Here is a 115343-nt window from a genome sequence, read left to right as displayed (position 1 = left end):
GCCAAACAGCATCTGGCTATTCTCTTTGAAGAACAGCGGATTCTGCACCCCGGCATAGCCGGTGTTCATCGAGCGTTTGAACACTATCAAGTTGTGCGCCTTCCACACTTCCAGCACCGGCATGCCCGCAATCGGACTGCGGGGATCATCCTGTGCCGCCGGGTTGACCGTGTCGTTAGCGCCGATGACCAGCACCGTGTCGGTGTCACTGAAATCGTCGTTGATCTCATCCATCTCCAGCACCACGTCATAAGGCACTTTCGCCTCTGCCAGCAGCACGTTCATGTGACCCGGCAGACGCCCCGCCACCGGATGGATACCGAAGCGCACTTTGATGCCAAGCGCACGCAGTCGGGCAGTCATTTCCGCGACCGGATACTGCGCCTGCGCTACCGCCATGCCGTAGCCTGGTGTGATAATCACCGAGCTGGAAGCCTTGAGCATCTCAGCGGTCTCTTCAGCCGTAATCTCACGATGCTCGCCCGCTTCCTGACTTTCATCGCCACTGCTGGCTTCAGTACCAAAGCCGCCCGCGATCACGCTGATAAACGAACGGTTCATCGCTTTACACATAATGTAGGAGAGGATCGCACCGGATGACCCCACCAGCGCACCGGTCACAATCAGCAGATCGTTGCTCAACATGAAACCAGCAGCGGCGGCGGCCCAGCCTGAATAGGAGTTAAGCATCGAGACCACGACCGGCATATCCGCGCCGCCAATGGACGCGACGAGATGCCAGCCAAACGCCAGCGCAATGACCGTCATCAGCAAGAGTGCAAACACCTGCACAGCCGTGCTGCTGGTGTTAACAAACCACAACAGCAGCAGGAACGAAACCACCAGCGCCAGCAGATTCAGCTTGTGACGATGCGGTAACGCTAACGGCCGTGAAGAGATTTTGCCGCACAGTTTGCCAAACGCTACCAGCGAGCCGGTGAAGGTGACGGCACCGATAAAGATACCGATAAACACTTCGCTGAGATGGATATTCTCCATCACCGCTGGCAGGCCAGGCGCATGGTCGATATAGCTGTTGATGCCCACCAGCACTGCGGCCAGGCCAACAAAGCTGTGCAGAATCGCCACCAGCTCTGGCATTTCCGTCATTTCGACTTTCTTCGCCAGACGAATGCCGATAGCGCCGCCGATGACCATCGCCAGCAGGATCCAGACCACATTACCGCTGTCCGGGCCAAATATGGTGGCGATCAGCGCAATCGCCATACCGCTGATACCGAAAATATTACCCCGCTTTGAGGTCTCATGACGCGAAAGACCAGCAAGGCTACAGATGAACAGAATCGCAGCCACAATATAGGCTGCAGTGACTAATCCGCCAGACATGTGTTACCCCTTACGAAACATTTTCAGCATGCGCTGGGTGACGGTGAAGCCACCAAAGATATTTATGCTGGCAATCAGCACGGCAATAAAGGAGATAAAGGTGACCCAGCCACCGTGGCCCATCTGCAAGACCGCACCGATAACAATGATGCCGGAAATGGCATTGGTTACGGACATCAGCGGTGTATGCAGCGCATGACTGACGTTCCAGACCACGTAATACCCCACCACGCAGGCGAGCGCGAACACGGTAAAATGGGAGAGGAAGTCGGCCGGTGCCACGTTTGCCAGGCAGCCAAACAGCACAATAGCCAGGGCGATCAGCAGATATTTACGCCACGGTGAAACGGGCTTCGCCTCAATCTTTTCTGACGGCTTGGCGGCGGCAGCGGCAGCCTGTGGCGCGGCGGAGACCTGAATCGGCGGGGCTGGCCAGGTCACTTCGCCTTCGCGTACCACGGTGACGCCACGCACCACCACATCTTCGAAATCGACCTGGATTTCGCCATTTTTCTCTTTACACAGCAGCTTGATCAGATTGACCAGATTGGTGCCGTAGAGCTGGGAGGATTGTGTCGCCAGACGGCTGGGCAGATCGGTGTAACCGATAATTTTCACACCATTCGGCGTGACGGTAACCTGGTCAGCGACGGTCAGCGCGCAGTTGCCGCCGGTCTGCGCCGCCAGATCAACAATGACGCTGCCCGGCTTCATGCTGGCGACCATCTCTTCGGTGATCAGTTTCGGAGCCGGTTTGCCTGGGATCAGCGCCGTGGTGACAATGATGTCCACGTCTCTGGCCTGACTGGCAAACAGCGCCATCTCAGCTTTGATGAAAGCCTCGGACATGACCTTGGCATAGCCGTCGCCGCTGCCCGCTTCCTCTTCAAAGTCGAGCTCGAGGAATTCGGCGCCCATACTCTGCACCTGCTCTTTGACTTCGGGACGGGTATCAAACGCCCGGACAATCGCGCCCAGGCTGCCCGCTGCGCCAATCGCGGCCAGCCCGGCAACACCGGCCCCAATCACCATCACTTTTGCCGGTGGCACTTTACCGGCTGCGGTGATCTGACCGGTAAAGAAGCGACCAAATTCATGGGCGGCTTCGACAATGGCGCGATAACCGGCAATGTTCGCCATAGAGCTCAGGGCATCCAGCGACTGCGCCCGTGAGATACGCGGCACTGAATCCATTGCCATTACCGTGACCTGACGTGCGGCCAGTTTTGACAGCAGTTCGGGATTCTGTGCGGGCCAGATAAAACTGACCAGCGTGCTGCCCGCACGCGTCAGCGCAATCTCTTCGTCATCCGGCGCATTCACCTTCAGCACGATATCGGACTGCCAGACCTGCTCTCTGTCGCTGAGTGTGGCACCGGCTGCGATATAGCTTTCATCATCGAAGCTGGCGCGTTTACCGGCGTCATGCTCAAGGGTGACGCTGAAACCCAGCTTGATGAGTTGTTCCACGGTCTTAGGCGTGGCGGCCACGCGCGACTCGTTTGGCAACCTTTCCTTGGGTATTCCAATTAACATAGTGTTTCCTTTCATCGGTTAAAGGATGATGGCCCGAACCTGCACCACGAGAGCGCGACTGAAACGCGATTTCAGCCGCTTTTGGACGAAACGCAGGTATTTCAAAGTGTTTATAACCTACTGAAAATGTGACGAGCGATCTACAGCGACTAGGCAGAGTGATGACATTCACCCAATTATGCAGTGTTCTGTTAAGAAACCTGCGTTATCCCACTGCAAAATAGTCTCACAGGCAGATAATCTGCCAGAGATAATTGTACCCGGACGAATTAATCAACAACAAAAACCTTTATTTAACAATGCATTAACTATTTTATCGCTAACAGTTACCGCTTTTAGTGGTAACTATCACTAAAACTGGCCATAACTGCGTTTGATGACAAACAAATGAAAAAATCATGGTTGAATAACGCGATCTGACACAAAAAATCGCTGCGACAGTCTGTTTATAACATGCAATAATCAGCGGCTATTCTGTTATACATCAAGAGTCCAGCACGTTTTCGTACTCATTTTTGCGTAAGGCGAAGGATTATTTTTATGAAGCTGAAGAACACTATTCTGGCGACCACTCTGTTGTCCCTGCTGGCAGCCAACGCATTCGCTGCGCAGGAACTTACGCCAGAAAAAGCGGCCGCGTTGAAGCCATTCGAACGTATTAATATTACCGGCCGTTTCAACGCAATTGGCGACGCTGCCGATGCGGTATCTAAGCGTGCAGATCAGATGGGCGCGGCCTCTTATTACATCCAGGCGATCAACGACAGCAACGGTAACAGCGGTAACTGGCGCGTTACGGCTGACCTCTATAAAGCCGATGCCCCGGCAGCCACAGAGTCAACGACTTACCGTCGTTTCAACGGCGTAAACGAACTACCAAAAGCAGAAGCGTATAAACTCGAACCCTTCGATACCGTTTCGGTCAGCGGCTTCTTTGCCAGCCAGCCGGATGTAAACGACGCAATTTCGAAAGCCGCAAAACAGAAAGGCGCAGCCTCCTTCTTTATCGTTCGCCAGATCGATGCCAACAGCGGCGGCAATCAGTATGTCACCGCCTATGTCTATAAAGCGGATGCTAAAGAGCGCGCGGTGCAGACACCAAATGCGATTCCTGCCGATTCAGAAGCGGGTAAAGCCGCACTGGCAACCGGTGGCGCTGCGGCGGCTAACGTAGAGATTCCAGGCGTGGCCTCGTCTGAAACGCCAAGCAACAAAGTGGGTCGTTTCTTCGAAACCCAAAGCTCTACCGGCAAGCGCTATACCGTTAATCTGCCAAACGGCAAATCGGTGCAGGAAGTGAATGCCATTACTGCTGCTCAGATGCAGCCGTTCGATACCGTAACCTTCACCGGTCACTTCGGTACGCCAACTGAGATTTCAGAAGAAGTGGCGAAGCGTGCGGCGGATAAAGGTGCCAAGTTCTACCACGTTACCCGTCAGTGGCAGAACCAGAGTGGCGGTAACCTGACCGTCACGGCTGACCTGTTTAAGTAATCCTTCTCAGGGCGGCGCCTGCCGCCCTGCTGTTTGCATAATTCCTGCGCTGTTTTGCATAGTCACGCATTGCCATCCCCTGCCACACTCCGTAAAATCCCTCGCCTGTTTTACCGGATATTGTCCCTGTATTGTGCCTTTGGTGTGACATAACCCAGCGACAAAATCCGATTTACCCAGCCATATATGCTAGCGGGAAGGTTGTTTTGGAGAAAAAATTAGGTCTCGGTGCGCTGACGGCGCTGGTGCTCAGCTCAATGCTGGGCGCAGGCGTGTTCAGTCTGCCGCAAAATATGGCTGCAGTGGCTGGTCCGGCGGCGCTGCTGCTGGGCTGGCTGATTACCGGCGTCGGCATCATCTTTCTGTCGCTGGCGATGCTGCTGCTGACCCGCCTTAAACCCGAGCTGGATGGCGGCATCTTTACCTATGCCCGTGCCGGTTTCGGCGAGCTGATGGGCTTCTGCTCCGCCTGGGGCTACTGGCTGTGCGCCGTGATCGCCAACGTCTCCTATCTGGTGATTGTCTTCTCTGCCCTGAGCTTCTTCACCGATACGCCGGACCGGATTATCTTTGGCGATGGCAACACCTGGCAGGCGATGCTGGGTGCATCCGTGCTGTTGTGGCTGGTTCACTGGCTGGTGCTGCGCGGCGTGCAGACCGCTGCCAGCATTAATCTGATGGCGACGCTCGGCAAGCTGGTGCCGCTGCTGCTGTTTATTGTGCTGGCGGTGATGGCATTCAACTATGATCGCTTCCGCTTTGACTTTTCCGGCGTCACGCTGGGACAACCGCTATGGGAGCAGGTCAAACAGACCATGCTGATTACCCTGTGGGTCTTTATCGGCGTCGAGGGGGCGGTGGTGGTCTCTGCACGCGCGCGCCAGAAAAAGGATGTGGGCCGGGCTACATTATTCGCCGTGCTGGCAGCGTTGCTGGTCTATCTGCTGGTGACACTGCTGTCGCTTGGCGTGGTTCCACGTGCTGAACTGGCTCAGATGCGTAACCCCTCCATGGCGGGATTGATGACCCGACTGATGGGCAACTGGGGCGATGCGGTGATTGCGGTGGGTCTGGTTATCTCGGTGTGCGGTGCCTATCTGAGCTGGACGATTATGGCCGCTGAAGTGCCGCTGATTGCCGCGCAACAGGGTGCATTTCCACGCAGTATCGCCCGGCAAAACCGCCATAACGCGCCAGCCGCCTCACTGTGGCTGACCAACGGCAGTATTCAGCTCTGCCTGATCCTGATTGCCCTGACTGGTGCAAATTACAACAACCTGCTGACCATCGCCTCTGAGATGATTCTGGTGCCCTATCTGCTGGTGGGGTTATATCTGATCAAAGTGGTACGCGGACAGCATAAACCGCTGGCGATGGCGACCGGTATCGGTGCCAGCCTTTATGGCATCTGGCTGCTTTACGCCTCGGGGCCATTGCACCTGATGATGTCTGTGGTGCTCTATACACCGGGCCTGCTGCTGTTTCTGTTTGCACGACGCGGTGGCCGCGCAGAGTTTGCGCTGACTTCGCTGGAGCGGATTGCAATGGGATTGCTGATTGCCGCGACGCTGCCCGCCGTGTGGCAGCTGACGACTTAGCGCCTGGCCCGGCAGGCGTAATGGCTGCAGGCAGTGCGAACCCGGCCAGCGCGGAGCAACCAGGCGTACAGACAGTACGTGAGGATGGTGAGCACTGCCCAGGTTCAGAGCCTGATGGGAGAGGCTATCAGTGCGACTGCACAGGTATTGAGACACACAGCAGGTCATCCTGCTGTGTCAGATTCAGCGGCCTGGAATATTCATGATGGATCGCGTCCAGCTGCTCCGCCGAAAGCGGATAAGGAAGCTGAATATCGAAGCGACTAATCTGCTGTTGTTCCGCAAGGGTAATCAGGCGCGCGATATTAATTTCATCGCTGACCTGAGTAGAAATGATTTGTAATGCTAATTCTTTTAACGGGTCGTCACTGCCCTGTAAGCGGTGAGCCGATTTACGTGTCACCATGCCAAATATCGGCATCACACCATAAATAGCATCGACGAAGCTCCAGCGCTTTTTGCAGGAAGCGGAAAGAAAGTCACTGTAATTGAAGCAGATGCGGTCGGGGTATATGGCTGATGCCAGCTCTTTATCAGACACACTAACGCTCCTCATGATAATCATCAATATCCCAAACCTGGCGCAAAAAGGCCGCGCTAATGATTGCACATTTTGCCGGTTATATACCAGCAAGCCACGGATATTTCGTGCGGTAACGTAGAGCTCAGGACCAGGAAAAGATATGCTTCCGTCCATCCCTGTCTCTGCTTTGTGAACTATGAACAAAATTGTTTATGTAGAAGATGAACCCGAAGTGGGCTCACTGATTGCGGCCTATCTGGGTCGTCATGATATTGAGGTGATTGTCGAGATGCGCGGCGACCGTGCTGAAGCGGTCATTGCCGAACAGCAGCCCGATCTGGTGATGCTGGATATCATGTTGCCAGGCAAAGATGGCATGACTATCTGCCGTGACCTGCGGGCCAACTGGCAGGGGCCGATCGTGTTGCTCACCTCACTGGACAGCGACATGAACCATATTCTGGCCCTGGAGATGGGTGCGCAGGATTACATTCTGAAAACCACGCCGCCGGCGGTACTGCTGGCCCGCCTGCGCCTTCATCTGCGTCAGTCGCAGCAGGGACAGCCGGACGATGCGCCCAGCGCACCCGCCGCCAACCGTATGCTGCGTTTTGGCTCGCTGACCATCGATGCGCTGAACCGCCAGGTCACGCTGTTTGACGAGCAGATTGCCCTTTCCACCGCAGATTTCGATCTGCTGTGGGTACTCGCCAGCCATGCAGGCCAGACGCTTAACCGTGATGCGCTGCTGAAAACGTTGCGCGGGGTCAGCTATGACGGCCTTGACCGCAGCATCGACGTGGCCATCTCCCGGTTGCGCAAAAAGCTGCACGACAGCGCCACCGAGCCGTTCCGCATTAAAACCATTCGTAACAAAGGCTATCTGTTTGCGCCCCAGGCCTGGGATACCCGCGGACTATGAGAAAGCTTTTTATTCAGTTTTATCTGCTGCTGTTTGTCTGCTTTCTGGTGATGGCGCTGCTGGTGGGGCTGGTCTACAAGTTCACCGCTGAACGTGCGGGCCGCCAGTCAATGAATGACCTGATGGCCAGTTCGCTCTACCTGATCCGCAGCGAACTGCGCGAGATCCCGCCGCGTGACTGGAATAAAACCATCAAGAGTCTCGATCTCGGCCTGTCGTTCGACCTGCACATCGAGCCGATGAATAAATATCAGCTTGATGAAGGCAACATGCGTCGGTTGCGCGCCGGAGAGATCGTGGCGCTCGACGATCAATACACCTTTTTGCAGCACATTCCGCGTAGCCACTACGTGTTGTCAGTCGGGCCGATTCCCTATCTCTTCTATCTGCATCAGATGCGACTACTGGATATTGCCCTGCTGATCTTTATAGGGATGTCACTGGCGCTGCCGGTGTTTATCTGGCTGCGCCCCCACTGGCAGGAGATGCAGCGACTGGAAAAAGCGGCTCAGCGCTTTGGCCGTGGCGAGCTGGACGTGCGCACCCATTTTGATAGCACCTCCAGCCTTTTCCGGCTCGGCATCGCCTTTAACCAGATGGCCGAGAACATCAATACGCTGGTTGCCAGTAAGAAGCAGCTAATAGACGGTATTGCGCATGAGCTGCGCACACCGCTGGTGCGCCTGCGTTACCGGCTGGAGATGAGCGACAACCTCACGGATGGCGAACGGGTGGCGCTGAATCGCGATATCGGCCAGCTCGAAAGCCTGATTGAGGAGCTACTGACCTATGCGCGTCTTGATCGGCCGCGCGTCGATCTCAATCTGAAATCGCTGGATTTGGCCAACTGGCTGCGCGAGCGGCTTGACGATTTCCGCACTATCAATCCCGACGTGCGGCTCGACCTTGAGCTGCCGCAGCGTGAAAACATCGGCATTTCTGATACCCGCCTGATGGAGCGGGTACTGGATAACCTGGTCAACAATGCACTGCGTTATGCGCAACAGCGGCTGCGCGTCAGTTTGTGGTTCGACGGTCCGATAGGGTGTCTGCAGGTGGAAGATGACGGTCCCGGCATTCCGCCTGAAGAGCGTGAGCGGGTTTTCGAACCCTTTGTCCGGCTGGACCCCAGCCGCGATCGCGCTACAGGCGGCTGCGGACTGGGACTTGCGATTGTGCACTCTATTGCCCAGGCGCTGAGCGGCAATGTGACTATTGAATCCAGTCCGCTCGGCGGCGCCAGCGTTCGCTTTTGCTGGCCGGTTGATCTAACCTTGCGGGAAATTCCGCTGCGTTAAAAACCACAAGGAGTCTTACGTGACCTCAGCGTATCAACAACTTACCAAGACGTTCCAGCGCCTTTCCCGTTTCAGCCACGTCACGGCCATCGCCGGATGTGACATGCAAACCACCATGCCGCCGGGCGGCAGTCAGGCGCGTGGTGAAGCGCTGGCCGAAATGAGCGTGTTGCAGCACCAGATCCTCACTGCCCCTCAGGTTGGTGAGTGGCTCAGGGCCGCAGAGCAGCAGTCACTCAACGATGTTGAGCGGGCCAATCTCAACGAGATGCAGCGCGCTTACCAGCAGGCCACCCTGCTGCCTGATGATTTTGTTGAAGCCAAATCAATCGCCGGTTCGGTATGTGAACATGCATGGCGCACTCAGCGTCCGGCCAACGACTGGCAGGGCTTCGCCGCCAATCTCAAAGAGGTGGTGCGTCTGAGCCGCGAAGAGGCCCAGCGCCGCGCCGACGCCACTGGCTGCTCGCGTTACGATGCGCTGCTGGATCTTTATGAGCCGGGGATGACCCGCGCCCGGCTGGATGAAACCTTTGGCGAACTGAAAACCTGGCTGCCCGATCTGTTACAGCAGGTCGTGGAAAAACAGGCGCAGCAGACTGTTGTCACGCCGCAGGGGCCGTTCGCCCTGCCTGCTCAGCGTCAGCTCGGCCTGAGCATCATGGAAACGCTGGGTTTCGACTTTAACCATGGCCGTCTGGATATCAGTGCGCATCCCTTCTGCGGTGGCGTGCCGGAAGATGTGCGCATTACCACCCGTTACAACGAGAATGAGTTTCTCAGCGCCCTGATGGGCGTGATCCACGAAACCGGCCACGCCCGCTATGAGCAAAATCTGCCGCAGCAGTGGCGCGGGCAGCCGGTGGCGCTGGCGCGCTCCACCGCTATCCACGAATCACAAAGCCTGTTTATGGAGATGCAGCTTGGTCGCAGCCGCGAATTCCTGCAGCGCATTCTGCCGCAGGTGATCGCCACCTTTGGCGATCAGCCTGCCCTGCAGGCGGATAATTTTGTGCGCCTGACCCAGCAGGTTAAGCCTGGCCTGATCCGGGTTGACGCCGATGAGCTCAGCTATCCGGCGCATGTCATTCTGCGCTATGAAATCGAGCAGGCGCTGATTGAAGGCGAGATTGAGGTTGAGGATATCCCGGCGCTGTGGGATGAGAAGATGATGCAGTCGCTGGGTCTGGATACCCGGGGTAACTACCGCGATGGCTGTATGCAGGATATCCACTGGACCGACGGCGCCTTTGGCTACTTCCCGACCTATACGCTGGGCGCGATGTACGCCGCGCAGCTGTTCCGCTCGGTACATCTTGCGATTCCTCAGCTCAGCGAGCTGATTCAGCACGGTGAGCTGCAGCCGGTATTCGACTGGCTGCAACAGAACATCTGGCAGCACGGCAGCCGTTTCTCCACCGACCAGCTGCTGATCAACGCCACCGGCGAAGCGCTGAATCCGGCTTTCTTCCGCCAGCACCTTGAACAACGTTACCTGAATAGCTAAGCTCTCGGGCGGTCAGCTGACCGCCCTTTCCCGCCTTTGTACAATCGGTTACACGCCGATACCAAACACCCACGGACACCGTTCATTGATATCCCTATAGTCTCTTCACCGGCCCCGCAGTGGGCTACACATGAAAAAATAGTCTTCGAGGGATTTGCAATGAAAAAATTATTTGCACTGGTTGTCGCCGCTGCTATGGGTATGTCTTCTGTTGCTTTCGCTGCTGACACCACAGCTGCTCCAGCTGCTGCGCCAGCCGCAACAACCACTACTACCGCTGCAGCACCGGCTAAAACCGTTCACAAAACTGCGCACAAGAAACACCATAAAGCGGCTCAGAAAGCGCAGGCTGCTAAGAAACACCACAAAAAAGCTGTGAAAAAAGATGCCGCGCAGAAAGCGCAGGCTGCAAAAAAAGTTCACCATAAAAAAGTAGCTAAACCTGCTGCACAGAAAGCCCAGGCCGCTAAAAAAGTTCACCACAAAAAAGTCACTAAACCAGCTGCTCAGAAAGCCCAGGCCGCTAAAAAAGTTCATCACAAAAAAGCCACTCAGCCAGCCGCTCAGAAAGCCCAGGCTGCTAAAAAAGTTCACCACAAAAAAGTAGCTAAACCAGCTGCACAGAAAGCTCAGGCTGCTAAAAAAGTTCACCACAAAAAAGTTGTGAAACCAGCAGCTAAAAACTAAGGTCGCCTTCAGCGCACGGCCACGAGATGATGATTAAAAACACCCGGTTCTGCCGGGTGTTTCTTTACTGGAGTGGATGATATGGTGCGTCGCTATCGCTTCGAAATTATTCTGCTGGTGATGATCCTGTGTGGCATTGTTGCAGCAAGCTTTTTTGTTTAACCGCTGTAGCGTACTGATTAACCAATAAAACTCCCTTTTTCAACGCTCACCGACTATAGTTACCGTACTTACGTAATAACAATAACGTTAATTTTTTCTCGCCATTGAGATTTCTATGCGCCTGGCTACCCTGTTAATGGTTGGACTCTTCAGCTTTGCCACCACGGTTCATGCCGATGATGACGATGACTCGCCTACTCCTGCTGAAATTAAGATGCTGTTTTTCGGTAAGGATCATCGCCAGGCAATCACCGATATTACCGCTGCCCCCTGGGATGCCATTGGTCAGCTGGAAACCGAAAGCGGCAACCTCTGTACTGCCACACTCATCTCTCCGCATCTGGCGCTGACCGCCGGACACTGCCTGCTTGCCCCGCCGGGTAATTTCGATAAGCCGGTTGCGCTGCGATTTATGGCGAGCGATAAAGGCTGGCGCTACGAGCTTCATGATATTGATGCGCGGGTTGAACCCTCGCTGGCGTCAAAGTTAAAAGCGGACGGTGAAGGCTGGATCGTGCCGAGCAGTGCAGCCCCCTATGATTACGGCATCGTGATTTTACGCAATCCGCCCTCCGCGATTACGCCTATTCCGCTGTTCGATGGCTCACGCAGCGAACTCACTGCGGCGCTGAAGCTGACCGGACGAAAAGTGACGCAGGCAGGCTATCCGGCTGATCATCTGGACACGCTTTACTCCCACAGCGATTGCCTGATCACCGGCTGGGCGCAGCGCGCCGTGTTGTCGCATCAGTGTGACACCCTGCCAGGTGACAGTGGTTCGCCACTGCTGCTCAATAGCGATAAAGGCTGGCAGTTAATCGCGGTACAAAGCTCAGCACCGGCAGCGAAAGATCGCTACCTGGCTGATAACCGTGCGATTTCGGTCACCTCGTTTAAAGATAAACTGGAATCCCTGGCTCAGTAGCCCGCACTCTCACTCGCCATCATCGGATGCGCGCCGGTTACGGCGCGCATCCCGGCACTTAACCCGCTATCTGCTCCATCATCTGCAGAATACGCTTATGTGAGATGGGATAAGGCGTACCCAGTTGCTGAGCAAAATAACTGATTCGCAGCTCTTCGATCATCCAGCGGATATTTTGCACCTCTTCATCATCCTGACGCTGCGGCGGCAACTTATTGCGCCACGCCTGATAAGCCTGTTCCACTGCCTGTACTTTTAACATCCGCGCACGATCGCTGTGCGGATCGGCAGGCAGTTTTTCCAGTCGGCGCTCAATCCCATGCAGATAACGCAGCGTATCGGCCAGTCGCTGCCAGCCGTTGCCGGTGACAAAGCCGCGATAAACCAGGCCACTTAACTGCGCTTTGATGTCAGATAACGCCAGCGCCATGGTCATATCGACCCGGCCCTTCAGACGCTTATTAATGTTGAAGACTGCCGTCAGGATCTGCTCGACCTGCTTCGCGATGGTCACCACGGTTTCATTGAGTTCGCCTCGCACTTTGTCACGCAACTGCTCAAACGAGGTTTGATCCCAGGCCGGACCGCCCGCTTCCCCCATCAGCTTGTCGATGCCACAGGCGATGCAGTCGTCAATCAGCTCCAGCACTTTGCCATAAGGGTTAAAGTAGAGTCCGAGCTTGGCTTTGTTCGGCAGCTTCTCGTGCAGATATTTAACCGGTGACGGCACATTCAGCAGCAGCAGGCGACGCTGACCGCGCCACATCATTTTTTGCTGCTTCTGCTCGCTGTCAAACAGACGAATGGCGACGCTCTCTTTCTCGTCGACCAGCGCAGGCCAGGCTTTAACCTGGTAGCTGCCGCGCTTCTGTTCATAACTGCGTGGCAGATCGCCAAAACTCCAGATATGCAGCCCACTCTGCTCCAGCCCGTCATCCGCCACTTTCGACAGCGTTTCCTGCACTTTGTCTTTCAGCTGTGCCTTAAGCGCAGTGAGATCTTTGCCTTCCAGTAGCTTACGATTGTGCTCGTCGACTACCCGGAACGTCATTTTCAGATGATCGGGCACCTGTTCCCACTGCCAGTTTTCCCGCTCCAGCGTGACGCCGGTCATGCGGCGAAATTCCCGCGCCAGCGCATCAGGCAGCGGCATCTCCATCGCTTTCACCCTTCCCAAGAACGCCTCGGCGTAGTTGGGTGCAGGCACCAGGTTACGGCGCAGCGGCTTAGGCAGCGACTTAATCAGTGCGATGATCAGTTCACGGCGTACACCGGGGATCTGCCACTCAAAACCGCTATCTTCAACCTGATTCAGCAGCGGCAGCGGAATATGTACCGTCACGCCATCCGCATCTGCGCCAGGCTCAAACTGATAACTCAGCTTCAGTTTGAGGTTGCCCTGATGCCAGAAGTTGGGGTAGTCGAGCTGACTGACTTTATCCGCACCCTCTTTGATCAGCATCTGCTTGTCGAAATTCAGCAGTTCTGCGTTTTCGCGACTGGCCTGTTTCCACCAACTGTCGAAATGCTTCGCCGAGACCACCTCTTTGCCAATGCGCTGGTCATAAAAAGCAAACAGCGTTTCGTCATCAACCAGAATGTCGCGGCGACGGGATTTGTGTTCCAGATCTTCCACTTCGCTGCGCAGCTTCTGGTTTGCGCGGAAGAAGGCGTGTCGGGTCTGCCAGTCGCCCTCCACCAGCGCGTGACGAATAAACAGTTCACGGCTCAGGGTGGGATCGATGCTGCCATAGTTAACTTTACGGGCGGCGACAATCGGCAGGCCATAGAGCGTGACTTTTTCGGTGGCCATCACCGCGCCCTGCGATTTCTCCCAGTGCGGTTCACTGTAGCTGCGCTTGATCAGATGCTGTGCCAGCGGCTCAATCCACTCTGGTTCAATACGGCCCGCCGTGCGGCCCCACAGGCGGCTGGTCTCGACCAGTTCCGCCACCATGGTCCACTTCGGCGGCTTTTTAAACAGCCCGGAGCCAGGGAAGATCGCGAAGCGGGTATTGCGCGCGCCGGTATACTCCTGCTTATCGGTGTCTTTCTGCCCGATATGCGACAGCAGACCGCTTAACAGCGCGCAGTGGACGGGCTGCAGCTCAGCCGGTTCACTGTTAACCGGAATGCCCAGTTCACGCACCACCTGCCGCAACTGGGTGTAGATATCCTGCCATTCCCGCACGCGCAGATAGTTAAGGAAATCGCTTTTGCACTGGCGGCGGAAAACATTCCCGGACAGCGCTTTCTGCTGCTCCGCCAGGTAGTTCCAGAGATTCACATAGGCGAGGAAGTCGGAGTCTTTGTCGGCAAAGCGCCGGTGCTTCTCATCGGACGCCTGCTTTTTATCTGCCGGACGCTCACGCGGGTCCTGAATCGACAGGCCAGCGGTGATAATCATCACTTCGCGCACGCAGCCAAATTTCTGCGCTTCCAGCACCATCCGCGCCAGGCGGGGATCCACCGGCAGCTGCGCCAGCTGACGCCCGGAACCGGTGAGCTTGTAGTGACCGGTCTCTTCGTTCAGGGTCAGCGCGCCCAGCTCTTCCAGCAGGCGGACGCCATCCTGGATATTGCGCTTATCGGGCGCTTCCACAAACGGGAAGGCGGCGATATCGCCGAGGCCCAGCGAGGTCATCTGCAGGATCACTGACGCCAGGTTGGTGCGCAGGATTTCAGGATCGGTAAAGGCCGGACGACTCAGGAAGTCATCTTCCGCGTAAAGGCGGATACAGATACCGTCTGATACGCGGCCGCAACGCCCTTTACGCTGGTTGGCAGACGCCTGTGATATCGGTTCAATCGGCAGGCGCTGCACTTTGGTACGGAAACTGTAACGACTGATACGCGCCGTACCGGGATCGATCACATATTTAATCCCCGGCACCGTCAGTGAGGTTTCCGCGACGTTGGTCGCCAGCACGATACGACGGCCACTGTGCGACTGAAACACCCGGTTCTGTTCAGCGTTCGACAGCCGTGCATAGAGCGGCAGCACTTCGGTGTGTGGCAGATCGCGTTTGTTCAGCGCGTCGGCGGTATCACGTATTTCACGCTCACCACTCATGAAGATCAGGATATCGCCCCGACTTTCCCGGCCCAGCTCATCTACGGCATCAAAAATCGCCTGCAGCTGGTCACGATCGCCATCATCCGCCTCTTCGATCACCGGCCGATAGCGCACTTCAACCGGATAGGTCCGGCCTGAGACTTCAATCACCGGCGCATTATTGAAATGACGCGAGAAACGCTGTGGATCGATGGTGGCGGAAGTGATAATCACTTTCAGATCGGGCCGACGCGGCAACAGCTCACGCAGATAACCGAGCAGGAAATCGATATTCAGGCTGCGTTCGTGCGCTTCATCAATAATGATGGTGTCATATTGCATCAGCAGACGATCCTGCTGGATCTCCGCCAGCAGAATCCCGTCGGTCATCAGTTTAATCTGCGTCAGGTCACTGACCTGGTCGTTAAACCGTACTTTATAGCCGACGCAGCCGCCCAGCGAAGTGCTGAGCTCATCGGCAATGCGATTCGCCACGGTACGCGCGGCCAGACGGCGCGGCTGCGTATGACCAATCAGACCCGTCACACCACGTCCCAGCGCCAGACAGATTTTCGGCAGCTGCGTGGTTTTGCCCGAGCCGGTTTCACCGGCGACAATCACTACCTGGTGACCGCGAATCGCCTCAGCAATATCCTGCTGCTTCTGACTGACCGGCAGATTGTCCGGGAAGGTAATGGCTGGCGTGGCCGCACGGCGCTGGGCCACGCGCTGCTCGGCAGCGATAAAGTCCTGCTCAAGCTCGCTGGCAATGCCCTGCTGTGCCTCAGGATTTTTAGCTTTTCTGGCACCCTGTAAACGGCGCTGTAACCGCTGGCGATCGCGCAGCATTAGACCGTCGAGGCGTGACCAGAGCGCTGCCAGTGGGGAAGTATCGGGAGATGACATAATAGTGACGTACCTTACTCAGACGGTGTCGCTGCCTGAAGCAGCGCCCTGCAAGCCGGGATAACCAGCTGATTCAATAAAAATAATTGCGCGCATCATAGCACATTCTGAACTGTTCCGGCGGCTGGCCCCGGTTACGCTCATTCAATAAATTCGAACATGGGTCTCGAAATATTGCGCTTTCACCGCGCCATCGATAACCGTAGAGTGTAAACCATTGAGCGGAAAGTCTTCCGCGTAACAGACAGGAAACCACCATGAGCAAAGTTTTAGTTCTGAAATCAAGCATTCTTGCAGGCTACTCACAATCAAGCCAGCTCGCTGACTTCTACATCGAACAGGCAAAGGCCCAGGGTAAAGAGGTTACCGTCCGTGACCTGGCGGCTAACCCGATCCCGGTACTGGATGGCGAGTTAGTGGGTGCAATGCGTCCCTCTGATACCCCGCTGTCACCTCGTCAGCAGGAGGCTCTGGACCTGTCGGATGAACTGATTGCAGAACTGCAGGCTCATGATGAAGTGGTGATTGCCGCGCCAATGTACAACTTCAACATCCCGACGCAGCTGAAAAACTATTTCGACCTGATTGCCCGTGCTGGCGTGACGTTCCGCTACACCGAAGCAGGCCCGGAAGGTCTGGTTAAAGGCAAAACGGCAGTCGTTATCTCCAGCCGTGGCGGCATTCATAAAGATACCCCAACTGACCTGCTGACCCCTTACGTCAAGCTGTTCCTGGGCTTCATCGGCATCACTGACGTTGAGTTCGTGTTTGCTGAAGGCATCGCTTACGGTCCGGAAGTGGCCAGCAAAGCGACCGCTGAAGCGAAAGACGCTATCAAGCAGATCGTGACGGCATAAGTCTCACTCATCTCAGGATGACGCTGTAAAAGACCGGGCCATGCGCCCGGTTTTTTTTCGCCGGTTACTGACTGCTCTCTGCCGTTTTTCTCAGCCACTGACCGTTAATGCCGCGCACATATTCCCCCGCTGCCGCACGGCTCACCAGCTTCTGTCCGGCAATACTGGCGACATCGGCCGTGGAGAGATTATTCTGTTCTGCCAGTCGCTGATACTCCTGCTGACGTCCGGCATTAATACGCTGCACCAGTGCCAGCGTTTCACTATCCTGCGCACGTGCCGCCAGATAGCCGGAGAGCGTTTCACCTGCCCGCCCCGATTGCCGCGCCTGATCCAGCGTCAGTGCCCAGGCAGGCTGCGCCATCGTCAGGGCGAGGAACAGCACCGCGCTTATGCGTTTCATCGTTGCTCTCCTCAGAACAGACCGCTCTGGTTTTTCAGTAGCGCTTCCACGTCTTTATCGACTTTGATGTGGATCTCATGTTCGATTTTCACGTTCATGTTGATGGTGATGGGATCTTTAGGTGCCGTGACTTCAATGCGCGGCACGCAGCCGATGCTCAGCAGTCCGGCTGCCAGAACCAGTAGTGCCCTCAGGCTCATGGTGAAGTGTCCTTGTTGGATGGCAAATTCGCATGTTGCTCTAACCAGGATTGCAAATTATCGCCAAAGCGCAGGCTGCGCCAGAGCTGAAACAGGTTTTCCTGATGATGATAGTTGAGATTAACCGTCTGACGACGGTTACTGAACTGGCTGACGCCCTGCACCTGCGCCTCCATAGTGAGGTCGCCAAGATTATCCAGATTGATCGTGGCCCAGCTGCGGGAGACTTCCATATAGCGTAACCAGTCCAGCGCGGCGCCCGTCGCCACGTTATTGCGGGTAATCGCATCCGCCATATCTTTATCCAGCCGGAAGGTCAGCGGACCGCTGTTGGCAATCCACCCTTTCTCCACCAGCCAGTGTGGATTATTGAGCCACAGCGGCAGCTCACCGTTGACCTTGCCCGACATGGCAAACTGTTTAGGTTTCAGCGCCGTCACCAGCTCGCTGAGGCTGATATTGCGCAGCGACACCCGGGCTGGCTCATGCTGCGGCATGCGCAAAGCGGGCAGCGTAATTTGTCCGCCCAGCAGATCAAGGCTGACATCCTGCAACGTCAGCGGCGCCTGTTCGGACCACGGCCAGTTACCCTGCAGGTCAGCGCGAATATTCTGCATCGCAAACTGGTTCTTAACCTCGGCAATGCGCAGTGATACCGGGCCATGCTGACCAAACTGCCATTGCTGCTCATGGAATCTGAACGGCAGCGAGAAGTCGATACCGTTAACCTGGCTGTCAGGCGTCCAGATGCTGCCCTGTTTTACCGTCCAGTGGCCTCCCGCCTGGAAACCCTGTTCACTTGCGGCGGAAAAAGCGACCTGTGCCTGCAAACTACCGCCCTGGATCTGCATTTTCATGTCGGGGCTGAGCAACGGCTGAAACACCGTCAGCGACTGTGCCGGCCACCAGGCCTGGCCGCGCAGCCGTTCGCCATCCCAGCGGCCGTTAACCCGCAGCGGGCCAACCTTGCCCGCTTGTAAACTGCCTCGCCAGATAAAATAGCCGGGATCACGACCTTTAGCCTCAAAGTCGAGCGTGGAATCTGCCAGATGTCCGCCATAGCTGAAGCGGGTCTCTCCTGCCTGCAGGCGGAAATGCCCATTGAACGCCGGATGCGCCGCATCACGCTGCCAGTTTACCGGTTTAGTCAGTGTCAGACGCGGTTTTGCAACGTTGACACTGCCATACGCCAGCTGATTAAAACCGGTGGACAAGGTATCCAGATGGATCAGGGTATCGTGCCAGCCGCCCGTGCCTTTAACATCCCAGCGCGCCTGCAGCGGCAGCATCTCGCCACCTCCCCAGTAGCGCCAGTTCCATTCGCCCTTATCGGGCCAGAAATCATTGGCGCGGCCATCGAGATGCAACCGGAAGCGGCCAAAACTGGCATCGTGCGCATTCAGAATGGCCTGCAGGCGGCCATCAATACCCTGCGAGGAGAGTCGTACGCCCGCCAGCGGCCAGCGCGCTTCGTCCACTTCCAGCGTTGACAGCAACCGGCCCCGCAGGCGCAGCAGCGATTTAGGTTGCAGCACCAGTTGAGGATCGAGGATCGAGCCGCTGAGCACGCCCGGAATGGAGCCGTAAAGTTGCAGGTCGGCCAGCTTGCTTTCGCCGGTTAGCTGAAACGGCAGGTTGCTGTTGGTCAGGCTGAGGTTGCCGGGACCGACGCCGAGCACCACGTTGCCCTTGCCGCCGCGTCCCTGGGTCAGCAGGTTAACGCGACCGCTAATCTCGCTACTTTCAAGGCCAGACTGCCAGTTATCCAGCGTCAGGTTAACAAACCCTGATAGCGGCTGAGCCTCCAGCGGCCAGAAGTATTCGCCCTTTTCAATCCGAATCTGATCGCGGCTGATCTGCCACGTCAGTCTGAGAAGCGGCCTGGTCACTTCGGCCATTGCCACGCGTAGCTCGCCCTGCTGCTGCTGCCAGTTAAGCGTCAGCTTCAGGGGATGCGGCAGCGCGTCCAGCGCCAGCTGTCCGGTCACCTCGCCGTTCACCGGCAGATCAGTGGCAAAGGTGGGTAACGCCAGATGACCACTCAGCGTGACGGGTTCAGGAAGTGCAGGATGGGTGAGCGTCAGGCGACTGATAGCGAGCTGCTGACCGGTCAGCGTTGCCGCCAGCTGCAGATTATCGCCCTGATAACTGAGTTGCTGACGATCTTTTTCCAGCGTCAGATCCAGCGCGCCCGCATACGTCTGCCACGGCGTAACAATTAATTTGCCCAGATGAACGTCGGCGCCAGGCAGCATTGCCTGCCATTCGGCCAGCGTTTTGGGGGCTGCCGTGCTGCCATCACTGGCAGGTAATTTTTGCAGGCAGGTGCTATCCAGCGTCAGCTCTGACGCATTCAGTTTCCAGCGCGACTGATGCCAGCCCAGTGACACCGCCTTTACCGTTGCCAGGGAGCAATCCCCTGCGAGATAACGAAGTTGTGGCAACCACAGGCCACCCTCCCGCCAGCGCGGTGCGCCCGACAGCTCAATGCGGGTATCTTCAGGTAGCCAGATGCCGACCAGCCGCGGCAGCCATTGCGTGACAGTCAAGATCAGGCCGAGCAGCAGCAGAATCAGCGCCAGAATGGCGGCCAGCCGTCGCCGGAACATCCGTGGCATAAAAGCCATAATCCTTTTCCTTACAGTATCCTGACAACGATGATGGCATGTAATCTGCCAGAGGTGAAGGTCTGCGCCGGACACAAGTCAGCTGTTTCAGCAAAGTCAGTCAGAAAACGTTATCCTTGCTCTATCACCTCTGCAGGAGCACAACGATGAAAATCGCGGTTTACAGCACCAAACATTACGATCAGAAATATCTTGAGCAGGTCAATCAGCAGTTCGGCTTTGAACTGGTGTTTTTTGACTTTTTACTCTCTGAAAGCACCGCCAAAACCGCTGTGGGTTGCGATGCTGTCTGTATCTTTGTAAACGATGACGGCAGTCGCCCGGTGCTGGAAGAGCTGGCCGGGCTGGGTGTGAAATACATCGCGCTGCGCTGTGCCGGTTTCAATAATGTTGATCTGGCTGCTGCAAAAGAGCTGGGTCTGGAAGTGGTGCGCGTGCCGGCCTACTCACCGGAAGCGGTCGCTGAACATACTATCGGCCTGATGATGACCCTGAATCGCCGTATTCATCGCGCTTATCAGCGTACCCGTGACGCAAACTTTTCGCTCGACGGCCTGACCGGTTTTAACATGCATAACAAAACCGCGGGTGTTATCGGTACCGGTAAAATCGGGATCGCGACGATGCGGATTCTGAAAGGTTTTGGTATGCGGCTGCTGGCGTATGATCCCTACCCGAGTGAGCAGGCGCTGGAACTGGGCGCGGAATATGTTGATCTGAAGACGCTGTTTGCTGAATCCCACGTCATTACCCTGCACTGTCCGCTGACGCCGGAGAATCATCATCTGCTCAACGCCGATGCGTTTAAACAGATGCGTGATGGGGTGATGGTTATCAACACCAGTCGGGGTGGTCTGATTGATTCACAGGCGGCGATTGACGCGCTGAAACAGCAGAAAATCGGCGCGCTCGGCATGGATGTTTATGAGAATGAACGTGATCTGTTCTTTGAAGATAAGTCGAATGATGTGATTCAGGACGATGTGTTCCGCCGTCTGTCGGCGTGCCATAACGTGTTGTTCACCGGCCATCAGGCGTTTTTAACCGCCGAAGCGCTGACCGCCATTTCTGAAACGACACTGAATAATCTCAGCCAGCTCGACCGCGGTGAAAACTGCCCGAACCGACTCTCTGCCTGACTGTGCGGGCCGGAGCAATCCGGCCTGATCATCAGCGCGCGCAATTCCCGCCAATTAATGCCTGCTCATCACAGCGACGGCCATTCACTAACTGACACATCCCCACTCTCGATCCATCCAGCTGATGCGAAAATGCCAGCGTTCCGCCCGCGTTCGAACAGGTGCTTTCTGCCAGGGAAGACATCACCACCCGTGGCTGGATGTGGGCGGCGGTGGCTTGTTGTGGTGGCTCGTTATCATCACTGTTGCTGCTGCAGGCAGAGAGTAATAACGCGGCACCGGCCAGCAAAAAGGTGGCTGCTTTCATCAGTCGGACTCCGGGAAGTGGGGGAAAAGGCTGGCTCAGCATATGTCAGGCAGCACAACGGGTCGAGAGGTGAAACAGCTTTTTACAAAATTCTCCGGCGTCATTTGCAAGCAGAATTATCTTGTTTACCTGTTATCGCTGAACTGCCACTCTTTTTTGGCCCTTATTAATTCGGAGTAAAGCCATGTTAATGGATATGTTAATTCGCATAGCGCTGGCCGGTATTCTCGGCGGCCTGATCGGCATGGAGCGCCAGATGCGGGCCAAAGAAGCGGGACTGCGTACCCATATTCTGGTCGGTATCGGCAGTGCGATGTTTATGCTGGTATCGAAATATGGCTTCGCCGATATGCTCAACAGCGAACATGTAGCACTGGATCCCAGCCGTATTGCTGCCCAGGTAGTCAGCGGCATGGGTTTCCTTGGCGCAGGCACCATTATGATTCAGAAGCAGGTGGTGAAAGGCTTAACCACGGCGGCGGGATTATGGGTGACTGCGGCGATTGGTCTGGTGATTGGTAGCGGCATGTATGAGATAGGCATTTATGGCACAGTGCTGGCACTGGTGGTGCTGGAAGTCTTCCGCCGCCTGAGCCATTTTCTCATCGGTAAACATCATACGCTGCTGGTTTTTCTTAAGCCCAAAAGTGTGCCGCTGGTGCTGCTGGTCATGCAGCGGGAAGGCATTCGCTATGGCAATGTGACGGTGATTAATCGGGATGAGGAGAGTGGTCTGTGTGAGCTCAGCGTTCAGGTAACGCTGTCCCGCAAATCAAACGATGCTCACCTCTACGATAAGGTCATGGAGATCAAAGGAGTTCAGTCGCTGGAGATGATGTAAATTCCTTTCCATAAAGATCATTCCTGCTGAACACAGGCCGTTCAGCGCCAGGACGTTGCAGAAGGGAGTTATCGGTATGCACTGCCTTCTGCCCTCTCCATCAGATTCATCTATTATCATCATCATGCAGCCTGACCTGAGATATAGAGCCCGCCGGGAATTAATGTCATAATCCGTGATTGTTTATTAAGGTAACCATTTATCCGGTGAAAAATGCGCCAGAACTCTGACCATCGTGACGAAACCCTGTCCGCTTCTGTACGTAAAAGTAGCTGGCCGGTACTGAGCATGCTTATCTTTACGCTGATTGCGGGCGCTATGACCATCATGATGATCCTGGATCATCGTAATTCCGTAAATAATGCGCTTGAGACCGGACAGTGTCTGGTGGGGGAAGGCGCTGAAAGTTTGCTGGAAATGCTCAGACATTTTTTACATCATGCTTATCGCTGGATTTTTAAAGCCTGCGGCTAGCAATAATAAATTCAGTGCAGCAGGAAATGCAGTAATCCGTGTCGGTTTACCAGCAACAAAACGCCGCAATACATGACTGCAACATAGCAGAGTAAAAAGAGTATCAGCGTCAATATAAATCGGACACCATAATTTTTTATATCGTGAGTGTTTACCGGATGTCTCATCGAATTTAAAGTTTGCTCCGTCCTTATTCACCTATATAGCCAGCAATTTAACGATTTGTTACGCTGCCCGCATTACCATGATGTGCGGAACGATGAAGTCACAGCAAGTCTCTCAGGAAAAACAGTTATGAGTGTAAAAATTAAAGCCGCCCTTTTTAACTTTCACATTCACTTTAATGGCTTTAATTTCACCCGTCTGCTTTGAAAAGCAACAGTTTTGGACGTGGCGATATGTGCCAGTAAAATCGATTCAGATTTAATGGGATACAAAAAACACTGATGCCTGTGCATCTTACGCATTCCCAATTATAACCCGGCAGTGTCAACGCATATTCAACAGCAGCGTTTTTCAGATTCAGGCGATAATAAAATTAACAATGCATCAGGATATTTAATTACCTGCAGATTTATAGCAACAATTCGAAGGAAATTCTCAAATCAGATAAGCATAAAAAGAACGCCGTTTAGGCATGATTGATTAATAGCGGTGCATGCTCTTTTTTTTGTTAACTGGTCGCTCTGATGAAATATCTGTTAATTATCTCAATCATTTTTATGACTGCGGGTTGTGCGGCAAAAAAAGAGAATGCGCGGGCTGATGCTTACCAGGCATCATTGCCATCCTGTTCTGCGCACAATGATGAAATCGATTGCCAGTGGAAAGAGGTGCCAGCCAGCTGACATCGCATAGTTGAACTCTGTTCGTGTTGTCTCAGCCCGCAATTTTTGGGTAATGACCTGTTAAGGCCTGCCCTCTTTTTTCACTGAGTACCGCCGCATCGATTTATGTCGCTGCTCCCTTAACGGGTAGTCTCTGCCGGATTCCCAGGGCGGCTATCGGCTGATTACTTCACTCCAGTACTGGCATTCGCGTCAACAATCCGTACCATACGCAGCATATTCGTGACACCGCAGTGAAGTGTCTGGCTGAACGCGCACGGCAATTGGCCCTTTAGCTACGCTTTCTGGATTTTGAGATAGGTAAAAATGCAAGATAATCAAACGGTTGACAAGAAAGAACAGTACAACCTCAATAAACTGCAAAAACGTCTGCGTCGTAACGTTGGCGAAGCCATTGCAGATTTTAATATGATTGAAGAAGGCGACCGCATCATGGTCTGCCTGTCGGGCGGCAAAGACAGCTACACCATGCTGGAAATTTTGCGCAGTCTGCAAAAAAGTGCGCCGGTCAACTTCAGCCTGATTGCCGTTAACCTCGACCAGAAACAGCCGGGCTTCCCTGAGCATATCCTGCCGGAATATCTCGAGTCGCAGGGCATTGAGTATCGGATTATCGAAGAAGATACCTACTCCATCGTCAAAGATAAGATCCCGGAAGGCAAAACCACCTGCTCACTCTGCTCGCGCCTGCGCCGTGGCATTCTCTATCGCGTCGCGACTGAGCTGGGCTGTACTAAAATTGCGCTGGGCCACCATCGCGATGACATTCTGCAGACGCTGTTCCTGAACATGTTTTACGGCGGAAAAATGAAAGGCATGCCGCCAAAGCTGATGAGCGACGATGGCAAGCAGATTGTGATCCGTCCGCTGGCTTACTGCCGCGAGAAAGATATCATCCGCTTCTCAGAAGCGCGTCAGTTCCCTATTATTCCGTGTAACCTCTGCGGTTCTCAGCCGAACCTGCAGCGTCAGGTGGTAGCCGATATGCTGCGAGACTGGGATAAGCGCTATCCTGGCCGTATCGAAACCATGTTCAGCGCGATGCAGAATGTGGTGCCGTCACATATGGCGGATATCAACCTGTTCGATTTTAAAGGCATTAAGCATGGCGATGCGGTGGTTGACGGCGGGGATCTCGCCTTTGACCGGGAATCTCTGCCGCTGCAGCCTGTTGGCTGGCGGGCTGATGAAGAGGATGCCCCGGATACCAGCGCGCGTCTGGATGTGATTCAGATTAAATAAGTGCTGGAAGCGTTAAGGGCGTGCTGCTGGCAGCACGCCCTTTTTTTATATGTTGCGATGCGGTGGTGGATCCATTATCGGCGGAAATTCCGGATCTGTCGGCGGATCAGGCTGGGGTTGTGGCTGAGGAATAGGCTCAGGAATCGGGATCGGATCCGTGGGGATCGGCTCGCTGTTAAGAATCGCGCTCATGCCGTACTCCTTTTGTTGCGAATGGACTTTAAGCTTAGGTAAGGAACGGCGTTACAGCCAGGCGGGCAAAAAAAAAGCCGGCACACGGGCCGGCATGTTTCGAATTAAATGTGCTATGCATTAATTCTAAATTAGGAAGTAAGACAATATGGAGCGCAACGCCCATCGCTTGACGTTGCATTCACCTGCGAGAGAGAGTTTGCGTCAGCAGCGACAATGGGTTCTTGATGTCGATCAGCTTTTGCGTCCTTTACGGGATTTTCAGCTCAGATAACCGATACGCTACGCATAACGTTAGAGCCAGCGCCGCTTGCGCAGGTATCCCGCTACCCCGACGGCCAGTGCCACCAGCAGCAGACAGAAGATAGAGAAACCGTATCGCCATTCGCCGCCTGGAATACCCCCCAGGTTGACGCCAAACAGGCCGGTCAGGAAGGTGGCTGGCAGAAAAATCATCGCCATCAGTGACATGGTGTAGGTACGTCGGTTCATCGACTCCGCCATCGCAGAAGCAACCTCATCAGCCAGAATCGCGGTACGCGCCACCCCCGCATCCAGATCATCCAGCCCGCGTCCCAGCCGATCGGCGATTTCCTGCATCCGGCGGCGTTCGGTGTCATCCATCCAGGCCAGTTTTTCACTGGCCAGCCGCGCATAGACATCCCGCTGCGGTGCCATATACCGCCGCATCACAATCAGCTGTTTGCGCAGCAGGCCGAGTTCGCCTCGTGCCGGCATCCGCTGGTCAAGCAGCGCATCTTCCAGCTCAATGATTTTGTCATGTAAATCTTCGATAAACTCGCTGGTGTGATCGGTCAGGGCATCACAGATATCGACCAGCCAGCTGCCGCAGTCAATCGGGCCGTTACCATTCTGCAAATCCGTGAGGACTTCATCGACGGCAGAAACTTTACGCCGCCGGGTCGAGACGATGAGTTTATCGTTGATAAACACCCGCATCACCACCAGCTGGTCGCGACGCGCATCGCTGTTGTGGTTGACGCTGCGCAGCACGATCATAAAGCCGTCGCCCAGCCGGCTGACGCGTGGACGCATACTGTCGCCCGCTAAGGCGTCTCGCACGGCATCAGGGATTTGTGTCGTCGACTGCAGCCATTCCGCGCTCTTACGGTGGGTATAGTTCAGATGGAGCCAGCAGGGCTGCTCACACTGGATGACTTCATCTTCAGCAATCGGGATCATCCCGCCCTTGCCATCCAGCTGGCAGGAAATTATGGCATCTGAAACCTGTAACGCTTTTCCTTCAATTACGTCCACACCGTCGCCTCACCACTAAAATCAATACGATACAGTCTAGCGTGACGGTGTTGAGTTGCAATCTCCGGGCTGTGTAGAAAGATGTCAGAGGGTGGCCGGTTGACCGGCCACCTGCACTCAGTGCTTTTCAATCCACAGTTCGCGACTGTAGGCGACATCTTCAGGGTTAGTGATGGGATAGCCTTTGACCCAGGGTTTAATCAGGCGGCCATTGGTGTACTGATAGATGGGGGCGATCGGGGCCTGCTCAGCCAGGATCTGCTCGGCACGGTTGTAATCGCTGTTACGTACCTGATCGCTGGTCTCCCGGCTGGCTTTGGCGATAACCGCATCATAATCCGCGTTGCTAAAGCGCGCGATGTTGCTGCTGTTGCCCGACGTCAGCAGATTAAGGAAAGTGGAGGGTTCATTGTAGTCACCGACCCACGAGGCGCGGATCACATCGAAGTTTCCGCTGTTACGGCTGTCGATATAGGTTTTCCACTCCTGGTTCTCCAGCGTGACATCCACACCGAGGTTCTTTTTCCACATTGAGGCCACAGCAATCGCAATCTTCTGGTGGCTCTCAGAGGTGTTGTAGAGCAGTTTGAGTTTCAGCGGCTTGCCGGGACCGTAACCGGCAGCAGCGAGCAGCGATTTAGCCTGTGCATTCAGGCTGTTCTGATCGTGCTGTTGCATGAATGTGGGCAATGGCTTAAAGCCTGCTGTCACATCTGGCGTAAAGTGCCACGCCGGTTTCTCACCGGTGCCCAGCACTTTTTCAGCAATCACTTTCCGGTCGATAGACCAGGAGAGCGCTTTGCGAACCCGCACATCGGCCGTCGGCCCTTTCTGCGTGTTAAACGCGTAGTAATAGGTGCCTAACTGGTCAGGTGTGTAGACCTCTCCGGGCAGAGTTTTCTTCAGTAGCGCATACATGTTTTTCGGGAAGGATTCGGTGATATCAATATCGTTGGATCGATAACGTTTAGTGGCGCTCGACTCTTCATTAATCGGCACAAAAGTCACTTTCGTCAGCACCGAATGGGCATCATCCCAGTAGTGAGGATTACGTGTCAGTACGATTTTTTCGTTCACTACGCGTTCGCTGAGCTGATAGGCCCCGTTGCCCACCAGTTTGCCGGGTGACGTCCAGCTGTCACCCTGTTGCGCAATAATTTTCTGCGGCACCGGGAAAAGCGCCACGTTAGCCACCAGCGCCGGAAACCACGGCACCGGACGATCCAGCGTCACCTTAAGCTGGTTTTTACTCTGTGCGACCACACCCAGCTTGTCGGGCGTCATTTCGCCTTTGGTTATCGCTGCCGCATTTTGAATACCGCTTAAGCCCGCGAACCAGGCAAAGGCTGAACTGTTTTTCGGATCGACCAGGCGCTGCCAGCTGTAGACAAAATCCTGAGCCGTGACCGGATCACCGTTCGACCAGCGCGCGTTATTACGCAGCGTAAAGACCCAGGTTTTGTTATCACTGCTGCTCCAGCTCTGCGCCACGCCCGGCACGATTTTGCCCTGCGAATCCTGATTGGTCAGCCCTTCAAACAGATCGCGTATCACCTGAATTTCAGGCAGTCCTACCGCTTTAAGCGGATCGAGCGAAGCGGGTTCATCTTTAATATGGCGAACGATCTGCTGCTGTTCAGCCAGCTGTGCGCCAGCGGGTGGATTCGCCGCGATGGCGGGTGTGATGATGCTGCTCAGGCTGATTGCTGCCAGCGTCATGCGAAAGGTCTTGACCATTATCACTCCTTTACCCCAAAGAAGCGCTGCATCAGTCTGTTGCCGATGCAACTTGTGCAGGGCACTTTAGCGCAAATGGCTGACAGATAAATAGCTATTTTCCGCGCACGGCTTTTCCGCTACTTTTAGTAAAACCCTTTGAGGAAATAACTATGTCGCCACTCCATCCACGTCCCCTGCGCGGCAAACTGGACGTCCCCTATCAGCAGTATGGCCGCTCAGTGCTGGGCGCGCCGCTGCTCTGGTTTCCGGCGCCGCTGGGCGATCCCGAGAGCGGGTTGATTCTGGCGGGCACTCACGGTGATGAGAATGCGGCCATCGCCACCCTCTCCGCCGCATTACGGACGCTGCCTGATGGAATGCGTCGGCACCACGTGGTGTTGGCGGTCAATCCTGATGGCTGTCAGCTCGGACTGCGCGCGAACGCAAACGGCGTCGATCTCAACCGCAACTTTCCGGCGGCGAACTGGCAGTCAGGCGAGACGGTGTATCGCTGGAACAGCGCTGCCGATGAGCGTGATGTGGCGCTCTCGACCGGCACTCATCCGGCTTCTGAACCGGAAACCCAGGCGCTCTGCGCGCTGATTCATCAGCTGAAACCACGCTGGATCGTCTCATGGCATGAACCGCTGGGCTGTATTGACGACCCGCATCAGGCAGAGATTGGTGGTTGGCTGGCCAGCCACACCGGCCTTCCGCGGGTCAGCAGCGTTGGTTATGACACACCAGGCTCATTCGGCAGCTGGTGTAAAGATCTCAGCCTGCCCTGCGTCACCGCTGAAATGCCGGTGATTTCAGTGGATGAAGCCACTGAAACCTACCTGGAGATGATGGTTAATCTGCTGCGCTGGCAGCAATGATCAGCTGACCGTTGCGCACTTTAATCGCCGGTTCTGCATCCACCGCCAGCCAGGTCGGCCCGTCGAGATCGGCAAAGCGGGTCTGCGGCACCAGCGGCAGTGCGGCGCGTATCGCCCGCGAGGTGCAGAGCATGCAGCCGAGCATGACCGCAAAACCCTGCTGCAGAGCCGCATTGGCCAGCGCCAGCGCCTCGGTCAGCCCGCCCGCTTTATCCAGCTTAATGTTGACCATCTCATAACGACCTCGCAGTGCCGCCAGACTTTCGCGGGTGTGACAGCTCTCATCGGCGCAGATCGGTAATGGATGGATAAAGTTCTCCAGCGCCGCATCCTCACCCGCTGGCAGGGGCTGTTCCAGCATCGCCACATTGATGTCCGCCAGCAGCTGACAGCGCGCCGCCAGACCTTCAGCGTGCCAGGATTCATTGGCATCCACAATCAGGGTCGCGTCCGGCACGGCGGCGCGAATCGCCATCAGCCGTTCGGTAATGAAATTATTATCCAGCTTAATCTTCAGTAGTGTTGCCCCATGCTGCCACAGCGCCAGCGCGCTGCTGGCCATCGCCTCGGGAGTATCAATGCTGACGGTCTGCGCGGTCACCACATCCTCCGGTGCAGTCACGCCGCTAAGCTGCCAGAGGCTGCTCTGCTGCTGGTGTGAGGCGAGATCCCATAGTGCGCTGTCAATGGCGTTGCGCGCCGCCCCGGCGGGCAGCGCCTGTTGTAACGCCTCGCGCGTCATGCCCTGTTGCAGCGCGGGCAGCAGCGCGGCGATTTGCGCCAGCACCGACGCCTCGCTTTCACCATAGCGCGCATAAGGCGTCGCTTCGCCAACGCCTTTTACTCCGTCTTGCTCAATTTCAACCACCACCACTTTGACTTCAGTCCGGGTTCCACGGGCAATGACAAACGGCGTGTGCAACGGCCAGGCTTCGGGATAACTTTTTACCGTTCTCATTTCCACTCCACAATGTGTGACGCAGTGGCAGACCGCCACGTTAAATTCCACAATTGAACTCGTAAACCCTTAACATTTATGTCATAAACAACGGCTATCTTTAGCCGTTTTGTGTCAGATCTTTTTTATCATTAAAAGGAATCACTATGTCTCAGACTGTTCATTTTCAGGGTAATGCCGTACCGGTTGCTGGTCAGTTTCCTCAGGCTGGCGATAAAGCCAAAGCTTTCACGCTGGTAGCGAAAAACCTGGTTAACGTCGCGCTCTCTGAGTATGCAGGAAAACGCAAAATTCTGAACATTTTCCCGAGCGTAGATACCGGTGTCTGTGCTTCATCGGTGCGCAAGTTCAACCAAGCGGCAAGCGAACTGAATAACACCGTGGTGTTATGCATCTCTGCCGATCTGCCGTTTGCCCAGTCGCGCTTCTGTGGCGCAGAAAACCTGAACAACGTGGTGACGTTGTCGACGCTGCGCGGCTCGGAGTTTAAATATGATTATGGCGTGGAAATTGCCGATGGTGCGCTGGAAGGTCTGACCGCACGTGCCGTAATTGTGCTGGATGAGAATGATAAAGTGATCTACAGCCAGCTGGTTGATGAAATCACCACTGAGCCAGATTATGACGCTGCGCTGACCGCGCTGAAGTAATAAAAAAAGCGGATAACCGAGTTATCCGCTTCAAACTGCTGGCAAACCCGTATCAGGGTGGTTCTGGCAGCAACGATGAAGCTCAACGCACAGGGAACCGGGTCAGAAGAGGAAAGCGTCACGCGCCAGGGAAGGCGCGTGCCGAGCGTGTCAGGGATGACGCCTTTTGCGTCTTTCCGATCTGACCCGGTTCCCTGAGCAGGCTCAGCCTCAAAGCCAGATGGGCCAGACTCTATCGACCATATCCAACGGATAATCAGCTTACCCACTTCTCACCTGCAGTCCGTCCCTTATTCGCTTTCGGTGCGCTTCTGCCCCAGACCATACTCCCGCAATTTATTCGCAATCGCCGTATGCGACACACCAAGCCGTTTTGCCAGTTTTCGGGTGCTGGGATAGGAGAGATAGAGTCGCGTCAGAATTGACCGTTCGAAACGGCTGGTGATCTGATCCAGCGTCCCTTCCAGCGCCTCATCACCCAGTGACACATCCAGTGCCTGTTCAGGCAACACGATATCCTGCGGACGCAGTTCGTAACCTTCCAGTTGGGTTAACGCCCGATAAAGCGCATTTTTCAGCTGACGCACGTTGCCAGGCCAGGCGTAGCGGGTCAGAAAAGCGTTAAGCTGCGGCGAGAGTCGCGGACGCGCCATTCCCTGCTCATCCGCAAAGCGGGCAACAAACATCTCGGTCAGCGGCAGTATATCCTGCGGACGATCGCGCAGAGGCGGCAGTTGCAGCGTCAGCACATTGAGCCGGTAAAAGAGATCCTCGCGGAATTCCCCGCGCTGCACCAGCTCAATCAGGTTTTTCTGCGTAGCGCAGATTACCCGGACATTGACATGCACTTCATGCTCTTCACCGACTCGGCGGAAGGTGCCATCATTGAGAAAACGCAGCAGCTTGGTCTGCATTCTCGGCGACATCTCACCAATCTCATCCAGCAGCACTGAGCCGCCGTTAGCCTGCTCAAAAAATCCCTTCTTACCTTCCAGCGCATTCGGATAGGCTCCGGCGGCATGACCAAACAGCTCGCTTTCGGCGACGTCGTCGGGCAGAGAGGCACAGTTCAGCGCCAGGAAGGGATTCTTGCCGCGGGCACTGCGCAGATGGCAGGCACGTGCCAGCATATCTTTCCCGGTGCCGGTGTCGCCAACAATTAGTAAAGGCGCATCGAGCATCGCCAGTTTCCGCGCCTGATCCACCACCTGACGCATCTTCGGCGTGACAGCAATGATATGGTCAAACTCCGATTCATCGGTGACCACCAGATTCTGCAACTGACGACCCATGCGGGCTGTCGACTTCAGCATCACCATCGCCCCCACTGGCCTGTCGTTCTGGCCCTCTTCGCCCGGCAGATAAATAGGACGCGCTTCCATCAGAAAATCGCGGCCCTCAATGACCACATGCTGCGCCTGCGCTTCAACCCGATCGCTCTCCAGCCAGCGCATGAAGTTGAAGCCGTTAATCAGGTTACCGGCGCTGAAGTTGCGCATCTTCTCTTCATCAAGATTAAACAGGTTCTGTGCGGCCGGATTAGCCAGTTCAACCTTGCTTTTCAGATCGATGGAGAAAACCGGATCCGGCATCGCCACCAGCAGGGCGCTCAGCGCACGATGCTCGCGTTCAGAGGGCATGTACGCTACCGTGCGCACATCTGTTACGCCCGGTGTACGCCGGATTTCAGCCATCAGATTGCTGAAGGCGTCAAATTCCAGTGCAGAAAAGTTCAGGTAGATGCGGCCCAGCGCCGTGATTTCGATACCGCGTAAATCAATGTTGCGTGCCACCAGCAGATCGAGCAGTTCACGCGTCAGACCGAGTCGGTCCTGACAGAACACTTCCAGACGCATTGCGTTCGCCTTAATCAGGTTCAGATAACACAATAATACGCTAAGTCGCGCACCTGCAGAAAGGGATCTGTCAGGAAAAGTTGACAGCTCCGACGCGTATGGCGGACTTTTGTACTGCCCGAGAAAATCCTGATGAGTGGTCACAAATGTTTGCCGGGATGGCGCATTTTATCAGGGAGAAAAATGGAATGGCCTACACGCTGCCAGCGGATCCGGTGATCACTGATGAGTCGGGCTGTCGGGGTGAGTGTCTGGTCATCGACTCCCGACAGGTGCTGCGCCAGCCACACTAAAGAATAAAGGCGGCAATGCCGCCTTTAATTTGTCACGAGAGCGTCAGGCTGACTTATTACCGCCCTTCTGCAACGCCTCTTTCAACTGGCCCAGCAGCTCACGACGGAAATCGCCGAGCCGTGGTTTATCCTGCTCCAGCCACGGCAGTGGACGGCACAGCTCCATCGCTTTGATGCCCAGTCTTGCAGTCAGCAAACCCGCGCCAATGCCCTGCGCGGCGCGCGTGGAAAGACGGGCGGCAATATCCTGCGACATCCAGTCCATACCCACTTCCCGCACCAGTTCGGAAGCCCCGGCAAAGGCCATGTTGAGCAGCACCAGACGGAACAGCCGGATGCGGCTGAAGTAGCCCAGCTCAATGCCGTAAATAGCCGCGATGCGATTGACCAGCCGCAGATTACGCCAGGCGATAAACGCCATATCCACCAGCGCCAGCGGGCTGACCGCAATCATCAGCGTGGCTTCCGCAGCATGACGGCTGATTTCGCGCCGCGCCTGCCGATCCAGCACCGGCTGCACCAGTTGCGCATATAAGCGGACAATTTCACTGTCATTGTGGGTTTCGTGCAGCGAGGCATGCCAGCGCTGCAGGGCCGGATGCGCCTGATCCAGCTCTGCCTGCTGCGCCAGTTTTTCGCAGAAGGCCCGGCCTTTGCCGATGCCATGACTGTGCAGCAACTCACGGCCCACATCCCGTTCCTCGGCGCGCTGACGCAGCTGATAGAGACGACGCCACTCGGTGGTCAGCGCACCCACACCCGCCAGGACGATCAGACCACCCGCCACGCCGCTGCCCAGTGAAAACCAGTCGCGGGCCAGCCAGGCGTCATGTGTCCACTGGACACCCTGCGCAATCACGCTGACGCCAAACAGCAGCACGCCAGCGGTCACCAGTTTGCGCCACAGGCTGCGCTTAGGTTTCAGCGCAGCCTCCACCGCCCGTTCGCCTGCGCCCTCCTCTTCGACAGCGACTTCTTCATCCTGTACCGCCAGAAACGCCGCCTGCGCTTCCGCTTCAAAAGTCTGTGCCGGGCGCAGCGGCGTGGCGCTGTTCTCATCCAGCGGACGGGCAAAATCGATACGCGGCTTCAGCGGATCACTCATCGCAATTTATCTCCCAATAAAAATTCCAGCGCGGCATCCATGCGGATATGTGGCAGCGGGCGATCGACGTCAAGCTGCTGCGGCCGGAACTGTTCAAACTGAAAACCCTGCTGCTGCCAGAAGGCATTACCGGGCAGACGCGGCGGGACTTCACCCGGATAGACGGTGAGCGGCTCACCATCATCCAGCCGGTTTCCGCGCAGGGCCGGGATCTTCTCGCCCCGGTGATCGACCAGCCCGCTCTGCGTCGCCTGCACCGACGCCAGCCCGATGCAATCCATGCTAATCCCCTCAAACGCCGCGTTCTGCCAGGCATCCTGCACCAGCTGCTGCAACAGTGACACCATATTGCCGTGCTGATCGCTGGTGATGTGATCGGCCTTGGTGGCGGCAAACAGCAATTTGTCGATTACCGGTGAAAAGAGCCGACGAAACAGGGTTCGCTGACCGTAATGAAAACTCTGCATCAGCTGCGTCAGTGCCAGCCGCATATCGTTAAACGCCTGGGGTCCGCTGTTAAGTGGTTGCAGGCAGTCAACCAGCACAATCTGGCGGTCAAAACGCAGGAAATGATTTTTATAGAAACCTTTCACCACATGCTGACAGTAGTAGTTAAACCGCTGCTGCAGCATGCTGAAGTTACTGCCCTTGTCCGCCTGTGCCAGCTTAGTGAGTTGCGCTTCATCAGCCGTCGGCCAGGGGAAGAACTGCAGCGCGGGGGCGCCTGCCATATCGCCAGGCAGCACGAAGCGACCGGGCTGAATAAAGTGTAAGCCTTCAGATTTACAGCGATGCAGATAGTCGGTCCAGGCAGCGGCAATCTCTGCCAGCTGGGTTTCATCGGCGGGTGCAAGCGGGTCGAGTTTTTCGCAGAGGGTTCGCCAGGGCTTTGCCCACTCAGCACGATCGCCCTGCAGCAGACCGTTCATCTGCCGGGACCAGGCGAGATAATCCTGCGCCAGCATCGGCAGATCCAGCAGCCATTCGCCGGGATAGTCGACAATCTCCAGATAGAGTGTCGCAGTCTCTTTCAGGTGACGCAGCAGCGAATCATTGGGACGATAACGCAGCGCCAGTCGCATTTCGCTGACGCCGCGGGTGGGTGTGGGCCAGGCAGGCGGCGTGCTGTAGAGCTGTGCCAGCCCTTCGTCATAGGTGAAACGGGCCGTGCCCATGTCACGCTGGGGTACCCGCTTTACGCCTAACAGGCGCTCATCCCGCACCACGGAAAACAGCGGCAAACGCGCGCCGCTGTGAACGGTTAAAAGCTGATTAACCAGTGAGGTGATAAAGGCGGTTTTGCCGCTGCGGCTTAATCCGGTTACCGCCAGCCGCAGGTGGCGATCAACGCCACGGTTCATCAACGCCATCAATTCAGTTTGCAGTCTTTTCATCTTTCTCCCTGATGAAGCGCGATGCCACCCGGTTCATCACGCGTTTCAGCAATGGCTCAAGCGCCACAGCCAGCAGCAGACGTAACGGGCGTCGCGCTACCGATTTCACTGCCCAGCCAGTGACACCGGCGGGACCGTAGGTAACAGCATTAATAATGATGAATTTAGCGGCCGACTTCAATGCAGGTGCCGCGCGGTGACGAAAAGCAGTGGATCGCGAAAAAGACATCAACACCTCCATTGAGTGAGCGAACGGGCCTGAAACAGGCCCGGCAATAACAGTAGCAGAATCAAATCTGGCGGAAGCGGCTGCGCACGCTGAAGGTTTCAGACGTCACATAGCGTTCCAGGTCGCGCACGCTACGCTCATCCCGTTGCAGGGTGCTCTCCAGCTGATCCAGCAGTTCACTGGCGCTGGGCTGGCGCTCAGTCTGGGAGGCAGAGGCGGGTTTCACATCCAGCACAAAACCCAGCACAAAGTAGGCGATCACCGTAAAGAGAAACAGGCCAAAGAACAGCGATAACACCACGATGACACGCAGCAGACGAACCGGAATATCGAGATACTCTGCCAGGCCTGCGCAGACACCCATAAATTTCCCGTCATCTGGCTTGCGCCACAACTTGCGTCCTTTAATCATGGCTGCCTCCAGTTTGGATGTTCGGCGTCCAGAATCGCTTCCAGCGCGTCAATACGTTCGCGCATCCGCTGCGCGTCCTGGGTCACGCGCTGCAGGCGCTGGATTTCGCTTTGCGACAGTTCCGAACCGCCGTTGCGTTTGTTGTTGTAATGCAGCCATAACCAGATCGGTGCGACAAACAACACGAAGATCGTTAACGGTATGGCGAAAAAAAGTGCGCTCATTGACTCTCCTTAATCACTTATCGCAACGTCGATGATTACTCACTGCGGTTCATTTTGGCTTTCAGCGCATTAAGCTGCTCGCTGATTTCATCGTCCGCTTTCAGGTCAGTGAACTCCTGGTTCAGCGTCTTTGGTTTACCAAAACCGTGGCTTTCTGCTTCCGCTTCCATATGGTCGATGCGACGTTCAAAAGATTCAAACCGTGCCATTGCTTCATCGATCTTACCGCTGTCCAGCTGACGACGAACATCGCGTGATGAAGAGGCCGCCTGATGACGCAGCGTCAACGCCTGCTGGCGGGCACGTGTCTCACTCAGTTTTTTCTCCAGCTCGCTGATTTCGCCTTTCATGCGCTCCAGCGTCTCTTCAACATGACCCACTTCCTGTTTCAGGGAGGCGATAAGATCGGTCAGTTTCTGTTTTTCAATCAGCGCCGAACGGGCCAGATCATCTTTATCTTTGCGCAGCGCCAGCTCCGCTTTTTCCTGCCACTCAGCCTGCTGAATCTCCGCCTGATCAATACGGCGTGACAACTGTTTCTTTTCAGCCAGTGCGCGTGCAGAGGTGGAGCGCACTTCAACTAAGGTGTCTTCCATTTCCTGAATCATCAGCCGGACCAGTTTCTGCGGATCTTCCGCACGCTCCAGCAGGGAATTAATGTTGGCATTAACGATGTCGGCGAAACGAGAAAAAATACCCATAATGATGTTCCTCTTTTAATGTTTTAAAACGTGAAGTCCTGCTGAGTTAATACAAAATGCGTGCCAATTTTATAATTTATTGATTTTTATCATATTTTAAATTTTACAGCCCTTCCCGCTTGTTTTAAGATAGTCAAAATGATTAAGGGGTGGCGAAATTCATCATGACAGGCACTAGCGATAATCTCCTGGGAGAGTCGAACAATTTTCTTGAGGTGCTGGAGCAGGTTTCCAAACTGGCTCCCCTTGAGAAACCGGTACTGGTGATTGGTGAGCGTGGAACGGGCAAAGAGCTGATCGCCAGCCGACTGCACTATCTCTCTGACCGCTGGCAGGGGCCGTTTATCTCGCTGAACTGTGCCGCGCTGAATGAAAATCTGCTCGATTCTGAACTGTTTGGTCATGAGGCTGGCGCCTTTACCGGCGCGCAGAAGCGCCATCTTGGCCGTTTTGAGCGTGCTGACGGCGGCACGCTGTTCCTGGATGAGCTGGCAACGGCACCGATGCTGGTTCAGGAAAAGCTGCTCAGGGTAATTGAATATGGACAGCTGGAGCGGGTCGGCGGCAATCACTCCCTGCAGGTAAATGTGCGACTGGTCTGTGCGACCAACGAAGACCTGCCCGCGCTGGCGGCAGCGGGAAAATTCCGCGCCGATTTGCTGGATCGTCTGGCCTTTGATGTGGTGCAGTTACCGCCACTGCGCGAACGACGCAGCGATATACTGGTGATGGCCGATCATTTCGCTATCCAGATGTGTCGCGAGCTCGGCCTGTTACTTTTTCCCGGCTTTACCCCACGGGCACAGCAGGCTCTGCTTGATTACCACTGGCCCGGCAACGTTCGCGAACTTAAAAATGTGGTGGAGCGCTCGGTCTATCGTCATAACAGCAGCGAGCAGCCTCTGGATAATGTGATTATCAACCCGTTTGCTTCACGCCCTGAACCGATTGCTGTCATCCGGACCAGTCAGGAGGCGGATAGCAGCGCGCTGCCTGCCCTGCCGCTGGATCTGCGTCAATGGCAGAATCAGCAGGAGCGGGATCTGGTGGAAGCCAGCCTGCAACAGGCACGTTATAACCAACGCCGTGCGGCTGGCTTATTAGGCGTCACCTATCATCAGTTGCGCGCAATGATGAAGAAGCACGATATAAAAGCAGAGAGTTAATTAACGCCGCCCCAACCTATGATTTTTCTCTGCTTTGTGAATTAACAACACGGTATAAACCGGGCTGTTTTTCACGTTGAGCCACCTATCCATTATGTGTTGTGCGACTTAGCCCCCATTTTTTCAGGTTGCCTGATGGCAGGAACCAGACCGACGCCAGCGGTAGCCATCACCACGGCCAGCGCTGACATCAGCAATACAGCACTCATACCAAAGTGTGTTGCCAGCGGACCCGCGACCAGTTGTCCAAAGGGAATGGCGATAAAGGAACCCATCGCATCATAAGCGTACACGCGAGCCAGCTTATCCGGTGGGATATGAGTCTGTAATGAGTGCGCCCAGGTTACGCCGAACAGGCCCAATGACATGCCAGCAATGAAGAATCCCACTATCAGCAGTGCTGCTGACGCATCCTGGCTCAGCATAAATATTGGAAGTGCGCAAAGACCCGCCAGCATCGCGCCAATCAGAAGGTCACGACGTGGATGCCATTTCATGGCCAGAAATGAACCTGCAATTAAACCTACGCTATGAGCAGCCACAATAATTCCCCATCGCGCCCGCCCGAAAGAGGCGTCAGCAATCATCGGGCCAAATACCTCTACAATTCCATTGAACGCGACGTTGATAATGGCGAACTGAAGGACTATCGACCAAATCCAGCTTCGTCCGGCGAACTCTGCCCAGCCTTCTTTGATATCGAGCAGGATATTGCCTTGCGAAGCCGCGGCTTTATTCGATTTCACACGGATCAGGAAATAGAGCGGCGCGGAAACAGCAAAACCCAGCGCATCAATTGCCAGCCCCCAGCCCGGCCCGACAGCGCTGGTGATAATTCCCCCCATCGATGCCCCCATTACCGTACCGCCATAAATACCCAGCTGAATTAACGCGTTAGCCTGACGCAAATCCGTTGCAGGAACTACCTGCGGAACCAGCGCAGACGATGCAGGCAGTGCGATGCCTGCCGCCGCACCATTCAGGGCACCCAGCAAAGTCAGGCTAATGACAGTTGCTGAGCCATCGAGTACAGACCAGGCGACGATAGCCTGAGAAACAGCGGCAACTACTGCCGATGAAACTAATACCCGACTGCGTGAGTAGCGATCGGCGACAACACCGCCCACCAGCAGGAAAAGCACGTTACACAGTGAACGGGACGCAACCACTATCCCTAAATCAGAAGCAGACCCGCCAATATCCAGTACCGCAAAAGCCAGCGCAATGGGTGCAATCCCATTGCCCAGCACGGTGAACAGGCGTCCAAAAAAGAGATAGCGAAAGGATGTATGCTGAAAAGCCTGAACGTTTTTTTGGAATTTATTCATTGCCAGGAAGTGGGTGACCAGAAGATGAGCTTATAGTACCTGCGTTTTTGTAATAGTTAAGTGCGGTTTAATTCAGGACCCGCTTAGCTAAACGGGAGGCCAGCAGAGATAACATCATCATTAACTCACTTTTCTCTCCCGTTTTTTCATCGCCACACCGCATTCAAAGCGCCGGCTCTTTCAGCAGCTTTCCCTTCCCCGTCCAGGCAGGCATGCCACTCTATAAAAACCAAAAAAAAGCCCGCCAACAGGCGGGCAACGATACTGGAAGCAATGTGAGCAATGTCGTGCTCTTCTTCGGCAGAGCTACCGTCGAAGCGCAGATGAATAATAATCATTCTTATTATCATCTGTAAACAAGTTATTGAGAATTTTTCTCATTACCACACCTTCTGTACGCTCTTTTTACCGCCGCGATGATGAAAATCAGTCTGGCAGCGGTTGCAGGTTTTGGGACAATGCCCGCTTTGCGATACACTCTGTTTAATGCCTCAAAATCGTTGAGTTCTATGTCAAAACTATTATGTTCGCTGTTGCTAAGTCTCAGCGTGTTGAGTGCCCCTGCGTGGTCAGCGCCTGCGGGTGATATCCGCCAGACCGGCTTCGTCTATTGCGTCAGCGGCACGCTGAACACCTTTAATCCGCAGATGGCCAGCAGCGGGCTGACTGTCGATACGCTGGCGGCACAACTCTATGACCGCCTGCTGGATGTCGATCCTTACACCTATCGTCTCAAGCCCGATCTGGCGTCCAGCTGGGAAGTGCGCGATAACGGCGCAACGTATCGCTTTCATCTGCGCAGCGGCGTGCAGTTTCAGCAGACGAATCAGTTCCGCCCCACCCGGGCGCTGAACGCCGACGATGTCGTGTTCAGCTTCGCCCGGATGTTTGACCGCAATCACCCCTGGCACAACGTCAATGGCGGCAACTATCCCTACTTTGACAGTCTGCAATTTTCAGACTCCGTGCAGAGCGTGAAGAAAATCGATAACAGGACGGTTGAGTTCAGGTTAAACAGCCCGGATGCGTCGTTCCTGTGGCACATGGCGACCCACTATGCACCAGTGCTGTCGAAAGAGTATGCCGACCAGCTTACCGCGCAGGGCCGGCAGGAAGAGATGGACAGACAACCGGTTGGCACCGGTCCTTATCAGCTCAGCGAATACCGCACCGGTCAGTACATCCGCCTGGCGCGCAATCCTCACTACTGGAAAGGGGTGCCGCGTCTGCAACAGGCGGTGATCGATCTCGGCTCGGGCGGCACCGGGCGGCTTTCCAAGCTTCTGACCGGTGAATGTGACGTGCTTGCCTATCCCGCGGCCAGCCAGCTCACCATCCTGCGCGATGACCCGCGCCTGCGGATGACGCTGCGTCCCGGCATGAACATCGCCTATCTGGCCTTTAATACCCGCAAGCCGCCGCTCGACCGCCCTGAGGTGCGTCACGCGCTGGCGCTGGCGATCAACAATGAGCGGTTGATGGAGTCAATCTATTACGGCACCGCCGAAACCGCCGCCTCGATATTACCTCGCGCCTCATGGGCATATGATAATGATGCGCGCATCACCAGCTATGATCCGGAGAAGTCCCGTGCCGCGCTGGCGGCTCTGGGCATCAGCGATCTGCATCTGCGGCTGGTGGTGCCTGCCGCGTCGCAGTCGTGGAATCCCAGCCCGCTGAAAACCGCCGAACTGTTGCAGGCGGATCTGGCGCAGGTTGGCGTCCGGCTGACCATTGTGCCGGTAGAGGGGCGTTTTCAGGAGGCGCAGCTGATGGCGATGAATCATGATCTGACACTGTCAGGCTGGGCCACCGACAGTAATGATCCAGACAGTTTCTTCCGGCCGCTGCTCAGTTGTGCGGCGATTCGCTCGCAGACCAATTACGCGCACTGGTGCTCGCCGGCCTTTGACGAAACGCTGCAGAATGCGCTGTTATCACAACAACTCTCTGGCCGCATCGACAGTTATGACAAAGCGCAGCAGATTCTGGCGCAGGAGTTGCCGGTGCTGCCGCTGGCATCCTCTCTGCGACTGCAGGCGTTTCGTCATGATATTAAAGGGCTGGTCCTGAGTCCATTTGGCAACGCCTCGTTTGCCGGGGTTTATCGTGAAAGCGATAAGGAAAAGTAAGTGATTATCTATATTTTGCGGCGCCTGCTGCTACTGATCATAACCCTGTTTCTGCTGTCGCTGGTGAGCTTCAGCCTGAGCTACTTTACGCCTGACGCCCCGCTGGAAGGCGCGGCGCTCTCGGACGCCTGGTGGTTCTGGTTTAAAGGGATGCTGCAGTTTGATTTCGGCGTCTCCAGCACCAACGGTCAGGAGATTGGCCTGCAACTGCGTGAGGTTTTCCCGGCCACCATGGAGTTGTGCATCCTGGCGTTTCTGTTCGCGCTGCTGGTCGGGATCCCGCTGGGGATCTGTGCCGGCGTGATGCGCAATAAATGGCAGGACAAAACCATCAGTGCACTGGCGCTGATTGGCTTTTCTGCGCCAATTTTCTGGCTGGCGCTGCTGCTTACGCTGTTCTTCTCGCTGACGCTGGGCTGGCTGCCGGTGTCCGGTCGTCACGACCTGCTCTATCCGGTGCAGAGTGTCACTGGCTTTGCGCTGATTGATGCCTGGATGAGTCCTTCGCCCTGGCGACATGAGATGATAATCAGCGTCCTGAACCACCTGATTTTACCTGTGCTGGTGCTGGCGATGGCACCGACGACGGAAGTCATCCGCCTGCTGCGCAACAGCACCAGCGACGTGATGGACAAAAATTATGTCAAAGCGGCGGCCACGCGGGGTCTTTCGCCGTTTACCGTGATCCGCCGCCACGTGCTGCATAATGCGCTGCCGCCGGTGATCCCGCGTCTGGGTCTGCAATTTTCCACCATGCTGACGCTGGCGATGATCACCGAGATGGTCTTTAACTGGCCGGGTCTGGGGCGCTGGCTGATCAACGCGATTCGCCAGCAGGATTACGCGGCGATCTCCGCTGGCGTGATGGTGATTGGCGGGCTGGTGATTCTGGTAAATGTGATTTCTGACGTGATTGGTGCGGCCATGAACCCGCTGAAACATAAGGAATGGTATGCCCTGCGCTAACGCTCAGGGCGCTAAGGCAAACACAAAATATACATATGGATATTGTCTTTCAGAAGTCGTGCTGAAAGCAGGTATTGATGTACACGAATATTGTTCCTGCAGAAACCGATTTAAGTTCGAAGCGTAAAAATTGATGAGGTGATGAACATTTATGGATGAAGTTGATCTGGCACAGGAGCGAGAAGAAGCGCATCTCGCTACCTCTCTGGCAGCTCGTAAGGCCAAACTCAAAAGCCCAAACGGCTTATGCATCTGGTGTAAAGATGAGTCCGTAGTGGCTGAAACTGCTTTCTGTTCAAGCGAGTGTGATGAGGATTATCACAAGCATCGTCGGGAGCAAAGCCAGCGGATTGTCTGAGAGAGAATGAAGTCACCCGGTCAGGCTATTACGCGGGTGACTCAGATAAACTTGATATAAATGTCAGGCAGCCCTCACAAATATAAAGCAATAAAACGACATCGCTTGATAGATTCTTGATATTTCCTTGCCTTTACGTTGATAAAAAAAATACATAATGCCCTGATTAAATGTCACAACAGAGACCATCTGTCCGGAATTAGTGACAGGAAAAAATAGCATAGGGTGGCTGACATTCAGGAGCCATCTTTTTAACTCGATTTATCAGAACAACTATCAGGTTTAACATTTTATATGAGCCACTTCAAAAGAATGCTTTACGGCTGGGAAAAATCCGACGCTGGCATTTATGAGCACTGTTTTAACCGTTTTGGCGGGAGTGTTAATATGCATCCTGACGTGATCAGGTTTTTCTCATCTCGCACAGGTCATGAGGCAACGTATTTTCATAAAGTAAAGCAAGGTGGCTATATTGCCGCATATGCCCTGCTGGATCACTCACGGATAGGTGTCGATCAATGGAAAAAGTTCCCGCTATCTTATGATGAGATCATGGTGCCAGCGGCTAAAAATGCTTCTATGTGTTTCCCTGAAAGAACCAATAAAATGTCACATTTCAACAAGCACAACTTCATAAATTTTAACTTTTCTTTTGCCCGAAAAAATAAAGTGTGCTTTGTAAAAGAGAGCTATTCAGTAAAAACTGAAAAGAATCGCCGCAACGAATACAACCGGTTCACACGTGCGGGTGGCCGCTGCTGTGATATGAATCAATTCAGCCCAGAAGAGCTGGCAGACTATTATATCTTCCTTTTTAAATCCCGTTTCTCTGACAGCATAACCTGTTATTCCAGAGAGAACCTGATCACGCTTATCATTGCCATGAAAAGGATGCTCTTCGGCTATATTCTTTTTGTAGGGAACGAGCCGTGCGCGATGGATCTGCTCTTCATGGCTGAGAGTGAACACATTATCTATTTTGATGTGCCAAACGGCGGCGTTAACATGAAATATTCGGACCTTAGCCCGGGTAGTTTACTTATGTGGAAAAACATTGGTGCGGCAAGGGACTTCTGTAAACAGACGGGAAAAGAGATGAGGCTTTCAATCGGCTCACTTGATAAAGAATGGACGTATAAGCTTCGCTGGGCGGATGCGCACTCCACGGGGAAAACAATTTTTTAATCTTTCTTAGGAATCAGGCTTATTTTCTGCAACAGAGCGGCTGAAAATTAGCACAAAACGGCGCGTTACTGAATTGCCAGGCACCCATGAAGGGTGTTTAAAGATAAAACGTTTAATCTCAGGGCCGATTTTAATTTTTTATGCATCGCGGTCCTTCCCCGCCGTCCTGTAGATAATAATTTGCTGCGGATGCAATCAGGTAAACCTACGGCATTATGTAAGCTCTCAACCGCTGCCTGAAAATGGCGTCATCGCTGGGGAAGCATAGAGAGTTCTTATCTGATTTTTTTGCAGCATCAGTGATTCGCCAGATGCCGGGAGGCATACCAAAATGTCGTGAGAAGGCGCGAGTGAACGTTTGCTGTGAGTCGTAGTTGAACTGATCAGCTACCTCTGCAATAGTGGCTTCAGTAAACCTTAAACTCAGCGAGGCCGCCTGCATTCTGGTGTTATTAATATATTTCCCGAGGCTGACTCCGCAATGCTTTGTGAACATTCTGTTAAGGTGCCATTTTGAATATCCACTTTTTTTAGCCACTTTATCCAGGCTTATTTTTTCATCCGCATGATCATCAATCCATTCTGTTAATGCATTAAAGAAGTTTTTATCTGTCATGCCATCCCCCTTTTGCGTTTTTTGCGGTCTCTTTTAATTCAAATCCATTATCACACAAAATTTAATTCTATATTGACCGTTTGCAATTCCCTTGTCTAAGCTCCTTTCATTTTATTTTCGCCACCGATTTATCTCCTTTAGTAAAAGGCTCTATCTCAGCACGCGACTATCCCCTAAAGTCATCAATGAACAATCAGGAAATGATGAAGAATCTGTCAATGTTGCACAAAAAGTGATCTCTGTTGAGGCGAACGTCTTAGGTGTTGGATTATCCGTCGTCCGTGGAAGATTTACGGTGTATTACTCATGCAGCATCATGAACGATTTCCTGTGCGGGTTACGGCAGGGTTTCAGTAGTGAGCCATTCGCGCATAGCATCTGCACCTGAAACCGCCAGGCGGGTATGCGTCCACAGCGGTCTGAACACCGGGACACCTGAAGCCAGCCGGTAATCGCGCGTAATATCGGAATCAGGTAATTCACTGAGATGCCTGATATTTTCAGGATAGTCTAAAATTCTTTAAGTAGGCGTCAGCAACAAACCTCGCGGTAACGACGCGGTTTATCAGAAAGAGGACGAAAAATGAAATTCGCTGTAATTTTTGAAGATACCGGCGTTGAAGAGGAACATGAGTTTGACACCAAACCTGTTGCCGGAGATTTAGTGACGTTAACGCGCGATGGGATAGGTAAAGATTATATCGTGATCATTGAGCCGGATCCTGACCACACCCATGACGATGGGCCTGATGGACACCCGACAAAGGCCAGGGTCCGGCCAGCGTAGCCTCCGCTAAGATCTACTCCGCCGCCCAACAGGGCGGTTTTTATTGCCTGTTATCCGGAGGTGAATATAACTTTTTTCAGGCTGTTCAGGATGATATGCCGACGCGGATCATAACCCTTTGCAATCCAGAGCCGAAATTGCTGACGCCGTTTCCTTGCCTGTAACAGGGATATCGACGGATAATCCCCCTGTAGTCAGCTGACGGGCTAAGCCTCCCAGCGATAACGGTAGAAAAATGTCACGTTGCCTCAAATGGAGAGCCTGACATTCAGTCCGGACGAGTCGAAGATAACCTCTGCTTTGTCGCGGCGCTTACCCAGCGCTTTCCTGAGCTTAGTGTCTGTCTGCAATGTGTACATCTTCTTTGCGTCTACGCAGAGGTGTACACAAAACACATAAATTAACGCTACTCAGAGTCAGCCATGATAAAGAAACATAAAGCATGTCCTCAGGATAACCCTCTGATATGAGTGATTTTTATAAAGAAACGTTGTCCGAACTCAAGCACAATAAAGTGAAAGCGTATGCCCTCCGATAATATCTACGCCGAAAAACGCCTGCCCAGCGCGTTTCGTCAGAGCTGGCACCATTTCTATGGCAACCCGATTTCGATGGTCGGGCTGTATGGCTTTGGCGCACTGCTGCTGCTCTGTCTGTTTGGCGGGCTGATAGCGCCATACGATATCGATCAGCAGTTCCTGGGTTATCAGTTGCTGCCGCCGTCCTGGTCACACTACGGCGATGTCTCCTTCTTTCTCGGCACTGACGATCTGGGTCGGGATGTGCTGAGCCGCCTGCTGAGCGGTGCGGGCCCAACGGTGGGTTCGGCGATTCTGGTGACGCTGTTCGCCACGCTCGGCGCGCTGGTGCTGGGCGTACTGGCGGGCATGACGCATGGCATACGCTCGGCGGTGATGAACCACGTACTGGATACCCTGCTCTCTATTCCGTCGCTGTTACTGGCGATTATCGTGGTGGCGTTTCTCGGACCGCGACTCGAGCATGCACTGCTGGCCGTCTGGCTGGCGCTGATTCCACGTCTGGTGCGCGAGATTTATAGTGCCGTGCATGATGAGCTGGAAAAAGAGTATGTGGTGGCGGCACGTCTGGACGGTGCCAGAGGCCGCAACATCCTGCGCTACGCCATTTTGCCTAACATTTTACCGTTGCTGATCACCGAAATTACCCGCGCGCTGTCGATGGCGATTCTGGATATAGCCGCACTCGGGTTTCTCGACCTGGGCGCGCAGCTGCCTTCGCCCGAATGGGGAGCGATGCTGGGTGATTCGCTGGAGCTGATCTACGTCGCCCCCTGGACCGTTATGCTGCCGGGTGTGGCACTGATGGTCAGCGTATTAATTGTTAACCTGCTCGGTGACGGCATCCGTCGCGCCGTCGAAGCGGGAGTGGAATAAATGCCGTTACTCGATATCCGTAATCTGACCATTGAATTTATGACCGCTGACGGACCGGTCAAAGCGGTCGATCGCGTCAATCTGACGCTGGGCGAAGGTGAAATCCGTGGCCTGGTCGGTGAGTCCGGCTCCGGTAAGAGTCTGGTTGCCAAGGCGATCTGCGGCGTAACTAACGATAACTGGCGTGTCACCGCCGATCGCATGGTATTTGATGATGTCGACCTGCTGCGCCTGTCGTCGCGCGAGCGCCGCCGCATTATCGGACATAACGTCTCGATGATTTTTCAGGAGCCGCAATCCTGTCTGGATCCCTCTGAAAGCATCGGTCGTCAGCTGATGCAGGTGATCCCGCGCTGGACGTATAAAGGTCCGTGGCTGAAACGCTTCTGGTTCTGGCGCAAAACCCGCGCCATCGAACTGCTGCATCGCGTCGGCATTAAAGATCACAAAGATATAATGCGCAGCTTCCCCTATGAGCTGACCGAAGGCGAATGCCAGAAAGTGATGATCGCGATTGCGCTGGCTAATCAGCCGCGTCTGCTGATTGCCGATGAGCCGACGAATGCCATGGAACCCACTACGCAGGCGCAGATTTTCCGCCTGCTGAGCCGTCTGAACCAGAACAACAACACCACCATTCTGCTGATCAGTCATGACCTGCGCACCATGAGCCAGTGGGCGGACCGTATCAACGTGATGTACTGTGGTCAGACGGTAGAAACCGCCCAGAGCGAAGATTTAATGAGTACGCCGCACCATCCTTATACTCAGGCGCTGATTCGGGCGATGCCCGATTTTGGACGATCCCTGCCGCACAAAAGCCGTCTCAATACCCTGTCAGGGGCGATCCCGTCGCTGGACAGCCTGCCGATTGGCTGTCGTCTGGGGCCACGTTGCCCTTATGCGCAGCGCAAATGTATTGAAACGCCACGGCTCACCGGCAGCAAAACGCATCTTTATGCCTGTCATTTCCCGCTGAATATGGAGGGCCAGTAGCATGGAGACCCTGCTGGAAGTGCGCAACCTGAGTAAAACCTTTCGCTATCGCACGGGCCTGTTCCGCCGTCAGCACGTTGAGGCGGTGAAGTCAGTCAGTTTTACCCTACGCGAGAGGCAGACGCTGGCGATAATCGGCGAAAATGGCTCCGGCAAGTCCACGCTGGCGAAGATGCTCAGCGGCATGGTCGCCCCTACCGAAGGTGAGATTCTGATAGACGATCATCCGCTGACCTTCGGCGATTATGGCTATCGCAGTCAGCGCATCCGCATGATTTTCCAGGACCCCTCAACCTCCCTGAATCCGCGTCAGCGTATCAGCCAGATTCTGGAGTTCCCGCTGCGGCTTAATACCGATCTCAGCGCGGAGGATCGAGAGAAACGCATTATCGCTACCCTGCGTCAGGTGGGATTACTGCGCGATCACGCCGGCTATTATCCGCACATGCTGGCACCCGGTCAGAAGCAGCGTCTGGGGCTGGCCCGCGCGTTGATTTTGCAACCCAAAGTGATTGTGGCCGATGAAGCGCTGGCCTCACTGGATATGACCATGCGTTCCCAGCTGGTGAATCTGATGCTGGAACTGCAGGAGAAGCATGGTATCGCATACATTTATGTTACCCAGCATCTGGGGATGATGAAGCACATCAGCGATAAGGTGCTGGTGATGCATCAGGGCGAAGTGGTCGAGCGCGGCGGCACCGCTGATGTGCTGGCCTCCCCGCTGCACGATCTGACCCGACGACTGATCAGCAGCCACTTTGGCGAAGCATTGAGTGCCGAAGCCTGGCGGCGAGAGCGTTGATTTTTGCTGCATATCGCGGAAATTGCGGGCCGATTTACCTGATTTATGAGAGACGTGCTAGAATCCGCACGTCGATTAACGTCGGTCGCTTACTTTTTAACCATGCGGCCGCCAACTACAATGACCATAAGGATTACAGCTATGGGTTTTCTTTCCGGTAAGCGCATTCTGATTACTGGCGTTGCCAGTAAACTTTCCATCGCCTACGGTATTGCACAGGCGATGCACAAACAGGGCGCAGAACTGGCTTTCACCTACCAGAACGACAAATTAAAAGGTCGTGTGGAAGAGTTTGCCAAAGATTTGGGTTCAGACATCGTGCTGCCATGTGACGTAGCCGAAGATGAGAGCATCAAATCTCTGTTCACTGAACTGGCAAAAACCTGGCCGAAATTTGACGGTTTCGTTCACTCTATCGGTTTCGCCCCTGGCGAGCAGCTGGTTGGCGACTACGTGAACGCCGTTACCCGCGAAGGCTTTAAAATCGCGCATGACATCAGTGCTTACAGCTTCGTCGCGATGGCCAAAGAGTGCCGCGAGATGCTGAATCCACACTCTGCGCTGCTGACCCTCTCTTACCTGGGTGCTGAGCGCGCGATCCCGAACTACAACGTGATGGGTCTGGCGAAAGCGTCGCTGGAAGCCAACGTGCGCTACATGGCAAACGCCATGGGCCCGGAAGGCGTGCGTGTTAACGCCGTTTCTGCCGGTCCAATCCGCACCCTGGCAGCATCAGGCATCAAAGATTTCCGTAAGATGCTGGCACACTGCGAAGCGGTCACCCCGATTCGCCGTACCGTTACCATCGAAGATGTCGGCAACTCAGCAGCATTCCTCTGCTCTGACCTGGCAGGCGGCATCACCGGTGAAGTGGTACACGTTGATGGCGGCTTCAGCATCGCCGCAATGAACGAACTGGAACTGAAATAAGTTCTGCAAGGGCGAGCCTGGCTCGCCCTTCACTTTCTCCCGCCTCGCCCTTCCTGCCTGATTTCGCTGCCGTTATACCGTAACGCTATTAATTATCACCGATCAATCTTTTGCCCCGGACTGGCCATCAGCGACGATAAGCCTGCCCTTCGGTTTATGCATATTTTCAGATTCTGCCGCCTGCATACCGAACCCGAATTTGCAAAAGGATTGATCATGGAACAACGCCGCTATCCGGGCCATAACCACTGGTTTTACGAGAGCCAGACCAGTCCACGTACCTCACAGGCCGCACCGCTGGTGCCCGAGGCCGCCCATATCGATGACCGTTTTTTGCTGGGATGTTACGCCGATGACAACGTGGTGCAGTCACTGCTGCGCACCAATCAGCCCGCCCTGCTGGCGGCGCGCGATCTGGCACAGCTGCTGTTCCCCGACCGCGTCGTCACCACGCTCACGCATACCTTAACGCTTTACGATCGCCTCAGCACGGCGCTGACGGTGGCGCAGGTGGCGGGTGTACAGCGGCTGTGTAATCACTACTCTGCCCGCCTCAATCCGTTGCCCGGGCCCGACTCCTCACGTGAAAGTAATAATCGCCTCACCCAGATTACGCAATATGCACGCCAGCTGGCGATGCAGCCTGAGCTGATCAGCGCCAGCGCAATCACTGCCCTGGATGCAGTCGGCCTGACAGAGCCCGATATTGTGACGCTGAATCAGGTGATCGGCTTTGTCAGTTATCAGGCGCGGGTGGTCGCCGGTTTACAGGCGCTGCAGGCCCAGCCGGTACGCTGGCTGCCCGGCAGCACTGCACCACCGGATGCTGAGGCCGCAGGTTTTGATCAGCCTGCCCGCTGGCAGCCCGTGCTGAAACCGCTGGAGTTGCGGTATGCCAGTGCTGAGCAGCTCGCTGCCATTACCCGCTGTCAATCGCTGCCGGGAATGCAGGACGCGGTATGGCTGCTGGCACACGATCCCTCAGTGCTCTATGGCTGGGCGCAACTGCGTCAGCATCTCACTCAGGACAATACTCTGGCAGAAGCGACGGCCGCCCGTATTCTGGGCAGTCGCTGGGCGTTCCGGCTGCTGGCCGGAAATGAGATCTTAATTGAGGGCGTGGATGACGCGGCGGCAAAAGAGGAAGAGCAGCAGATTATTGCGCTGGCGGCGCAGCTGACCCGTTCGCCAGAGCGTTTCAGCGCAGCCCATCTGCAGCCGCTAATGGAGGCGGGCTGGGAGGCTGATGCGCTGTTTACGCTGATACAGAGCGTGGCGATAGGCAACTGGAACAGCCGCCTGTTTTACGCCCTGGGCGAATCGCAGTAACCGCGTTAAACCGGCAGCAGACCGCGTGCTTCATCGAAAAAGTGCTGCGCCAGCGGTGTGGCTCGGCCCGGTTCGGCAATTACCAGCGCCGCCTGGCGCGCCATCGGCGGCAGCGTAATAGCGCGCTGCTGCAGCCCCTGTAATGAAGCGGACAGCAGATGACCGACCGGCGACACCAGCAGCCCGAGACCGACCTGCGCGCATTGCATCAGTTGCATGACAGAGGCGCTCTCGACGATCACCCGGGGTACCAGCGCCGCCTCTCGAAAAGCCATATCAAGATAACGCCGGAAATAACGCGTCGGCTCCGCCAGGCAGAGCGGCTGTTGTGCCACTTCATCAAGCGTCAGCGCGGTTTCCCCCACCAGCTCAGGGAAATGGTCGGGATGGAATATGGCTTCAACGCCCCGATCTGCCAGCATCTCGGTCTGAAAATGGAGTTCACGCAGGGTTGCCATCTCGAAAAAACCGATCCCGACATCCACGGTGTGGCTGTTGAGCGCTTCCAGCAACTGGTCAGCACTGAGTACCGCAATGCGATAGTCGAGCTGAGGATAACGCGCCTGCACCGCTTTCAGCAGCAGCGGCAGTGCCATGCTGCACTGCGGCACCACGCCAACCCGCAGCGTACCGTTTACCCCATGCTTCAGCGATTCCACTTCCAGCTTCAGCCCCTGATAGACCGAAACGATTTCCCGCGCCCATGCCAGCACACGGTCGCCCTCTGGGGTAAATCCGGCAAAGTTATTGCTGCGGTTAATCAGCGGCAGGCCCAGCTCGCGCTCAAGATTTTTCAGGCGCATAGAGAGGGTTGGCTGTGTAACAAAACTGGCTTCCGCGGCCCGCCCGAAATGGCGTTCACGTTCCAGGTTACACAAGTAAATGAGTTGTTTAATGTCGATGTTAATTATCCATCAGCAGGTTGAAGGCTGTTCGCATTACTGTCTCGTTCGCAGGATCAACCAGAGTATAAGGCTGAATGTTACCCCGCGCAGGCTCGGATGTTTTAACCGCACGGTTCATTTGCACAGGCGGATCGATGAAATCAGGACTTCGCGCCGCCCTGGTTTAAGCAGCAATAAGGAGTGTGCACTTAAATCATCGCGCCCTGTTGTTTTGCTGGCTTAGTAAAGATGGCATTCAGCGCCAGACAGATTAAACCAAACCCCACTGGCAGCAGGAAATCGTAGCTAAGCAGTCGGTAAAGCCCGATTCCGGCTACCCCTCCTGCAAGGAAAGAAAGCAGGGTCAGACAGTGTAGCCGCAGCCGGCCCAGATAGAGCGGTGCCTCTTTCGGTGACGCTTTACGTCGCAGCACCTCAAACAGCATTGCCAGCTCAATCCCGATATCGGTCGCCGTGCCGGAGATATGGGTAGTGCGAACGCGGGCATTGGAGATCCGCGTCACCACCGCATTCTGCAGCCCCATCAAAAAGCTCAGGCTCATGATCAACACGACACCGGGCGACTGCGGCGGAAAGTGATTTTCAATCACCCCCAGTGCAATCAGCGCGCTGCCCTCAATCAGGATGACAAAGGCATAGATGGTGCGGATATTTCTGCGGTGCCCGGCATTAATGATCAGCGTTGAACACATGGAACCCGCAATAAACAGAAGCACGATCGACAGAAAAAACAGGCCAGGCCCCAGATTCGCTTTTGCCAGGTGATCGGACAGCAGCGAGACATTCCCGGTCATGTTGGCTGAAAAAAAACCGACGATCTCAAAGGCTGCGGTATTCAGTGCGCCTGCGGCAGCGGCAAGCGTGCAGGCCAGTCGGGTATCCGCGCTGTTGCTGCGGGCACTTTCCGTGCTGATTAGCATGACCACCCCATATTTACTGGAAAGCCTTATAATCCGCCGATTAGCCCTGCGCCACAAGGCACTGAATCAAACTCTCCCTTCTCTGTCGGGCATTACTCAGCATCGGGGCTCCGGACTCCGCGCTGTATAAACTCAGCGCGGAGAGCCCTGATTAACTGTTTGCCAGACGGAAGGTGGAGACCGACTGCGTCAGATACTGCACCTGCTCTTCCAGTGAGGCAGATGCTGCGGCAGACTCCTGCACCAGCGCCGAGTTCTGCTGTGTGACGCTGTCCATCTCGGTAACCGCCTGCTCAATCTGACCGATACCGCGACTCTGTTCATCAGAAGCGGTTGAGATGTGCTCCATCAGCAGATTCACGCGGCTGACCGAGGAGATAATGGCGCTCATCGCCTCACCGGTCCGGCTGACCTGATCGGAACCGGCGTGGATGATCGAAACAGATTCCGCAATCAGCCCCTCAATCTCTTTGGCTGCGGTAGCGCTGCGCTGGGCCAGATTACGGACTTCCCCTGCCACCACCGCAAAACCGCGACCCTGTTCACCCGCCCTGGCGGCTTCGACTGCCGCGTTCAGCGCCAGAATATTGGTCTGGAAGGCGATGCTGTCGATCACGGTGGTGATCTCCTCGATCTTCTTCGAGCTGGCATTAATCAGCGCCATCGATGTCACCACTTCCTGCGAGACCTTTTCGCCGCTTTCCGCGTTTTTCACCGCTTCACTGGTCAGGCGGCAGGCTTCAAAGACGTTTTCAGTGTTCTGTTTCACCGTTGCGCCCAGCTGCTCCATGCTGGCAGCGGTTTCCGTCAGCGCGGCAGCCTGCTGTTCGGTTCGCGAGGCGAGATCGATGTTGCCCGCCGCAATCTCCTGAGAGGCGGTGGAGACTGAGCGGGTTGAATCGCGCACCTGGAGAATAATGGCGGTCAGCGCGCTGCGCATCTGCTCCAGCGAGCCCATCAGCAACTGAATTTCACTGCGCGAACCGGCTTTGGCCGGCACCGTGGTATCCAGGACGCCCGCCGCAATCAGCTTGCAGTGTTCCTGCGCATCATTGATCGGCGAAAGCACATAGCGCTTCATGAAGATGTAAATGGCGACGATGATGGCGAAAAACAGCACCCCAAACAGCCCCAGCAGGGTAATGCCGGAGGTAAAGTGACTCTGTGCATCGCTGTTAAGCTTTTTGGCATAGGTTTCATGCTGAGCCAGCACCCGGTCCAGAATGATTTCATACTGACGATCAAGGCGAACCACGGTGGCGATCTGATTTTTAAAGCGCACCTGATCGTGTGCCTCTGCCGCCTCAATCAACGGCTGTAAACCCTGCTGACGATAGGCCTGATAAGCCTGACTATAGGCGTCGGCTTCCGCCTCTTCGCCCGGCAGACGCGGCGCATTCATATAGGCCTGAAATGCAGCATCCGCTTTGCTGGCCACGGTCCGAACGCTGTCCAGCGTGGCGGGATTATTTGCGTCACTGCCCTCAATCTCCTTCATGTACTCCATCAGACGCACACGCAGCGTGCGGCTGTGGTTAATGGGGTCAATCACCGAGAGCACCACACGGATCTCTTTGTTAACCGCATTCAGCGAGTGATTGCTCTGGATCAGCAACCAGGTGCTGATTGCCACGCTGGTGAGAAACAGCGCCAGCAGGAAGGAGAAGATAATCAGGGAGGATTTTTTTAACGACATCGCGGTGTTCCGAAAAGTAAGAGGATTAGTCGCTATATCGGCAGAAAGGTACGGCCCATTAGGGCTGGGCTTTTTTTAGTTACAATAAGCGGGACGGCAGCGGGCGGAGCGCTCCGGGGAACAGGGGCTAACCGCCCACGGGCATCGGGCGGTTAGCGTCGTCACTAAGAGTGAAACAGGCTGCCGTTAAGCGACGCCCAGCGCCATTTTTACCTCGTTGGCGATCTTCTCGACCTGCGGGCCGTAGATCACCTGAATGTCGTGCTCGCTGACGCGATTGACCCCGTTGGCACCGGTGCTCATCAGCGTCTGATCGACCACCTGATTCATCTCTTTGACCCGCACGCGCAGCCGGGTAAAGCAGCAATCGACATCCTCGATATTGGCCTGCCCGCCCAGCCCGCTGATAATGACCTGAGTCCGTTCATCCGCGGCGACCTGTTGCGGTTTCTCATCCTCCGATTCACGGCCCGGCGTTTCAACATTCATCCGGGTGATCACCAGCCGGAAAGCGTAGTAGTAGATCGGCGCATAGATCACGCCCAGCGCCAGCGTCCACCACCAGTGGGTTTTTGCCCCGCCCAGCATGCCGAACACCACCAGGTCGATAACACCGCCCTGCACGTTGCCAATCATCAGATGCAGCATCGACATCAGCATAAACGACAGGCCGGTCAGGAAAGCGTGCAGCAGATAGAGCACCGGCGAGACAAAGATAAAGCAGAACTCCAGCGGTTCGGTGATGCCGGTGGTGAAGGAGGTCAGCGCCCCCGCCATGACCAGTGCTTTGACCCGCTGTTTATGCTCGGGTCGGGCGGTGTGATAGATCGCCAGCGCCGCGGCGGGCAGGCCGAACATCATCACCGGAATCTTGCCCTGCGCCAGAAACTGCGTGGCGGTGCGCAGCGTCTCATCGGGGATCGATCCCGGATGAGTCAGTGACGCGTTGAAGATGTTCAGTGCACCAACCACGGTCTGGCCATCGACCACCGCCATGCCGCCAATAGGCGTGAAACGCACGGTTTCGTTAAGGATGTGATGCAGGCCGGTGGGGATCAGGATGCGCTCAAAGGCCCCCAGCAGAAAAGCGCCATACTGCCCGCTTTTGCCAATCATCTGTCCAATCCAGGCGATACCGTCGCCAATGGTCGGCCAGATCAGCGCCAGCAATACCCCAATCAGTGGCAGACAGACCACGGTCACAATCGGCACAAAACGCCGTCCGCCAAAGAAGCTGATCGCGGTAGGCAGTTGCTGGGTATAAAAGCGATTGTGCAGCGCCACCGTTACCAGTCCGGCAATCACCCCGCCCAGTACGCTCATGTTGTAGGTAAAGACGCCCAGCATGTTGATATATTCCGCCGAGGTCATCATGGCGGAGGTCTGGTCCATGCCCGCCTGCTGCAGGGCTGCAGGCGTGGTGGTGGCGGCGGTGATCCCTTTGGCCGCCAGCGTCACGCTGATACCGACGTTCATCACGATATAGCCAATCACCGCGGCAAAGGCGGCGGTAGGTTTTTCCGCTTTCGCCAGTCCGATGGCACTCGCTACCGCAAAGAAGACCGGCAGATTAGCGAATAGCGCTCCGGCAACCTTGCGAATAAAGCCGATAATTAACTGCGGCACCTGCATCTGCGCAAAGGCATCGCCGGTGACCGCCGGGTTCTGCATGGCCGCCGCCAGCCCAAGGAAGATACCTGCGGCAGCGATGACCGAGATTGGCATCATCAACGCTTTGCCAAATGCATGAATCTGGCTGGTCAGCTGTTTCATGGAGTCGCGCCCTCTCTGATTGTGAACAGCAAGTATTAGCCTGTTGTCGGGAGAACTCCCGTTATCAGCAGGTTAAAGGCGGGTAAAATCTGACCAGCATCACATTTCTGGCTTATGCACGATAAACGCCAGCTATCGCACCATTAAGTCAATCAATTAGACAAGGTATGAGGATAGCTGCAGACTTCCTTTCACCATCAGGATATAACCTGATAACAAACACCAAACAATAATTCCTACTATAAAAAGCCTGCACTCAATATGAAATTTAAACGCCAAATCAAACCCTATCGCGCGGCAGCGGGCGGCTGGGGTTCACTGGAAGCCACCACGCGTTTCGTTCTTGACAGCAAAGCGGCCCTGAAAAATATGCGCAACCTGATGCGCATGAACAAAGCACGCGGTTTTGACTGTCCAGGCTGCGCCTGGGGTGATGACAATAAAAGTACCTTCAGCTTCTGCGAGAATGGCGCCAAAGCGGTGACCTGGGAAGCGACACGCCGGATGGTCGACACCGACTTTTTCGCTAAACACAGCGTAACCACGCTCTATACCCAGAGTGACTACTTCCTGGAGTATCAGGGACGTCTGACCCATCCGCTGCGCTACAACGCGGAAACCGATCACTACGAGCCCATCAGCTGGGATGATGCGTTTGCGCTGATCGCGCAGCACATCAAGGCGATGGATCATCCGGATCAGATGGAGCTTTACACCTCCGGTCGCGCCAGCAATGAAGCCTCCTGGCTCTATCAGCTGTTTGGTCGCCTGATGGGGACCAATAACTTCCCTGACTGCTCCAATATGTGCCACGAAGCCAGCGGCACCGGCCTGAAGCGCAGCATTGGCGTCGGTAAAGGCACCATTCGTCTGGATGATTTCGACCACGCAGATGCCATTTTTGTCTTCGGTCAGAATCCCGGCACTAACCATCCGCGTATGCTGCACAGCCTGCGTCACGCTGCCGATCACGGTGCGAAAATCGTCACCTTTAATACCCTGCGTGAACGCGGTCTGGAACGTTTTGCCGATCCGCAGAAACCGCTGGAAGTGGTGACTTCGAAAGCGGGCAACATCAGCTCCTCCTATTACCAGCCGAACCTGGGCGGTGATATGGCGGCGGTGCGCGGCATGGTGAAATCCCTGCTGGAAACCCACCGCGCGCGTCTGGCGGCTGGTGAAAGCGGCCTGTTCGATCAGACCTTTATCAATGCTAAAACCAACGGCATTGAGGCGTATCTCGACGCCGTGGATAACACCAGCTGGATGCAGATTGTGGCGCAGTCGGGCCTGACGCAGGCGCAGATCCGTGAAGCCGCGGCGATCTACCAGAGCGCTGACCGGGTGATCTGTACTTGGGCGATGGGCATCACCCAGCACAAACACTCTGTCGACACGGTGCGCGAGATCACCAACCTGCAGTTGCTGTTTGGCCAGCTGGGTAAAAAAGGCGCAGGCCTCTGCCCGGTTCGTGGTCACAGTAATGTGCAGGGCAACCGCACCATGGGCATCGATGAGAAACCGGCGAAAGCCTTCCTGGATGCGCTGGGGAATCATTTCAATTTCGAGCCCCCGCGTGCGGCAGGCCACAACACCGTGGAAGCGCTGAACGCCATGCTGCGTGATGAAGTGAAAGTGCTGATCGCGCTGGGTGGCAACCTGGCGGCGGCCGCACCCGACTCACCGCGCACCGAAGAGGCGATGTCACGCTGTGGTCTGACCGTGCATATCAGCACCAAACTGAACCGCAGCCATCTGGTGCCGGGTCACGATGGGCTGATTCTGCCGACGCTGGGCCGCACCGAGCGCGATCTGCAGGCCACCGGCAATCAGTTTATTACCGTGGAAGACTCCTTCAGCATGGTGCACGCCTCTGAAGGGATCGGTATTCCGCTGGCGGAAACGCAGCGTTCAGAGACCTGGATTGTTGCCGGTATCGCCGAGGCGGTGCTGGGTGATGAAAAAGTGAAATGGCGCGAGCTGGCGGGTGATTACAACCTGATCCGTGAGCACATCGCCGCGACGATCCCGGGCTTTGCCGACTTTAACGCCAAATGTGATATCCCGGGCGGTTTCTATCTGGGCAACGCAGCAGCCGAGTTGCGCTTCAACACCCCGAGCCAGAAAGCGGAGTTCAACGCCTCAGCGCTGCCGACCTCACTGTTCCCGAATCTTGATCAGGACGTGCCTTTTACCCTGCAGACGCTGCGTTCGCACGACCAGTACAACACCACCATTTACGGCCTTGATGACCGTTACCGTGGCGTGTTTGGTCAGCGTGAAGTGGTGTTCATCAACCCGGACGATATGGCAGACCTGGGCTTTACCGAAGGCCAGAATGTCGATATCGAAACGCTGTGGAATGATGGCATTACCCGTCGCGTCAGCGGATTCAAACTGGTTCCCTACAATATTCCGCGCGGTAACCTGGCGGCCTATTATCCGGAAACCAACCCGCTGGTGCCGCTGAACAGCTTTGGTGATGACAGTGGCACACCGACCTCAAAATCGGTGCCGGTGAAGCTGGAACTCTCTGGGGCACTGGCCGATCAGCGCATCGCCTGACAGCCCTTTCACTCCCCCCTAAAAAGCCGGCTCGTCCGGCTTTTTGCCTTGCCGCGCGACGTCGATTCGCGTAAAACTGTCAGCCGCAATCAGCCAACGAAACGTAAAAATTATGTTCCAGGATAACCCGCTGCTCGCGCAGCTGAAAGAGAAGCTCCATTCGCAAACGCCTCGTGCTGAAGGCGTCGTAAAAGGCACTGAAAAAGGCTTCGGCTTTCTGGAAGTCGATGCGCAAAAAAGTTACTTCATTCCGCCACCGCAGATGAAGAAAGTGATGCACGGCGATCGTATCACCGCCGTGATCCACAGCGATAAAGATCGCGAAAGCGCTGAGCCGGAAACCCTGGTTGAGCCGTTCCTGAGCCGCTTTGTTGGCCGGGTTCAGAAGAAAGACGATCGCCTGTCGATTGTGCCGGATCATCCCCTGCTGAAGGATGCGATCCAGTGTCGCCCTGCGCGCGATGTCAGCCATGAGTTTGAAAATGGTGACTGGGCCGTGGCGGAGATGCGTCGCCATCCGCTGAAAGGCGATCGCGGCTTTTATGCCGAACTCACCGATTTTATTGTCAAAGCTGATGACCATCTGGCGCCGTGGTGGGTGACACTGTCGCGTCATAACCTTGAGCGTGAAGCGCCCGATGTCAGTTTTGGCGAGATGCTGGATGAAAATCTGACGCGTGAAGATCTGACCGCGCTGGATTTCGTTACCATCGACAGCGCCAGCACCCAGGATATGGATGATGCGCTCTTTGTGGAAGCCCTGGACGATGGCGCCCTGCGTCTGACCATCGCTATCGCCGACCCTACCGCCTATGTGCCGGAAGGCAGTCAGCTCGATAAGCTGGCGGCGCAGCGTGCGTTTACCAACTACCTGCCGGGCTTTAACATCCCGATGCTGCCGCGCGAACTCTCTGATGATGTCTGCTCGCTGCGTCCGAATGTGCGCCGTCCGGCCCTGGCCTGCCGCGTGACCGTGGCAGCCGATGGCAACTTAGGTGATGACGTTGAGTTCTTTGCCGCCTGGATCGAATCCAAAGCCAAGCTGGCGTATGACGACGTCTCTGACTGGCTGGAAAACAGCGGCTCATGGCAGCCGGAAAGTGAGGCGATTGCTGAACAGATTCGCCTGCTGCATCGCCTCTGCCTGGCGCGCAGCGAGTGGCGTCAGACTCACGCGCTGGTGTTTAAAGATCGCCCGGATTACCGCTTCCTGCTGGGTGAAAAAGGTGAAGTGCTGGAGATTGTGGCTGAACCGCGCCGCATCGCTAACCGCATTGTCGAAGAGTCTATGATTCTGGCCAACGTCTGCGCGGCGAAAGTGCTGCGTGACCGTCTCGGTTTTGGTATCTACAACGTCCATGCCGGTTTCGATGCCACCAATGCTGAACAGGCCGCGGCCGTGCTGGCCAACCATGGTATTACCGTGGATGCGCAGGCGATCACCACGCTGGAAGGTTTCCGCGTGCTGCGTCGTGAGCTTGATGCCCAGCCGACCCAGTTCCTCGACAGCCGGATCCGTCGCTTCCAGACCTTCGCTGAGATCAGCACCGAGCCTGGCCCGCACTTTGGCCTGGGACTTGAGGCTTACGCCACATGGACCTCACCGATTCGTAAGTTCGGTGACATGGTCAACCATCGTCTGCTGAAAGCGATTATTCGCGGTGAGCAGATCGGTCGTCCGGATGATGCGCTGACGGTGACGATGAGTGAGCGCCGCCGCCTGAACCGCATGGCGGAACGTGATGTTGGCGACTGGCTCTACGCCCGTTATCTGGCGCCGTTTGCAGCAACCGACCGTCGCTTCAGCGCCGAGATTATCGATGTGTCACGTGGTGGCATGCGTGTTCGCCTGCTGGAGTTTGGCGCGGTCGCCTTTATCCCGGCTCCGTTCATTCACGCGGTGCGTGATGAGCTGGTCTGCAGCCAGGAAAATGGCAGCGTTCAGATCAAAGGCGAAGTGGTTTACCGTGTGACCGATGTGATTGATGTCACTATCGCCGAAGTCCGCATGGAAACCCGCAGCGTCGTGGCGCGTCCCGCCGTCTGAGTAGTGACGTACTGAGCAGTCAATCGGGCGGGATAACTCCGGTTATCCCGTCTGTTTCCACCCCGCCCGCATTGCAAAAAAGTTAAATTTGTACCCCGCTTCACACTTCTCCACTGATTAACTTTCACTTACATTCCATTACATTAAGTTTGACTCGTTGTTTTCGATCGCTTTCCTCTCGGTCCTCACAAGGAGTTAGTCATGAAAAACGTCAAAACCAGTGCGATCTGGTTAGTGGTGGCGTTAATCGGCGCGGGCGCTTTCGCCATGCTGGCCCTCAGCCGCGGCGAACACGTCAACGCAGTCTGGCTGGTGATAGCCGCTGTCGCCTGTTACAGCATCGCTTATCGCTTCTACAGCCTGTTTATCGCCCGCAATATTTTCGAACTGGACGACCGCCGGATGACGCCTGCCGAGCGGCTGAGCGACGGGCTCGATTATGTCCCGACCAATAAATGGGTGCTGTTTGGTCACCACTTTGCGGCTATTGCCGGTGCCGGCCCGCTGGTGGGTCCGATTCTGGCGGCGCAGATGGGCTTTCTGCCTGGCACCATCTGGATCCTGGTCGGGGTGATGCTGGCGGGTGCGGTACAGGATTTCCTGATCCTGTTTATCTCAACCCGTCGTGATGGCCGTTCACTGGGCGAGATGGCGCGGCAGGAGCTGGGTGCGTTTGCCGGTGTGGTGACCATGCTCGGCGCGCTGGGCGTCATGATCATTATCCTGTCGGCGCTGGCGCTGGTGGTGGTCAAGGCGCTGGCGAACAGTCCGTGGGGACTGTTTACCATCGCAGCCACCATTCCGATTGCGCTGTTTATGGGCGTCTACATGCGCTTTATCCGGCCCGGTAAAATCGCCGAAGTTTCACTGATTGGCTTTGTGCTGATGATGGCGGCGATTATCTATGGTGGTGACGTAGCCCAGCATCCTTACTGGGGGCCCTTCTTTACCCTGAAAGGCACCTCACTGACCTGGGTGCTGGTGATCTACGGCTTTATTGCCTCCGTGCTGCCGGTCTGGCTGCTGCTGGCTCCGCGTGACTACCTTTCGACCTTTCTTAAAATCGGCGTGATTGTCGGGCTGGCGGTGGGGATTGTTTTTGCCATGCCAGAGATGAAAATGCCGGCGGTCACCAAATTTATCGACGGCACCGGCCCGGTCTTCTCCGGCGCGATGTTCCCGTTCCTGTTTATTACTATTGCCTGCGGCGCCATCTCCGGCTTCCATGCGCTGGTCTCCAGCGGCACCACGCCAAAACTGGTGGAGCGGGAAAGTCATATCCGCTTTATTGGCTATGGCGCGATGCTGATGGAATCCTTTGTGGCGATCATGGCGCTGATTTGTGCCTCGGTACTCGATCCGGGCGTCTACTTTGCCATGAACTCCCCGGCTGCGCTGATTGGTACCACCGTTGAAAGCGCCTCTCAGGTGATCAACGGCTGGGGCTTTGTCGTCACGCCGGAAATGCTGAGCGGCATCGCCCGTGACGTGGGTGAAGGCTCGATCCTGTCCCGCGCAGGCGGCGCGCCAACCTTCGCGGTGGGGATGGCCCACATCATTACCGAGATCTTTAACAGCCGGGCGATGATGGCGTTCTGGTATCACTTCGCCATTCTGTTTGAAGCGCTGTTCATTCTGACGGCGGTCGATGCCGGTACCCGCGCCTGCCGCTTTATGGTGCAGGATCTGGCAGGCACCGTGGTGCCTTCTATGGCGAATAACCGCTCCTGGCTGGGCAATATGGCCGGCACGACCGTGGCGGTCGCGGGCTGGGGCTTCTTTGTCTATCAGGGCGTGGTCGATCCGCTCGGCGGCATTAACACTCTGTGGCCGCTGTTTGGTATCGGCAATCAGATGCTGGCGTCCATGGCGCTGATCCTCGGCACCGTGGTGCTGTTTAAAATGAAAAAGCAGCGTTACGCCTGGGTGACTATCCTGCCAACTGTCTGGCTGTTTATCACCTCGATGACTGCAGGCTGGCAGAAAATCTTCCATGAAAAACCGTCGATTGGCTTCCTGGCGCAGGCGAATAAGTTCCGCAAAGGGCTGGATGAAGGCGTGATCATCGCCCCGGCAAAAAGCGTGGCAGATATGCAGACCATCGTCTTCAGCAATCAGATTAACGCGGCCCTGTGCGCCTTCTTTATGCTGGTGGCGGTCACGATGCTCATCTCTGCGTTCTTTGTCATTCGCCGGGCGCTGCGCAGCGATCTTCCTACTACGCATGAGTCCGTTGTGACGCTGCGCAACAAGGAGGTGCGTCATGTCTGATGCTATTCATCAGTCCCAGCGTCCGCAGGGAGAGTGGCAGATTATCCGCTGCCAGCCTGCCGCCTCCCCACAGCCACAGGCATTCAGCTGGCGGGGATTCTGGCGCGGCCTGCAACAGTGTTTTCGCTTAATGGTCGGGGTGCAGGATTATCAAAAATATCTGCAGCATATGCGACTGCATCATCCCGATCAGCCGCCGATGAATGAGCGCGATTTCCACCGTTATTGTCTGGATGCCCGCTTCCCCAGCCAGGCAGGCAAACTGGGTAAATGTCCCTGCTGACCGCACTAAACAGCCCCGCATAGTCGGGGCTTTTTTGTGCCATTCTTATCTGGATGGGAAAATATATTCGGTTTGCATCTTGTGCTGGCGTCAGATGATGAATACTGTTGCTAAAATAATGAGATAACGCCTGCAGAGCACTTCCCGGAGGAAGTTTCCATGACCGATGAACAAGGGCAAACGTTGTTGTACACCCTTTTCGGTACAACCAGCCCTCATTGGCGTCTGACCGCGGACAGCGATGCGTTGCATTTTGCCGAAGATGAGTCGTCACAAACTAATATCGCCTTGCCGTTAACTCCCGGCCAGGCAGCCATGATACGCGCGATGCCGGTCATCACTTCAAGCATCAATCTGACTATGACGCTGCAGGGCATTGATGTTCCGATGCATTTTGTCGGACGCAAAGTGAACCAGGCGACATGGGCAGGAACCGCTTCTGCCTGGGGCGATACCTCAGCGGTCGCCCGCGACTTAACCCTGGGTCTTTCATTCGCCGAACAGGTGGTTTCTGAAGCCAACTCGGTGATTGTGATCCTCGATCAGCGCGGCAATATTCAGCGTTTTAATCGTCTTAGTGAAGAATATACCGGTCTGAATGAGCATGAGGTTATTGGCCGTAACGTCTTTCAGCTTTTTATGACCAAACAGGAGGCTTCTCAGTCACGACGCAACATCGCGGGCTTCTTCCGTGACGGTAACTCCTATGAGGTGGAGCGCTGGGTTAAAACCAAAAAAGGTCAGCGACTGTTTCTGTTTCGTAATAAGTTTGTTCACAGCGGCAGTGGCAAAAATGAAATTTTCCTCATCTGTTCTGGCACCGACATAACCGAGGAGCGACGCGCCCAGGAACGCCTGCGGGTGCTGGCAAACACCGATACGGTGACCGGTTTGCCTAATCGCAACGCAATTCATCAACAGATTAGCCTGGCGCTGGAGCGATCTGAGCGCGATGAGACCGGCGTGGTCTACCTCGATCTCGATAATTTCAAAAAAGTGAACGACGCCTACGGTCATATGTTCGGCGATCAGTTACTGCAGGCGGTTTCACTGGCGATTCTTAGCTGTCTGGGTAAAGACCAGACTCTGGGCCGGCTGGGTGGCGATGAGTTTGTGGTGCTGGCTGAGCACACCAGCCAGGCTGCGCTGGAGGCGATGTCCTCCCGCATTCTTGAGCGCCTGCGTCAGCCTTTCCGTATCGGACTAATCGAAGTGTACAGCGGCTGCTCTATCGGGATCGCTTTCGCGCCGCTGCATGGTGAAGATCGCGAGAGCCTTATTCGCAATGCTGACACCGCGATGTATCACGCCAAAGAGAACGGTCGTGGCAAGTTCTGTGTCTTCGCGGCAGAGATGAACCAGCGGGTCTTTGAGTACCTGTGGCTGGACACCAATCTGCGTAAAGCGCTGGAGCTGGATCACCTGCTGGTGCATTACCAGCCGAAAATCGACAGTGATGGTGAAGTCCGCAGCGCCGAAGCGCTGGTACGCTGGAACTCACCCGAGCGCGGCCTGGTCTCTCCTGCTGATTTCATTCCCTATGCCGAAGAGTCGGGACTGATTGTGCCGCTGGGACGCTGGGTCATGCTCAATGTGCTGAAACAGATTATCGTCTGGCGCCAGCAGGGCATTTTTCTGCGCGTCGCCGTCAACGTGTCGGCACGTCAGCTGATTGATCAAAGCATCTATACTGACCTGAAACAGGCACTGCATGAGGCGAATATCACCGACTGTCCTATCGATATTGAGCTCACAGAAAGCTGCCTGATTGAGAATGAAGCTGAAGCCCTGCGGCTGATGAAGCAGTTTCAGGAGCTGGGCGCACAGGTTCATCTGGATGACTTCGGCACCGGTTATTCGTCGCTTTCTCAGCTCGCACGTGTGCCGATCAATGCCATCAAGCTCGACCAAAGCTTTATCCGCGATATTAATAAACAGCCCGTCTCACAATCGCTGGTACGAGCTATCGTCGCCGTCGCCAAGGCGCTCGATTTGCAGGTGATTGCAGAGGGTATTGAGACCCCGGATGAAGAGAAGTTTGTCCTTAACAGTGGTGTCGATGGGCGTCAGGGCTACTACTACGCAAAACCAATGCCCGCGGAACAGTTTGGGCATTGGCTGGCTAAGCATCCTGCCCGCGTTTAACGCTAATTCAATTAACCCGCTTTACGCAGTGATGCGCTGTGGCGGTTTTGTAACTGAACCAGGCGTTCCATGTAAGCAATGTCTTTAGGTTCGATGGTAAAGGCGTAATCGACCCAATCTTCGGTAATATCCATCAGCTCAGCGCGTGACAGTTGCAGCACGCGCTGACGCGCTTTCAGCATTGCCCGCACGCCGTTGAGTTTAGGACGTAACGTATCGATAAAGGTGCGGGTGGCGCGGTAGCTGTCGCCGGGCTGGAAGACTTTATCCACCAGTCCGCGGGTTTCATACCACTCTGCGCTGTGGGACTCCCCTTCACAAATCAACTCCTCTGCCAGTTTCATGCCGGAACGACGCGCGACCAGTGAGTAGCCGCCCATGCCGGGAAAGAGGTTAAAAGCAATTTCCGGAAAGCCCATCCGCGCGTTGTTCTGCGCCAGAATGAAGTGATGCGCCAGCGCCGCTTCGAATCCGCCGCCTAACGCACTGCCCTCAATCATCGCCAGCGTCACCGCGCCGGTATCAAATCCCCGTGCTGCCGAATGGATGCAGTCAACGCAGGCACGGGCATAGGCCCGCAGCGCCTCACGGCGGTTATTGCGAATGCACTCGACAAAGAAGCGCAGATCGCCACCGGCGTTGAACATCTGTGGCACCAGAGAGCCGGTAACCCAGAAGTCGATCGGCAGACCGGAACGCTGAGCGGCGTAGCTCAGATTCATGATCTCCTCAATCAGTTCATGGTTAAAGCTCGGACGGGGCTGTGCACGCAACATCATCCACATAGTACGGCGCCCTTCTTCGTAATAGGCGACTAACTGCGTGGTGTTGCCGACTTCGGTAAATAATCTGCACGTTGCTTGGTTAATAACTGTCATTGTCTCATCCTCTGTTTATATTTGATGCGTTAAATACGCCACATCAGCGTAATGCAGAGTGAGGCCAGACCAAATGAGAGATTGATTTACAACACAAAATCCAGAGTGATCCCCGACTCGCGCGTCGGGGATTGATTAGGCGGGTTACTTAATAGCGGCACGCTGCTCCACGGCAACATGAAGACGCTTAACACGTTTTGAATAGATGGCCGTGATGATCGGCACCAGCACGGAGGTCACAATCACGGACGTTGCCACCAGCGCCGTGGCAGCAGGGGCAATCGGTTTAAACTGCGGCAGCATCTCGGCAATCAGCACCGGTGTCGCCACCGCTGCGCCTGCCGTACTGGATGCAGCTATGCCAGCCGTGCCATCCCCGCCCCCAATCAGCCGATCAGTCAGAATGAGTGGGATACCGGTAATGATGATCACCGACACGCCCAGCATGATGCCCAGCAGTCCGGTTTCCGCAATGACAGCCAGGTTAATGGTGTTACCCAGAGCAAAGGCGAAGAAAGGAATCAGCGTATGGACCGCTTTTCCGAAGAAGTCGCGCAGCTCCGGATCAAGATTCCCTAATGCAAACCCCACAATAAACGGCAGGACCGCCCCCACAAACACGTGCGGCTCGAATGAGGCGATGCCGGCGGTGCCCAGGATAACCATGGTCATTAATGGCCCGGACTCCAGAGACATCAGCACAAACGCACCCGCCTCCTCTTTGGAACCATATTGCTGCATGATCGAGGCATAAAGGCCGCCATTGGTCATATCCATGGCAGCCACCAACGCCAGCGTCGATAACCCGGCAAACATCCCTACTTCTACGCCATTCTCCGGCATCACCCGTGAGGCGATGGCAGCCACAACCCAGGCGACGGCGATCTTGGTAAGCACCAGCGTGCCCGATTTACGCAGTACCGTCCCGGTGGCGCTGAGTTTAATCGACGCGCCCATACAGAAAAACCAGACGGCCAGAATGGGTACCGTGCCGGTCATCAGGCCGTTGGTGAAAGAACCGAAATATTTCCCGGCGCCTGGAGAAAACGTATGACAGAGTGCGCCGATAAAGAGCGGAATGAGCATCATACCGCCCGGAATTTTGTCTATAGCACGTTTGATATGCATATGGATGTCACCTTTGCTATGCCAGAGGGTGGAGCAGGAAGTGCCCGAAGGCGATGCAAGCAAAGTAGTGACTTGGGGTAATCAAAACAGTGATCGATTCGATAAAATGAAACGCTGTTTTATTTTTAATGACCTGTTGTTTTGATAACTATGATGGAGATCGCCATACCAGTCTCAGATGAGACTAAAAAAAACGGGACGCCGTGGCGTCCCGCTCGCTATTTTTGCCCGTACCAGGCGTTCTCGCCATGCTTTCGCAGGTAGTGCAGGTCAAGCAGCGTCTGGTTAATCGGCGGCAGATTAGCGGTCAGCTGCTGGCTGAACAGGCCCATATACGCCACCTCCTCCAGCACAACCGCGCTGTGCACCGCAGCGTGGGCGTCTTTCCCCCAGGCAAACGGGCCATGAGAGTTGACCAGTACCGCCGGGATCGCCGAAGGAGACAACCCGCGTTGCGCAAAAGTCTCGATAATCACCTCACCGGTGTTCCACTCGTAGTCGTGCTGAATCTCTTCATTGCGCATCGAGCGGGTACAGGGGATCTCACCATAGAAGTCATCGGCGTGGGTGGTTCCCCAGGCTGGAATCGGTCGTCCCGCCTGTGCCCAGATGGTCGCATGCCGCGAATGGGTATGGACAATGCCACCCACCTCCGGCCAGGCGAGGTAAAGCGCGCGGTGCGTCGCCGTGTCCGATGAGGGGCGTTTATCCCCTTCCACCACGTCGCCACTCGCCAGATCGACCACGACCATGTCGTCGCGCTTCATCACTTCATAGCGTACGCCGGAAGGTTTAATCACCAGCAAACCCTGTTCGCGATCAACAGCGCTGACATTGCCCCAGGTGAAGGTCACCAGGTTGTATTTGGGTAGATCCAGATTCGCTTCCAGAACCTGTTGTTTCAGGTGTTCCAGCATCTATTTTCTCCTGCTGACAATCGTCCCTGAATTTTGCGGAGTCGGACGCGAAAGGGTTATGGAGCAAATGGCTATAAACGCAGAAGGAATGGCTGTGAATGCAAAAATGTGTCGTGATTTCAGAATTTTCTATCTTCGGAATTTAACCAGAACGCTTAGAATCCTCTCAGGCAATGCGTGGCCCTGTCGGGTTTGCATTGCGACTCTCCCGCTACAAACGGTTTGTCCATGGTGATCACATTTCCATGCCGACACGGATGCGGCAATGATGCGACACAAGCGGGCTGAGGAAATATCGGAGCTATACTAAGAGTGTTGCCTCTGTGAGCACATCAAAGGAGAAGTGTATGACAACAACAATGAAACGAATCACTGCCGTTGTACTGGCAACCACGTTAGCTGTTGCACTGAGCGGCTGTTCTAACTGGTCTAAACGTGACCGCAACACCGCTATTGGCGCGGGCGCGGGTGCGATTGGGGGTTCAGTATTGACTAATGGTAGCGCACTCGGCACAGTCGGTGGCGCCGCTGTCGGTGGTATTATCGGTCATCAGGTCCACTAAAGACCTTATTAAAAGAATAATCGGCTACGCTAAGCATCTACACAACAATCGGGCTACTTCGGTAGCCCGATTTTTTTTCAGCCACCCGCCAGTTTGACCTTCATGCCTTTGGCTTCCAGCAGGCTTTTCAGTAAATCGCGCTTATCCCCCTGAATCTCGATAACACCCTCTTTCACCGAACCCCCGCAGCCGCACTTCTTTTTGAGTTCGGCCGCCAGCAGCGTCAATGCCGCGTCGTCCAGGTCGATACCGATAATCAGGCAGACGCCTTTTCCCTTGCGACCACTGGTCTGGCGCTGGATGCGCACAATGCCATCCCCTTTTGGCCGCTCCTTCGCCGGCTCCGGCTGGGTAATGCGCCCGCTGTCGGTTGAGTAAACCAGTGGATTATCCTTCGCCATTATTGTGTCTCCAGACTGTGCAGGATCGCCTGCAGAGTGGCGGCAGGATCGGCGGATTGGGTGATCGGACGCCCGATAACCATATAGTCCACACCCGCCTGCTTCGCCTGCTCAGGTGCCATGATGCGACGCTGATCGCCAGCATCACTGCCTGCCGGGCGAATCCCCGGCGTGACCAGCACAAACTCCTGACCTAAAACCTGTTTGAAGCGGACAGCCTCATGGGCGGAACAGACCACACCATCCAGCCCGCACGACAGTGTCAGCTTCGCCAGTCGCTCTGCCTGTTCGGCAGGAGAAAGCGTAATGCCCAGCCCTTTGAGATCCTCTGCATCCATACTGGTCAGTACAGTCACCGCAATCAGCAGGGGCGCCTCTTTTCCAAAGGGAAGCAGCGCTTCACGCGCCGCGTTCATCATCCGAGCCCCACCACTGGCATGGACGTTGACCATCCAGACCCCGAGATCGGCAGCGGCCGCCACGGCATGAGCGGTGGTGTTGGGAATATCGTGGAATTTAAGATCGAGGAAGATTTCAAAGCCGCGCTGCTGCAGAGTGTTAACCAGCGAGGGGCCAAATAGCGTAAACATCTCTTTGCCCACTTTTAGGCGGCAACTGCGGGGATCGATCTGGTCGACAAAACGCAGTGCGCTGTCGAGGTCATGATAATCCAGCGCTACCAGAATCGGCGAAGCGGTCACGTTGTGGGGTGAAGGCATGGCATTTCCTCTGCAACAGGCGCCCGCAGGCGCAATAGACAAACGGCAAGCATTCTACCTGCGGTGTCTGACCATCACAATCGCCATTGCCCTCCTGCCTGGCAAATTATGCACTGTTGCTGAGGTCTGTAAGCTAACCTGCTCTCTAGTATGTTGTAACTATAATGGGCTATTAACAGTGCAGCTGTAACGGCCGGTTTACTGGCCGTCGAGGCCACGGATGGGCTTAACTGAAGACCAGGTGCGGCAGGATGGGCAGTGCCAGTAGAGTGCGTGGGCGGTAAAGCCACACTTCTGGCAGCGATAGCGCGGCTTGGTGCGGATCTGTTCGCCGACCATGTCACGCAACACCATCAGGCTCTCTTTCGCCCGGCCATCTTCCGCCTCATGCAGGTTTAAATCCATCAGGCGGTGGAACACCCGCATGGTAGGATGACGCTGCAGCTGACGGCTGATGTAATTCTGGGCCGCTTCGGGCCCCTGCTGCTGCTCAAGGATGTCAGACAGATAGAGCTCCGCCGCTGCGCCGGTGTTCTCTTCAACACAGCGATGAAGAAACTCTGACCAGGCGTCTGGCTGATTGAGCTGCTGGAAACAGGTCTCCAGCATCCCCAGCGTTTCACTCACCAGCTCTTTATCCTGATCCAGCACCCGCTGCAGATGGCCCACCGCTTTGGCGTAATCCCCTTTTTCCATCAGGATACGGCCCATCATGATCGAGATGCGTGCGCTGTTGCGATCGGCCGACTCCCCTTTCTTCAGCAGGCTCATGGCACGATCGAGATCGTCGCTGCTCATCGCCTGCAGAGCCAGTTCGCAGTAGAAGTGGGCTATTTCGCCTTTCTGCTTCTCTTTGCCAAGCTTAACCAGCCGCTCTGCGACTTCAATCGCCTGCTGCCAGTCGCTGGTTGCCTGGTGGATCAGCAGCAGTTGCTGCAGCGCACCCACCCGAAAGTCAGTTTCATCGGTGAGTTGCTTAAACATGTCTTCCGCGCGGTCATATAAGCCCGCCGCCATATAGTCGCGGCCCAGTTGCTGTACGGCGAGCAGACGCTGCTCATAGCTCAGGGAGGCGCTTTCCATTAAAGCCTGATGGATGCGGATGGCGCGGTCGACCTCCCCGCGCGAACGGAACAGATTGCCCAGCGTCAGGTGTGCTTCAACCGTGCCGCTGTCCTCTTTCAGCATCTCAAGGAAAAGGTCGACCGCTTTGTCCTGCTGATTGGAGAGCAGAAAGTTTACGCCAGCGACATATTCACGTGACAGTCGGTTGGCTTCCTGTTGCTTATCCTGATGCGCGCTGCGACGGCCCATATACCAGCCATACGCTGCCGCCACCGGCAGTAACAGAAACAGCAATTCATGCATCAGGGATTATTCCCGGCCAGCCGGAGATGATGGCGTGGTCGCCAGGGCAGTACTCTGCTCGATTTGGGTCTGCATACGCTTAATTTTCCGGTTGGCATTCGCCAGGGAGACGCGGGTCCGTAACCAGAACAGACCGCAGATGATCCAGCCAAGCACGAAACCTGCGCCAAACAGGGATGCCAGTAAGGTCGAGATGCTGAACTCACCCTGCGCCAGCAGATAGTTAAAAGTAATGACCTGATCGTTATGCGCACCCAGGGTGACGGAAATAATGAAAATGACCAGTACCACTAAAAAAATCAGCAAATATTTCACAGTGCATCCTGTTGTGAGGTTGTCGGGTAGAATTATGCCAAAACTCCAGCAAAAATGCTGCTCCCAGCAGCATCGGGCGGGTCGCTTTTACGCAGGCCCGTCTAATAATATGGGGTCTTACGGGTGAATTACAATCAGGGCTCCCGCTGCGCCACCTCTTTTTGCTCTTCCGGCGGCAGCGTCAGCGGGCCACAGAATCGCTGCGCCAGCCAGGTGGCAATGGTGACCAGTAGCCAGGAGAGTATGGTTGCCATCGCCAGATCCCGTGGCCAGTGCATGCCCAGCAGCAGACGACTCGCCATTACGCCGGTGGCCCACAGAAAGATCACCACCACGGTTTTATAGTGCCGACGCGGCCAGAGCAGACCCAATGCCAGCAGCGCCCAGCTGGCGGCAAACATAGTATGTCCCGACGGGAACGCGAAACCGGTTTCAAACGCCCAGTGCCGTTTCAGCCAGCCTGGGATCTGCGTCTCATCGGCAATCAGTGAGGTTACCATCTCGCCACGCTGTTTGCGCTTCATCTCGTAGAAGGTCTTTTCATCCAGCCCGTGATGCTGTTCCAGCCAGATCACATAAGGACGCGGCTCCTGAATCTGCTCTTTGATATAGGATTTGGTGTATTGCCCGGCCAGAATGGTGGCGTTCATGATCAGCAACAGCAGGATGGCTGGCTTCAGCCGAAAGCGCAGGCACCAGAGCATCCAGGCACTCAGCACGACGCTGGTAACAATGCCCCAGGGGTTGGTGACGGTCTCGGTCATCCAGAAGAGACCTTTCAGCAGCACATTGCTTTCGCCTGGTTGCCAGCGCCAGCCGCTGAGCCAGACCGCAACCGGCATGATCAGCAGCAGCAGCATTCCAAAGGTGGTACGACGTGAAATCTTAAACATCCTCTTCCCTTATCCCGGCGTCAAAAGAGAGCAATTGCATAACTTTAGCTTAAAAAAGAATAACATAACCGTTGCCGATTGGATAATTGTGCTTTATCACTGCAATTGGTATCAGAGATTACCAGCCCGCTTGCGGGTTGTGGCACAATATTGCACGTTTGTCGGGCCACACTGGCCTGTGCACTATCATGATGATAGTGCATCCTCTGAAGGTTCTGGAGAGTCACATGCAGCTTAAACGGGTGGCAGAAGCCAAACTGCCCACGCCATGGGGAGATTTCCTGATGGTTGGTTTTGAAGAACTGGCAACCGGACATGACCACGTTGCACTGGTTTTTGGCGATATTAATGATAACGAGCCGGTACTGGCGCGCGTTCACTCTGAATGCCTGACCGGCGATGCACTCTTCAGCCTGCGTTGCGACTGTGGTTTTCAGCTGGAAGCCGCTCTCAATGCCATCGCAGAAGAGGGTCGCGGCGCACTGCTCTATCACCGTCAGGAAGGCCGTAACATCGGTCTGCTGAATAAGATCCGCGCCTATGCGTTGCAGGACAAAGGGTATGACACGGTAGAAGCGAACCATCAGCTGGGCTTTGCCGCAGATGAGCGCGACTTCACGCTGTGCGCCGATATGTTCAAACTGCTGGGCGTCAATGAAGTGCGACTGCTGACCAATAACCCGCGTAAAGTGGAGATCCTCAGCGAAGCCGGTATCAACATTGTTGAACGCGTGCCGCTGGTCGTGGGACGTAATCCGAAGAATGCGCACTACCTGGATACGAAAGCGGAAAAGATGGGGCATCTGCTGCCGAAGTCATAAATAAGCTGGGATTCACTGGCATCTGACCCTTGAAGAAGCCCAATCTGAGAGAATCCTCAAGCAACGGATTAGCTCAACGCGCAGGGGGCACGGTCAGAAGAAGAAAGCGTCCCGCCGCCCGGATAAAAACGCCGGGAGCGTTTTTTGAACAACGCAAAGTGTTGGCCCGGTACGGGCGCACCTCAGGGATGAGGTGCGTAATTGCGCGGGCCGGGCATGTCATGGACTGGCATTAGCGTCTTTCCGATCTGACCGTGCTCCCTGTGCAGCCACGGTCTCACAGCTTCTTATTACAGACGTTGTAAGCCACATAAAAAAACCGGGTTTCCCCGGCTTTCTTATCAGTCCAGCATATTGCGGATAACGTAGTGCAGGATGCCGTCATTGCGGTAATAGGTCAGCTCATTACCGGTATCGATGCGACAGCGAGTGTCCAGCTCTTCCTTACTGCCGTCAGCACGGGTCAGCGTCACTTTAACGCTGCAGCCAGGCGTCAGTGCCTGAAGATTTTCCACGTCAATGCGCTCCTCACCGGTCAGCCCCAGGCTTTTGCGGGTCACGCCCTGCGGAAACTCCAGTGGCAGGATGCCCATCCCAATCAGGTTTGAGCGGTGAATACGCTCAAAAGATTCCGCAATTACTACCCTGACTCCCTGCAGACGTGGTCCTTTCGCCGCCCAGTCGCGACTTGAACCAGAGCCATACTCAAGACCCGCGATGACCGCCAGCGGCACGCCTTCCGCCTGATATTTCATTGCCGCATCATAGATGGCCAGCTGTTCGCCACTTGGGTAGTGTCGGGTATAACCGCCCTCCACGCCGGGTACCATCTCATTGCGGATACGGATGTTGGCGAACGTACCGCGCATCATCACTTCATGGTTACCGCGACGCGAACCATAGGAGTTAAAGTCTGTACGCTCCACACCGTGTGACAGCAGATACCGGCCGGCCGGACTTTCCGCTTTAATGCTGCCCGCCGGTGAGATATGGTCAGTGGTGACCGAGTCGCCCAGCATGGCCAGCACCCGCGCACCGCGAATATCCTGCACCGGCTTAGGCTCTTTCTCCATATCGTCAAAGAAAGGCGACAGACGAATATAAGTCGATCCCTCATCCCAGTCGTAAGTCGCGGCTTCACTCACCTTAATCTCCTGCCACTCTGGCGTACCGTCGAAGACTTCAGCGTACTCTTTATGGAACATGTCGCTGGTGACCTGCTGCACGGCCGTAGCGATCTCTTCCGGCGAAGGCCAGATATCTTTCAGGTAGACCGGCTGGCCCTGACGATCGTGGCCCAGCGGCTCGGTCTGCAGGTTGATCTTCATGTTACCCGCCAGCGCATAGGCCACCACCAGCGGCGGCGACGCCAGCCAGTTGGTTTTAATCAGCGGATGAATACGGCCTTCAAAGTTGCGGTTGCCGGACAGCACAGCACCCACCGTAAGGTCGCCTGCTTTGATCGCAGACTCGATTTCATCTTTCAGCGGGCCGGAGTTACCGATACAGGTGGTGCAGCCATAACCAACCAGATTAAAGCCCAGCTCGTCGAGATAAGAGGTCAGTTGCGCGACGGCCAGGTAGTCTGAAACCACTTTAGAACCGGGTGCCAGCGAGGCTTTGACCCACGGCTGACGTTTCAGACCCCGCTCGACCGCTTTCTTCGCCAGTAAACCGGCCGCCATTAAGACGCTGGGGTTGGAAGTGTTAGTACAGGAGGTAATCGCACTGATCACCACCGCCCCATCGGTCAGCTTATGCGTCAGCCCGGTATCACTGTCGGTATACTCAACGTTTTTATGGGGTTTCTGCGCCTGATTCACTTCCAGCTCATTGCTGGCATCAAACGCGGCGGGCACATCGCCCAGCGACACCCGATCCTGCGGACGTTTTGGTCCTGCGAGACTCGATTCCACCTCATTCATATCCAGCGCAAGAGTGCTGGTAAAACGCGGCTCATCGCCAGGATTGCGCCACAGCCCCTGCGCTTTGGCATAGGCTTCCACTAACGCTACCTGCTCGGCATCGCGTCCGGTCAGGGTCATGTAGCTCAGCGTGACGTCATCAACCGGGAAGAATCCGCAGGTCGCGCCATATTCCGGTGCCATATTGGCGATGGTTGCGCGGTCTGCCAGCGGCAGATCGGCCAGGCCATCACCGTAAAATTCAACGAATTTACCGACAACGCCGTGCTTACGCAGCATCTGGGTAACGGTCAACACGAGGTCGGTTGCCGTAATGCCCGCCCGCAGTTTGCCGGTGAGTTTGAAACCCACCACATCCGGGATAAGCATTGAGACAGGCTGACCGAGCATGGCGGCTTCGGCTTCGATTCCCCCTACTCCCCATCCCAGCACGCCAAGCGCGTTGATCATGGTGGTGTGAGAGTCCGTACCGACCAGGGTATCGGGCCAGGCGTACTCTTCACCATTCACGGTTTCATGCCAGATCGCCTTGCCGAGATATTCCAGGTTCACCTGATGGCAAATACCGGTGCCCGGCGGCACCACGCGGAATTTATCAAACGCCTTCTGGCCCCAGCGGAGAAAGACGTAGCGCTCATGGTTTCGCTCCATCTCCAGCCGGACGTTCTCTTCAAAGGCGTCATCATTGCCAAAATGGTCGACAGTCACCGAGTGGTCGATAACCAGATCAACCGGTGACAGCGGATTGACTTTCGCCACATCGCCGCCTAGCCGATTCACTGCTTCTCGCATCGCAGCAAGGTCGACTACCGCAGGCACGCCAGTAAAGTCCTGCATTAATACACGGGCTGGCCGGTAGGCAATTTCACGATCGGCGTGGGCATCTTTTTGCCAGTCAACCAGCGCCTGGATGTCCTCCGTCGTAACAGAGTCACCATCCTGATAGCGCAGTAAATTTTCCAGCAGGACCTTGAGGGATTTTGGCAGGCGATCGATATTGCCAAGGTGTTGAGCAGCATGGGGAAGACTGAAGATGTGATATTTTTTGGTGTCGACCTGCAGTACTTCCTGACTCTGCTCGCGTAGGGTAGACGACATAGCTCCTCCTTTCATTCATGGTCTTTAAACCTCAGAGAGACAAAGGTTTATGTTAAAGATAGACCACAATTTCGTTAACGTTTTGATTACAACACAAATTGCTACAATCGATCGCAAACGAAAATGCCCCGTGAAGTCACGAGGCATCATGAAAAGGTGATTTTAATTCAAATTACAGGGTTATCCACACCGCCGCAGACCAGAACGCAAAGGAGAATGCATACGCGCTGAGCCAGGACATTTTAATAATATTCATTTGGTTCACTCCTTCGCCGGAATCGGGCGTAAAAGTTTTTGCGGTCACCTTATAGAAAGAGGCGACACCCTTTGGTCGTACAGGATGTGGTAAGGGCATTTATAGGCCCACCGGAAATTCCGGTTTTAAAAGAACAGTGACGAAGAAATGGTCTGACAACGTTATTTGTTTTTAGGGTCCAGAAACGACTCAATAAAAAGTCTCTGGTTATCACTCAAATCCCATGAATCGGGGATAGACACTTTTTCGTCCTTTGCAAGGGGTTCTTTTCCTTTACAGGAGACCGTCTTGTGCTGACCCGAGGTCAGGGAACGTTTATGGCTGAGTGTATTTGCCCACATGGCTTTAGCCCCAGATACGCCAAATCATTAACGCGACAACTACCCAAAACAGCGCAGAGGCAGCGAATACGGTTAACCAGGCTTTGCGACGAGTGTTGCCGGTACGCTCAACCTTGGTGCTTTTTGCCGGGAAACCCGGTTGTACAGTCAGTCGTGTATTCATAGTTTTTGATAATCACTCTCAACAAAATGATTGATAACATCGATTAAGATTTAGGAGGAATCCTAAACGCGTTAAGGCCAAAAATCCAGTTATTTTTATTGAGTACAACGATTAACGGTATTAATCAATGAGCTCAGGTAACGTAAGAAATCATTAATATCGGAACTAATATTTAATTAAAAAACCCGCTAAAAAATTTGAGTTAATTTAAAAACAGATCCACTCAAAACTATAGATAACACTTAAGAACCTTATGTTTACTGGCTTCCCACGTTAGCTCTTAACTGGAGTATGGGAATATTCCTGGCAAGCCGCAAAGTGACATAGTTAAAAATGTGTTGTAATTCGCATTTAAGAAAGCCCGATGAGGAAACATGTGATCAATGTTTCATTTACAAAAAAATCATAAAAACTTTTGAGTCTCATTTGGCGCTAAAGCCTGGAGACAAAAAAGGCTGCACCAGGCAGCCTTATGTTTACGCGGGGAGGTTAAATTCTATTTAAACGGCAGTTTGATATCTTTAAACATCGCTTCAATGTCTTCATTGGAGCGCAACGCAACCGCAGTATCTACCACATCGCGCGTCAGGTGCGGTGCAAAACGTTGGATAAAATCATACATATAGCTGCGCAGGAAGGTGCTGCGGCGGAATCCAATCTTAGTGGTGCTGTTGGTAAAGATATCGGCGGCTTCAATGCGAATCAGGTCAGGATCGGCCACCGGATCTACTGCCATGCTGGCGATAACGCCAACCCCCAGACCTAAGCGGACATAAGTTTTGATTACGTCGGCGTCGGTCGCGGTAAAGACGATGCGTGGCGTTAAACCTGCACGATTGAAAGCCGTATCCAGTTCTGAACGCCCGGTAAAGCCAAAGGTGTAGGTCACCAGCGGATATTCGGCCAGCTCCTCAATGGTGACCTGCCCTTTTCCTGCCAGCGGATGATCGGCAGTCACCACAATCGCCCGATTCCAGTGGTAGCACGGCAGCATGATTAAATCGTCATAGAGATGCAGGGCTTCGGTGGCGATGGCAAAATCTGCATTACCTTTGGAGACGGCTTCGGCGATCTGAGTTGGAGAACCCTGATGCATGTGCAAAGAGACGCGAGGATAGCGCTCAATAAATCCTTTGATCACACCAGGCAGCGCGTAGCGAGCCTGGGTGTGCGTGGTTGCGACATAGAGCGAGCCTTTATCAGGCCAGGTGTGTTCACCGGCTACCGATTTAATCGCATCCACTTTGGAGAGAACTTCTCGCGCTATACGGATGATCTCTTCCCCTGCAGGCGTGACCTGGGTGAGATGTTTACCGCTGCGGGCAAAGATTTGCACGCCCAGTTCATCTTCCAGCATACGCACCTGTTTACTGATGCCGGGTTGAGAGGTGTAGAGACCTTCCGCCGTCGAAGAGACGTTGAGATTGTGATTGACCACTTCAACGATATAGCGCAACTGCTGTAATTTCATATCTATTCCATCCCGGTAAGTTACAGAGTCGCATCCCCGGTTGACGTATAGTCGCGAGGGTAAAGAGATGCTATGCATCAGGAAAGGTCGGAAATGCTATAACAACTATATCAGTTTAAGTGAGAGAGTAGAACGGATTGATATAAGGCTCAGAAAAAGGCCAGCGAGCGCTGGCCTGAGTATGATGACAGAGTCGGGTCTGGCCTGCTTTGAGACCTGTCTTGCGCATAGAACCGGGGCAGATCGGAAAGTCGCTCAAGCCAATCCCTGGTCGCTCGGCCCGCGCCATCCATGGCGCGGGACGCTTTCCTCTTCTGCCCCGGTTCCCTGCGCACTGAGCTTATTCACTGCTACAGGATTCACTAAGCATAGACCCTGTCGGCAGAAAAAAGGCCAGCGAGCGCTGGCCTTCAGGGATTACTTTTTCGCTTCCTGCCATTTGCCATCTATATAGAAGGCGGACCAGCCGGTTGCCTTGCCCTCTTTTTCGGAGGAGACATACTGCTGTTTGGTCTTGCGGCTGAACCGCACCAGCGTTTTGTTGCCTTCCGGATCGGCTGCTGGCGCATCGGCCAGATATTTCAGCTTCTCAGGCAGACGATCTTTGAAGCGCTGAAGCTCTTCCACCAGCGGCGCACGCGTCTCGCGTGATTTCGGGAAGGTGTTGGCCGCGAGGAAAACGCCCGCCGCACCGTCACGCAACACGAAGTAAGCATCTGACTTCTCACACGCCAGCTCTGGCAGCGGAACCGGATCCTCTTTCGGCGGAGCAACTTCACCACTACGCAGTATCTTGCGGGTGTTTTTGCACTCTTCATTGGTACACGCCATGTACTTACCAAAGCGTCCCATCTTCAGATGCATCTCCGAACCACACTTCTCGCACTCCACCACCGGGCCGTCATAGCCTTTGATGCGGAATTCGCCCTTCTCAATCTCGTAACCATCACACTCCGGGTTATTACCACAGACATGCAGTTTACGTTCGTTATCGATCAGGTAGCTGTCCATGGCCGTGCCACACTTCTGGCAGCGACGACGGGCACGCAGGGCGTTGGTTTCAGCATCATCCCCTTCTAGAATATTGAGAACTTCATTTTCCGGGATCAGGTTGATGGTCTGTTTGCAGCGCTCTTTAGGCGGCAGCGCATAGCCGGAACAGCCCAGGAAGACGCCGGTACTGGCAGTTCGAATCCCCATCGGACGGCTACAGGTCGGGCAGTCAATCGAGGTCAGCACCATCTGGTTCGGCTGCATCCCGCCCTCTTCAGGATCTTTCTCAGCCAGTTCAAGCTGCTGGGTAAAATCGGTGAAAAAGTGGTCGAGTACCGCTTTCCATTGCGCCTGGTTATTGGCAACCTGGTCAAGGTTGCTCTCCATGCGGGCGGTGAAATCATAATTCATCAGTTCGCGGAAGTTCTCTTCCAGACGATCGGTGACGATTTCACCCATTTTTTCCGCATAAAAACGGCGGTTTTCAACCCGTACGTAGCCACGATCCTGAATCGTCGAGGTAATGGCGGCGTAGGTGGATGGACGACCAATTCCGCGCTTCTCCAGCTCGCGCACCAGTGACGCTTCGCTGAAGCGCGCCGGTGGCTTGGTGAAGTGCTGACCGGGCAGCAGTTGCTGCAGGTCCAGAACATCACCCACGCTTACCGCAGGCAGCGTACGATCTTCATCATTCTTACGCAGCGCAGGCATCACTTTGGTCCAGCCGTCGAAACGCAGAATACGGCCTTTCGCTTTGAGCCGGAAATCACCGGCGGCGGCAGTAATGGTGCTGGAGTCATATTTTGCTGGTGTCATCTGACAGGCAACAAACTGACGCCAGATCAGCTGATAGAGTTTCTGCGCATCCGCTTCCATATCTTTCAGCTTTTCCGCCACCACTTCCACATCAGAAGGACGAATCGCTTCGTGCGCTTCCTGGGAGTTCTCTTTGCTGGCGTAAGTTATGGCGTTTTCAGGCAGATACTTTTTACCGAAATTGCTTTCGATATAGCCACGCGCCATGGCGACCGCATCCTGACTCAGGTTAGTCGAATCGGTACGCATATAAGTAATGTGGCCCGCTTCGTACAGCCGCTGGGCCATCATCATGGTCTTCTTGACGCCAAAGCCGAGACGGGTGCTGGCAGCCTGCTGCAGTGTCGAGGTGATATAAGGCGCGCCCGGCTTGCTGCTGGTCGGCTTATCTTCACGATCCACGATCTCATAGCGCGCTTTTTCCAGCAGCGCGACGGCGGCATACGTCTCGTCGCGGTTGACCGGACGGAAGGCTTTATCGCCTTTGTGCGTCACGTCCATCGACAGCTCATCGCCTTTCGGCGTGGTCAGCGCGGCATTAACTTCCCAGTACTCTTCGGGAACAAAAGCTTTAATCTCACGTTCACGTTCCACCACCAGGCGAACGGCAACGGATTGCACACGTCCGGCAGAGAGACCACGAGCGATCTTTTTCCACAGCAGTGGCGAGACCATGTAGCCCACCACGCGGTCCATAAAGCGACGCGCCTGCTGAGCATTAACCCGATCAATATTCAGTTCGCCCGGCTTTTCAAACGCCTGACGAATCGCATTCTTGGTTATTTCGTTAAACACGACGCGGCTGAAGCGCGAGTCATCACCACCAATCACTTCCCGCAGGTGCCAGGCAATGGCTTCCCCTTCGCGGTCAAGGTCGGTTGCGAGATAGATGTGGTCAGCATTGGCGGCTAACGCCTTCAGTTCGGCGACCACTTTCTCTTTGCCGGGCAGAATCTGATAGTCCGCTTCCCAGCCGTGATAGGGGTCAACACCCATGCGGCTGACGAGTGCGGCCTTCTCATCTTTTTTAACTTTTTTGACTTTCTTGTCAGTCGAAGCGTCTTTGACTTTCTTATCTGTCGAGGCGTCAGCACTTTTCTTCGCGGTTGAACCACTGGTCGGCAGATCCCGGATATGACCTACGCTGGATTTAACCACGTAATCACTACCCAGGTATTTATTGATTGTTTTAGCCTTTGCCGGGGACTCAACAATAACGAGTGCTTTACCCATATTTACCTTTACCTAATGAAAACATCCTGCTTAACGGGAGAGGATTGGATGCCCAAAAACCCAATGGGTTCAATATTGCTGCGCCTGTTTAACATTTCAAGGCGGAGGGGTCAATCTCAGATCAGATGATGTGGCGTTATGCAACTGCATGATAAAGAGTGCTTTTTCTATCTGAACTCATCGCACATCCTGGTGCAAAATCCCTGAAATCGGAATCGCCCACACTCTACCTGATAAAATCTGTTACGCAACTTAATTAGCACTCAGCCCGGACTTACGCCAGGTTTTCATCGATTACACCGATTTGTCACAGCGTGTGACTCGCCAGTAATATAGAAAGGATTGGAGTACTGTCAAACAGGAGTGAATAAATGCAGAGTTCAACTCAGGCTATTTCCCGCCAGGCGTTGCTGGAAAAGGCCAATGCGCTGATCAAAGAACATGATGATTATTTAGCGGGAATGCAGGCGGATGAGGTGATTCAGCAGGGAGAAGTGCTGGTATTTCGCGGACCGTTTTTTCTCGATGCCGATGGAGTGCCGACGGCTAAAACCACGGCGGTGTTTAACGTGTTCAAACACCTTGCCGTGGTGCTGTCGCCGCTCTACCACCTGGAATGAAAAAACCCGGCGCAGGCCGGGTTTCGCATCATCAGAGCAGTGGCTTTTCGCCGCGCTGCCAGAGTTTCAGCAGCAGGCGCTCTGCCACCGAGCCGGCGCTCTGCGTAAAGCGATCCATCACCTTACGGCGGCGGGCATAATGCACGCCGAGCACGCTGAACTTATCCATCTGACGGATGATCAGATCATCGCTGGTGCCGATTTCGTCAACCAGGCCGAGGTCCAGCGCCTGGCGGCCATACCAGTGTTCACCGGTTGCCACCTGATCGATGTCGAGTGACGGGCGCATCTGGTGGACAAACTGCTTGAACAGCAGGTGCGTTTCGTCGAGATCTTCCTGGAATTTCTCACGTCCCTCTTCGGTGTTTTCACCAAACAGCGTCAGCGTGCGCTTGTACTGTCCGGCGGTATGCAGCTCAATATCAATATCGTTCCGTTTCAGCAGGCGGTTGAAATTGGGGATCTGCGCGACCACGCCGATGGAGCCAATAATCGAGAAAGGTGCTGCCACAATACGATCGGCTACGCAGGCCATCATGTAACCGCCGCTGGCCGCCACTTTATCCACGGCCGCCGTGATACGCAGACCCTGATCGCGCAGACGCTGCAGCTGCGAGGCTGCCAGGCCATAGCCATGAACCACGCCGCCAGGGCTTTCAAGACGCAGCAGCACTTCATCGCCAGGCTGTTTCACAGCCAGCACGGCTGAAATCTCTTCGCGCAGTGAGGTCACCTCATGGGCGTCCATGCTGCCTTTGAAATCGAGTACATAGAGCGTGGGCTTAGCACTGTCTGTCTGCCCCAGCTTCGCCGCCTGCTTTTCCGTTTTGGCTTTCAGCTTTTCACTTTTCTTATGATTTTTCAGCCAGACTTTTTGTGCCTGAGGCTTCATTTTTGCCAGCTGCAAATCCTCTTTCATCTGTTGATAATCATCATCCAGATGAGTCAGTCGAAGCTGACCGTTTTGTGCCCGTTTGCGTAACGCGGCATTCATCACAATCATGACAATCACAGCGACGGCAACCACCAGTGTCACCACTTTCGCTAAAAACAGTCCATACGTTGAAATAAAATCCATAGGTCGCCTTAGTAAACAGAGAATCAAAAACAGTTCGCCAGTTTAGCCGTTTTGCCTCGCTTCGTCGCCTGAAATGCCAGCAGCTGGCACAGAATGGGTGGGTTGGCGATTGCGCCCATTCGTAAATTCAGGCATAAAGCGGAATCATGCTGTTTTCGCTGGAGGACCCCGCTGTGCATTATCAACCGAAAAGCGACCTGCTCAATCATCGCATTATCCTGGTCACTGGCGCTTCAGATGGCATTGGCCGGGAAGCGGCGCTGACTTATGCCCGCTATGGCGCGGAAGTTATCCTGATGGGCCGTAACCCTGAGAAGCTTCAGCAGGTCGAACAGGCGATCAATCAACTCAATCTCTGCCCTGCTCACACTGTGGTGTTCGATCTGGCCGAAGCGACACCGGAACGTTGCCAGCAGGTGGCAGAACAGCTGGCCCAGCAGTTTCCGCGTCTTGACGGCGTGCTGCATAACGCCGGTATCCTCGGTGAGATTGTGCCGCTGGCTGAACTCGACCCACAGGTCTGGCAGCAGGTGATGAACATCAACCTGGACGCCACCTTCTTCCTGACGCAGGCGCTGTTGCCGCTGCTGTTAAAATCAGATGCCGGTTCACTGGTGTTTACCACCTCCAGCGTGGGCCGTACCGGTCGCGCGGGCTGGGGGGCTTACGCCGTCTCTAAATTTGCTACCGAAGGCATGATGCAGGTACTGGCTGATGAGTATAAAACGCAGGCATTGCGGGTGAACTGTATTAATCCGGGCGGGACGCGAACAAAAATGCGTGCCAGCGCGTTCCCGCAGGAAGATGCCAATAAGCTGAAAACCCCTGCCGATTTGATGCCGCTCTACCTTTATCTGATGGGTGATGACAGCCGTCGCAAAACCGGGATCAGCTTTGATGCCCAGCCAGGCAGAAAACCAGGAGCCGCTGAATAATGGCTGACGATCGTCATCAACAGCGTCAGCAACGGTTAAAAGAACAGGTTGATGCGCGTATTGCTGCAGCCACGGAGGTTCGTGGCATCCTGATGGTCTTTACCGGCAATGGCAAAGGCAAAACGACTGCGGCCTTTGGCACCGCACTCCGCGCCACCGGTCATGGCAAACGCGTGGCGGCTATCCAGTTCATTAAAGGTGACTGGCCGAATGGCGAGCGAAACCTGCTGGAACAGCACGGTGTTGAATTTCAGGTAATGGCAACCGGCTTTACCTGGGATACGCAGAACCGCGAAACGGATACCGCTGCCTGTCTGGCGGTGTGGCAGCATGCAAAACGGATGCTGGCCGATGAGCAGCTGGATCTGGTGGTGCTCGACGAAATCACCTATATGGTCAGCATGGATTATCTGCCACTGGAAGAGCTGATAGCAGCCCTGCAACAGCGCCCGGCGCATCAGAGCGTCATCATTACCGGACGTGGCTGTCATCGCAGCCTGACTGAGATGGCGGATACGGTGACTGAGATGCGGCCGGTAAAGCACGCTTTTGATGCCGGGATACAGGCTCAGCAGGGAATTGACTGGTAACAGAAAAAGAAAACGCAGCCCTGGGGCTGCGTTTTTAGCGATCGGGCAACGTGATTAACCGGAGTTACGTTTGCTGCCCGGATTGCGGCGTGGTGCACGTGGGGTGCTGCTCACTTTACTGTGACGTTTCACGGCACGACGAATCTGGTTCGCTTTGGTGCGACGACGATCTTTTTCGACCACCAGTTTGGTAACCGTTTCATCATCCATCTCCACCAGGTTACGCAGGTAGTTAACCGCAGGCAGATCCAGTTCGGTCCAGCCACCGCGTGGCAGGCCTTTTGGCAAGGTGATATCGCCGTAGCGAACACGCATCAGACGACTGACCTGCACGCCGACCGCTTCCCATAAACGACGCACTTCACGGTTACGTCCTTCGGTCAGAGTCACGTTGTACCACTGGTTGATCCCTTCTCCACCGCCAAATTTCAGGGTTTTAAAGGCAGCCGGGCCATCTTCCAGCTGAACGCCCTTGCTCAGCTGACGAATTTTATCATCGTCGACCTGACCAAAGACGCGCACCGCATATTCACGTTCCACTTCACGGCTCGGATGCATCAGGCGGTTCGCCAGTTCACCGTCAGTGGTGAAGAGCATCAGACCACAGGTGTTCACATCCAGACGGCCAACGGCAATCCAGCGTGAACCGCGCAGACGAGGCAGACGGTCAAATACTGTTGGGCGCCCTTCAGGATCGCTGCGGGTACAGAGTTCACCTTCTGGTTTGTAGTAAGCCAGCACGCGGCAAACTTCGGTTGCTGATTCAGCAATCGAGACCAGATGGCCATCAATACGGATTTTCAGAGATTTGCTGCTTTCAACGCGGTCGCCCAGGGTGGCGATCTTGCCGTCGACGCTGACACGGCCAGCGGCAATCATTGATTCGATTTCACGACGCGAGCCATGACCGGCACGCGCTAAGACTTTCTGTAACTTTTCGCTCATTGAGCTTCCTCTTTGTCGCCTTCCCAGGCGTCACGGTAGGGTGATAATTCTTTCTGAATCAACAGGTTAACCTATTAATCCGGCCCCATTATACAGGCATTTACCCCTGAAGTAACGCGCTTTATGAGTGGGTCTGAAGCGAATTAAGAAGGGTCAGCCTCTGATAGTTTTAGATCTGATAATATCTGACGCTGATTTAAATAATCCCCGTGCATCTGACAGGAATAAGATTAATAAAATGCATGTATTAAAAACTTTATAGCTGATGACAATTAAATTTTCTAACCACTTTAGTTTCATCAACGTAATGTTCTGGTGATAAAAACCTTAACACTATCTTACACTTTCGCTGGTTTTCCCTTGTTTTTATTCTTCTTAAAAAAACATTAAAGTTAGCACAAACAACTGTTTTAATGACTTAATCCATTATAACCGCTCGGTAAATACAAAAAACCCAGATTTTTTCTAACGCAGATTTATTTAAGGCCTTATTTTCAAGGACATTTGATTCTTATTAGCTTTAATAAATTGTACGACACTATTAAGCTGATATACTTTATTCCTGTAGCACAATAAAAAGCAGGACTCACGACAGAGGGGTCTTGCAACAATGAAGTCCGGCTTTTGTTATTCGTTTATAAAAATAGTCTTTTTAGATTAATCCAATAAACCGGCGCATCCGGAGTTGTTGCGTTAATACGGTTCAGTGATGAACCTTGCTTGCATGTCAAAAATCTTCACCAGGGATTTCCCGACATGCCTGAATAAAGAAACCCATCATGAAAAACCTGTTGCTGTGCCCGGTGCTTGCTGCACTGGTGCTGAGCGGGTGTTCTGTGGGCCACACTGAGTACAGTCGTACGGCGATGCAGCACGTAGATATGAGCGTGACTGGCATTCCGACGATCCTCGGTCTCGGCACACTGGGCACCAGCATTCCATTGACGCCTGAATATAGCCTGACAGCTGCGCACGTTGCCAAAACTGCCGTGCAGCGCGTCAAGTCTTATCACCCTTATTGCGACCTTGCGATTATTTATCACAAGAATGACGCCAGCACGCTGACTAAGTTCCGCAGCAGCGACATCGGCGATCCGGTTAAAATGTATGGCTACAGTTTTATTTCAGCGATGCCGGTTGAATCGACCGGAGTTAATTTAGCGCGTACGGCTATTCGGAATAACTGGAATAAAAGTCCCTGTATAGCCATGGCCTCCAATGCAGGTGTTGTTCAGGGGATGTCGGGCGGCGGCGTTTATAACCGTGATGATACGCTGGGCGGCGTGATTGTTGGCTATTCTGACTCGATTAAAAATGGGCGTAATAACAAAGTGATCCTGAAAGATGTGTCACTTTATATTCCTTACGGCCAGTTTAAAAGCTGGTTAGAGTCGAATCTGGCCCAGACACCGACACGCGGTGCCTGAGCCTGAGCCTGAGGGCTTACAGGAACGGGCGGGTATCGCCCACCCCTTCACGCACAATTTCCGGCGCATCGGTGGTCAGATCGACCACCGTGGTCGGCTGCTGGCCCAGCGTGCCGCCGTCGATAATCAGATCGACCAGCTTGCCGATGCTGTGCTGGATCTCTTCCGGATCGGACTCGGTGAAATCGTTGCCCGGCAGAATTAATGAGGTCGACATCATCGGCTGATTCAGTGCTTCCAGCAGCGCCAGCGCCACGGGATTAGAGGGCACGCGCAGACCAATGGTCTTACGTTTTTCATTCATCAGGCGGCGCGGCACCTCTTTGGTCGCCTTGAGAATAAAGGTGTAGTTGCCTGGCGTGTTGTTTTTCAGCAGGCGAAACGCTGAGTTGCCCACCTGCGAATAGACCGACAGCTCAGAGAGATCCCGGCACATCAGGGTAAAGTTGTGGTGCCCGTCGAGCTGACGGATACGACAGATACGCTCCATCGCGCCCTTCTCCTCCAGCCGACAGCCCAGCGCATAGCCGGAATCGGTTGGATAAACAATGACGCTGCCTTTGTTCAGGTAGTCAACCGCCTGATTAATCAGGCGGGGCTGCGGGTTGTCCGGATGAATATGAAACAATTGACTCATAGAAACCTCGTGTCACCTTTCCGTGATTGCCAGGCCGGGAGCCAGATCCGGGAAGCGTTCCCAGACCGGCTCAACCGCCGCGGGCAGCCAGAGTTTGCGGCCCAGTTCAATCCACGGACAGGGTTGATGAAAATCAGAACCTTGTGATGCGGCCAGTTCATTATCTCTGGCGTATTGCGCCAGCGTCGTGCGCTCATTAGGTGGCTGCTGGCACTGCGCGACTTCCATCGCATCACCGCCCGCTTCGCGGAAATGGGCGACCAGCCGTTTGAGCCACTTTGCCGATAAACCGTAACGGCCAGGATGCGCCAGCACGGCGCAGCCACCAGAATGATGAATAGCATCAATAGCTTGTTTAATTGTACACCATTGTGGCGGCACGTAACCGGTTTTGCCACGCGCCAGATAATTTTTGAACACCTGCGCCATATTCTCTGCTTTACCCTGCTCAATCAGGAAGCGGGCAAAGTGACCGCGGGTAATGATGCCGCCATCAGCCAGTCGCGTGGCTCCCGCCAGCGCATCCGGGATACGTGCCTTCGCCAGTCGCTCACCAATCTCTTCTGCACGTGCTTGCCGACAGGCATGTTGTCCGGCCAGAAACGCCACCATCGCCGGATGGCGGATATCAATGTTCAGTCCCACGATGTGAATCTCATGGTTTTCCCACAGGGTGGAGATTTCTGCGCCCGCCAGCACTTTTATCGGTAAATCGTAATCGATTGCCGTTTGCTGCGCTTCATCAACCCCTGCAACGCTGTCGTGATCGGTGATCGCCAGTACGCCGACGCGCATCTCAACCGCTCGCTGCACCAGGGCGGCTGGGGTCAGTAAGCCATCGGAGGCACGCGTGTGGCTGTGTAAATCATAAACCGGGAAACGGGCGATATCGCTCAAGAGAACTCCTGCAAAAACTAAACCGGCCAGCATGATAACGATTTTCACGGTCAGTGAAAAAGTGTATTGACATTTCCGCCCTGAACCCGTTAACTAGTACACAAGTTCACACGTAACGGGTATTCAATCATGGCTGTTGTAATCACGCATTTAAACGGTTGGCGCGATGTTCCCGAAAACGGGCGACAGGGTCGTGCACACTTTGCGTAAACGCTGTGCTAATACCTGAGCCCGCCACCGAGCGGGCTTTTTTTTGAGCGAAATTCAGAGAAATCATCATGCCAAATGCGAAACCTACAGTGAAGTTGATTACCGGCACCGCACCCTACCGCGAAGATCCGGCCGCAGTGTTTCACCAGCTGTGCGGCGCACGTCCGGCAACCCTGCTGCTTGAATCCGCTGACATCGACAGCAAGCGCAACTTAAAAAGCCTGCTGATTGTCGACAGCGCGCTGCGCGTCAGCGCAATGGGCAATAATGTCACCGTTCAGGCGTTGTCAGAAAATGGCCGCGCCCTGCTGCCGCTGCTGGATGAGGCCCTGCCTGCGTCGGTCAGCAATCAGGTTCGTCCCGATGGACGCGAGCTGACTTTCCCGCAGAGTACCGACCATCAGCAGGATGAAGATTCCCGCCTCAAGGCACTGTCGGTGTTTGATGCACTGCGTCTGATTCCACAACTGGTCAACTCCCCTGCCGATGAGCGCGAAGCCGTGCTGCTGGGTGGCCTGTTTGCTTATGATCTGGTTGCCGGTTTTGAAACCCTGCCGGAGCTGGATAATCAGCAACGCTGCCCCGACTACTGTTTTTACCTGGCAGAGACCTTACTGGTGATCGATCACCAGACCCGCAGTGCGCGTCTGCAGGCCAGTCTGTTCTGCCCGTCCACCAGCGAGTTCCAGCGCCTGCAGCGCCGCATCGAGCAGTTGCACGGCCAGATGCTGCAGCCGGCACCGGCTCTGCCGGTCCAGCCGGTTGAACAGATGACGCTGACTACCAGCCAGAGTGATGAAGAGTATTGCGACGTAGTACGCACCCTGCAGCAGGCAGTTCGCATCGGCGAAATTTTCCAGGTCGTGCCGTCACGTCGCTTCTCGTTGCCGTGCCCGTCGCCGCTGGCTGCTTATGAGACACTGAAAAACAGCAATCCCAGCCCCTATATGTTTTTCATGCAGGATCAGGATTTCTCCCTGTTTGGCGCGTCGCCGGAGAGTTCGCTGAAGTATGACGCCACCTCCCGTCAGATTGAGATCTACCCGATTGCCGGTACACGCCCGCGTGGCCGCCATGCTGATGGCTCACTGGACCGCGATCTCGACAGCCGCATTGAGCTGGAGATGCGTACCGACCATAAAGAGCTGGCTGAACATCTGATGCTGGTGGATCTGGCGCGTAACGATCTGGCGCGAATCTGCGTGCCCGGCAGCCGTTACGTGGCTGACCTGACCAAAGTTGACCGCTACTCGTTTGTGATGCATCTGGTTTCCCGCGTGGTGGGTACGCTGCGCGCGGATCTCGATGTGCTGCACGCTTATCGTGCCTGTATGAACATGGGCACGCTGAGCGGAGCACCAAAAGTTCGCGCCATGCAGTTGATTGCCGGGGCTGAACGCACCCGTCGCGGCAGCTACGGCGGCGCGGTGGGCTACTTCACCGCCCAGGGCGATCTCGATACCTGTATCGTTATCCGCTCCGCCTATGTAGAAGATGGCGTCGCCACCGTTCAGGCGGGCGCTGGTGTGGTGCTGGATTCTAATCCGCAGGCTGAAGCTGATGAAAGCCGCAACAAAGCGCGCGCCGTACTGCGCGCTATCGCGACTGCCCATCACTGCAAGGAGATCTTCTGATGGCCGATATTCTGCTGCTCGATAACATCGACTCTTTTACCTATAACCTGGTTGATCAGCTGCGGACCTTTGGTCACAACGTGGTGATCTATCGCAACAACCTGCCCGCCGAACTGCTTATTGAACAGCTGCAGCGGATGGAGAACCCGGTGCTGATGCTCTCTCCCGGTCCCGGCGCGCCAAAAGATGCTGGCTGTATGCCGGAGCTGCTGCGGGTGCTGCGTGGTCGTCTGCCAATTATCGGTATCTGTCTGGGTCACCAGGCGATTGTCGAAGCCTATGGCGGCCATGTGGGCCAGGCAGGCGAGATCCTGCACGGCAAAGCCTCTTCAATCGACCATGACGGCGAGGCGATGTTTGCCGGTCTGAGCAATCCGCTGCCGGTGGCGCGCTATCACTCGCTGGTGGGCAGCAACACGCCGGAAGAGCTGACGGTGAACGCCAGTTACAACGGGATGGTGATGGCCGTTCGCCATGAAACCGATCGCGTATGCGGGTTTCAGTTCCATCCTGAATCGATTTTGACTTCTCAGGGCGCGCGCCTGCTTGAGCAGACGCTGGCCTGGGCGCTGGCGAAGTAACAGGGAGAATAAACATGCAACAGACACTGGAAAAACTTTACCAGGCGCAGACGCTGAATCAGGCTGAGAGTCATCAGCTGTTCAGCGCCATCATTACCGGACAGCTGGAGCCAACGCAGCTCGCTGCCGCGCTGATCGCCATGAAAGTGCGCGGTGAAACGCCGGAAGAGATCGCCGGAGCCGCCACCGCACTGCTGGAAGATGCCAAACCTTTTCCCCGCCCTGATTATGCGTTTGCCGACATTGTGGGCACCGGCGGCGATGGCAGTAACAGCATTAATATCTCGACTGCCAGCGCCTTTGTCGCTGCGACCTGCGGTCTGAAAGTGGCGAAGCACGGCAACCGCAGCGTCTCCAGCAAATCGGGCTCCTCCGATCTGCTGGCCGCCTTTGGCATCAATCTCGATATGCCCGCTGACCGGGCGCGCCAGGCGCTGGACGATCTGAATGTCTGCTTCCTGTTTGCGCCGCAGTATCACACCGGTTTTCGCCACGCGATGCCGGTCCGCCAGCAGCTTAAGACCCGTACGCTGTTTAACGTGCTGGGCCCGCTGATCAATCCGGCACGCCCGCCACTGGCGGTGATTGGCGTCTACAGCCCGGAACTGGTGATGCCGATTGCCCAGACGCTGAAAGTGCTGGGTTATCAGCGCGCGGCGGTGGTTCACGGTGGCGGAATGGATGAGGTGGCGCTGCACGATGTAACCCATGTGGCCGAACTGCGTGAAGGTGAAATTACGCGCTATCAGCTCTCGCCAGAGGACTTTGGTTTTGGCTTCCATCCCAAAGAGGCGCTGGCGGGCGGCACGCCGGAAGAAAATCGTGACATTCTGACCTCTTTACTCCAGGGTAATGGCCAGCAGGCCCATGAGGAGGCCGTCGCCGTCAACGTGGCGATGTTGCTTAAAGTATTCGGTCAGGAAGATCTGCGTGAAAACGCACAGCAGGCGCTTAACGCCATCCGCAGCGGACAGGCTTATGAGCGTGTCGTCGCACTGGCAGCAAGAGGATAATCATGAAAGGCACCGTGTTAGAAAAAATTGTTCAGGACAAAGCGATTTGGGTTGAAGCCCGTCAGCAGCAGCAGCCTCTCTCTACCTTTCAGAACAGCATTGAACCCGCCAGCCGTCATTTCTACGACGCGCTGCAGGGTGCAAGAACCGCGTTTATCCTGGAGTGTAAAAAGGCCTCTCCCTCGAAAGGCATTATTCGTGAGGATTTCGATCCAGCCGCCATTGCCGGGGTCTACCGCCACTACGCTTCCGCGGTATCTGTGCTGACCGATGAGAAATATTTTCAGGGCGACTTCGCCTTTCTGCCGATTGTCAGCGCGGCCATCACCCAGCCGGTGCTGTGCAAAGATTTTATCATCGACCCTTATCAGATCTATCTGGCCCGTTACTACCAGGCGGATGCGATTCTGCTGATGCTGTCAGTGCTGGATGATGAGCAGTATCGTCAGTTGGCCGCCGTGGCGCACAGCCTGAAGATGGGCATTCTGACTGAAGTGAGTAATGAAGAGGAACTGGAGCGGGCTATCGCGCTGCAGGCCAAAGTCGTGGGTATCAACAACCGCGATCTGCGTGACCTCTCTATCGATCTTAACCGCACCCGTCAGCTGGCACCGCGCCTGTCACACGGCGTCACGGTAATCAGCGAATCAGGCATTAACAGCTATGCCGATATTCGCGAGCTGAGCCATTTTGCCAACGGCTTCCTGATTGGTTCTGCACTGATGGAAGAAGCCGACCTGACCGCAGCGGTGCGTCGGGTCACGCTGGGCAGCAATAAAGTGTGCGGCCTGACCCGTGCCGAAGATGCGCGTGCCGCCTATGAAGCCGGGGCAATCTATGGTGGTCTGATCTTCGCGGAAGGTTCCCCGCGCCAGATTGACACCGCTACGGCGCAGACCGTTATCGCTGCGGCCCCGCTGCGCTACGTCGGCGTGTTCCGCAATGCCGCTATGAGCGACATTGTCACGCAAGCCGGTGCGCTTTCACTCTCTGCGGTGCAACTGCATGGCAACGAGACGCCGGCGTTTGTGGCTGAACTGCGTGCGGCTCTGCCAGCAGAGATTCAAATCTGGAAGGCGCTGCGCATTGAAGGCACCTTGCCGGCGCGCGACTGGCCTCATGTTGACCGTTATGTGTTTGATAATGGCGACGGCGGGACCGGACAGCGTTTCGACTGGTCGCTGTTGCAGGGGCAGACGCTCAACAATGTGCTGCTGGCCGGTGGCCTGAGCGCGGATAACTGTGTTGAAGCCGCGCAGCTCGGCTGTGCCGGCCTGGACTTCAACTCTGGCGTGGAAAGCGCGCCTGGCATCAAAGATGCCCGTAAAATTGCCGCTGTGTTTCAGACACTGCGAGCCTACTGATTTGCCTGGCCTGCTCAACGGCGGGCCCGAGAAAGGAAGATAAAAAATGACGTTACTTAATCCCTACTTTGGCGAATTTGGCGGAATGTATGTTCCGCAAATCCTGATGCCAGCCCTGCGCCAGCTGGAACAGGCGTTTGTCGACGCCCAGAAAGATCCTGAGTTTCAGGCCGAGTTTACCGACCTGCTGAAGAACTATGCGGGTCGGCCTACCGCCCTGACGCTGTGCAAAAACCTGACTAAAGGCACCAAAACCCGCCTCTATCTTAAGCGTGAAGATCTGCTGCACGGTGGCGCGCACAAGACCAACCAGGTGCTGGGTCAGGCGTTGTTAGCCAAACGCATGGGCAAAAACGAAATTATTGCCGAAACCGGTGCGGGTCAGCACGGCGTAGCTTCAGCGCTGGCCTGTGCGCTGCTGGGCATGAAATGCCGCATCTATATGGGCGCAAAAGATGTGGAGCGTCAGTCACCCAACGTCTTCCGTATGCGTCTGATGGGCGCAGAAGTGATCCCGGTGCACAGCGGCTCCGCCACGCTGAAAGATGCCTGTAATGAAGCACTGCGCGACTGGTCTGGCAGCTACGAGACATCACACTATATGCTCGGCACCGCAGCGGGTCCGCATCCCTTCCCGACGATTGTGCGTGAGTTCCAGCGCATGATTGGCGAAGAGACTAAAAAGCAGATTCTGGAAAGAGAGGGTCGTCTGCCCGATGCGATCCTCGCCTGTGTGGGCGGCGGCTCCAACGCCATCGGCATGTTTGCCGACTTTATCGATGAGACCAGCGTGAAGCTGATCGGCGTAGAGCCTGCGGGCCACGGCATTGAGACCGGCGAGCATGGCGCGCCGCTCAAGCACGGTCGCGTCGGCATCTACTTCGGTATGAAATCGCCGATGATGCAGACCCATGATGGCCAGATTGAGGAGTCTTACTCGATCTCTGCCGGCCTCGACTTCCCGTCTGTAGGCCCGCAGCATGCGCACCTGAACAGCATCGGTCGTGCGGAATATGTCTCCATCACCGATAACGAAGCGCTGGCCGCCTTTAAACAGCTCTGTCGCGATGAAGGTATCATTCCGGCGCTGGAGTCATCCCACGCCCTTGCGCACGCCATGAAGATGATTCAGGCCGAGCCGGAAAAAGAGCAGTTGATTGTGGTCAACCTCTCTGGCCGCGGCGACAAAGATATTTTCACCGTTCATGACATTTTGACAGCGCAGGGAGAAATCTGATGGAACGTTACAATCAACTGTTTACGCGTCTGTCAGCGAATAATGAAGGGGCTTTTGTTCCTTTTGTTACGCTGGGCGATCCGTCACCGGAGCTTTCACTGCGTGTGATTGATGCCCTGGTTGAAGGAGGCGCGGATGCACTGGAGCTGGGTATTCCCTTTTCCGATCCCCTTGCAGATGGCCCGACCATCCAGAATGCGACGTTACGCGCCTTTGCGGCGGGCACCAACACCAGCCAATGCTTTGAAATGCTGGCCACTATCCGCCGTAAGTATCCGGATCTGCCGATTGGATTGCTGATGTACGCCAATCTGGTCTTCACCAACGGTGTGGATGAGTTCTATGCCCGTTGTGCAGAGGCGGGTGTGGATTCGGTGCTGGTGGCGGATGTGCCCGTTGAAGAGTCCGCGCCCTTCCGTCAGGCTGCGCTGCGTCATGGCGTGGCACCCATCTTCATCTGTCCGCCTAACGCCAGCGATGAGCTGCTGCGCGAGATCGCTTCACACGGACGGGGTTACACCTACCTGCTGTCGCGCGCGGGCGTGACCGGTGCTGAAAACCGCGCCAGCCTGCCGTTGCAGCATCTGATCGACAAGCTGCGTGAATACCATGCAGCCCCGCCGCTGCAGGGCTTTGGTATCTCTGAGCCTGAACAGGTGAAGGAAGCGATCGCCGCGGGCGCTGCGGGTGCGATCTCCGGCTCTGCGATTGTCAGAATCATCGAAAAACATCATTCAGAGCCTGAGGTGATGCTGAGCGAGCTGAAGAACTTTGTCAGCCGTCTTAAAGCCGCCAGCCGTTAATCCTGCCAGCATGCCTTATCGCGCGATAAGGCATGATTTGTTTCCTTTTTTTTCATTCCCCCATTTGCCCTTTTTGCAAAATCTGCACCACAATGACAATGCGCCGTTACGGTAACGTCGCATCCATTTTGTGACAGGGAGAGAAAGCAATGAAATTCGTTAAACTGCTGACAGGTGCTGTACTGGCGGGCGTGGTTGCGCTGACACTGAGCGCCTGTGCGCCAACCGCAACCAAAGAGGGAACCGGTGGCTATATTGATGACACCGTGGTGACCACAAAAGTTAAAGGTGAACTGCTGAAAGATGACTCGCTGAAATCAACTGAAATCAACGTAGAAACCTTTAAAGGTAAAGTTCAGCTGAGCGGTTTTGTTTCATCACCACAGATGGCTAACCGTGCCGTTCAGGTTACGCGCAGCGTGGCGGGCGTGAAGTCCGTTGTTAACAATATGCAGATCAAATAACGTCTTAACAGACAAAAAAGGCCGCTGATTCAGCGGCCTTTTTATCATCTTTATCATCAGAAACGGTAACCCGCTCCGAAGAAGAAGACCCAGGGATCGATGCGCATATTGATATTCTGCTGCTCGCCACCCGCTTTAAACTTCACTTCCGTATCAATATCCATGTACCACACCGACGCATTCAGCATCCAGTCACGGTTAATCTGATAATCCAGACCGACCTGACCCGCCACACCCCAGGAATCCTTCACGCTGAGATCGGTCAGGCCCGCATCGCGGCCCGTCTGGTTGAAATCGGCATCGTAAAAGGTGGTGTAGTTGATACCTACGCCAACGTAAGGACGCGCTTTGCTCTTGCTGTCAAAGAAGTAGTACTGCGCCATCAGCGTAGGCGGTAACTGGCGTACCGTTGCCAGTGTTCCGGTCGGGCCCAGGCCCACTTTGTGACGGAACGGTGTGGCGGCCAGTAATTCGACACCAATGTTGTCGGTTGCCATGTAAGTAAAAGTCAGGCCCAGCTGCGTGTCGTTGGATGCGCTGAACTCGCCCATCCCTAACACATTATCGGAACCTTCGGTGGGCCGGACGGTGGCACTACCGGCACGCATAAAGAAGTCGCCTGCTTCGTGGGCCATCGACAGTTGGGGAAAAGCCAGAGCCAGCAGCATCGCGCATTTTGCCAGTTTCATCATCACTCCTTTGCTTAATGTTAATGTCGCGAACGTCATCGCTTTTTGCTGGCAAATATTTAACGTGATTTACAGAAAATTGCACTCTGTACCCTTCAGATAAATTACTTAAAAAACAATGAATTGATTTAGATCAATTTCGGCTCAGGCTGGCGCAGCAAAATTCCCCTTGCTGAATAATTTCGCCGGGCCTATTTTGCTTATCTTCTCTGGTGATTTTGGTTCGATGCCCTGGGAGGGGCGGGTGATCAAATGAGTGAAATAACTAACCCTTGTGTCAGCTGTGGCGCCTGCTGCGCCCATTTCCGCGTCTCATTTTACTGGGCCGAAGCCGATGATGCAGGCGGCCCGGTGCCGACCGCATTAACCGAACCGCTCAGCCTGTTAATGCGCAATATGCGTGGAACGAACGATCGCGCGCCGCGCTGCGTTGCCCTTGAAGGCGACATTGGCGGCTGTGTCTCCTGCGGAATTTACGAACAACGTCCGACGCCCTGTCGGGAATTTTCGATGTCGGGCGAAGCGGGTATCCACAATGAAGCCTGCGATCGCGCCCGCGCCCGCTATGGTCTTCCCGCCCTTTTTTCTCCATCTTTACCTGTCATGACAGAAAGTTATGCCGCAGCGGGTGCCCGCGAGCTGTCAGAACATGTACAATCGCCGGGTTAATTAACCCGGTTCCTCAAAGGAGTGTACATGTCTATCACGGCAAGCTCGTTATACCGTGACACAGGAAATTTCGCGCGCCATCAACTGGCTACGGTGCTGTTGATGTCGCTGCTGGCCGCTTTTATCACCGTCATGCTGGTGCATGTGCTGACGCCAGGTGCCGATCAGATGGCCCTCCTGCAACAGGGTGACGATAGCGCCGGTTCGCTGTTTGAGATGGTGCAGAATATGTCACCGGAACAGCAGCAGGTGCTGCTGCGCGCCTCGGCGGCCAGCACCTTCGCTGCGCTGATGGGGAACACGCTGCTGCTTGGCGGAATGCTCTATCTGATCCCGATGGTCTCTTCCGGCCAGCGTGTCAGTGCGTTGCGGGCGATTGGTGCTTCAGCGCCGCTGCTGCCAAAGCTGCTGCTGCTCACCTTCCTGATGACGCTGGTGGCGCAACTGGGCTTTATGGTGCTGGTGGTGCCAGGCATTCTGCTGACGATTCTGCTGTCGCTGGCTCCGGTGATGGTGGCCAGTGAGAAGATGGGTGTCTTTGCCGCCATGCGGGCCAGCATGCGGATGGCGTGGAAGAATGTGAAGCTGATTGCCCCCGCTATTCTGCTCTGGCTGCTGGCCAAAGTGGTGGTGATGCTGTTCTTCTCTTCGCTGACGGTTTTACCGCTGAATGTCTCGTCGGTGATTTTCACCGCGGCAGGCAATGTGGTTTCGGCGATGTTGATTATCTATCTTTATCGGCTCTATATGCTGTTACGTTGATTGACGATGTGCCTTCGGGCACATTTGCAGCCAACTCTGAATGGAAAAACTATGAAGCAGCTACTCGACTTTCTTCCCCTGGTGGTCTTTTTCATCTTCTACAAGCTGTATGACATTTTTGTCGCCTCGGGCGCGCTGATTGTCGCGACCGGCCTGGCGCTGGTTGTCAGCTGGGTGCTCTATCGCAAGCTGGAAAAGATGACGATTTTCACCTTTGTGCTGGTGGCGGTTTTTGGCACCCTGACGCTGGTGTTCCACAACGATGAGTTCATTAAGTGGAAAGTCACGGTTATCTACAGCCTGTTTGCCGCCGCCCTGCTCTACAGCCAGTGGTTTATGGAGCAGACGCTGATTCAGCGCATGCTGGGTAAAGAGCTGCAGCTGCCCGACGCGGTCTGGCGCCGGCTCAACGTTGCCTGGGCGCTGTTCTTCTTTATCTGCGGCCTGGTAAACATCTATGTCGCCTTTTGGTTATCTCAGGCGTTTTGGGTTAACTTTAAAGTGTTCGGTCTCTCCGGTCTGACCTTACTGTTTACCCTGCTCAGCGGGCTTTACATCTGGCGACAGATGCCGCAGCAGGAACAAAAATAATCATCTGCCCGGTCCGCCGGGCATTTTTTTAGCATTCACCTGCATAGAAGTGGAAGCAATGGGCGAAAAACATAAATTGCCGAAAGGCGAAATGGTGCTGCGTACGCTCGCCATGCCAGCAGATACCAACGCCAACGGCGATATTTTTGGTGGCTGGCTGATGTCACAGATGGATATGGGTGGCGCTATCCTGGCGAAAGAGATCGCTGAAGGACGCGTGGTGACGGTTCGTGTCGACGGCATGTCATTTATGAAGCCCGTCGCGGTGGGCGATGTGGTGAGCTGCCATGCGAGCTGTCTTCGTACCGGCAACAGTTCCATGACGATTAATGTGGAAGTGTGGATCAAAAAAGTGTCGTCTGAGCCGATTGGACAAACTTACATTGCGACGGAAGCGGTGTTTATTTATGTGGCGGTCGACAATGAGGGTAATTCCCGTCCTCTGCCAGCCGGTCGCGCTAACCAGCAACCCGGCGAATGAAAAACAGGTCAGGCTGTTTCAGCCTGACCTGACGCTTTATTCTATGCTGGCCCCACCATTAATCTTAAACACGATATTCATGGTCAGACCCTGCCCTGGCCGTCCGCTCTGATAGCGCCACTTTTTCATCGCCTGCTTAACTTCACGCTCAAACATATTGCGCGGCTCAGCAGAGAGGATCTGGATGTTATCCACCCGTCCCTCACTGTCCACATCAAACTTCACCCGTACCCGCCCCTCTACACGCAGTGCAAATGCGCGTTGTGGATAGCCAGGCTTACTGACGTTCAGTGCTTTTGGGCCGGTTGAGGCCGATGAGGTGGGTGACGGCGTAGATTTTGGCGCCGTGGTCGGTTTGTTCTGCGTCGCCGGGGCTTCCTGCTTAAACGGATCGGCCTGCGGTTTGCTCTCCTGACGCGGCTTCACCTCGCGTTTAGGCTGCTCCCGCTTGTGCTCTGGTTTCGGTTTGGGCTTTGGCTTAGGCTCAGGTTTGGGAATCGGCACCGGCTCCGCTTTCGGCGGTTCGGGCACGGGCTGAGGTTCCGGCACCGGTTCAGGTTCTGGCTGAGGTTCTGGCTGTGGTGCAGGCGGCTCCACGATGGCCGGTGCAGGCTCAGGCTGGACTTCAGGGGCGACCATGGTAACGCTGATGGGCTGCGACGCTTTGGGCACCTCAATCACCTGCTGGAATGAAGCATACAGAATTCCGGCTATCACGGCCCCATGCAAAGCAACAGACAACAACATGGAGACAGGCGTGCGTTTAGGTAATGGCATAGTCAGCGTGGTCATAACAGTCGCAGTGATTGAATGAAGCAGCGATTTTAAATGCAAATAGCAATCAGTTTCAATAACTCCCGCCATCCCGCCTGAAGAAAAGCGCTTTTTAGCCCTTTATGCTGAGCCATTCACCACTCTGAGGTTTCGTTTGCACTCTGAGGGGCAATCCCTTAACGTGTTGCGAAATTCTGGTTAATGGGAGTTCCTTAGTGCTTTACGTCATTTATGCAGAAGATACTGCAGATTCACTGGAAAAACGTAACGCCGTGCGCCCTGCCCATCTGGCACGGCTCAAACTGCTGCAGGAAGAGGGACGCCTGATCATTGCAGGCCCGATGCCTGCTGTCGACAGCAACGATCCTGGTGTAGCGGGTTTTACCGGCTCAACCGTGATTGCTGAATTCCCGTCATTAGAAGAAGCACAATCCTGGGCACAGGATGATCCCTACTTCGCCGCGGGCGTCTATAAGCAGGTTTCGGTTAAGCCGTTTAAACGCGTCTTCTGATCGTGACTCAGCATTGAAAATGGCTTCTGTGCCTGGCACAGAAGCCATTTTTATTTTGATCGTTCAAGAGAGGAAAGATGCAGATAATCATTCTGGGGCTACTGGCCATTATCGCTTTACTGATCGGCAGCGCGGTTTATCTCTGGCGAACTCAGGGCTGGCGTAATAAAAAGCAGTGGATTGTCATGCTGATCGTGCTGGCGGCGGCACTGCAGCTGGTGAACGTAACGCTAATGATGACGACACAACGTCTCGCTGGTTAATCAGACCTGAGGTTTCATTGCGACAGAGCAGCACATCACTCTCTGTCGCAGCAACCGGCCGGTCTGAATATTCTGCCTCGCGAATAAACGCAGCGACCAATTGATCTTAATAAATTAAAGCGTTGTTCTGAACGACATTGATAATAAACCGGCAGTACACCGGCCTGGTCTTTCAGTAATACACGCTCTCTTTATTTTCCCGCCACAGCTATTTTCAGCGATGAGTTAACCGCGATCCAGAATCAGGCCAATCAGCGCATGATAGTGCTGTTCTTCTTCCGGACTGGTGACATGCTGTAAACGGCCGATCAGTTTTGAGCAGATCGCTTTACGATTCAGACTACGGCCAGAACTGATAATTTCTGTCACGACGGAGCCAAGAATGGCCTGTTGTGAGGGCTGCGCGGCGCTGTGTAAATACGCGGAGATGTCAGAGACTGAAGCGGGAATACGAACGTTAGTCTGCATGGTTGACCCTCATAGGATTCATTTAAGATTAATAACCGATGCGATAAAGTTATACAACAACGAGCTATCTGTACAGATATTTAGCTTAAAAAATCAGATCGTCACGTTTTAATGACAATAAACTCATAAATAACAGCACATTACAACATTGTAAAGTTGTACAACTTGTTAGCCTGCGGTTTTTATCCTGTTAATATTCCCTCTTTAGTCCGCGCCTGAATGACCTGTTTTACTATTAAAATATGATCTTTCCGCCCTTTTTTTAGTATTAAAGAGGAATTATCTCGCAGAGCTGTCTACATTTACCCCTTGTGAGTTGAACCTCTGAATGGATGCACAGCACAGTCGCGGGCACATTATGCATAAAACTTATTCTGGCCAGTCCCTTACATTGCTCGACCCGCTGTTATCCCGGCTCCTTTCTATTGTTGACCCCAAAATAGAAGTAATGAGTGGTTACCCTGCTAATTGCTCAGTTTGGCTCACTGTCTATTATCAGCGTAAATCGCGTAAGTGGTCTTACGAATGGTACGATCGTGTGGGTTACCACAGGCCGACTGAGCTGGGCAGCTCAATGGAATGTCTGATGCGCGAAGTCAGCGATCGTGGCGCGTCGCATCAGGAGCACCTGATAGCGCGACGGGCGATGGCAGAATCGGTTTTTTTTGAAGCCTGATTTGAAGTCTGAATAGCCTGCTTTGTCCGACAGGCTGAATTCACCGGGCTTTCGCTATATTATCTGCGTAATAAACAGAATCGAACGACGCTGCTGTTGTGCCAGCTGATGGCGAATGCAGTGGATACGCTTATACCGCCGCGACTGCCCTTCCAGCCAGCGTGAGCGGCGGCGATGCACCTGCCGTAACATTCTCCAGCGCGCCACTTCATTTCTGCTTCGTTTCATCACTTCCTCTCTGACGTCATACACACGAGATATACGCGAGGGCATTATAGAGATCTCTGCGGTAATGCCAAATCGGATCCTTCATCGAGGATGTCCGGGATAAAGGGTTCCGTTAGCCGTCATCTGCACGTAAACTTGCCGGACGAAAGCGCGAACGGGATGTCCACTTTATGACCACTTTTTATACCCTGATCAGCTGGTTGCTGGTGTTTGGTTACTGGCTGCTGATCGCCGGGGTTACGCTGCGCGTGTTGATGAAGCGACGGGCAGTGACATCCGCGATGGCCTGGCTACTGGTTATCTATATTCTGCCGCTGGTAGGGATTATCGCTTATCTCTCTTTTGGCGAACTCCATCTGGGTAAACGTCGTGCGGAGCGCGCCCGCACCATGTGGCCATCCACTGCCCGCTGGCTTACTGACCTTAAGCAGTGCCGTGAAATTTTTGCCACTGAACACAGCGACGTTGCGCGTTCGCTGTTTGAGCTTTGCTACCATCGTCAGGGCATCGCCGGGGTCAAGGGCAACCAGCTGCAGCTGCTCACCAGCGCCGACGACGTGATGCAGGCGTTGATTCGTGATATCCAGCTGGCCCGCCACAACATTGAGATGGTGTTCTATATATGGCATCCCGGCGGTCTGGCGGATGAAGTGGCGGAATCGCTGATGGCGGCATCACGCCGTGGCGTTCATTGCCGTCTGCTGCTCGACTCTGCGGGCAGTGTTACCTTTTTCCGCAGCCCCTGGGTCGGCATGATGCGCAATGCCGGAATCGATGTGGTGGAAGCGTTGCAGGTCAGCCTGCTGCGCGTCTTCCTGCGACGGATGGATCTGCGTCAGCACCGCAAAATCGTACTCATTGATAACTACATCGCTTATACCGGCAGCATGAACCTGGTCGATCCGCGCTTCTTCAAACAGAGCGCGGGTGTCGGTCAGTGGATTGACCTGATGGCGCGAATGGAAGGCCCGGTTGCCACCGCGATGGGGATTGTTTTCAGCTGCGACTGGGAGATAGAGACCGGCAAACGCATTTTACCGCCGCCGCCCGATCGCAACATTATGCCGTTTGAACAGGAGAGCGGCCACACCGTGCAGGTGATCGCCTCCGGCCCCGGCTTCCCGGAAGATATGATCCATCAGGCGTTGCTGACTGCGGTCTATTCGGCACGTGAACAGTTGATCATGACTACGCCCTACTTAGTGCCGAGCGACGATCTGCTGCATGCTATCTGTACGGCGGCGCAGCGTGGCGTCAATGTCAGCGTGATTGTGCCTCGTCACAATGACTCGCTGCTGGTTGGCTGGGCCAGCCGCTCCTTCTTCAGTGAGTTGCTGGAAGCGGGCGTGAAAATTTATCAGTTTGAAGATGGCCTGCTGCATACCAAAAGCGTGCTGGTCGACGGACAACTGAGCCTGGTAGGAACCGTGAATCTCGATATGCGCAGTTTATGGCTGAATTTTGAAGTGACGCTGGTGGTTGATGATGCGGGTTTTGGCAGCGATCTCGCCTGTGTGCAGGATGACTATATCGCCCGTTCCCGCCTGCTGGATGGCAAGCGCTGGGCAAAACGTGCCTGGTGGCAACGCATCGTCGAACGACTGTTTTACTTCTTCAGTCCTTTACTGTAAAACGAGCCAGATTGTGTAAATGGCCGCAGGCCGACAGGACAGACTATGGATTTAAATAATCGCCTTACCGAAGATGAAACGCTGGAACAAGCCTACGATATTTTTCTCGAACTGGCAGTCGACAATCTTGATCCGGCAGATGTCATTCTCTTCAATCTGCAGTTCGAAGAGCGCGGTGGCGCAGAGCTGTTCGATCCCTCTGAAGACTGGAAAGATCATGTCGATTTCGATCTGAACCCGGACTTCTTCGCCGAGGTGGTGATTGGGCTGGGTGAAGCGGACGGTGAACCGATCACCGACGTCTTTGCTCGCGTGCTGCTGTGCCGCGAGAAAGACCACAAACTCTGTCATATCCTGTGGCGTGAGTAAGCATCAGATTTGATAAGAAAACGCCGGGCGATTGCCCGGCGTTTTGAATTATAGCGGGTCGACTTTCAGACAGGAGACCGCGTGATTGAAGCTGCCTTCCAGCAGCGGCCGGGTTTTCGCACACTCCGGACCGGCAATCGGACAACGGGTGCGGAACACGCAGCCTGATGGCGGATTGATCGGCGACGGCAGCTCCCCTTCCAGCAGCTGAATCTGCTTGTTCTTCTCCTTGTCCGGATCGGGAATCGGCACCGCGGACATCAGCGCACGGGTATAAGGATGCTGAGGATTGCTGTAGACCTCTTTGTAGGTGCCCAGCTCCACCGCATGCCCCAGATACATTACCAGCACCCGGTCAGAGATATGTTTCACCACCGCCAGATCGTGCGCAATGAAGATCAGCGATAAGCCCATTTCGCGCTGCAGCTGCTGCAGCAGGTTAACCACCTGGGCCTGAATTGAGACGTCCAGTGCGGAGACCGGCTCATCACAGATAATCAGCTTTGGCTCCAGAATCAGCGCGCGGGCGATACCGATACGCTGACACTGACCGCCCGAGAACTCGTGCGGATAGCGGTTAATCAGGTTAGGCAGCAGCCCCACTTTCATCATCATATTTTTGACGCGGTCTTTCACTTCCTGACGCGCCATTTTTGGATGATAGGTACGCAGTGGCTCTGCGATGATATCGCCGATGGTCATACGCGGATTCAGCGACGCCAGCGGATCCTGGAATATCATCTGGATATCGCTTCGCGCCTTGCGCCACTCCTCTTCACTTTGCCCCAGCAGATCACGGCCTAACCAGGCGACCCGCCCCTCGGTCGCCTTTACCAGCCCGATAATGGCGCGCGCCAGGGTCGATTTACCACAGCCAGACTCACCTACCACGCCCAGGGTTTCCCCCTCATACAGACGCAGGCTGACACCATCGACTGCTTTCAGGGTTTTTGATGGCTGCCAGAACCACTGCCTGCCATCTTTGATGTCGAAATGCACCTTGAGGTCGGCGATTTCCAGTAACACTCTTTTTTCAGCTACGGTGCTCATACTAACTCCTCCACCGGCTTAAAGCAGGCGCGCAGACGGCCTTCGCCAAAGGGTTCCAGCGGTGGTGCCTGGGTGCAGATATCCATAGCGTGCGGACAACGCGGCTGGAACGGGCAGCCCTGCGGCAGACGCAGCAGGTTGGGTGGATTACCCGGTATCGTCGTCAGACTTTCCCCTTCCGCATCCAGACGCGGCACCGCATTAAGCAGACCAATCGAGTAAGGATGTGACGGCTGATAAAAGACATCGCGGGCACGGCCATACTCCATGGTGCGTCCGGCATACATCACCAGCACTTTGTCGCAGATCCCCGCCACCACACCCAGATCGTGGGTGATCATGATAATGGCGGTGTTGAACTCGCGCTTGAGGTCGTTGAGCAGCGTCATAATCTGCGCCTGGACGGTAACATCCAGCGCAGTGGTCGGCTCGTCGGCAATCAGCAGTTTGGGACGGCACAGCAGCGCCATGGCGATCATGACGCGCTGACGCATACCGCCGGAGAACTCATGCGGATACATCTTCATCCGCTTGCGCGCTTCCGGCATTTTCACCGCATCCAGCATTCTCACCGACTCTTCAAACGCCTGCGCGTTGTTCATCCCTTTATGCAGCTTAAGCACTTCCATCAGCTGCTCGCCCACCCGCATATAGGGGTTCAGCGAGGTCATCGGGTCCTGGAAAATCATCGCAATCTGTTCGGCGCGCAGTTTATTGAGCTTGTTCTCGGGCAGATTCAGGATCTCTTTGCCATTGAACATCGCCGAACCGCCAATGCGGCCATTTTTCGCCAGCAGCCCCATCAGGGCAAAGGCGGTTTGTGACTTGCCGGAACCGGACTCACCGACAATGCCCAGCGTCTCACCGGCGCGCAGCGAGAAGTTCAGGTCGTTAACGGCGGTAACATCACCATCGTGCGTGCCAAAGGTAACGCGTAAATCTTTGACCGTAAGTAGCTGTTCGCTTCCCGCGCGGGCCGCCATTGCTGGCTGGAATTCATGAATAGTCATCGGGAAACTCCTTAACGATCTTTCGGGTCGAGGGCATCACGCAGGCCATCGCCGATAAAGTTGAAACAGAACAGCGTGACCACCAGGAAGCCTGCCGGATAGAGCAGCAGCCACGGCGACACTTCCATCGAGTTTGCCCCGTCGCTGAGGAGTGCGCCCCAGCTGCTCAGCGGCTCCTGCGTACCCAGTCCCAGGAAGCTCAGGAAGGATTCAAACAGGATCATGCTCGGCACCAGCAGCGAGGCGTAAACCACTACCACGCCCAGCACGTTCGGCACGATGTGGCGCACCACGATTTTCCAGGTCGATACCCCGCCCACATGGGCCGCTTCGATAAACTCTTTGCGCTTCAGGCTCAGCGTCTGGCCGCGCACAATACGCGCCATATCGAGCCACGAAACCATGCCGATGGCGGCAAAAATCAGCAGGATATTGCGACCAAAGAAGGTCACCAGCAGGATCACGAAGAACATAAACGGGAAGGAGTTAAGGATTTCCAGAATACGCATCATCACCGAGTCTGTTTTGCCGCCGAGATAGCCAGCAATCGAGCCATAGAGCGTCCCGACAATCACCGCGATCAGCGCAGAAGCCACGCCCACCATCAGCGAGATCCGGCCACCGATAGCCACACGTACCAGCAGGTCACGACCCGAAGAATCAGTGCCGAACCAGTGACCAGAGGTGGTATCGGGCGGCGAGGACATCATAGCCCAGTCGGTATCGTCGTAAGTGAACTGCGCCAGCATCGGCGCAAAGATCACGAACAGGGTGATCAGGAACAGCACCAGCAGGCTGATGGAGGCAGCGCGGTTATGAATAAAACGACGACGCGCGTCCTGCCAGAGACTACGCCCTTCTACTTCCAGCTTCTCACTGAACGCATCAAGAGCTTCGCTGTTTTTCTTACTTAACATCATGGCGAACTCCGCAATCAGTAACGAATTTTGGGATCGATAACGGCATAGAGCACGTCAACAATCGCGTTGAATACGATGGTCAGCAAACCCACCAGAATGGTCAGGCTCATCACCAGTGAGTAGTCACGGTTCAGCGCGCCGTTCACAAACAGCTGACCGATGCCCGGCAGACCGTAGATCGACTCAATCACCATCGAACCAGTGATGATGCCGACAAATGCCGGTCCCATGTAGGAGATCACCGGCAGCAACGCGGGCTTCAGCGCATGACGCATTACAATGCGGCGCAGCGGTAAGCCTTTGGCGCGCGCGGTGCGGATAAAGTTGGAGTGCATCACTTCAATCATCGATCCACGGGTGATACGCGCGATACTGGCGATGTAAGCCAGCGACAGCGCCACCATCGGCAGCAGCATGTAGTTCCACTGCCCACCATTCCAGCCGCCGCCCGGCAGCCACTTCAGGGTGATGGCGAACAGCAGAACCAGCAACGGCGCGACCACGAAACTGGGTATCACCACGCCGGTCATTGCCACCCCCATCACCGCAAAATCCCACAAGCTGTTCTGTTTGAGCGCAGCGATAACTCCGGCCGTGACGCCAAGTACCACCGCCAGCAGAAACGCGGCCAGGCCGAGTTTGGCCGAGACCGGGAATGCATGCGCGACCAGATAGTTGACCGAATAATCTTTGTATTTAAAGGATGGGCCGAAGTCGCCGTGCGCCAGCTGCACCAGGTAATCGACATACTGCTTACCGATAGGATCGTTGAGGTGATATTTCGCCTCAATGTTGGCCATCACTTCCGGTGCCAGGGTGCGCTCGCCAGTAAACGGGCTGCCGGGTGCCAGTCGCATCATAAAGAAGGAGATGGTAATCAGGACGAACAGCGTCGGGAGCGCTTCAAGCAAGCGACGCAGGATGAATTTTAACATTGCCGTACCTACCAGGCTGTTGCTTCACAACATATAAAAAAAATTAAAAGGCGGCGCCAGACGCGCCGCCACTGCTGATAGCCTGAATGCTATTAGTGTTTGATGATGTAGAAGTTTTTATCCAGGGTTTTATCCAGTGGATCTTTACCGGTATAACCGCCGACATAAGGTTTCACCAGACGGGTATTCACGTAGTAGTAAACCGGGACGATGGTGCTGTCTTTATCCATGATCTGCTCGGCCTGCTGATAGTCAGCTGCACGGGCTTTAGCATCCGGGGCCTTAATCGCGTCGCGAATCACTTTGTCAAACGCATCGCTCTTATAGTGCGAGGTGTTACTGCTGCTGTTGGACAGCATGGTGTTCAGGAAGGAAGTCGGTTCATTGTAGTCCGCACACCATGCCGCACGGGAAACATCGTAGTTACCCTGATGACGGGTATCCAGGAAGGTTTTCCACTCCTGGTTTTCCAGCTTGATGTTCACGCCGATATTTTTCTTCCAGATCGACGAGGCGGCAATTGCCAGCTTCTTGTGCAGATCGGAGGTGTTATAGAGCAGGTTAAAGGTCAGCGGTTTGTCGGCGGTGTAGCCCGCTTCTGCCAGCAGCTTTTTCGCCTCGGCATTACGCTTGTCCTGTGACCATTTGAACCAGTCTGGCGGCAGAATGTCCATGCCGTCGGTCGCTGGTGGCGTGTAGCTATAGGCAGGTTTCTGGCCCTGCGCCAGCACTTTATTCACCATGATGTCACGATCCAGGCCCAGCTTCAGGGCAGCGCGCACGCGCGGATCGGTGAATGGCGCTTTCTGGTTGTTGATTTCGTAATAATAGGTGCAGAGATATGGATCGACGTGCAGCTCTTTACCGTTGTCACGCTGCAGCTTTTTAAACAGCTCAATCGGCAGGTTGTTATAGGTCATGTCGCTGCCGTTCTCGGAGAAGTAGCGGTTAACGTCACTGACTTCTGAACTGATCGGCAGGAAGGTGACTTTGTTCAGCACCGTATGCTCATTGTCCCAGTAGTTCGGGTTACGCACCAGGGTGATACGTTCGTTAATCACGTGCGCTTCAAGCTTAAAGGCACCGTTGCCGACCCAGTTCTGCGGCTGCGTCCACTGATCGCCAAATTTCTCAATCGCCGGTTTGTAAACCGGTGACATGACGGAGTTAATCAGCAGCTTATCAAAATAGGGAACCGGCTCACTCAGGGTGACTTCCAGCGTGTGGTCATCAATAGCTTTTACGCCCAGATCGGTAACTGGTTTTTTACCGGCGATGATGTCATCGACGTTCAGGATATGACCATACTGCGGATAGCTGGCATACGGTGAGGCGGTTTTAGGATCGACCAGACGCTCCCAGCTGTAGACGAAGTCCTGCGCGGTGACCGGCTCGCCATTGGACCATTTGGCATTTTTACGTAAGTGGAAAGTCCACACTTTGAAATCTTTATTTTCATAGCTTTCCGCTACGGCCGGGATCGGTTTACCGTTGCTGTCATTGACCAGCAGACCTTCGTAAAGATCACGCGCTACGTTGTCTTCCGGCACACCTTCAATTTTGTGCGGATCGAGCGACTGCACTTCATCGCCATTGCCGCGAACCAGCTCCTGTTTTGCGGCCAGCTCAACGCCCGCAGGCACCGTTGCTGCGAAAGCCGCATTCCCTGCCAGGGCACTCACTGCGGCGAAAACGCCCGCTGCAATCAGGCTTTTTTTCGTGATGTTGTTCATTATTACACTCCAGTTTTATTATCGTCACCGTGGCGATGCTCTGCCCCGGCGTCCCCCGTCTGCGGGCTCCCTGGCCTGTTACCAGGGAGATTGACCCCAAAAAAAGGTCTGTTTGCTGATGCGCTTTCCGACTGTCTCGCCGAACGGGCGATCAGATCAGTGTTTTTTGATGAAATAGTACTTCAGGTCTGTCATGTCCTGCGGGTCTTTGCCCGTGAAGCCGCCAACCCAGGGCTTCACCAGGCGCACACTTACGCGGTAGTAAACTGGCACAATTGGTGAGTCTTTGTCGAGTTGTGTTTCAGCCTGCTGATACAGGCCGGCGCGCTGCGCCTCGCTGTCCGCCGTCAGCGTCTCCGCCATCAGACGATCAAAGGTCGCGCTGCTGTAAAACGCGGTGTTGATCGAGGCGTTGCTGATCAGCATGTTCAGGAAGGCTGAGGGTTCGTTGTAGTCGGCACACCAGGTGGCGCGCACCACGTCATACTGCGCCTGATGACGGGTCTCCAGCATGGTTTTCCACTCCTGATTCTGCAGTGTCACCTTAGCACCCAGGTTTTTCTGCCACATCGACGCGGCCGCAATCGCCTGCCGTTTGTTCTGATCGGAAGTGTTGTAGAGCAGCGTAAAGGTCAGCGGATGGGCAGCATCAAAGCCGGCCTCTGCCAGCAGCTTCTTCGCGGCTTCATTACGCTGCGCCTGCGTCCAGGTGAACCAGGCAGGTGGCGTGAGTTTGATACCGGCTGTGAAAGGCGGCGTCAGGCTGTAAGCCGGAATCTGCCCCTGGGCCATGATCTTATTGGCAATGACCTCGCGATCGAGGGTCATCTTCAGCGCGGCACGCACCCGCGCATCGGTAAACGGCGGCTTTTTGTTATTAATCTCGTAGTAGAAGGTGCAGAGCAGCGGGCTGACCTTCACTTCATCGCCCAGCTCTTTGCGCAGCTTGCCAAACATCTCTGGTGGCACCGCACTGTTGGTAATATCCGTGCCGCCGCTGCGGTAGCGATTAATATCGCTGTTTTCAGAGGCGATCGGCAGGAATGTCCCCTGTTCAATCACGGTGTGCGTATTATCCCAGTAGCGAGGATTGCGCTTCACGACAATTTTTTCATTCACTACCCAGTCGCTCAGCGTGTAGGCGCCGTTGCCGATGTAATGACCCGGGCGGGTCCATGCTTCGCCCCACTGCTTAATGGCTGGCGCATAAACCGGCTTCATCGCCGTATGCGCTAACATCGCCACCAGGTAAGGAACAGGTTCACTCAGGGTAATTTGCAGCCGATGGACATCCAGCGCCTTCACGCCCAGCTGATCGGGTGACGCTTTAGCGGCAAGGATGGCATCGATATTGGCAAAATGGGCTGCCTGCAGATAGCTGGAGTAAGGCGACGCGGTTGTCGGGTCCACCAGACGGCGCCAGCTGTAGACGAAATCAGCGGCGGTAACCGGCTCACCGTTGCTCCACTTCGCATCCTCCCGCAGATTAAAAATCCACACGGTGGGTTGCGGGTTTTCCCAGCTTTTAGCGACGCCAGGAACCACCTGCCCGCTGTTATCGGTATTGACCAGGCCGTCCAGCAGGTTGTGAATAATATTGGATTCCGGCACGCCTTCGGTTTTATGCGGATCCAGCGAGGAGACTTCACTGCCGTTATTGATCACAATCTGTTGCTGCGCGGCCAGTGTTGTACCCGGCGGCACCGTGGCGGCATAGGCCGGCGAAAAAGCCATTAACAAAACGACTGCGAGTGTTGACCGCTGCTGCTGCAAATTCTTCATCCCAATCATGCGAAACGCCAACCTTAAATTAAGTATCCCGACAGGCTTAAGCAAAAAGCGTTCTCACTTTGGGCTTTCGGAGAAAAAATTTTACGTTGGGCCAAAAATTATCAGAAGCCGCGAAGGCGCGCCAAAGCAAAATAGCTAAAATGTTAACTAATTCTCTTTTATCATGAGAAGTCAGGCAGCGGAAGTGTTAATTTTCGTCCTGAAAATATCATATCGATATGAAAAATAGACTATTTAGCTGGAAACCCCTCTCAGGAGCGGAAAGCAGCGACAAACAGCCTCTTTTTTGGCACTTATATTGGGGAATCTGGCTTCAGCGTGATGAAATTTAAGATAGCGTGATTATTCTGGCAGTTTGTGAGGCTTACACGAAAATAGAGAGCAGAATATCGTGTGAAAATAGTGACATTATTTCGCAGAAAAAAGTCTGTGAGCCAGCGCGCAGTAATGAAATTTATAATTGCCTGATTCTGTTAAGCACAACGAATAATTGCATCGTAATGGTGCATAAAATGCCCCTCCTGCACCATTACGGATCATTATTTCACTTCACTCTCTGAAATAAGTGAGCGTTTAATTGAGTAAGCCGGGAAAAATGGACTTCATGCCGGTGACAACAAATTCGATGCCCAGCGCCATCAGTAACAGACCCATAATACGCGTAATGACGTTGATACCGGTCTGGCCAAGAATACGCACCATTAACGGCGCGGCCCGAAAGAGTAACCAGCAGCAGAATGCAAAGATCGCAATCGCCAGGGTGAACCCCAGCAGATTTATCCAGCTGTGGTAGCGGGTGCTCCAGACAATGGTCGAGCTGATAGCACCCGGCCCCGCCATCAGAGGCAACGCCAGCGGCACAACCCCCACACTTTCACGAATCGCCGTTTCTGACTTCTCCTGCTTATTCTGCTTATCTTCGCCCAGCTTGCCGCTGATCATCGACATCGCAATGGTGACGACCAGGATCCCACCCGCGATGCGGAAGGAGTCAATCGAGATGCCAAACACATGCAGAATCGCATCCCCAAGGAACAGTGACGTCCAGAGAATAATAGCAACCGCCAGATTGGCAGTGAGGTTGGTTTTGTTACGCTCAGCCACCCCCTGATAACGGGTCATGCTGATAAAGACCGGAATAATTCCCACCGGATTGACCAGCGCAAAGAGCCCGACAAAAAATTTTATATAGCCTGATAAATCTAACAGCGCAGGGTTCACGACTTTACTCCGTACCACAGGGGGGGAAAACGCGCCTAATGTATGTGAAAACAGGCACGGACGCCAGATGCTGACTCAGCTATTTATACTGTTGAATGACGGCGCATCCAGCGCGTTACCCCAGAGATTAAAAAGTGACTGGATTTAGCCGCTACCAGGCTGATGACGTGAAGAGGTAACCAATTTGATAAACAAAGGGCATAAAGGGGAGCTGAAAGGTGTCAGCTTGCGGTTAAATTGATCTGCATCAAAATTGCCCTACCCCAAACCAGGTAATCTTTTCGCAACGGAAGTAGTAGCGGCAGCGAAGAAAACCTCACTGACTGCAACAGAAGACTAGTTCAGTAAACAGTTGAAAATCCGGGCGTTCTAATCCAGTCCAGCGCCTTATGGCAACGTGACTATACTCAGGGCGCAGGATTGTTTACTAAAAAAGTTTAACTTCCTTCAGGAGAACACCATGGCCGTAACCAATGTCGCCGAACTTAATGCACTGGTTGAACGTGTAAAAAAAGCCCAGCGTGAATATGCCAACTTTTCTCAACAACAGGTCGACGCTATCTTCCGTGCCGCCGCCCTCGCCGCCGCAGACGCCCGAATCCCGCTTGCCAAGATGGCCGTTGCCGAATCCGGTATGGGCATCGTCGAAGACAAAGTGATCAAAAACCATTTTGCTTCAGAATATATCTACAACGCTTATAAAGATGAAAAAACCTGTGGTGTGTTAGCCACGGATGATACTTTCGGCACCATTACCATCGCCGAACCTATTGGCCTGATTTGCGGTATCGTCCCGACGACCAACCCCACTTCAACCGCCATCTTCAAAGCATTAATCAGCCTTAAAACCCGTAACGGCATCATCTTCTCTCCTCATCCACGCGCCAAAGATGCGACCAACAAAGCTGCAGATATCGTATTGCAGGCGGCGGTGGCTGCCGGTGCGCCAAAAGATATTATCGGCTGGATCGACGCACCTTCCGTTGAGCTGTCCAATCAACTGATGCATCACCCTGACATCAACCTGATTCTCGCCACTGGCGGTCCGGGCATGGTGAAAGCGGCTTACAGCTCCGGTAAACCTGCGATTGGTGTCGGTGCCGGTAATACGCCGGTCGTGATTGATGAAACCGCCGATCTGAAACGTGCGGTTGCGTCGATTCTGATGTCGAAAACCTTTGATAACGGGGTTATCTGCGCCTCTGAACAATCGGTGATTGTGGTCGATTCAGTCTATGACGCGGTGCGTGAACGTTTCGCCAGCCATGGCGGTTATATGCTGCAGGGTGCCGAACTGAGTGCGGTGCAGAATATCATTCTGAAAAACGGCGGCCTGAATGCGGCCATCGTAGGCCAGCCAGCGTTCAAAATTGCGGAGATGGCCGGTATCAGCGTGCCACCGAGCACTAAGATTCTGATTGGCGAAGTTAAACTGGTGGATGAGTCTGAGCCGTTCGCTCATGAAAAACTCTCACCAACCCTTGCGATGTATCGGGCGAAAGATTTCCAGGATGCGGTCGCGAAAGCAGAAAAACTGGTCGCCATGGGCGGTATCGGCCACACCTCCTGTCTCTATACCGATCAGGACAACCAGACCGAACGCGTACACTACTTCGGCGACAAAATGAAAACCGCGCGTATTCTGATCAACACCCCCGCCTCGCAGGGCGGTATCGGCGACCTCTACAACTTTAAACTGGCGCCGTCTCTGACGCTGGGTTGTGGTTCGTGGGGCGGAAACTCTATTTCAGAGAACGTCGGTCCAAAACATCTGATCAATACCAAAACTGTCGCCAAGCGAGCTGAGAATATGTTGTGGCACAAACTTCCAAAATCCATCTACTTCCGTCGGGGTTCACTGCCAATTGCGCTGGAAGAAGTGGCAACGGATGGCGCGAAACGTGCCTTTATCGTCACTGACCGCTTCCTGTTCAATAACGGCTATGCCGACCAGGTGACCCGCGTGCTGAAATCACACGGCATTGAAACGGAAGTGTTCTTCGAAGTTGAAGCTGACCCGACGCTGAGCATCGTGCGTAAAGGTGCTGAGCAGATGAACAGCTTCAAACCGGATGTCATCATCGCGCTGGGCGGTGGCTCACCGATGGATGCCGCGAAAATCATGTGGGTGATGTACGAACATCCGGAAACTCACTTCGAGGAGCTGGCGTTACGTTTCATGGATATCCGTAAACGTATCTACAAGTTCCCGAAAATGGGTGTCAAAGCGCGCATGATTGCCATCACCACCACGTCCGGTACCGGTTCTGAAGTCACGCCGTTTGCTGTAGTGACCGATGATGCGACGGGTCAGAAATATCCGCTCGCTGACTACGCACTGACGCCTGATATGGCGATTGTCGATGCCAACCTGGTGATGGATATGCCGCGTTCACTCTGCGCCTTCGGCGGTCTGGATGCCGTAACCCAC

104 protein-coding genes, 2 pseudogenes and 1 other annotated feature (2 of these 107 cut by a window edge) are annotated in these 115343 nt (G+C 54.9%); of the genes and pseudogenes, 53 read left to right on the top strand and 53 right to left on the bottom strand.

The window, feature by feature from the left end; genetic code table 11:
- Nucleotides 1-1347: the 5' portion of a Re/Si-specific NAD(P)(+) transhydrogenase subunit beta gene (gene pntB / locus ACVKSX_RS03120; protein ID WP_354438327.1), read on the bottom strand. It extends 42 nt beyond the left edge of the window; only the first 1347 of its 1389 coding nucleotides appear in the window; the start codon lies at nucleotides 1345-1347; its stop codon lies off the left edge, out of view.
- A gap of 3 nt (nucleotides 1348-1350) precedes the next feature.
- Nucleotides 1351-2883, bottom strand: coding sequence for a Re/Si-specific NAD(P)(+) transhydrogenase subunit alpha (gene pntA / locus ACVKSX_RS03115; RefSeq protein WP_010244677.1), 1533 nt, complete (start codon nucleotides 2881-2883; stop codon nucleotides 1351-1353).
- A gap of 540 nt (nucleotides 2884-3423) precedes the next feature.
- Between pntA and ydgH the strand changes: the two genes are divergently transcribed.
- Nucleotides 3424-4377: a DUF1471 family protein YdgH gene (ydgH, locus tag ACVKSX_RS03110; RefSeq protein WP_010244673.1), complete on the top strand. Its 954-nt coding sequence runs from the start codon at nucleotides 3424-3426 to the stop codon at nucleotides 4375-4377.
- A gap of 206 nt (nucleotides 4378-4583) precedes the next feature.
- On the top strand, nucleotides 4584-5975 hold the full coding sequence (locus ACVKSX_RS03105; protein WP_033757764.1) for a basic amino acid/polyamine antiporter: 1392 nt from the start codon (nucleotides 4584-4586) through the stop codon (nucleotides 5973-5975).
- A gap of 127 nt (nucleotides 5976-6102) precedes the next feature.
- Here ACVKSX_RS03105 and ACVKSX_RS03100 read toward each other — a convergent pair whose 3' ends face one another.
- Nucleotides 6103-6516, bottom strand: coding sequence for a hypothetical protein (locus tag ACVKSX_RS03100; protein WP_010244668.1), 414 nt, complete (start codon nucleotides 6514-6516; stop codon nucleotides 6103-6105).
- A gap of 178 nt (nucleotides 6517-6694) precedes the next feature.
- On the opposite strand from ACVKSX_RS03100, the gene rstA reads away from it, so the two are divergent.
- From rstA to ACVKSX_RS03070, 6 genes are all read left to right on the top strand, one after another.
- Nucleotides 6695-7420 (top strand): two-component system response regulator RstA, encoded by a 726-nt coding sequence (gene rstA / locus ACVKSX_RS03095; protein ID WP_010244666.1) that lies wholly within the window; start codon nucleotides 6695-6697, stop codon nucleotides 7418-7420.
- Nucleotides 7417-8718: a two-component system sensor histidine kinase RstB gene (rstB, locus tag ACVKSX_RS03090; RefSeq protein ID WP_064691342.1), complete on the top strand. Its 1302-nt coding sequence runs from the start codon at nucleotides 7417-7419 to the stop codon at nucleotides 8716-8718. Before rstA ends, rstB begins: the two co-directional genes overlap by 4 nt.
- Nucleotides 8719-8737: 19 nt before the next feature.
- On the top strand, nucleotides 8738-10225 hold the full coding sequence (locus ACVKSX_RS03085; protein WP_039392257.1) for a carboxypeptidase M32: 1488 nt from the start codon (nucleotides 8738-8740) through the stop codon (nucleotides 10223-10225).
- A gap of 159 nt (nucleotides 10226-10384) precedes the next feature.
- On the top strand, nucleotides 10385-10912 hold the full coding sequence (asr, locus tag ACVKSX_RS03080) for an acid resistance repetitive basic protein Asr (RefSeq protein ID WP_071785070.1): 528 nt from the start codon (nucleotides 10385-10387) through the stop codon (nucleotides 10910-10912).
- 81 nt (nucleotides 10913-10993) lie between these two features.
- A complete protein-coding gene (gene ydgU / locus ACVKSX_RS03075) occupies nucleotides 10994-11074 on the top strand; it encodes a small membrane protein YdgU (RefSeq protein WP_010244657.1) in 81 nt (26 codons plus the stop codon).
- Between the two features lie 115 nt (nucleotides 11075-11189).
- A complete protein-coding gene (locus tag ACVKSX_RS03070; RefSeq protein WP_010244655.1) occupies nucleotides 11190-11999 on the top strand; it encodes a trypsin-like serine peptidase in 810 nt (269 codons plus the stop codon).
- A gap of 58 nt (nucleotides 12000-12057) precedes the next feature.
- Here the strand turns inward: ACVKSX_RS03070 and hrpA are convergent, their stop codons facing one another.
- The gene (gene hrpA, locus ACVKSX_RS03065) at nucleotides 12058-15960 is read right to left on the bottom strand and encodes an ATP-dependent RNA helicase HrpA (protein ID WP_307379791.1); all 3903 of its coding nucleotides are present in this window, start codon (nucleotides 15958-15960) and stop codon (nucleotides 12058-12060) included.
- Between the two features lie 257 nt (nucleotides 15961-16217).
- On the opposite strand from hrpA, the gene azoR reads away from it, so the two are divergent.
- Entirely contained in the window at nucleotides 16218-16817 is a 600-nt protein-coding gene (gene azoR / locus ACVKSX_RS03060; protein ID WP_010244651.1) for an FMN-dependent NADH-azoreductase, read from the top strand.
- A 64-nt stretch (nucleotides 16818-16881) separates the two neighbouring features.
- Here azoR and ACVKSX_RS03055 read toward each other — a convergent pair whose 3' ends face one another.
- Genes ACVKSX_RS03055 through ACVKSX_RS03045 form a run of 3 tightly spaced genes read right to left on the bottom strand, consistent with a single transcriptional unit; the run spans nucleotide 16882 to nucleotide 20047 of the window.
- Complete coding sequence (locus tag ACVKSX_RS03055; protein WP_010244649.1) at nucleotides 16882-17220, bottom strand: YdbL family protein; 339 nt, start codon at nucleotides 17218-17220, stop codon at nucleotides 16882-16884.
- A gap of 11 nt (nucleotides 17221-17231) precedes the next feature.
- Nucleotides 17232-17420 carry a YnbE family lipoprotein gene (locus ACVKSX_RS03050; protein WP_009090058.1) on the bottom strand — a complete coding sequence of 63 codons (189 nt, stop codon included), beginning with the start codon at nucleotides 17418-17420 and terminating at the stop codon, nucleotides 17232-17234.
- Nucleotides 17417-20047 (bottom strand): YdbH family protein, encoded by a 2631-nt coding sequence (locus tag ACVKSX_RS03045; protein WP_307379785.1) that lies wholly within the window; start codon nucleotides 20045-20047, stop codon nucleotides 17417-17419. The genes ACVKSX_RS03050 and ACVKSX_RS03045 overlap by 4 nt, the downstream gene beginning before the upstream one ends.
- Before the next feature lie 146 nt (nucleotides 20048-20193).
- Here ACVKSX_RS03045 and ACVKSX_RS03040 point away from each other — a divergent pair, with 146 nt between their 5' ends.
- Entirely contained in the window at nucleotides 20194-21186 is a 993-nt protein-coding gene (locus ACVKSX_RS03040) for a 2-hydroxyacid dehydrogenase (RefSeq protein ID WP_010244644.1), read from the top strand.
- 31 nt (nucleotides 21187-21217) lie between these two features.
- On the opposite strand, the gene ACVKSX_RS03035 is transcribed toward ACVKSX_RS03040, so the two are convergent.
- Entirely contained in the window at nucleotides 21218-21493 is a 276-nt protein-coding gene (locus tag ACVKSX_RS03035; protein WP_003853763.1) for a putative hemolysin, read from the bottom strand.
- Nucleotides 21494-21677: 184 nt separating this feature from the next.
- Between ACVKSX_RS03035 and ACVKSX_RS03030 the strand changes: the two genes are divergently transcribed.
- The 3 genes from ACVKSX_RS03030 (at nucleotide 21678) to ttcA (ending at nucleotide 24898) form a co-directional block, all read left to right on the top strand.
- Nucleotides 21678-22334 carry an MgtC/SapB family protein gene (locus ACVKSX_RS03030; protein WP_010670214.1) on the top strand — a complete coding sequence of 219 codons (657 nt, stop codon included), beginning with the start codon at nucleotides 21678-21680 and terminating at the stop codon, nucleotides 22332-22334.
- Between the two features lie 213 nt (nucleotides 22335-22547).
- A complete protein-coding gene (locus tag ACVKSX_RS03025; RefSeq protein WP_163639309.1) occupies nucleotides 22548-22808 on the top strand; it encodes a hypothetical protein in 261 nt (86 codons plus the stop codon).
- Between the two features lie 1154 nt (nucleotides 22809-23962).
- A complete protein-coding gene (gene ttcA / locus ACVKSX_RS03020) occupies nucleotides 23963-24898 on the top strand; it encodes a tRNA 2-thiocytidine(32) synthetase TtcA (protein ID WP_354438323.1) in 936 nt (311 codons plus the stop codon).
- A 486-nt stretch (nucleotides 24899-25384) separates the two neighbouring features.
- On the opposite strand, the gene zntB is transcribed toward ttcA, so the two are convergent.
- Nucleotides 25385-26368 (bottom strand): zinc transporter ZntB, encoded by a 984-nt coding sequence (zntB, locus tag ACVKSX_RS03015; protein ID WP_010244630.1) that lies wholly within the window; start codon nucleotides 26366-26368, stop codon nucleotides 25385-25387.
- A 117-nt stretch (nucleotides 26369-26485) separates the two neighbouring features.
- A complete protein-coding gene (locus tag ACVKSX_RS03010) occupies nucleotides 26486-28105 on the bottom strand; it encodes a peptide ABC transporter substrate-binding protein (RefSeq protein ID WP_354438322.1) in 1620 nt (539 codons plus the stop codon).
- A gap of 152 nt (nucleotides 28106-28257) precedes the next feature.
- Here ACVKSX_RS03010 and mpaA point away from each other — a divergent pair, with 152 nt between their 5' ends.
- Nucleotides 28258-28965: a murein tripeptide amidase MpaA gene (mpaA, locus tag ACVKSX_RS03005; protein ID WP_158131665.1), complete on the top strand. Its 708-nt coding sequence runs from the start codon at nucleotides 28258-28260 to the stop codon at nucleotides 28963-28965.
- Here mpaA and ycjG read toward each other — a convergent pair.
- Nucleotides 28940-29923 (bottom strand): L-Ala-D/L-Glu epimerase, encoded by a 984-nt coding sequence (gene ycjG / locus ACVKSX_RS03000; protein WP_342605893.1) that lies wholly within the window; start codon nucleotides 29921-29923, stop codon nucleotides 28940-28942. The genes mpaA and ycjG overlap by 26 nt on opposite strands.
- 146 nt (nucleotides 29924-30069) lie before the next feature.
- On the opposite strand from ycjG, the gene tpx reads away from it, so the two are divergent.
- Nucleotides 30070-30573, top strand: coding sequence for a thiol peroxidase (tpx, locus tag ACVKSX_RS02995; RefSeq protein WP_010244619.1), 504 nt, complete (start codon nucleotides 30070-30072; stop codon nucleotides 30571-30573).
- A 290-nt stretch (nucleotides 30574-30863) separates the two neighbouring features.
- On the opposite strand, the gene tyrR is transcribed toward tpx, so the two are convergent.
- On the bottom strand, nucleotides 30864-32429 hold the full coding sequence (gene tyrR, locus ACVKSX_RS02990) for a transcriptional regulator TyrR (protein ID WP_031591537.1): 1566 nt from the start codon (nucleotides 32427-32429) through the stop codon (nucleotides 30864-30866).
- 80 nt (nucleotides 32430-32509) lie between these two features.
- Here tyrR and ACVKSX_RS02985 point away from each other — a divergent pair, with 80 nt between their 5' ends.
- Nucleotides 32510-32722, top strand: coding sequence for a hypothetical protein (locus tag ACVKSX_RS02985; protein ID WP_132498702.1), 213 nt, complete (start codon nucleotides 32510-32512; stop codon nucleotides 32720-32722).
- 43 nt (nucleotides 32723-32765) lie between these two features.
- Here ACVKSX_RS02985 and ACVKSX_RS02980 read toward each other — a convergent pair whose 3' ends face one another.
- The 6 genes from ACVKSX_RS02980 to pspA form a co-directional block, all read right to left on the bottom strand.
- Complete coding sequence (locus ACVKSX_RS02980; RefSeq protein WP_122888835.1) at nucleotides 32766-33827, bottom strand: YcjF family protein; 1062 nt, start codon at nucleotides 33825-33827, stop codon at nucleotides 32766-32768.
- On the bottom strand, nucleotides 33824-35221 hold the full coding sequence (locus ACVKSX_RS02975) for a YcjX family GTP-binding protein (RefSeq protein ID WP_010244602.1): 1398 nt from the start codon (nucleotides 35219-35221) through the stop codon (nucleotides 33824-33826). The genes ACVKSX_RS02980 and ACVKSX_RS02975 overlap by 4 nt, the downstream gene beginning before the upstream one ends.
- On the bottom strand, nucleotides 35202-35450 hold the full coding sequence (gene pspD / locus ACVKSX_RS02970) for a phage shock protein PspD (protein ID WP_010670225.1): 249 nt from the start codon (nucleotides 35448-35450) through the stop codon (nucleotides 35202-35204). Before pspD ends, ACVKSX_RS02975 begins: the two co-directional genes overlap by 20 nt.
- 61 nt (nucleotides 35451-35511) lie before the next feature.
- Nucleotides 35512-35862, bottom strand: coding sequence for an envelope stress response membrane protein PspC (gene pspC, locus ACVKSX_RS02965; RefSeq protein WP_354438319.1), 351 nt, complete (start codon nucleotides 35860-35862; stop codon nucleotides 35512-35514).
- Nucleotides 35859-36086 (bottom strand): envelope stress response membrane protein PspB, encoded by a 228-nt coding sequence (gene pspB, locus ACVKSX_RS02960; protein WP_010244592.1) that lies wholly within the window; start codon nucleotides 36084-36086, stop codon nucleotides 35859-35861. Before pspB ends, pspC begins: the two co-directional genes overlap by 4 nt.
- 35 nt (nucleotides 36087-36121) lie before the next feature.
- The gene (gene pspA / locus ACVKSX_RS02955; protein WP_010244588.1) at nucleotides 36122-36787 is read right to left on the bottom strand and encodes a phage shock protein PspA; all 666 of its coding nucleotides are present in this window, start codon (nucleotides 36785-36787) and stop codon (nucleotides 36122-36124) included.
- Between the two features lie 164 nt (nucleotides 36788-36951).
- On the opposite strand from pspA, the gene pspF reads away from it, so the two are divergent.
- Complete coding sequence (pspF, locus tag ACVKSX_RS02950; protein ID WP_010670227.1) at nucleotides 36952-37953, top strand: phage shock protein operon transcriptional activator; 1002 nt, start codon at nucleotides 36952-36954, stop codon at nucleotides 37951-37953.
- Nucleotides 37954-38045: 92 nt separating this feature from the next.
- On the opposite strand, the gene ACVKSX_RS02945 is transcribed toward pspF, so the two are convergent.
- Together ACVKSX_RS02945 and ACVKSX_RS02940 are read right to left on the bottom strand one after the other, a co-directional pair.
- On the bottom strand, nucleotides 38046-39281 hold the full coding sequence (locus ACVKSX_RS02945; RefSeq protein ID WP_346451098.1) for an MFS transporter: 1236 nt from the start codon (nucleotides 39279-39281) through the stop codon (nucleotides 38046-38048).
- Nucleotides 39282-39427: 146 nt separating this feature from the next.
- Nucleotides 39428-39619, bottom strand: coding sequence for a hypothetical protein (locus tag ACVKSX_RS02940; RefSeq protein ID WP_354438318.1), 192 nt, complete (start codon nucleotides 39617-39619; stop codon nucleotides 39428-39430).
- A 171-nt stretch (nucleotides 39620-39790) separates the two neighbouring features.
- Between ACVKSX_RS02940 and sapA the strand changes: the two genes are divergently transcribed.
- The 4 genes from sapA (at nucleotide 39791) to ACVKSX_RS02920 (ending at nucleotide 43922) form a co-directional block, all read left to right on the top strand.
- Nucleotides 39791-41413 carry an ABC transporter substrate-binding protein SapA gene (sapA, locus tag ACVKSX_RS02935; RefSeq protein ID WP_064691354.1) on the top strand — a complete coding sequence of 541 codons (1623 nt, stop codon included), beginning with the start codon at nucleotides 39791-39793 and terminating at the stop codon, nucleotides 41411-41413.
- On the top strand, nucleotides 41414-42379 hold the full coding sequence (gene sapB, locus ACVKSX_RS02930; RefSeq protein ID WP_010244573.1) for a putrescine export ABC transporter permease SapB: 966 nt from the start codon (nucleotides 41414-41416) through the stop codon (nucleotides 42377-42379).
- A gap of 151 nt (nucleotides 42380-42530) precedes the next feature.
- Nucleotides 42531-42737, top strand: coding sequence for a TraR/DksA C4-type zinc finger protein (locus ACVKSX_RS02925; RefSeq protein WP_033769145.1), 207 nt, complete (start codon nucleotides 42531-42533; stop codon nucleotides 42735-42737).
- Nucleotides 42738-43031: 294 nt separating this feature from the next.
- Nucleotides 43032-43922: a GNAT family protein gene (locus ACVKSX_RS02920; RefSeq protein ID WP_033779098.1), complete on the top strand. Its 891-nt coding sequence runs from the start codon at nucleotides 43032-43034 to the stop codon at nucleotides 43920-43922.
- Nucleotides 43923-44127: 205 nt separating this feature from the next.
- Here the strand turns inward: ACVKSX_RS02920 and ACVKSX_RS02915 are convergent, their stop codons facing one another.
- Nucleotides 44128-44538, bottom strand: a complete 411-nt coding sequence (locus ACVKSX_RS02915) for a helix-turn-helix domain-containing protein (protein ID WP_354438316.1) — start codon at nucleotides 44536-44538, stop codon at nucleotides 44128-44130.
- Between the two features lie 583 nt (nucleotides 44539-45121).
- On the opposite strand from ACVKSX_RS02915, the gene ACVKSX_RS02910 reads away from it, so the two are divergent.
- Nucleotides 45122-45325: a hypothetical protein gene (locus tag ACVKSX_RS02910; protein ID WP_010244562.1), complete on the top strand. Its 204-nt coding sequence runs from the start codon at nucleotides 45122-45124 to the stop codon at nucleotides 45323-45325.
- A gap of 68 nt (nucleotides 45326-45393) precedes the next feature.
- On the opposite strand, the pseudogene ACVKSX_RS02905 reads toward ACVKSX_RS02910, so the two are convergent.
- Nucleotides 45394-45684: pseudogene (locus ACVKSX_RS02905) on the bottom strand (Arm DNA-binding domain-containing protein); the annotation flags it as partial.
- Between the two features lie 165 nt (nucleotides 45685-45849).
- Between ACVKSX_RS02905 and sapC the strand changes: the two are divergent.
- The 5 genes from sapC (at nucleotide 45850) to ACVKSX_RS02880 (ending at nucleotide 50800) form a co-directional block, all read left to right on the top strand.
- Nucleotides 45850-46740, top strand: coding sequence for a putrescine export ABC transporter permease SapC (sapC, locus tag ACVKSX_RS02900; RefSeq protein ID WP_010670235.1), 891 nt, complete (start codon nucleotides 45850-45852; stop codon nucleotides 46738-46740).
- On the top strand, nucleotides 46741-47736 hold the full coding sequence (gene sapD, locus ACVKSX_RS02895; RefSeq protein ID WP_354438314.1) for a putrescine export ABC transporter ATP-binding protein SapD: 996 nt from the start codon (nucleotides 46741-46743) through the stop codon (nucleotides 47734-47736).
- Nucleotide 47737: 1 nt separating this feature from the next.
- The gene (gene sapF, locus ACVKSX_RS02890) at nucleotides 47738-48541 is read left to right on the top strand and encodes a putrescine export ABC transporter ATP-binding protein SapF (protein ID WP_010244550.1); all 804 of its coding nucleotides are present in this window, start codon (nucleotides 47738-47740) and stop codon (nucleotides 48539-48541) included.
- Nucleotides 48542-48682: 141 nt separating this feature from the next.
- Nucleotides 48683-49471: an enoyl-ACP reductase FabI gene (gene fabI / locus ACVKSX_RS02885; protein ID WP_010244547.1), complete on the top strand. Its 789-nt coding sequence runs from the start codon at nucleotides 48683-48685 to the stop codon at nucleotides 49469-49471.
- A gap of 216 nt (nucleotides 49472-49687) precedes the next feature.
- Complete coding sequence (locus ACVKSX_RS02880; RefSeq protein ID WP_163851610.1) at nucleotides 49688-50800, top strand: CMD domain-containing protein; 1113 nt, start codon at nucleotides 49688-49690, stop codon at nucleotides 50798-50800.
- 5 nt (nucleotides 50801-50805) lie between these two features.
- On the opposite strand, the gene ACVKSX_RS02875 is transcribed toward ACVKSX_RS02880, so the two are convergent.
- The 4 genes from ACVKSX_RS02875 to ACVKSX_RS02860 all read right to left on the bottom strand — a co-directional run bounded on the left by ACVKSX_RS02875 (nucleotide 50806) and on the right by ACVKSX_RS02860 (nucleotide 56094).
- The gene (locus tag ACVKSX_RS02875) at nucleotides 50806-51702 is read right to left on the bottom strand and encodes a LysR family transcriptional regulator (RefSeq protein ID WP_029519092.1); all 897 of its coding nucleotides are present in this window, start codon (nucleotides 51700-51702) and stop codon (nucleotides 50806-50808) included.
- Nucleotides 51703-51893: 191 nt separating this feature from the next.
- Nucleotides 51894-52625 carry a YoaK family protein gene (locus ACVKSX_RS02870; RefSeq protein WP_354438312.1) on the bottom strand — a complete coding sequence of 244 codons (732 nt, stop codon included), beginning with the start codon at nucleotides 52623-52625 and terminating at the stop codon, nucleotides 51894-51896.
- Between the two features lie 151 nt (nucleotides 52626-52776).
- A complete protein-coding gene (locus ACVKSX_RS02865) occupies nucleotides 52777-54321 on the bottom strand; it encodes a methyl-accepting chemotaxis protein (RefSeq protein WP_187491455.1) in 1545 nt (514 codons plus the stop codon).
- A 186-nt stretch (nucleotides 54322-54507) separates the two neighbouring features.
- Entirely contained in the window at nucleotides 54508-56094 is a 1587-nt protein-coding gene (locus tag ACVKSX_RS02860; protein ID WP_307379738.1) for a PTS transporter subunit EIIC, read from the bottom strand.
- A 261-nt stretch (nucleotides 56095-56355) separates the two neighbouring features.
- Here ACVKSX_RS02860 and ACVKSX_RS02855 point away from each other — a divergent pair, with 261 nt between their 5' ends.
- The 5 genes from ACVKSX_RS02855 (at nucleotide 56356) to pdeR (ending at nucleotide 65405) form a co-directional block, all read left to right on the top strand.
- Nucleotides 56356-58659: an FdhF/YdeP family oxidoreductase gene (locus ACVKSX_RS02855; protein ID WP_033771920.1), complete on the top strand. Its 2304-nt coding sequence runs from the start codon at nucleotides 56356-56358 to the stop codon at nucleotides 58657-58659.
- A gap of 112 nt (nucleotides 58660-58771) precedes the next feature.
- Nucleotides 58772-60706, top strand: coding sequence for an exoribonuclease II (locus tag ACVKSX_RS02850; protein ID WP_089414145.1), 1935 nt, complete (start codon nucleotides 58772-58774; stop codon nucleotides 60704-60706).
- Nucleotides 60707-60907: 201 nt separating this feature from the next.
- A complete protein-coding gene (locus tag ACVKSX_RS02845; protein WP_010244523.1) occupies nucleotides 60908-62977 on the top strand; it encodes a carbon starvation CstA family protein in 2070 nt (689 codons plus the stop codon).
- Nucleotides 62970-63260: a YbdD/YjiX family protein gene (locus ACVKSX_RS02840; protein WP_182685781.1), complete on the top strand. Its 291-nt coding sequence runs from the start codon at nucleotides 62970-62972 to the stop codon at nucleotides 63258-63260. Before ACVKSX_RS02845 ends, ACVKSX_RS02840 begins: the two co-directional genes overlap by 8 nt.
- Before the next feature lie 159 nt (nucleotides 63261-63419).
- The gene (pdeR, locus tag ACVKSX_RS02835; protein ID WP_010244518.1) at nucleotides 63420-65405 is read left to right on the top strand and encodes a cyclic di-GMP phosphodiesterase; all 1986 of its coding nucleotides are present in this window, start codon (nucleotides 63420-63422) and stop codon (nucleotides 65403-65405) included.
- A gap of 11 nt (nucleotides 65406-65416) precedes the next feature.
- Here the strand turns inward: pdeR and ACVKSX_RS02830 are convergent, their stop codons facing one another.
- From ACVKSX_RS02830 to araD, 3 genes are all read right to left on the bottom strand, one after another.
- A complete protein-coding gene (locus ACVKSX_RS02830; protein ID WP_003853843.1) occupies nucleotides 65417-66283 on the bottom strand; it encodes a crotonase/enoyl-CoA hydratase family protein in 867 nt (288 codons plus the stop codon).
- Nucleotides 66284-66427: 144 nt separating this feature from the next.
- Entirely contained in the window at nucleotides 66428-67411 is a 984-nt protein-coding gene (gene kdgT / locus ACVKSX_RS02825) for a 2-keto-3-deoxygluconate transporter (protein ID WP_132498722.1), read from the bottom strand.
- A gap of 218 nt (nucleotides 67412-67629) precedes the next feature.
- Complete coding sequence (gene araD / locus ACVKSX_RS02820; protein WP_010244508.1) at nucleotides 67630-68328, bottom strand: L-ribulose-5-phosphate 4-epimerase; 699 nt, start codon at nucleotides 68326-68328, stop codon at nucleotides 67630-67632.
- 347 nt (nucleotides 68329-68675) lie between these two features.
- Here araD and osmB point away from each other — a divergent pair, with 347 nt between their 5' ends.
- Nucleotides 68676-68891, top strand: coding sequence for an osmotically-inducible lipoprotein OsmB (osmB, locus tag ACVKSX_RS02815; protein WP_003853848.1), 216 nt, complete (start codon nucleotides 68676-68678; stop codon nucleotides 68889-68891).
- 77 nt (nucleotides 68892-68968) lie between these two features.
- Here osmB and yciH read toward each other — a convergent pair whose 3' ends face one another.
- The 5 genes from yciH to pgpB all read right to left on the bottom strand — a co-directional run bounded on the left by yciH (nucleotide 68969) and on the right by pgpB (nucleotide 72587).
- Nucleotides 68969-69292 carry a stress response translation initiation inhibitor YciH gene (gene yciH, locus ACVKSX_RS02810; RefSeq protein ID WP_132498724.1) on the bottom strand — a complete coding sequence of 108 codons (324 nt, stop codon included), beginning with the start codon at nucleotides 69290-69292 and terminating at the stop codon, nucleotides 68969-68971.
- A complete protein-coding gene (gene pyrF, locus ACVKSX_RS02805; protein WP_307379730.1) occupies nucleotides 69292-70011 on the bottom strand; it encodes an orotidine-5'-phosphate decarboxylase in 720 nt (239 codons plus the stop codon). The genes yciH and pyrF overlap by 1 nt, the downstream gene beginning before the upstream one ends.
- A 198-nt stretch (nucleotides 70012-70209) precedes the next feature.
- A complete protein-coding gene (gene lapB, locus ACVKSX_RS02800) occupies nucleotides 70210-71379 on the bottom strand; it encodes a lipopolysaccharide assembly protein LapB (protein ID WP_010244490.1) in 1170 nt (389 codons plus the stop codon).
- 6 nt (nucleotides 71380-71385) lie between these two features.
- On the bottom strand, nucleotides 71386-71694 hold the full coding sequence (locus ACVKSX_RS02795) for a LapA family protein (RefSeq protein ID WP_010244487.1): 309 nt from the start codon (nucleotides 71692-71694) through the stop codon (nucleotides 71386-71388).
- Between the two features lie 134 nt (nucleotides 71695-71828).
- On the bottom strand, nucleotides 71829-72587 hold the full coding sequence (pgpB, locus tag ACVKSX_RS02790) for a phosphatidylglycerophosphatase B (RefSeq protein ID WP_033757837.1): 759 nt from the start codon (nucleotides 72585-72587) through the stop codon (nucleotides 71829-71831).
- A 227-nt stretch (nucleotides 72588-72814) separates the two neighbouring features.
- On the opposite strand from pgpB, the gene ribA reads away from it, so the two are divergent.
- Nucleotides 72815-73408 (top strand): GTP cyclohydrolase II, encoded by a 594-nt coding sequence (ribA, locus tag ACVKSX_RS02785; protein WP_010244482.1) that lies wholly within the window; start codon nucleotides 72815-72817, stop codon nucleotides 73406-73408.
- A 341-nt stretch (nucleotides 73409-73749) separates the two neighbouring features.
- Here the strand turns inward: ribA and acnA are convergent, their stop codons facing one another.
- The 4 genes from acnA to topA form a co-directional block, all read right to left on the bottom strand.
- Entirely contained in the window at nucleotides 73750-76431 is a 2682-nt protein-coding gene (acnA, locus tag ACVKSX_RS02780) for an aconitate hydratase AcnA (RefSeq protein WP_033769164.1), read from the bottom strand.
- 601 nt (nucleotides 76432-77032) lie between these two features.
- Nucleotides 77033-77191: a YmiA family putative membrane protein gene (locus ACVKSX_RS02775; RefSeq protein WP_071778593.1), complete on the bottom strand. Its 159-nt coding sequence runs from the start codon at nucleotides 77189-77191 to the stop codon at nucleotides 77033-77035.
- 496 nt (nucleotides 77192-77687) lie between these two features.
- Nucleotides 77688-78662, bottom strand: coding sequence for an HTH-type transcriptional regulator CysB (gene cysB / locus ACVKSX_RS02770; RefSeq protein ID WP_003853865.1), 975 nt, complete (start codon nucleotides 78660-78662; stop codon nucleotides 77688-77690).
- Between the two features lie 417 nt (nucleotides 78663-79079).
- Nucleotides 79080-81704 carry a type I DNA topoisomerase gene (topA, locus tag ACVKSX_RS02765; protein WP_010244475.1) on the bottom strand — a complete coding sequence of 875 codons (2625 nt, stop codon included), beginning with the start codon at nucleotides 81702-81704 and terminating at the stop codon, nucleotides 79080-79082.
- Nucleotides 81705-82075: 371 nt separating this feature from the next.
- Between topA and ACVKSX_RS02760 the strand changes: the two genes are divergently transcribed.
- The gene (locus ACVKSX_RS02760; protein WP_033757844.1) at nucleotides 82076-82324 is read left to right on the top strand and encodes a YciN family protein; all 249 of its coding nucleotides are present in this window, start codon (nucleotides 82076-82078) and stop codon (nucleotides 82322-82324) included.
- Between the two features lie 31 nt (nucleotides 82325-82355).
- Here ACVKSX_RS02760 and sohB read toward each other — a convergent pair whose 3' ends face one another.
- Nucleotides 82356-83402: a protease SohB gene (sohB, locus tag ACVKSX_RS02755; protein ID WP_124890012.1), complete on the bottom strand. Its 1047-nt coding sequence runs from the start codon at nucleotides 83400-83402 to the stop codon at nucleotides 82356-82358.
- Nucleotides 83403-83575: 173 nt separating this feature from the next.
- Between sohB and ACVKSX_RS02750 the strand changes: the two genes are divergently transcribed.
- On the top strand, nucleotides 83576-84337 hold the full coding sequence (locus ACVKSX_RS02750) for a YciK family oxidoreductase (protein WP_010244466.1): 762 nt from the start codon (nucleotides 83576-83578) through the stop codon (nucleotides 84335-84337).
- Nucleotides 84337-84927, top strand: a complete 591-nt coding sequence (gene cobO / locus ACVKSX_RS02745; protein WP_010670250.1) for a cob(I)yrinic acid a,c-diamide adenosyltransferase — start codon at nucleotides 84337-84339, stop codon at nucleotides 84925-84927. The genes ACVKSX_RS02750 and cobO overlap by 1 nt, the downstream gene beginning before the upstream one ends.
- 54 nt (nucleotides 84928-84981) lie before the next feature.
- Here the strand turns inward: cobO and rluB are convergent, their stop codons facing one another.
- Nucleotides 84982-85872: a 23S rRNA pseudouridine(2605) synthase RluB gene (gene rluB / locus ACVKSX_RS02740; RefSeq protein ID WP_010670251.1), complete on the bottom strand. Its 891-nt coding sequence runs from the start codon at nucleotides 85870-85872 to the stop codon at nucleotides 84982-84984.
- Nucleotides 85873-86651: 779 nt separating this feature from the next.
- Between rluB and ACVKSX_RS02735 the strand changes: the two genes are divergently transcribed.
- Complete coding sequence (locus ACVKSX_RS02735) at nucleotides 86652-87299, top strand: hypothetical protein (protein ID WP_010244455.1); 648 nt, start codon at nucleotides 86652-86654, stop codon at nucleotides 87297-87299.
- 16 nt (nucleotides 87300-87315) lie between these two features.
- Here ACVKSX_RS02735 and ACVKSX_RS02730 read toward each other — a convergent pair whose 3' ends face one another.
- Nucleotides 87316-87936, bottom strand: coding sequence for an L-threonylcarbamoyladenylate synthase (locus ACVKSX_RS02730; RefSeq protein WP_003853883.1), 621 nt, complete (start codon nucleotides 87934-87936; stop codon nucleotides 87316-87318).
- 12 nt (nucleotides 87937-87948) lie between these two features.
- Nucleotides 87949-88833 (bottom strand): RNase RNM, encoded by an 885-nt coding sequence (gene rnm / locus ACVKSX_RS02725; RefSeq protein ID WP_423212993.1) that lies wholly within the window; start codon nucleotides 88831-88833, stop codon nucleotides 87949-87951.
- Between the two features lie 153 nt (nucleotides 88834-88986).
- Nucleotides 88987-89088 (top strand) — a sequence feature (Trp leader region).
- A gap of 23 nt (nucleotides 89089-89111) precedes the next feature.
- Between rnm and ACVKSX_RS02720 the strand changes: the two genes are divergently transcribed.
- The 6 genes and pseudogenes from ACVKSX_RS02720 to ACVKSX_RS02695 all read left to right on the top strand — a co-directional run bounded on the left by ACVKSX_RS02720 (nucleotide 89112) and on the right by ACVKSX_RS02695 (nucleotide 96139).
- Nucleotides 89112-90677: an anthranilate synthase component 1 gene (locus tag ACVKSX_RS02720; RefSeq protein WP_010670253.1), complete on the top strand. Its 1566-nt coding sequence runs from the start codon at nucleotides 89112-89114 to the stop codon at nucleotides 90675-90677.
- Nucleotides 90677-92271, top strand: a pseudogene (trpD, locus tag ACVKSX_RS02715) (bifunctional anthranilate synthase glutamate amidotransferase component TrpG/anthranilate phosphoribosyltransferase TrpD). Before ACVKSX_RS02720 ends, trpD begins: the two are co-directional and overlap by 1 nt.
- Before the next feature lie 2 nt (nucleotides 92272-92273).
- On the top strand, nucleotides 92274-93635 hold the full coding sequence (gene trpCF / locus ACVKSX_RS02710) for a bifunctional indole-3-glycerol-phosphate synthase TrpC/phosphoribosylanthranilate isomerase TrpF (RefSeq protein ID WP_010244438.1): 1362 nt from the start codon (nucleotides 92274-92276) through the stop codon (nucleotides 93633-93635).
- A 46-nt stretch (nucleotides 93636-93681) separates the two neighbouring features.
- Nucleotides 93682-94872, top strand: a complete 1191-nt coding sequence (gene trpB, locus ACVKSX_RS02705) for a tryptophan synthase subunit beta (RefSeq protein ID WP_010244436.1) — start codon at nucleotides 93682-93684, stop codon at nucleotides 94870-94872.
- A complete protein-coding gene (gene trpA, locus ACVKSX_RS02700) occupies nucleotides 94872-95675 on the top strand; it encodes a tryptophan synthase subunit alpha (RefSeq protein WP_010670255.1) in 804 nt (267 codons plus the stop codon). Before trpB ends, trpA begins: the two co-directional genes overlap by 1 nt.
- Nucleotides 95676-95824: 149 nt before the next feature.
- Nucleotides 95825-96139: a BON domain-containing protein gene (locus tag ACVKSX_RS02695; RefSeq protein ID WP_010244430.1), complete on the top strand. Its 315-nt coding sequence runs from the start codon at nucleotides 95825-95827 to the stop codon at nucleotides 96137-96139.
- A gap of 56 nt (nucleotides 96140-96195) precedes the next feature.
- Here ACVKSX_RS02695 and ompW read toward each other — a convergent pair whose 3' ends face one another.
- A complete protein-coding gene (gene ompW, locus ACVKSX_RS02690; RefSeq protein ID WP_029519099.1) occupies nucleotides 96196-96831 on the bottom strand; it encodes an outer membrane protein OmpW in 636 nt (211 codons plus the stop codon).
- A 249-nt stretch (nucleotides 96832-97080) separates the two neighbouring features.
- Here ompW and ACVKSX_RS02685 point away from each other — a divergent pair, with 249 nt between their 5' ends.
- The 4 genes from ACVKSX_RS02685 to yciA are packed head-to-tail and all read left to right on the top strand — an operon-like array spanning nucleotide 97081 to nucleotide 99331.
- Nucleotides 97081-97497, top strand: a complete 417-nt coding sequence (locus tag ACVKSX_RS02685; RefSeq protein ID WP_010670256.1) for a YkgJ family cysteine cluster protein — start codon at nucleotides 97081-97083, stop codon at nucleotides 97495-97497.
- Nucleotides 97498-97524: 27 nt separating this feature from the next.
- Nucleotides 97525-98259: a YciC family protein gene (locus ACVKSX_RS02680; RefSeq protein ID WP_010244420.1), complete on the top strand. Its 735-nt coding sequence runs from the start codon at nucleotides 97525-97527 to the stop codon at nucleotides 98257-98259.
- A 51-nt stretch (nucleotides 98260-98310) separates the two neighbouring features.
- Nucleotides 98311-98850: a septation protein A gene (locus ACVKSX_RS02675; protein ID WP_010244416.1), complete on the top strand. Its 540-nt coding sequence runs from the start codon at nucleotides 98311-98313 to the stop codon at nucleotides 98848-98850.
- 58 nt (nucleotides 98851-98908) lie between these two features.
- The gene (yciA, locus tag ACVKSX_RS02670; RefSeq protein WP_010670258.1) at nucleotides 98909-99331 is read left to right on the top strand and encodes an acyl-CoA thioester hydrolase YciA; all 423 of its coding nucleotides are present in this window, start codon (nucleotides 98909-98911) and stop codon (nucleotides 99329-99331) included.
- 36 nt (nucleotides 99332-99367) lie between these two features.
- On the opposite strand, the gene tonB is transcribed toward yciA, so the two are convergent.
- Nucleotides 99368-100123: a TonB system transport protein TonB gene (tonB, locus tag ACVKSX_RS02665; protein ID WP_029519101.1), complete on the bottom strand. Its 756-nt coding sequence runs from the start codon at nucleotides 100121-100123 to the stop codon at nucleotides 99368-99370.
- 197 nt (nucleotides 100124-100320) lie between these two features.
- Between tonB and ACVKSX_RS02660 the strand changes: the two genes are divergently transcribed.
- Entirely contained in the window at nucleotides 100321-100617 is a 297-nt protein-coding gene (locus ACVKSX_RS02660; protein WP_010244407.1) for a YciI family protein, read from the top strand.
- Nucleotides 100618-100694: 77 nt separating this feature from the next.
- The gene (locus ACVKSX_RS02655; RefSeq protein ID WP_010670260.1) at nucleotides 100695-100880 is read left to right on the top strand and encodes a hypothetical protein; all 186 of its coding nucleotides are present in this window, start codon (nucleotides 100695-100697) and stop codon (nucleotides 100878-100880) included.
- 225 nt (nucleotides 100881-101105) lie between these two features.
- On the opposite strand, the gene ycgZ is transcribed toward ACVKSX_RS02655, so the two are convergent.
- Together ycgZ and ACVKSX_RS02645 are read right to left on the bottom strand one after the other, a co-directional pair.
- Nucleotides 101106-101348 (bottom strand): regulatory protein YcgZ, encoded by a 243-nt coding sequence (ycgZ, locus tag ACVKSX_RS02650; protein ID WP_010244401.1) that lies wholly within the window; start codon nucleotides 101346-101348, stop codon nucleotides 101106-101108.
- Between the two features lie 730 nt (nucleotides 101349-102078).
- Entirely contained in the window at nucleotides 102079-102252 is a 174-nt protein-coding gene (locus ACVKSX_RS02645) for a YciY family protein (protein ID WP_003853917.1), read from the bottom strand.
- A gap of 170 nt (nucleotides 102253-102422) precedes the next feature.
- Here ACVKSX_RS02645 and cls point away from each other — a divergent pair, with 170 nt between their 5' ends.
- The gene (cls, locus tag ACVKSX_RS02640) at nucleotides 102423-103883 is read left to right on the top strand and encodes a cardiolipin synthase (RefSeq protein ID WP_010244396.1); all 1461 of its coding nucleotides are present in this window, start codon (nucleotides 102423-102425) and stop codon (nucleotides 103881-103883) included.
- 45 nt (nucleotides 103884-103928) lie between these two features.
- Nucleotides 103929-104252 (top strand): HI1450 family dsDNA-mimic protein, encoded by a 324-nt coding sequence (locus ACVKSX_RS02635; RefSeq protein WP_003853921.1) that lies wholly within the window; start codon nucleotides 103929-103931, stop codon nucleotides 104250-104252.
- Between the two features lie 48 nt (nucleotides 104253-104300).
- Here ACVKSX_RS02635 and oppF read toward each other — a convergent pair whose 3' ends face one another.
- The 7 genes from oppF to ACVKSX_RS02600 all read right to left on the bottom strand — a co-directional run bounded on the left by oppF (nucleotide 104301) and on the right by ACVKSX_RS02600 (nucleotide 112912).
- The gene (oppF, locus tag ACVKSX_RS02630) at nucleotides 104301-105302 is read right to left on the bottom strand and encodes a murein tripeptide/oligopeptide ABC transporter ATP binding protein OppF (protein ID WP_010244389.1); all 1002 of its coding nucleotides are present in this window, start codon (nucleotides 105300-105302) and stop codon (nucleotides 104301-104303) included.
- A complete protein-coding gene (oppD, locus tag ACVKSX_RS02625; protein WP_010244386.1) occupies nucleotides 105299-106312 on the bottom strand; it encodes an ABC transporter ATP-binding protein in 1014 nt (337 codons plus the stop codon). Before oppD ends, oppF begins: the two co-directional genes overlap by 4 nt.
- Before the next feature lie 11 nt (nucleotides 106313-106323).
- Nucleotides 106324-107232, bottom strand: a complete 909-nt coding sequence (gene oppC, locus ACVKSX_RS02620; protein WP_010244382.1) for an oligopeptide ABC transporter permease OppC — start codon at nucleotides 107230-107232, stop codon at nucleotides 106324-106326.
- 14 nt (nucleotides 107233-107246) lie between these two features.
- Nucleotides 107247-108167, bottom strand: coding sequence for an oligopeptide ABC transporter permease OppB (oppB, locus tag ACVKSX_RS02615; protein WP_010244379.1), 921 nt, complete (start codon nucleotides 108165-108167; stop codon nucleotides 107247-107249).
- Nucleotides 108168-108259: 92 nt separating this feature from the next.
- Nucleotides 108260-109900, bottom strand: coding sequence for an oligopeptide ABC transporter substrate-binding protein OppA (gene oppA / locus ACVKSX_RS02610; protein ID WP_010244375.1), 1641 nt, complete (start codon nucleotides 109898-109900; stop codon nucleotides 108260-108262).
- 156 nt (nucleotides 109901-110056) lie between these two features.
- A complete protein-coding gene (locus tag ACVKSX_RS02605; protein ID WP_207253773.1) occupies nucleotides 110057-111682 on the bottom strand; it encodes an ABC transporter substrate-binding protein in 1626 nt (541 codons plus the stop codon).
- 582 nt (nucleotides 111683-112264) lie between these two features.
- Complete coding sequence (locus tag ACVKSX_RS02600; RefSeq protein ID WP_010244367.1) at nucleotides 112265-112912, bottom strand: YchE family NAAT transporter; 648 nt, start codon at nucleotides 112910-112912, stop codon at nucleotides 112265-112267.
- Nucleotides 112913-113372: 460 nt separating this feature from the next.
- Here ACVKSX_RS02600 and adhE point away from each other — a divergent pair, with 460 nt between their 5' ends.
- Nucleotides 113373-115343, top strand: the 5' portion of a protein-coding gene (gene adhE / locus ACVKSX_RS02595; protein ID WP_354438306.1) for a bifunctional acetaldehyde-CoA/alcohol dehydrogenase. 717 nt of this gene lie beyond the right edge of the window; only the first 1971 of its 2688 coding nucleotides appear in the window; the start codon lies at nucleotides 113373-113375; the stop codon falls past the right edge of the window.

The sequence above is a fragment of the Pantoea sp. PvP021 genome, from assembly GCF_054056055.1.
This window is presented reverse-complemented; position numbering and strand designations above follow the sequence as displayed.

What these genes read in the sequence shown, in the direction of transcription:
- hrpA (WP_307379791.1), bottom strand. Translation starts at nt 15,960, where the DNA reads ATGTCATCTCCCGATACTTCCCCACTGGCAGCGCTCTGGTCACGCCTC.
- trpA (WP_010670255.1), top strand. Translation starts at nt 94,872, where the DNA reads ATGGAACGTTACAATCAACTGTTTACGCGTCTGTCAGCGAATAATGAA.
- ACVKSX_RS02850 (WP_089414145.1), top strand. Translation starts at nt 58,772, where the DNA reads ATGTTCCAGGATAACCCGCTGCTCGCGCAGCTGAAAGAGAAGCTCCAT.
- yciA (WP_010670258.1), top strand. Translation starts at nt 98,909, where the DNA reads ATGGGCGAAAAACATAAATTGCCGAAAGGCGAAATGGTGCTGCGTACG.
- ACVKSX_RS02635 (WP_003853921.1), top strand. Translation starts at nt 103,929, where the DNA reads ATGGATTTAAATAATCGCCTTACCGAAGATGAAACGCTGGAACAAGCC.
- tonB (WP_029519101.1), bottom strand. Translation starts at nt 100,123, where the DNA reads ATGACCACGCTGACTATGCCATTACCTAAACGCACGCCTGTCTCCATG.
- ycjG (WP_342605893.1), bottom strand. Translation starts at nt 29,923, where the DNA reads ATGAGAACGGTAAAAAGTTATCCCGAAGCCTGGCCGTTGCACACGCCG.
- ACVKSX_RS02860 (WP_307379738.1), bottom strand. Translation starts at nt 56,094, where the DNA reads ATGAAACAGCTGACCAGCCAGATTCATGCATTTGGCAAAGCGTTGATG.
- ACVKSX_RS02910 (WP_010244562.1), top strand. Translation starts at nt 45,122, where the DNA reads ATGAAATTCGCTGTAATTTTTGAAGATACCGGCGTTGAAGAGGAACAT.
- oppF (WP_010244389.1), bottom strand. Translation starts at nt 105,302, where the DNA reads ATGAGCACCGTAGCTGAAAAAAGAGTGTTACTGGAAATCGCCGACCTC.
- rstB (WP_064691342.1), top strand. Translation starts at nt 7,417, where the DNA reads ATGAGAAAGCTTTTTATTCAGTTTTATCTGCTGCTGTTTGTCTGCTTT.
- ompW (WP_029519099.1), bottom strand. Translation starts at nt 96,831, where the DNA reads ATGATGAAACTGGCAAAATGCGCGATGCTGCTGGCTCTGGCTTTTCCC.
- cobO (WP_010670250.1), top strand. Translation starts at nt 84,337, where the DNA reads ATGGCTGACGATCGTCATCAACAGCGTCAGCAACGGTTAAAAGAACAG.
- ACVKSX_RS02945 (WP_346451098.1), bottom strand. Translation starts at nt 39,281, where the DNA reads ATGAATAAATTCCAAAAAAACGTTCAGGCTTTTCAGCATACATCCTTT.
- ACVKSX_RS02605 (WP_207253773.1), bottom strand. Translation starts at nt 111,682, where the DNA reads ATGAAGAATTTGCAGCAGCAGCGGTCAACACTCGCAGTCGTTTTGTTA.
- osmB (WP_003853848.1), top strand. Translation starts at nt 68,676, where the DNA reads ATGACAACAACAATGAAACGAATCACTGCCGTTGTACTGGCAACCACG.
- sapD (WP_354438314.1), top strand. Translation starts at nt 46,741, where the DNA reads ATGCCGTTACTCGATATCCGTAATCTGACCATTGAATTTATGACCGCT.
- rluB (WP_010670251.1), bottom strand. Translation starts at nt 85,872, where the DNA reads ATGAGCGAAAAGTTACAGAAAGTCTTAGCGCGTGCCGGTCATGGCTCG.
- ACVKSX_RS02845 (WP_010244523.1), top strand. Translation starts at nt 60,908, where the DNA reads ATGAAAAACGTCAAAACCAGTGCGATCTGGTTAGTGGTGGCGTTAATC.
- pspC (WP_354438319.1), bottom strand. Translation starts at nt 35,862, where the DNA reads ATGATTAAAGGACGCAAGTTGTGGCGCAAGCCAGATGACGGGAAATTT.
- fabI (WP_010244547.1), top strand. Translation starts at nt 48,683, where the DNA reads ATGGGTTTTCTTTCCGGTAAGCGCATTCTGATTACTGGCGTTGCCAGT.
- mpaA (WP_158131665.1), top strand. Translation starts at nt 28,258, where the DNA reads ATGTCGCCACTCCATCCACGTCCCCTGCGCGGCAAACTGGACGTCCCC.
- sapC (WP_010670235.1), top strand. Translation starts at nt 45,850, where the DNA reads ATGCCCTCCGATAATATCTACGCCGAAAAACGCCTGCCCAGCGCGTTT.
- ydgU (WP_010244657.1), top strand. Translation starts at nt 10,994, where the DNA reads ATGGTGCGTCGCTATCGCTTCGAAATTATTCTGCTGGTGATGATCCTG.
- ACVKSX_RS02735 (WP_010244455.1), top strand. Translation starts at nt 86,652, where the DNA reads ATGAAAAACCTGTTGCTGTGCCCGGTGCTTGCTGCACTGGTGCTGAGC.
- oppB (WP_010244379.1), bottom strand. Translation starts at nt 108,167, where the DNA reads ATGTTAAAATTCATCCTGCGTCGCTTGCTTGAAGCGCTCCCGACGCTG.
- araD (WP_010244508.1), bottom strand. Translation starts at nt 68,328, where the DNA reads ATGCTGGAACACCTGAAACAACAGGTTCTGGAAGCGAATCTGGATCTA.
- ACVKSX_RS02855 (WP_033771920.1), top strand. Translation starts at nt 56,356, where the DNA reads ATGAAATTTAAACGCCAAATCAAACCCTATCGCGCGGCAGCGGGCGGC.
- ACVKSX_RS02980 (WP_122888835.1), bottom strand. Translation starts at nt 33,827, where the DNA reads ATGAGTGATCCGCTGAAGCCGCGTATCGATTTTGCCCGTCCGCTGGAT.
- ACVKSX_RS03070 (WP_010244655.1), top strand. Translation starts at nt 11,190, where the DNA reads ATGCGCCTGGCTACCCTGTTAATGGTTGGACTCTTCAGCTTTGCCACC.
- sapA (WP_064691354.1), top strand. Translation starts at nt 39,791, where the DNA reads ATGTCAAAACTATTATGTTCGCTGTTGCTAAGTCTCAGCGTGTTGAGT.
- ACVKSX_RS02880 (WP_163851610.1), top strand. Translation starts at nt 49,688, where the DNA reads ATGGAACAACGCCGCTATCCGGGCCATAACCACTGGTTTTACGAGAGC.
- ribA (WP_010244482.1), top strand. Translation starts at nt 72,815, where the DNA reads ATGCAGCTTAAACGGGTGGCAGAAGCCAAACTGCCCACGCCATGGGGA.
- ACVKSX_RS02645 (WP_003853917.1), bottom strand. Translation starts at nt 102,252, where the DNA reads ATGAAACGAAGCAGAAATGAAGTGGCGCGCTGGAGAATGTTACGGCAG.
- cysB (WP_003853865.1), bottom strand. Translation starts at nt 78,662, where the DNA reads ATGAAATTACAGCAGTTGCGCTATATCGTTGAAGTGGTCAATCACAAT.
- ACVKSX_RS02675 (WP_010244416.1), top strand. Translation starts at nt 98,311, where the DNA reads ATGAAGCAGCTACTCGACTTTCTTCCCCTGGTGGTCTTTTTCATCTTC.
- sapF (WP_010244550.1), top strand. Translation starts at nt 47,738, where the DNA reads ATGGAGACCCTGCTGGAAGTGCGCAACCTGAGTAAAACCTTTCGCTAT.
- pntA (WP_010244677.1), bottom strand. Translation starts at nt 2,883, where the DNA reads ATGTTAATTGGAATACCCAAGGAAAGGTTGCCAAACGAGTCGCGCGTG.
- ACVKSX_RS02915 (WP_354438316.1), bottom strand. Translation starts at nt 44,538, where the DNA reads ATGACAGATAAAAACTTCTTTAATGCATTAACAGAATGGATTGATGAT.
- ACVKSX_RS02925 (WP_033769145.1), top strand. Translation starts at nt 42,531, where the DNA reads ATGGATGAAGTTGATCTGGCACAGGAGCGAGAAGAAGCGCATCTCGCT.
- pspD (WP_010670225.1), bottom strand. Translation starts at nt 35,450, where the DNA reads ATGTCTTTTTCGCGATCCACTGCTTTTCGTCACCGCGCGGCACCTGCA.
- ACVKSX_RS02685 (WP_010670256.1), top strand. Translation starts at nt 97,081, where the DNA reads ATGAGTGAAATAACTAACCCTTGTGTCAGCTGTGGCGCCTGCTGCGCC.
- trpB (WP_010244436.1), top strand. Translation starts at nt 93,682, where the DNA reads ATGACGTTACTTAATCCCTACTTTGGCGAATTTGGCGGAATGTATGTT.
- tyrR (WP_031591537.1), bottom strand. Translation starts at nt 32,429, where the DNA reads ATGCGTCTGGAAGTGTTCTGTCAGGACCGACTCGGTCTGACGCGTGAA.
- ACVKSX_RS02655 (WP_010670260.1), top strand. Translation starts at nt 100,695, where the DNA reads ATGCAGATAATCATTCTGGGGCTACTGGCCATTATCGCTTTACTGATC.
- ACVKSX_RS03045 (WP_307379785.1), bottom strand. Translation starts at nt 20,047, where the DNA reads ATGGCTTTTATGCCACGGATGTTCCGGCGACGGCTGGCCGCCATTCTG.
- acnA (WP_033769164.1), bottom strand. Translation starts at nt 76,431, where the DNA reads ATGTCGTCTACCCTACGCGAGCAGAGTCAGGAAGTACTGCAGGTCGAC.
- sohB (WP_124890012.1), bottom strand. Translation starts at nt 83,402, where the DNA reads ATGGATTTTATTTCAACGTATGGACTGTTTTTAGCGAAAGTGGTGACA.
- rstA (WP_010244666.1), top strand. Translation starts at nt 6,695, where the DNA reads ATGAACAAAATTGTTTATGTAGAAGATGAACCCGAAGTGGGCTCACTG.
- ACVKSX_RS03025 (WP_163639309.1), top strand. Translation starts at nt 22,548, where the DNA reads ATGCGCCAGAACTCTGACCATCGTGACGAAACCCTGTCCGCTTCTGTA.
- yciH (WP_132498724.1), bottom strand. Translation starts at nt 69,292, where the DNA reads ATGGCGAAGGATAATCCACTGGTTTACTCAACCGACAGCGGGCGCATT.
- ACVKSX_RS03030 (WP_010670214.1), top strand. Translation starts at nt 21,678, where the DNA reads ATGTTAATGGATATGTTAATTCGCATAGCGCTGGCCGGTATTCTCGGC.
- pyrF (WP_307379730.1), bottom strand. Translation starts at nt 70,011, where the DNA reads ATGCCTTCACCCCACAACGTGACCGCTTCGCCGATTCTGGTAGCGCTG.
- lapB (WP_010244490.1), bottom strand. Translation starts at nt 71,379, where the DNA reads ATGCATGAATTGCTGTTTCTGTTACTGCCGGTGGCGGCAGCGTATGGC.
- oppA (WP_010244375.1), bottom strand. Translation starts at nt 109,900, where the DNA reads ATGAACAACATCACGAAAAAAAGCCTGATTGCAGCGGGCGTTTTCGCC.
- ACVKSX_RS02840 (WP_182685781.1), top strand. Translation starts at nt 62,970, where the DNA reads ATGTCTGATGCTATTCATCAGTCCCAGCGTCCGCAGGGAGAGTGGCAG.
- trpCF (WP_010244438.1), top strand. Translation starts at nt 92,274, where the DNA reads ATGAAAGGCACCGTGTTAGAAAAAATTGTTCAGGACAAAGCGATTTGG.
- ACVKSX_RS02775 (WP_071778593.1), bottom strand. Translation starts at nt 77,191, where the DNA reads ATGAATACACGACTGACTGTACAACCGGGTTTCCCGGCAAAAAGCACC.
- ttcA (WP_354438323.1), top strand. Translation starts at nt 23,963, where the DNA reads ATGCAAGATAATCAAACGGTTGACAAGAAAGAACAGTACAACCTCAAT.
- kdgT (WP_132498722.1), bottom strand. Translation starts at nt 67,411, where the DNA reads ATGCATATCAAACGTGCTATAGACAAAATTCCGGGCGGTATGATGCTC.
- pdeR (WP_010244518.1), top strand. Translation starts at nt 63,420, where the DNA reads ATGACCGATGAACAAGGGCAAACGTTGTTGTACACCCTTTTCGGTACA.
- ycgZ (WP_010244401.1), bottom strand. Translation starts at nt 101,348, where the DNA reads ATGCAGACTAACGTTCGTATTCCCGCTTCAGTCTCTGACATCTCCGCG.
- ACVKSX_RS02730 (WP_003853883.1), bottom strand. Translation starts at nt 87,936, where the DNA reads ATGAGTCAATTGTTTCATATTCATCCGGACAACCCGCAGCCCCGCCTG.
- ACVKSX_RS02940 (WP_354438318.1), bottom strand. Translation starts at nt 39,619, where the DNA reads ATGATTATTATTCATCTGCGCTTCGACGGTAGCTCTGCCGAAGAAGAG.
- tpx (WP_010244619.1), top strand. Translation starts at nt 30,070, where the DNA reads ATGTCTCAGACTGTTCATTTTCAGGGTAATGCCGTACCGGTTGCTGGT.
- ACVKSX_RS03055 (WP_010244649.1), bottom strand. Translation starts at nt 17,220, where the DNA reads ATGAAACGCATAAGCGCGGTGCTGTTCCTCGCCCTGACGATGGCGCAG.
- asr (WP_071785070.1), top strand. Translation starts at nt 10,385, where the DNA reads ATGAAAAAATTATTTGCACTGGTTGTCGCCGCTGCTATGGGTATGTCT.
- pspF (WP_010670227.1), top strand. Translation starts at nt 36,952, where the DNA reads ATGACAGGCACTAGCGATAATCTCCTGGGAGAGTCGAACAATTTTCTT.
- ydgH (WP_010244673.1), top strand. Translation starts at nt 3,424, where the DNA reads ATGAAGCTGAAGAACACTATTCTGGCGACCACTCTGTTGTCCCTGCTG.
- ACVKSX_RS02975 (WP_010244602.1), bottom strand. Translation starts at nt 35,221, where the DNA reads ATGAAAAGACTGCAAACTGAATTGATGGCGTTGATGAACCGTGGCGTT.
- ACVKSX_RS03010 (WP_354438322.1), bottom strand. Translation starts at nt 28,105, where the DNA reads ATGGTCAAGACCTTTCGCATGACGCTGGCAGCAATCAGCCTGAGCAGC.
- ACVKSX_RS03040 (WP_010244644.1), top strand. Translation starts at nt 20,194, where the DNA reads ATGAAAATCGCGGTTTACAGCACCAAACATTACGATCAGAAATATCTT.
- ACVKSX_RS03035 (WP_003853763.1), bottom strand. Translation starts at nt 21,493, where the DNA reads ATGAAAGCAGCCACCTTTTTGCTGGCCGGTGCCGCGTTATTACTCTCT.
- ACVKSX_RS02695 (WP_010244430.1), top strand. Translation starts at nt 95,825, where the DNA reads ATGAAATTCGTTAAACTGCTGACAGGTGCTGTACTGGCGGGCGTGGTT.
- ACVKSX_RS02865 (WP_187491455.1), bottom strand. Translation starts at nt 54,321, where the DNA reads ATGTCGTTAAAAAAATCCTCCCTGATTATCTTCTCCTTCCTGCTGGCG.
- ACVKSX_RS02720 (WP_010670253.1), top strand. Translation starts at nt 89,112, where the DNA reads ATGCCAAATGCGAAACCTACAGTGAAGTTGATTACCGGCACCGCACCC.
- azoR (WP_010244651.1), top strand. Translation starts at nt 16,218, where the DNA reads ATGAGCAAAGTTTTAGTTCTGAAATCAAGCATTCTTGCAGGCTACTCA.
- ACVKSX_RS02680 (WP_010244420.1), top strand. Translation starts at nt 97,525, where the DNA reads ATGTCTATCACGGCAAGCTCGTTATACCGTGACACAGGAAATTTCGCG.
- ACVKSX_RS02760 (WP_033757844.1), top strand. Translation starts at nt 82,076, where the DNA reads ATGCAGAGTTCAACTCAGGCTATTTCCCGCCAGGCGTTGCTGGAAAAG.
- pgpB (WP_033757837.1), bottom strand. Translation starts at nt 72,587, where the DNA reads ATGTTTAAGATTTCACGTCGTACCACCTTTGGAATGCTGCTGCTGCTG.
- topA (WP_010244475.1), bottom strand. Translation starts at nt 81,704, where the DNA reads ATGGGTAAAGCACTCGTTATTGTTGAGTCCCCGGCAAAGGCTAAAACA.
- ACVKSX_RS03050 (WP_009090058.1), bottom strand. Translation starts at nt 17,420, where the DNA reads ATGAGCCTGAGGGCACTACTGGTTCTGGCAGCCGGACTGCTGAGCATC.
- ACVKSX_RS02870 (WP_354438312.1), bottom strand. Translation starts at nt 52,625, where the DNA reads ATGCTAATCAGCACGGAAAGTGCCCGCAGCAACAGCGCGGATACCCGA.
- pspB (WP_010244592.1), bottom strand. Translation starts at nt 36,086, where the DNA reads ATGAGCGCACTTTTTTTCGCCATACCGTTAACGATCTTCGTGTTGTTT.
- ACVKSX_RS02830 (WP_003853843.1), bottom strand. Translation starts at nt 66,283, where the DNA reads ATGACAGTTATTAACCAAGCAACGTGCAGATTATTTACCGAAGTCGGC.
- cls (WP_010244396.1), top strand. Translation starts at nt 102,423, where the DNA reads ATGACCACTTTTTATACCCTGATCAGCTGGTTGCTGGTGTTTGGTTAC.
- ACVKSX_RS02920 (WP_033779098.1), top strand. Translation starts at nt 43,032, where the DNA reads ATGAGCCACTTCAAAAGAATGCTTTACGGCTGGGAAAAATCCGACGCT.
- oppC (WP_010244382.1), bottom strand. Translation starts at nt 107,232, where the DNA reads ATGATGTTAAGTAAGAAAAACAGCGAAGCTCTTGATGCGTTCAGTGAG.
- pspA (WP_010244588.1), bottom strand. Translation starts at nt 36,787, where the DNA reads ATGGGTATTTTTTCTCGTTTCGCCGACATCGTTAATGCCAACATTAAT.
- oppD (WP_010244386.1), bottom strand. Translation starts at nt 106,312, where the DNA reads ATGACTATTCATGAATTCCAGCCAGCAATGGCGGCCCGCGCGGGAAGC.